A 115,343-nucleotide genomic window follows, 5' to 3' on the forward strand; every position below is an offset into this window, starting at 1 on the left:
CAGCATTATGCTGGGCGTAGGCCTGGCGATGGATGCTTTTTCCGTATCCCTGGCTAACGGATTTGCGGAATGCAATATGAAGAAAAAGAGGATGGCATTTATCGCCGGCATTTATGCAGGATTCCAGTTTTTGATGCCTATGATCGGATGGATACTGGTTCACGGGGCCCTGAGCTTTTTTACAGCCTTCCAGCCCTTTATTCCCTGGATAGCCCTGGCTCTTCTTGTCTTTATCGGAGGAAAGATGCTGATAGAAGGCATAAAGGAAAAGAAGTGCAGCGGCGACGGTGACTGCTTAAACTGTACCAATACCCTGTGCGAAAACTATGGTATTAAAAAGGCGGAGAAGATATCCACCAGAATGCTTCTTATGCAGGGTGTGGCAACGGCTATAGATGCTCTGTCTGTTGGTTTTACAATTTCTGATTACACGGCGGTGATGGCACTTGGGGCTTCTCTGATCATCGGAGCTGTTACGTTTGTGATCTGCTTTGCGGGACTGGGCCTTGGAACGAAGTTTGGAACAAAGCTTGCGGGAAATGCCAAGATCCTTGGCGGAATCATTCTTATAGCCATCGGAATAGAGATCTGCTTCTTCTAAAGATTTATATATTTAAGTTGACTTTTTTTACAAAGAAAAATAGAATAGGTAAAGTATTATAAATAAAATGCAATGAAGGTGTTGGGCCCTGCCCTAAGATGTTATGCTGATCCTTTCAGAGAACCGGAGCCATCGGCTGTAAGCTCCGCAGGTTAGAGCATATACGGAAATTTCCCACCGGAGCAGTCCGAATGAAACGATCGCAAGTAGTTTGGAACGTCTATCTACGTTACAGATAAGAAAGAGCCTGTTATAGCTTTTTTATGACAGGAACATGGGTGGTACCGCGGAACTATTCGTCCCATAGCATTATTACAAATGCTATGGGACTTTCTGATTAATTCAATTCCATAGCAGCAAACAGGAGGAAGGAAATTTGGAAAACAACGCTTTACGTCAAAAAATCGAAGCAATCCGTGAAGAGATCATGGCTAATGCCGAAAAGCTTGATAATTCCAAGCTTGTTTACGAGATGAGAAAGAGCTTCTTGGATAACAAGACAGGCAAGATCAGCGCCCTTATGAAGGAAATGAAAAACATTCCTGCAGAGGACCGTGCTGATTACGGAAAGAGTGTTAATGAGTTAAAACAGTGGGCCCTTGAGCACTTTGAAGAGCTTGATAAGAAGATGAAGGAAAAAGAACTTCAGCTCAGATATCAGGCTGAGAAGCAGGATGTTACCATGCCTGCCAAGATGCGCTATGAAGGAAATCTTCATCCGGTAACACAGATGAGAGAGACTCTTATCGACATTTTCGCCGGAATGGGATTCGAAATATATGAAGGCACTGAGATTGAAAATGATTATTACAATTTCACAGCCTTAAACACTCCTAAGGATCATCCTGCAAGAGATATGCAGGATACCTTCTATCTGAGCCCTGAGTTCCTTCTCAGAACCCAGACATCATCAGGACAGATCCATGTTATGGAGAACTCCAAGCCTCCTATCAAGATCCTTTCACCTGGTAAGGTTTTCCGTTCAGATGATGATGCAACACATTCACCTATGTTCTCACAGATGGAAGGCCTTGTAGTAGACAAGGACATCACCCTCTGCGACCTTAAGGGAGCTCTTGAACTCTTTGTTCAGAAGATCTACGGCGAGGGAACAACCACAAGACTTCGTCCTTCATACTTCCCATTCACAGAGCCATCTGTAGAAGTAGACTGCAGCTGCTTTGCATGTAAGGGTAAGGGATGTAATCTCTGCAAGGGCACAGGCTGGATCGAGGTTCTCGGCGCAGGTATGGTTAACAAGAAAGTACTGGAGAACTGCGGAATTGACTCTGATGAATATAGTGGATTTGCTTTTGGTATCGGTATTGAGCGTACAGCGATGCTCAAGTACGGTATCAACAATATTAAGCTTTTGTTTGAGTCAGATCTTGATGTACTTAAACAGATCGATCACTACGAATAATTCATTATAGATAATTAGGAGGAAATTACGATGCTGGTACCTTTAAGTTGGCTTAAAGATTTTGTTGATATAGATATTGAACCCAAGGAACTTGAGAAAAAGCTCTTTGACTGCGGTTTTGAAGTAGAAGAGTGCTGGGAAGTGGGCAAGGATATTTCCAATGTAGTAGTTGGTGAGGTCCTTACCTGTGAAGCTATTCCCGATACACATCTTCATGTATGTACAGTAAATGCCGGTGAACATGGCACATTCCAGGTTTGCTGCGGCGCTGATAATGTTAAGGCCGGTGGCAAGTATCCGCTTGCTCTTGTAGGCGCTACAGTTATCGAGACTGCCAAGGATCATGTGACAGTTGTTGGTGTTGCAACTATCAAGAAGGGCAAGCTTCGCGGCTATGATTCAGAGGGTATGCTCTGCTCAGGCGTTGAGCTTGGCGTCTCAGAGGATATGTATCCCGGTGCAGGCTACAACGGACTTCTTGTTTTCCCTGAGGACACAGAGGTTGGCGCTGATGTTAAGCCTCTTCTTGGTCTTGATGAGTGGATCTTTGATGTTTCCATCACAGCTAACAGACCTGACTGTCAGAGCATTTACGGCCTTGCAAGAGAGGTTGCGGCAGCTCTTGACAAGCCATTAAAAGAGATTGACTTAAGCTACACAGAAACTGATGTAGAGAACGAAGGCTTTGGCGTAACAGTAGAAGATCCCGATCTCTGCCCAAGATATATCGGACATTATGTATATGATGTAAAACTCGGTGAGAGCCCTCTTTGGATGAAGAGAAGACTTGCCATGGTGGGCAACAATGCCATCAACAACATTGTTGATATCACCAACTATATTATGAGAGAGCTCGGACAGCCCATGCACGCTTTTGACGGACAGTTCCTTGAGGACAACAAGATCGTTGTAAGACGTGCCAAGGCAGGAGAGAAGATCACAACTCTCGATGAGAACGAGTTCGAGCTTACCACAGATAACCTTGTTATCTGCGACGGCAAGAAGCCTGTAGCTCTTGCAGGTATCATGGGAGGTCTAAACTCTGAGATCCGTGATACAACAACTACAGTTACCTTCGAAGCTGCCAAGTTCATGCGTGACAACATCCGTAAGAGCTCAAGAGCTCTGGGCCAGTCCTCTGACTCATCAGCTGCTTTCTCCAAGGGTGTTTACGAGTACACAACAGTTATCGCCATGAAGAGAGCCCTTCACCTTATCGAGGAGCTTGGAGCAGGTAAGGTTTCCAAGACCCATGTGGATGTTAATACAGGAAACAGCCTTGAGAAGAAGGAAATGAAGGCTTCCATCAAGAAGGTAAACGGCGTTCTCGGTATTGAGGTTCCCGAGGATGAGATCAAGAGAATCCTTACCAACCTTAACTTCGAGCCTGTAATTAACGGAGATGAGCTTACAATCAAGATCCCTGCATACCGTGAGGATATGGAGAACTATCCTGATATTGCGGAAGAACTTATCCGTATGTATGGATATGATCACGTTCAGCCCACATTCCTTAAGAATGCCAACGTAACCATGGGCGGAAGAAATCTTAAGCAGAAGACAGAGCTTAGAATCAAGAGAGCTCTTTGCTCACAGGGAGCATATGAGGGAATGCACTATTCATTCTTCTCGCCCAGTGACCTTGACCTCCTGAGATTCCCTGAGGATGCTCCTGAGAGAAATGCCATCAGGATCCTTAATCCTATCAATGAGGACCTTTCTCTTATGAGAACAACTCTTGCAGCCCAGATGATCCATGCCATTGCAAGAAACCAGAAGAAGGGAACCCTTGAGGGAAGACTTTTTGAAGTAGGTAACAGATTTGTTCCCAAGTCACTTCCTCTTACTGAGTATCCTGAGGAGAAGGCAACTCTTTGCATCGGTATCTTCGGTGATGGAGAGGACATCTTCACATTGAAGGGCCTTGCAGAGAATGTGGCAGCAGCACTTCATTTGAGCTTCAAGTATGAGACAACAACCAAGACCTTCTTACATCCTTACAGAGCAGCCAAGATCCTCTGCGAGGGCGAAGAGGTTGGATATCTCGGACAGATCACCTATGAGATCCAGGATGACACAGATATGAGAATTCCTGCATATATCTGCGAGATCGACCTTTCTGTTCTTGAAAAATGGTATGGAAAGACACCTACCTTCCAGCCACTTTCCAAGTTTGCCACCGTTAAGCGTGACCTTGCTCTTATCATGGACAAGACAGTTACCTGCGGCGAGGTTGAGGATGCCATCTACGGCTCCTGCAAGTTTGTGACAGATGTTAAACTCTTTGACGTATACGAGGGAGTTCCTATTCCTCCTACCAAGAAGAGTATGGCATATACAATTACCTTCACTCCCAAGGATGAAGAGCTTACAGATGACGCTATCAGCAGATATATAGACAAGATGCTCAGAAAGCTTCAGTTTACAATGGGTATCGAGATTCGCAGCTGATTTGATTAGAAACAAAACAGGTGTTATAATAGCCATTGCTTACAAATAGAGCAATGGCTATTTTATTTCCAGAAAGGAGCTTTTACATATGAACAGAAAAAATGTATGGACTACATATTCACAGGCACAGCTCAAGGCTTGTGACAAGTTCGCAGAAGACTATAAGAAGTTCTTGGACAACTCCAAGACAGAGCGTGAAGCCATCGACGAGATTGTTAACGAGATCGAGGCTGCAGGCTACAGAGAGCTCAATACTCTCATCGGTGGGGGGACCAAGCTTAAGAAGGGCGACAAGGTTTATTCAGTATGGATGAACAAGTCAATCGCTATGTTCCAGCTGGGCTCTGAGCCTCTTGAGGCAGGCCTTAACATCCTCGGAGCACATATCGATTCTCCAAGACTTGATGTTAAGCAGAACCCTCTTTACGAGGACGGCGGCTTCGCTTATCTTGACACACATTACTACGGCGGAATCAAGAAGTATCAGTATGTTGCTATGCCTCTTGCCATCCACGGAGTATTCGTTAAAAAGGACGGCACCACAGTTCAGCTCAACGTAGGTGAGGATGAGGATGATCCTGTATTCTTCGTATCAGATCTTCTTATTCACCTGGCTCAGGATCAGATGTCCAAGAAGGCTTCTGAGGTTGTTAGCGGCGAGGCCCTTGACCTTATCGTAGGCAACAGACCTTTCGTTATCGAGAGCAAGGAAAAAGAGAAGGCTGAAAAGGAAAATGCCAAGCTTTCAGAGGGTGAGAAGTATGCCCTTAAGGCTGAGAAGGAAGAGAAGGCTGAGTCCGGCAAGGTATCAGGAGCTGTTAGACGCGGTATCCTCGCTATTCTTCATGATCTTTACGGCGTTGAGGAAGAGGATTTCATCTCTGCTGAGCTTGAGATCGTTCCTGCAGGAAAATCAAGAGATGCAGGCTTTGACAGATCCATGATCCTTGGCTATGGCCATGACGACAGAGTATGTGCATTCCCTTCGATGCGCGCTCTTTTGGAGGCTAAGAACCTTAAGAGAACCGGCTGCTGCATCCTTGTTGACAAGGAGGAGATCGGCAGCGTAGGCGCTACAGGTATGAGATCCAGATTCTTTGAGAACGCTCTTGCAGAGCTTATGAACCTCACAAAGGAGGGCTACAACGACCTGGCTCTCAGAAGATGTCTGGCTAATTCCTGTATGCTTTCTTCTGACGTTAACGCAGGCTTTGATCCTACATATGCTTCATGCTTCGAGAAAAAGAACGCTTCCTTCCTTGGCCAGGGCCTTGTATTCTCCAAGTTCACAGGTTCAAGAGGAAAGTCCGGATCCAACGATGCCAACGCAGAGTTCATCGCTGAGATCAGAAGAGCCTTCGATCAGGACGGTATCGTTTACCAGACTGCAGAGCTTGGTAAGGTTGATGTGGGCGGCGGCGGAACCATCGCTTATATCCTTGCACTCTACGGAATGAACGTTATCGATGCAGGTGTAGCGGTTCTTAACATGCATGCTCCTTGGGAAGCTATCAGTAAGGCAGATCTGTTCGAAGCTAAGAGAGGATATGTATCCTTCCTTCAGAACATAGATTTCAGAAATGAATAATGAACTTATTTCTGTATTGCTCTCTGTGTACAACAGGGAGCAATACTTAAGAAAATGCATAGACAGCGTGCTTTCTCAGGATGTGAATCTGGAATTTATCATCGTGGACGACGGCAGTACTGACGGTTCCGGAGAGATCTGCGATGAGTATGCCCGGGACAATGACTGCATAACAGTGGTCCATCAGAAGAACCAGGGCATCAGCGTAGCCAGAAATGTGGCTATAGATATGGCAAAGGGAGAGTTCATCTTTTTCCTGGACAGCGATGACTTCCTCCCCAAGGACAGTCTTAAGACTCTGTATGAGCTCCACAAGGAGCACGATGCCGATTGCGTAATGGGCAATTATGCCTGCTACAACGACGACGGAGAGTTTCAGGAAGTGATCGAGCTTCCTGCCAAGTATTCAAATAAGATCCTTTCAAAAAGAGAGACCTGTGAAATGCTTTTTTATTCAGGAACCACCCATGTTCTCATGGTTTCCTGGGCCAAGCTTTACAAAAAGAGTATCTGGGATGGAATAAGATTCCCTGCGGATATTGATAAAAGCGAGGATCAGTTCGTTTTTCCCGCTCTTATGGAAAAAACGAAGAAAATGTATTACACCGATAAGGTTGTTTATAATCAGGTCTTTTCTGCCAACAGCATTACAAGAACCGGAATGTTTACAAGAAGGCATCTTTATCACCCCGAGGGAATAGCGGTGGTCATCGATTATCTTATGGATCAGGGATTTTACGACATCGCCCTTCACAAATTCGGAGTGGGCTCCAGGACCATTATCGACCTTAAGGGAGTTCTTAAGGATGAGGAGTGTGTTCAGGCCATCAAACAGGACTACAAGACCTATTGTGACATTGCAAAGAGACTGTCCCGTCATTTGGGCTTTGGAGGCAAACTCAGGATGCTTCTTTTCAGGATCAACCTGGATCTTTATGCTTTTGTCAGAAAGAGCTTTAGCAGTTATAAGTGAGAGATTAGAATGAGTGAAAATATAGAAATTGGTTTATCCACCTCGGATTATTACTTTGACCTTCCCCAGGAACTGATTGCGCAGGATCCTATGGAAAAGAGGGATGAATGCAGACTTCTTGTGGTGGATAAGGAAACAGGTGAGACCAGTCACCATACCTTTAATGAGATTATTGATTATATTGAACCCGGAGACTGCCTTGTGCTTAACAACACCAAGGTTATTCCCGCAAGACTTCTTGGACAGAAGGAGGAGACCGGCGCGGCCGTGGAGATCCTGCTTCTTAAGAGAAAAGAAGCCGATGTCTGGGAAACCCTTGTTAAGCCCGGTAAGAAGCTCAGACCCGGAGCCAGAGTGACTTTTGGTGACGGTATTCTTAAGGCAGAGATCCTGGACGTTGTGGATGAGGGAAACCGTCTTGTTAAGTTCTATTACGACGGAATCTGGGAAGAGGTCCTTGATAAGCTTGGAGAGATGCCCCTTCCGCCTTATATTACCCACAAGCTTCAGGATAAGAACATGTATCAGACGGTTTACGCCAAGTATGAGGGCTCGGCAGCAGCACCTACCGCCGGACTTCATTTTACTGAGGAACTCCTTGACAGGATTCAGCAAAAGGGCGTGGATCTTGCCTATGTAACCCTCCATGTGGGACTTGGAACCTTCAGACCGGTTAAGGTTGACAATGTGAAGGAACACCATATGCACACCGAGTGGTATCAGGTTACTCAGGAGGCTGCGGATAAGATCAACAGGGCAAAAGAGACAGGACACAAGGTTATCTGTGTGGGAACCACCAGCTGCAGAACCATTGAGAGCGCTGCCGATGAAAACGGAAAGCTCACAGCCTGCAGCGGAGATACATCGATCTTTATCTATCCCGGATACAAGTTCAAGGTAATGGATAATCTTATTACCAACTTCCATCTTCCGGAGTCGACACTGGTTATGCTGGTGGCTGCTCTTGCAGGAAGAGAGCATGTTCTGGCGGCCTACGAAGAGGCTATCAAAGAAAAATACAGATTTTTCTCCTTTGGAGATGCCTGCTTGTTTTACAAAAAGTGATTGCTTTGTTACAATTTAATAGTAACTGATAAATCGTTTCTTTCGGGGGACAAGCAGATGGAAGAGAGAAGAAAGAGCAAGAGACTGGAGCTGACCGGTGAACTCATACTTAATCAGCTCGGCGGCGACGGACAGGTCAAGACCGCCAAAATCGATATCCACGACTGTTCTAGGGACGGCATCGGCTTTAACACAGACAATCAGCTGGTGATCGGTGACAACTATGAAGCGAACCTGACTATCTGGACCAAGGAGGTTCTCCATGTGTTCGTTCAGATCGTAAGAGCGGCCAAACTGGAGAATACCTACAATTACGGTGCTATCTTTATCGGAATGCCCGATGCGGACAAGATGCGTATCGAGGTTTATGAGACCGTCAAGGATACTCTGGAAGAAGTAAATAAATAAAACCTAAAGGAGCCTCTATGAAGTGCGAAGAAATATACAGACAGTTCTATCACAAAGACCCGGAGGCTCTATCTTTTTGCCCATATAGAATTTCTCCCCTGGGTGCCCATGTAGACCATCAGAACGGCAAGATCAACGGCTTTGCCATTGATAAGGGAATCTATATTGCCTATTCCGTCAAGCACAACGGTGTTGTTGAGCTTCAGTCGGTGAATTTTGAAAAGAGGGCTCAGTTCCATGTGGCCTCTGTACCGGAATTCAAGGAGGGAGACTGGGCTGACCACCTTAGAGGTGCGGCCAAGGCTCTGGGAGAGAAGTATATGCTCAAAAACGGCATATCTGCGGTTATAGAAGGGACACTTCCCATAGGGGGACTTAGTTCCTCAGCATCAGTCATTATCGCCTTTTTATCGGCGCTGGCAACAGCCAACGGCATCAACCTCGGTGAGTGGGAAACCATTATGATGGCCAAGGAAGCTGAGAACCGCTACGTTGGAGTCAACTGCGGCAAGCTGGATCAGAGCTGCGAGATACTTTGCAAGAAGGACGCCCTTTTATATCTGGATTGCAAGGATGACAGCTATGAGATCATCGGTAAAAAAGCCATGATGCAGCCCTTCAAGATCGGAGTGTTCTTCAGCGGACTGGACAGATCTTTGAGTAACAGCAAGTACAACCTCAGGGCTGATGAATGTAAGGCTGCGGCCTACAGTCTTATGGCTTATGCGGGCCTGGACTACGGTAAATTTGAGGATGCTAGGCTCAGGGATGTTCCAAGGGAGGTTTATCTGGAATATGCAGACAGGCTCCCCGAGAATTTCCGGAAGAGAGCAGAGCATTTTTATACTGAGATGGACAGAGTAAACAAGGGCGTTGCAGCCTGGAGAGAGGGAAATCTGTCCAGGTACGGTTCCTATGTTTTTGAAAGCGGAAAGAGCTCCGTTGAGAACTATGAATGCGGATGCCCCGAGCTTATCAGCCTTTACAATATTCTGACGGATACTTCCGGTATCTACGGCGGAAGATTCAGCGGCGCAGGCTTCAAGGGCTGCTGTATGGCTCTTATAGATCCGGACAAGGCAGAAGAGATAGAGCACAATGTATCAACCAAATATTTAAAGGAGTTTCCGGCACTTGAAGGAAAGTATTCCTTCCACTTATGTGACACTGCCGACGGAGTAAGACTATGAAATGCATAATACTGGCAGCTGGATATGCCACAAGATTATATCCCCTTACGGAGAACTTTCCAAAGCCCTTACTGGATGTAAACGGAAAGCCTATCCTGGACTGGCTCATCGATGATATAGACAGCGAGATCGAGAGCTTTGTGGTCATCAGTAATCACAAGTTCTATGACATCTTCAGGGAATGGGCAGAGAAAAAGAGCCCCAAGATAACGGTTCTTGACGACGGAACCTCATCAAACGAGACAAGACTTGGAGCAGTTAAGGACATAGAGTTTGCCCTTAATACTCTGGAGATAAATGATGACTGCCTTGTTATGGCAGGGGACAACCTTCTTGATTTTTCACTGAAGGGCTTTGTTTCTTTTGCAAGGGAAAAGGATTCCTCCTGCGTGATGTGTCATGACGAGGACAGACTGCAGGCTCTTCAGAAGACTGCGGTTATCACAGTGGATGAGGACTGCAGGATCACATCCTATGAGGAAAAGCCAAAGGAGCCCAAGGGCAATCTGGCTGTTCCGCCCTTTTATTTTTACAAATCCCAAGATATAAAGAGGATCGGGGAAGCACTTTTAGAGGGCTGCGGCTATGATGCCCCCGGCAGCTTCGCGGCATGGCTTTCAGGCAAAAAGGACATGTATGCCTATGTGATGCCCGGAAAGCGCTATGATATCGGGGATGTTGCCAGTTATGAGAAGGTTAAGGAAACCTGGAAGAATATGGCATAAATCAGTAATTAAATAACTAAAAAATGATACAGTCCGGCTCAAGCTTAGATGCAGAGCCGGACTTTTATTTTTATGTTTTTTCTCCGGTTTGATTTTTGCACTTTAAAGTGCTATAGTATATTTTGATGAATTAGACTAATACTGGCTTTTGGGGGTTATACATAGATGAACGGCGATATATACGGCTTTGTTGGACTGGGGCTTATCGGAGGCTCTATAGCAAGAGCGATCAGGAAGAATGAGCCTGATTCAGTGATAATAGCCTACACTCCTCACAGGGAGACAGTGGACACAGCCCATGCGGAAGGAATAGTGGACGAGCCTCTTTATGAGATAGGAGAGGCATTTAATAAATGTGATTATATTTTTCTTTGTGCTCCCGTGGAGATAAACAATGAGAACCTTGAGAAGCTGGTTCCTTATCTCTCGGAGAAGACAACCATTACAGATATCGGCAGTGTCAAGAACAGCATTCATGAGGTGGTAAAAAGACTCGGGCTGGAGGACAGATTTATCGGAGGCCATCCCATGGCGGGAACCGAGAGGATCGGTTTTAACAATTCCAAATCAGAGATCCTCAAGAATGCATATTATATCCTGACCAAGACGGATTCCACCCGGGAGGACAGACTGGCCAGGTACTATGATCTGGTCCGGATGATAGGGGCGATTCCCCTGGTGGTGCCCTATGCACAGCATGACTATATCACCGCGGCCATATCCCATGTGCCCCATGTTATATCCGCTTCATTGGTGAATCTTGTTCACGACAATGATTCAGAGGATGAGCTCATGAAGACCATTGCGGCGGGAGGTTTCAAGGATATTACCAGGATATCCTCATCCTCACCGGTTATGTGGCAGCAGATATGCATGACCAACTCTGACAACGTGTCCGAACTTTTGGGCAAATACATAGATTCACTCTATGATATCAAGCTGGCTATAGATGAGCACGACAAGGACAAGCTCATGGAATTCTTTTCCTCGGCCCGCAGCTACAGGGAGTCCTTTATTGAGACCTCCAGCGGACCCATCAGAACATCCTTTGTTGTCAGGGTTGAGATCGATGACCAGCCGGGCCGACTTGCCAAGGTGGCCACGCTTTTATCCGACAATGATATCAATATCAAGAACATAGGCATTGTCCATAACAGAGAGTACGAGAGAGGAACACTCAGGATCGAGCTTCATGACAGAGCGGGCCTCGACAGAGCCATAGAGCTCTTAAGGGACAATGAGTACAACATATACACCAATCACTGATTTTACAGGAGGCTTTACATGATTGCATTGGAGAAGGCTTCACGGCCTTTGAAGGGTGATGTTTTTGTACCCGGAGATAAATCAATATCTCACAGAAGTATCATGTTCGGGGCAATTGCCAACGGAACAACGGAAATCACAGGCTTTTTGGAGAGCGCTGACTGCCTTTCCACCATCGACTGTTTCAGGAAGATGGGGATAATCATCGATCACTCCATGAGACCTTCCAACGGTGTGCCTGTTATAACCGTGCACGGCAAGGGGCTCAAGGGACTCAGTGCCCCCAAGGGAACTCTTTATACCGGTAACAGCGGAACCACCACAAGACTTATGTCCGGAATACTGGTGGCCCAGGACTTCGACTGCAATATCACCGGAGATGCCTCAATCGAAAAAAGACCCATGAACAGGATAATCAAGCCCCTTTCCCAGATGGGAGCCGACATCTCATCCGTTATGGGAAATGACTGCTGTCCTCTTCATATTGCAGGAGGCAAGAAGCTTCGTGGAATCAATTACAGGAGTCCCATAGCCTCTGCACAGGTCAAGTCCGCAACACTCCTGGCAGGACTCTATGCAGAAGGGGATACTGTGGTCTATGAGCCTGCTCTTTCCAGAAATCACACTGAGATAATGCTTTCCGCCTTCGGTGTGGATATTCATAACGAGGTGGCCAGGGACGGCAGCGCCGCTGCAATACTTCATCCCGGAATGCCCCTCAAGGGAATCAGGATCAATGTTCCCGGAGATATTTCCTCAGCCGCATACTTTATTGCCGCAGCCCTTGTGGTGCCCGGATCCGAGCTCCTTATAAGGAATATCGGGGTAAACAGCACAAGAGACGGCATAATCAGAGTGTTGAAGCAGATGGGAGCCGACATAACACTGCTTAACTATGATGACTCTCAGGAACCCAAGGCTGACATTCTTGTAAAATACAGCGAGCTTACAGCAGGGGCCAACGGAAAATTTGAGATCGGAGGCAAGGATATTCCCACAATGATAGATGAACTTCCTGTGGTGGCTGTTGTGGCAGCATGTGCTAATTTTGATACTGTCATCAAGGATGCTGCGGAGCTCAGGGTAAAAGAGTCCAACAGAATTGACAGCGTAGTTGAGAACCTTCAGGCCATGGGCTGCGATATTGAGGCCACCGAGGACGGAATGATCATCCACGGAGGAAAGTCCCTTCATGGCGCTGATATCAAGTCCTACAATGATCACCGCCTTGCCATGAGCTTTGCCATAGCTGCGCTGGCTGCGGAGGGAACCACCAGAATTGTGGACGACAGATGCGTTGGCATTTCATATCCAAGCTTTTTCAAAGATCTTCAGTCATTACTGTAATTATCGATATACCGTAATCTTAGGAACCACTAGATGTAGTGTAAAAATGCTTGTGCAAAACGTCTAAAATACTTGTTTTAGTACAGGCTTTTTAGTAAAATGTTCTTATGAGATTTTTGGGGGAAAACTTCATATCTCATGAATAATACCCAAAATATTGCAACTGGAGGACCAAAGATATGAACGTTTATACAACTGACAAGATTAGAAACGTCGTACTGCTCGGACATGGCGGTGCCGGTAAGACAAGTCTCTCTGAGGCAATGGCTTACCTGGCAGGTATTACATCCAGAATGGGGAAAGTAGAAGACGGAAATACTATCAGCGATTTCGATAAGGAAGAGCAGAAGAGACATATTTCCATCAGCACAGCAACCATACCGCTTGAGTGGGAGGGACACAAGATCAATCTTCTCGACACACCGGGCTTTTTCGATTTTGTCGGTGAGGTTGAAGAGGCTATCAGCGTAGCCGATGCTGCTATCATAGTAGTATCGGGAAAAGCAGGAATCGAAGTAGGAACAGAGAAGGCATGGGACCTTTGTGAGAAATATAAGATTCCTCGTATGTTCTTTGTATCGGACATGGATATTGATGATGTTTCCTACAGACAGGTAGTCCAGGATCTTACCGATAAGTATGGTAAGAAGATGGCTCCTTTCAATCTTCCTATCCGTGAGAATGAGAAGTTTATCGGATATGTAAACGTAATCCAGGAGAAGGGCTTTAAGTGGCAGGGCAAGGAAGTTGTTGAGATGCCTATTCCTGAGTACAATCAGGCCAACCTTAAGCTTTTCCGCGATACTCTTATTGAGTCTGTAGCAGAGACTTCAGAAGAGTTTATGGACAGATACTTTGGAGGAGATACATTCTCAGAGGCTGAGATCAGAGCAGCTGTTCGCTCCAACGTATGCGACGGCACCATCGTTCCTATCGAGATGGGATCCAGCACACTCTGTCAGGGTATCTACACACTCCTTGATGATATTGTTAAATATATGCCCAGCCCTGAGAACCGCAAGATGGCTGGTATCAACACCAACACCAATGAGATCTTCGAAGCTGACTTTGATTTCGCTAAGCCTAAGACAGCTTTCGTATTCAAGACAATGATAGATCCTTTCATCGGAAAGTACTCACTTATCAAGGTTCGTTCCGGTGTTCTTAAGCCCGATGATCAGATGTACATCGCAGGCAAGGATCAGGATGTTAAGATCGGCAAGCTCTATGTGCTCCAGGGCAACAAGGCAACAGAAGTATCAGAGCTTCATGCCGGCGACCTCGGTGCTCTTCAGAAGCTTGATGTTGCTACAGGCGACACTCTTTCAACCAAGGCCACACCTGTACAGTATGCCAAGATGGATATTTCACAGCCATATACCTACATGAGATATCACGCTCAGAACAAGGCTGATATTGACAAGATTGCTCAGGCACTGGCCAAGCTTTCAGCTGAGGATCAGACCCTTAAGGCAGTTAACGATGCTGAGAACCGTCAGACTCTTCTTTATGGTATGGGCGATATGCACCTTGAGGTTATTCAGAGTAAGCTTCAGAACATTTACAAGGTAAACATTGATCTTACCAAGCCTAAGGTAGCTTTCAGAGAGACCATCCGTAAGAACTCTGACGTTGAGTACAAGTACAAGAAGCAGACCGGTGGTCACGGACAGTACGGACATGTTAAGATGCGCTTTGAGCCTTCAGGAGATCCTTTAACACCTTATGTATTTGATCAGGTAGTTGTGGGCGGAGCGGTTCCCAAGAACTTCTTCCCTGCAGTTGAGAAGGGTATCAATGAATCGGTTCAGAGAGGACCTCTTGCAGCATATCCCGTTGTAGGTGTTAAGGCTACTCTTTATGACGGATCCTATCACCCGGTAGATTCATCCGAAATGGCCTTCAAGGTTGCTGCAGCAGGTGCCTTCAAGAAGGGCTTCATGGAAGCCGGCCCTGTTCTCCTTGAGCCTATCGTTTCTCTTAAGGTTACAGTTCCGGACAGCTTCACCGGAGACGTAATGGGCGATCTTAATAAGAGAAGAGGACGTGTTCTTGGAATGAATCCTTCTCTTACAGGCAAGCAGGTTATCGAGGCTGAGGTTCCTATGATGGAACTCTTCGGATACTGCACAACACTTCGTTCCATGACCGGTGGAAGCGGCGATTTCGAATATACTTTTGCAAGATACGAACAGGCTCCTTCAGATGTTCAGGCCAAGGAAGTTGCCGACAGAGCCGATAAGGTTGCTGCAGCCAATGCTGAGGAATAATATAATAGTTTTCAACCTCCCGGTTATTACAGCCGGGAGGTTTTTCTTATACAAAATTTATAAAAAAATAATTAACGATATTTAGTTTTGTGATAATATAAAATTATGGAAATAGGTGAATTTGTACATTATAACTACATAGGCGAATTTGCAGGACTTCTGATGGCAGGGCTCCTGCTTTTTGTAATGCTTTACACCAAGCCTAAGAGAACTTTTGTGTACAGATACGTATTCAACGGTATTATCTGGTCTATTTTCTCAATACTGGTACAGATTTCCATTATCATGGTGGCCAATAACCCTGATAAATTCTATAACCGTTATCTGTTTATGGCGCAGCTTCTGGTATTTCTGCTTTTGTATAACGGGATTCTCTATTACATTTTTTCCTATGTAAACATGATGTCCATAGTAAGACGACAGCAGAGGAAAGAGTTTTTGCTGATGTACATTGTACTTTCTTTCCTGTATCTAATGTCTGTGGCCATAGAAATTGCTTCAAGAGGCCTGTATCACATGGAACTTGACGGCATCGACATCAGCCATTTCACCAGGTTCTATTGCAGCGCAGGTATCATATGCGCACTTGTATGCTTTAATGCCAGTATTACCAACAGAAAGAATATCTCCAGAGTTATCTGGCATGCGGTATGCCTTTTTGTACCCATGGATCTCATTATGCTGGTGGGACAGATTGTTACAGTGGGAAGGGCTCATACTGTTTTTTCAGCTACGACCTATGTGCCCATATTCGCTCTGGGATATCTGATGTTCCACAGTGTTCCCTATGATGAGGTAACCGGATGTCAGAGCGTTTATGCGCTGGATGCCTTTGTCTCCAAGAATACCGGGAGAAAGAGGTATTATATATCCTACCTGTTAATTTTTCTGCCCGGAGTTGAAGCGGTTTCCAATGACGGCAGTGATCTGATCCTTAAGGGAATCGCTGTTTGCAGAGCTGTTGAGGCTATTTCTCCCAAAATTCGAATGTATAAGATGTCTGATTACAAATATGTAAACATCCTGGATATCGAGTCGGAGGAAGAATATCATAATTACTGCCAGCAGCTGAGGGGCATCTTTGATAATGTAAGGGCTACAGCGGAGATTCCCTTTAATTACGTCATGGTCAACGGCGAGGTTAAGGAAGAACTGGAAAAGCCCATCAAAGTAAGACAGTTCTTTGAATTCCTGTCAAACAGGTTCAAGGATCAGAACAGCAGCCATTTCTACTTGGCAAAGCCTGAGGATTATGATGAGTTCGCTGAAAATTATGAGATAACCGAGACTCTTAAGGATATAAGGAACAGACTGGATCTAAACGATGACAGAGTTCATGTGTATGCCCAGCCTATCTACAGTGTTGATACAGGCAGTTTCAGGGTAGCTGAAGCCCTTATGAGACTAAAGATCGGCGACAGGCTTGTTTCTCCCGACAGATTTATCAGCGTCGCAGAGAGTACGGGCTGTATACATGCTCTTACCTGCATTATCCTGAACAAGGTATGTGAGGCTGTGTTGCTTCTTTCGGAGAATTATGACTTTGATGCTATTTCCATCAACTGTTCATCCAAGGAGCTTTCCCAGGAAAATATGAATGCGGATCTCATTGAGATCATAGAAAAATACGATATCGATACCACCAAGATAAGGCTGGAGATCACTGAGAGTGCCATGTTTGAAAATTACGAGATGGCAAAGGAAAACATGAATGTTCTCACCAAGGCGGGAATTCAGTTCTATCTGGATGATTTCGGAACAGGTTATTCCTCCCTTGAAAGGGTTATCAACTGCCCCTTTAAGACCATTAAGTTTGATAAATCTCTTTTATATAAGTCCCTTGACGATAACCGAATGGACGACATCATGACCTATATGATAGAAGTTTTCAAAAAGAACGGATTTGTCACTCTTGTAGAAGGTGTTGAGGATGAATCCCAGAATCAGTACAGTATGGAGAGAGGCTTCGACTACATTCAGGGTTATCACTACGCCAAGCCTGAACCGATAGAAGAGATGAGAAAATACTTTAACCGGAAGAGTAAATTTTAAAAGAAAATGAATACAATCCTTGAAAGCTGCTTACTGAAAGGTAAGCAGCTTTATTTTTGAGGCATATTTTGTGATAACAGAGCGCCTTGACACAAATGGTATGATTGTATACAATTATACTCGTGGTGTTGATAGGATTTTCAGAGAGGTTTGTAACATGCAGGATACAAATACGTTTCAGAATAGACCCGTGACTATGAATGACAAGAATAATCTTCTTCAGATAGAAGAGCACATGTATATTCTTGATGATGTAGTCAAACCCAATGTCTTCAGAAATATGTTCCCTTATGAGGAAGTTCCCAAGATTCCCTTTAATGACAGAATCGTTCCCCACAACATGCCCAAGGATATATGGATCACAGATACTACCTTCCGTGATGGCCAGCAGTCAAGAGCGCCTTATACTACGGATCAGATAGTGCATATCTATGATATGTTCCATGAACTGGGCGGTCCCAACGGAATGATCCGTCAGAGTGAGTTCTTTTTATACAGTAAGAGCGATCGCGATGCGGCCCTTAAGTGTATGGAGAGAGGATATGAGTTCCCGGAGGTAACCAGCTGGATCAGAGCCAGTGAAGAAGACTTCAAGCTGGTCAAGGAGATCGGAATGAAGGAGACAGGTATTCTTGTCAGCTGTTCCGACTATCATATTTTCCTTAAGCTGAAGATGACAAGAAGACAGGCTCTGGAGCATTATCTGAGCATCGTTCGTTCCTGTCTGGAGGAGGGAATCAGCCCCAGATGTCATCTGGAGGATATCACAAGAGCCGATATCTACGGCTTTGTCGTTCCTTTCTGCGTAGAGCTTATGAAGCTCAAGGATGAATACAAGATCCCTATCAAGGTTCGTGCCTGTGACACCATGGGATACGGCGTTAATTTCTCAGGTGCCGTTATTCCCCGCAGTGTTCAGGGGATCATTTATGCCATCAATACCAACGCCGGTGTTCCCAGTGAGCTTATTGAATGGCACGGTCACAACGATTTTTACAAGGCAGTTACCAATTCGACCACTGCCTGGATATATGGCTGTTCTTCCGTTAATACTTCACTTTTCGGTATCGGTGAGAGAACAGGCAATACGCCTCTTGAAGCTATGGTATTTGAGTATGCACAGCTCAAGGGCACACTGAACGGTATGAATACTCAGGTTATCACAGATCTTGCTGAGTATTATGAGAAAGAGATTGGATTTACGGTTCCCGCCAACACTCCTTTTGTGGGCAAGAATTTCAATGTTACAAGGGCCGGAATCCATGCAGACGGACTCCTTAAGAATGAGGAGATCTACAATATATTTGATACAGAGAAATTCCTTAGAAGGCCACCGGTAAGTGCTGTTTCCAATACTTCAGGTCTTGCCGGCATAGCACACTGGATCAACGTTCACTACAAGCTTAGAGAGGAGCACGCACTTTCCAAGACATCTCCTTTAGTTACTCAGATCAAGAGCTGGGTAGATCAGGAATATGCCAACGGCCGTGTTACCGTTATGACTGATAATGAGCTTGTTAGAGAGATAGACAGAGTATCAGAGAGCTTAGGACTAGTTGTTAAGGAAGGAGAGATTCTCGAGGTCTCCAAAAAATGAGGTTTATATGGACAATAATGATGTAAAGCAGGAAGTAACTGACAAGTATTCACTTAGAGGAAGAGTTTTTAACAGAATCAGAGAGGACATCCTTAACGGTAAGTACAAGGACCACGAGGAGCTCAAAGAGGTAGCCATCGGACAGGAGCTGGGAGTATCCAGAACCCCTGTAAGAGAGGCATTCAGACAGCTTGAGCTTGAGGGTCTTATTCAGATTATTCCTAATCGCGGAGCCTATGTTACAGGAATCAAGGTTAAGGACATCGAGGACATCTACATGATCCGTTCCAAGCTTGAGGGACTGTGCGCAAGATGGGCCTGCGATAATATTACCAAGGAGCAGCTTGAGGAGATGGAGGAGAATATCTATCTCGCTGAATTTCACGCTGCCAGAGGACACATGGAGCAGATGGCGGAGCTGGACAACAGATTCCACAACATCCTTTATGAGTCATGCAATTCCAAGATGCTGGAGCATCTTTTGAAGGACTATCACCAGTATGTATGGAGAGTGAGACAGAAGACTCTTTCCAGCAGCCGTGGTGCGGTTTCCAACGTTGAGCACAAGTTTATTATGGAGGCCATAAGAGAAAAGAACCCTGACAAGGCAGAGGAACTGGCTAATCAGCACATGATCAATGCCTACGAGAACATGATCGACAAGGGGCTTCTCGAAATGTTCGACTGATAATCGCTATATATTGAGTAAAAAGGAGTAAAAGGTATGAGTAAGATTTTGATGACCACACCCATCGTTGAGATGGACGGGGATGAGATGACAAGAGTCCTTTGGCAGATGATCAAGGACAAGCTTATTCTTCCCTATGTTGACCTTAAGAGTGAGTACTACGATTTAGGTCTTAAGCACAGAGATGAAACCGACGATCAGGTTACTGTTGACAGTGCCAATGCTACCCTCAAGTATGGTGTTGCGGTTAAGTGCGCTACCATTACTCCCAACAATGAGAGAGTAGAGGAATACAAGCTCAAGAAGATGTGGAAGAGCCCCAACGGCACAATCCGTGCTATTCTTGACGGAACTGTATTCCGTACACCTATCATGGTCAAGGGTATCGAGCCCAATGTTAAGACCTGGGAGGCACCTATCACTCTTGCAAGACACGCTTACGGCGATGTTTACAAGAATGTTGAGATCAGAGTTCCCGGTCCCGGCAAGGCAGAGCTGGTATTCACCGGTGCTGACGGCAAAGAGATCAGAGAGACCATCCACGAATTTGACGAGCCCGGTATTATCCAGGGTGTTCACAATAAGGATTCATCCATCAAGAGCTTTGCAAGAGCCTGCTTCCAGTACGCCCTTGCTGAGAAAAAAGAGCTCTGGCTTGGAACCAAGGATACCATCAGTAAGACCTACGACAGAAGATTCCGTGAGATCTTTGATGAGATATTTGAGACAGAGTTTAAGGCCGACTTCGAGAAGGCAGGTATCACTTACTTCTATACCCTTATCGATGACGCCGTTGCCCGTGTTATGAAGTCAAAGGGCGGATTTATCTGGGCCTGCAAGAACTACGACGGCGATGTTATGAGCGACATGGTTTCATCAGCCTTCGGTTCACTGGCTATGATGACCTCAGTTCTTGTATCTCCCACAGGAGTATATGAGTATGAGGCTGCCCACGGAACTGTTCAGAGACATTATTATAAATATCTTAAGGGCGAGCCCACATCCACCAATCCTGTTGCAACTATCTTTGCCTGGACAGGTGCTCTTCGTAAGAGAGGAGAGCTGGATAAGCTTCCTGAGCTTTCAGCCTTTGCGGACAAGCTTGAGAAGGCTACACTTTCAGTTATCGAATCCGGCCGCATGACAGGAGATCTTGCTCTTATCACAACACTTCCCAATCCTGTGAAGCTTGGAAGTGAAGAGTTCCTGGATGCTATCGCAGAAGCATACGAGAAACTGTGAGCCCAAAAGGGACCAAAAAGGGACGGGGGTAGTGGGTCATTTTCATCGAAAATGAACCACTAACCCCGTCCCTCAGTATCTACACCATTTGCTATTTATTCAGTCGACAAGCTTTCCCACTCATCATAGAGTGCGGAGAGCTTTTCTTGTATTTCTGTCTGTTCATCCGACAGTTTTCTGAGCTTGGCCAGGTCTGTTCCGATTGAAGGATCGGCCAGAGCTTCATTTATCTCTGCATCTCTGGCTTCAAGTTTGGCGATTTCATCCTCGCATTTTTTCAGGGCTGCTTCAAGCTTGCGCTTCTTGGCCTGGGCCTCCTTCTGAGCCTTCCAGTCCTGAGCTCCTGAGGTGGAAGCGTCTGAAGAAGCAGTAGCGGCGCTGGTGTCTGCAGGAGCTGCATTCTGATATTTGTAGCCTGTATCAGTTACCAGATCTTTACCTGATGCTGCGGGGCTTGCCACAGAGGATACGGAGGAGCCGAACAATCTTGCATTCTGCTCATCCACATGCTCTATGTAGTAGTCGTAGTTACCGATATAATTCACAAGTCTTCCGTGGGTAAGATCCAGGATGCGGCTTGCGGTCTTGTTGATGAAGTAACGGTCATGGCTTACGTAGAGGACTGTGCCCTCATAGCCTGCTATGGCTGTCTCCAGTATCTCCTTGCTGGTGATGTCCAGATGGTTGGTGGGCTCGTCCAGGATAAGGAAGTTGGCATCGGAGAGCATGAGCTTGGCCAGACTGACGCGGCCCTTTTCTCCGCCGGAGAGGTCCCCGATCCTCTTAAATACGTCGTCTCCTGTAAAAAGGAAGGCGGCAAGAGTATTGCGGATCTCTGTGTTGTTAAGAGTAGGGTAGTCGTCTGAGATCTCTTCAAAAAGAGTCTTCTCATCGTGGAGCACGTGATGCTCCTGGTCGTAGTAACCTATATGAACTCTGGTTCCCAGCTCGATCTGGCCCGCATCCATCTTTTCTACGCCGTTCAGGATCTTGAGGATAGTGGTCTTGCCGGTGCCGTTGTCACCGATGATAGCCACATGCTCGCCCTTTTTGATATTAAAATCAAGGCCTGAAAAGAGGTGCTCGTTGCCAAAGGACTTGGAAAGCCCGGTGACCTCCAGAACATCATTGCCGCTTTCACAGTTGGGCTTCAGGGAGATCTTCATGCGATCGTCGATATCTATGGGCTTATCAAGGACCTCGATCTTGGCCAGCATCTTCTCACGGCTCTCGGCACGTTTGATGGATTTCTCCCTGTTAAAGGACTTGAGTTTGGTGATGACTTCTTCCTGATGCTTGATTTCCTGCTGCTGTTTGAGGTAGGCGCTCCACTCTGTGGCACGGAGCTGCTCCTTCTTGGCGGCGTAGTCGGAATAATTGCCGGTAAAGGAGGTTACCTTTTTGTTCTCAACCTCGATGACCTTGCCGGCAATCTTATCCAGGAAATATCTGTCATGGGAGACGATAAGAACCGCTCCCTTGTAGTTAAGAAGATAGTTCTCAAGCCATCTGATGGAGTTCATGTCCAGATGGTTGGTGGGCTCGTCCAGGATAATGAGATCGGGACTCTGCAAAAGGAGCTTGCCCAGAGCAACTCTTGTTTTCTGGCCTCCGGAGAGGGTAGAGATGCTCTTGTCGAATTCTTCATCGGTAAAGCCAAGGCCCCTGGCAACGCCGGTAATCTCGCTCTTCCAGGCATAGCCGGAAAGCCTCTGGAATTCATCATGCATTCTTGCATAATTTTCCATATGTTTTTCAAGCTCTTCTCCGGAGAGGATATCCATCATGGCCTCGGCGTCTCTGATATTCTGCTCAAGGTCGATTACATGTCTTTTGACCTCTTTGAGTTCATCATAGATGGTGTTATCCGAGTCGATATTCTGGTTCTGGGCCAGATATCCGTAGGTAAGGCCCTTGGAAAAAGTAACCTCGCCTTCGTCGGGAGTAAGCTCACCGATAAGAATCTTGATAAGGGTGGTTTTGCCGGCGCCGTTAATGCCCACAATGGCGGCCTTTTCCCCTGCTTCTATATGAAATGATGCATTTTTCAGTATGTCTTTTCCGTCAAAGGATTTGGTAATATTAACTGCTGATAAAATCATTGTATTTCTCCGTTTTGTTCCTTATATCAATTTCACATTTTAGCATGAGAGGTAAAATATGTAAAAGCTTATTGACCGTAAAGATTTGCATATATATAATAAATACGGCGTTTGTCGTATATTACTATAGATAATGAAGGAGTCAGTTTTGAAACGTTTGTATATTCCGTTTGCGTGGGAACTGCTATTTATTATTGCTACCATTCTATTGCCGAAGCAGGCTTTTTATTTATACTTCGTTTTTTACACAGGACTACTTATTTACTGTTATTACTTTTATAAACAGTTTTCATTTCGTAAGCTTGGTAAAAACATGACCAGAGTCGTCAGATTCTGGATACCGGTGGCTGTCACCTTTGCAGGATTACTTCTTACCAATCATATCAAGAATAACATTATTCAGGCCAATTACCCGCTGGTTAAGGACGGGACCATCAGCATTATCACTCATAATGACATCATTCCCACAGTGTTTTATGCCATCATGATGATAATCATGAAGCCTGTTGCAGAGGAATTATTTTTCAGGAAAGCGATCATCAAATTCGGAAGCAAGAAGAGAGTATTCGCACTTACAGTGGTGAGCCTTCTTCTTTGCGCCATTACAAGAGCACACGGGCTATTGGGGATAGCTGAGTGGGTGCTGATGGCTCTTCCTGTAACAATTGCATATGTGGTGACCAGGAACATTTATATCTCTGTTATGGCTCATGTAGCATTTGAGTTCTACGATAATATTTATTCAGTGGTATATGCCATCGGAAGGATACTTAACAGGTAAGTTTCCGATTGTATATAGAGAACAAATCATTTAATCACGAGGTGAAAAAGTATGTTGGAGAAGTTATTCAAACTCAAAGAGCACGACACGAACGTCAAAAGGGAGATCATGGCAGGTCTCACCACATTCCTTACCATGGCCTATATTCTGGCTGTAAACCCGAATATCCTGGCTGCTTCAGGAATGAACCCTAACGCCATCTTCATGGCAACAGCTATTGCATCAGCAATCGCTACTTTCATCATGGCATTTCTTGCTAATTATCCTATCGGTCTTTCAGCAGGACTTGGTCTTAACGCATATTTCGCATATACAGTATGTCTCGGAGAGCTGGCTAATGAGCCTGATCCTTGGCGTATTGCACTTACAGCAGTATTTGTAGAAGGTATTATCTTCATCCTTCTTTCATTCTTTAAGTTCCGTGAGCAGATCATCAACAGCATCCCACAGAACCTTAAGTTTGGTATCTCAGCAGGTATCGGTCTTTTCATTGCTTTCATCGGTATGCAGAATGCACGCATCATCGTTGCCAATGACGCTACAGTAGTAGGTCTTGGAAGCTTCACAGACCTTGATATGGTACTTGCCCTTGTTGGTCTTGTTATCATCGCAGCTCTTGTTCACTACAACATTAAGGGCGGCGTTCTTATCGGAATCATTGTTACATGGGTTATCGGTATGATCCTTCAGGCTGCAGGCATCTATGTTCCTGCAGAGGGAACAAGCCTTTTCCCTAGCTTCGCCGGCGGTTATGATTTCGGTGCTATTTCACAGACAGCTTTCAAGCTTAACTTCTCATGGGCAGCATCACACATCATCCAGTTCCTTGCTATTACATTCAGCTTCCTTTATGTAGATCTCTTTGATACAGTAGGAACAGTAGTAGGTGTAGCTGATAAAGCTAACCTCCTTGACAAGGATGGCAACCTTCCCAGAGTTGGTCAGGTATTCCTTGCTGATGCCGTTGGTACAACAGCAGGTGCCCTTCTCGGAACATCAACAATCACCAGCTTTGTTGAGTCCAGCGCAGGTGTAGCAGCAGGCGGAAGAACAGGTCTTACAGCTCTTACAACAGGTGTAATGTTCCTCGTTTCTATCGTACTTAGCCCTATTTTCCTTGCTATTCCTTCATTCGCAACAGCTCCTGCACTTATCTATGTAGGTATGCTTATGCTTATGAGTATCACCAAGGTTAAGTTTGACGGTGATATCGCTGATTCAGTAGGCGCTTACCTTGCAGTAGTTATGATGCCTCTTGCATACTCAATCGCTACAGGTATCATGTTCGCTGTAATCGCATGGGTTGTTCTTAAGGTCGTTTCTAAGAAGGCAAAGGATGTAAGCCCTGTAATGTGGATCGTATTTGTATTATTTGTTCTCAGGATCGCAGCACTGGTTGCTAACTTCCAGTAATCAGTTTTGCAGATAAATGCAGTAAGTAAGCCGGCCTGTTGTCAACATGACAGGTCGGCTCTTTTGGTAAAAGGAGGAAAAAAATGTTTGGTAACGGACAACAATCCAACGGGCATTATTCCGGGGGCGTGGTTAATCAGGGCGCTTCCATGAAGAATGCCAAAAAAGGAATCATAATCGGTGCTCTGGTTATTTTCCTTATGCTTTGTGTGGGACAGAGTTTTTATCAGGTAAAAGAGCAGGAGCAGGCAATTCTTACCATGTTTGGTAAGGTAATAAGAGTTGACACTGCGGGGCTTTACTTCAAGGTTCCCTTTATCCAGCAGGCACATCTCATCGACATGACAACCCATGGCATAGGTATCGGCTATGTTATAAAGGACGGCCAGAATATCACCGTGGATGATGAGGGTGTCATGATCACCTCAGATTTTAATTTCGTAGATATTGATTTTTACCTGGAGTACAAGGTAAGCGATCCTGTGGCAGCTTTTTACAACACAGAGGATCCGGCAGCTGTCATGAAGAACATGGCCCTTGCCAATATCAGAAACACCGTGGTCAATTATACTGTTGATGATGTAATCACCACAGCCAAGGGACAGATTCAGTCCGAGGTAAAAGAGAAGCTTCAGAAGGAACTCTCTGACAACAACATCGGTATTACCGTTGTGAACCTCTCTGTACAGGATGCTGAGCCCCCTACACAGGAGATCGTTCAGGCCTTTAAGTCTGTAGAAACAGCCAAGCAGGGCAAAGAGACAGCGGTCAACAATGCCAAGAAGTACAAGAGCGAAGAGCTTCCCAAGGCAGAGGCCGAGGCTGATAAGATCATTCAGGATGCGGAGGCTGCCAAGCAGGCAAGAATCGCCGAGGCGGAAGGTCAGGTTGCTCGTTTCAACGAGATGTATGAGCAGTACAAGCTTCAGCCCTATATCACCAAGAAGAGACTTTTCTATGAGGCCATGGAGGATGTTCTTCCTGATCTCAAGGTTATCATCACCGACGGAAACACAGAGCAGATGCTGCCTCTGGATAGTTTCAACAATTAAGGGAAGGAGGATACCATAATGAAAAAGAACGGCTTTTTAAAAGCATTTATCATAATCGCTATAGTTGCCATCGCGGCTGTTATCACATCCGCAGGCTACGTAGTTCATCAGAACGAATATGTTACAGTAAGAAGATTCGGCAAGATCATAGCTATAGCCCAGGAGCCAGGACTTCACTTCAAGACTCCTTTTGTTGATGACACCCAGTCTATCAGCGCCAAGATCGTGCTTTATGATATTCCTGCATCAGACGTTATCACCAAGGACAAGAAGTCAATGATCACAGATACCTACGTTCTCTGGAAGGTATCAGAACCACTTAAGTATGTTCAGACCCTTAACGCCATCAGCGACAGAGCAGAGGAGAGAATTGAGGCATCTGTTTACAATGCCACCAAGAATGCCATTTCATCCATGACCCAGGACGAGGTCATTGAGGCAAGAGGAGAGCAGCTCACATCCCTTATCACTAATGAAGCCAACTCTGATATGTCAGGCTATGGAATCACCATAGTTCAGGCCCAGATCAAGTCCCTGGATCTTCCGGATGACAACAAGCAGGCTGTTTACGAGCGTATGATCTCTGAGAGAAACAACATTGCTGCGGCTTACAAGGCAGAAGGCGATGCAGAGGCTCAGAAGATCCACAACGAGACAGACAAGCAGGTCAAGATCATCACAGCCCAGGCCGAGAAAGATGCTGCGGTTCTGGAGGCAGAGGGTGAGTCAGCATACATGGCAACTCTTTCCAAGGCCTATGATACTGAGGAAAAGGCTGAATTCTACAGCTTTATCAGAGGTCTTGATACTCTTAAGCAGTCTCTTAAGGGAGAGAAGACCATTATTCTTGATAAGAATTCTGAACTTGCGAAGATATTGTATGGTAATTTCTGATAACAGTGTTGATTTTTGCACATAAATGGTGTATTTTTGTTATAGCTAATTATTTAGGTTCTTAAACAAATGCATTTGATGCAGTCGTTTATTATCCCCACATGTGCTAACTGAAACTGATTTAGAAACACTATTTATTATATTTTTGCAATAGTGCCCCTGTGGCACGGAATGGAGTTACTTTTGAGAGAGAGATACGAGACACTGAAACTTGCTGACCTTAGGGAAATTGCCAAGAAGAGAGGCATTAAGGGTGCAACTGCTCTGAAGAAGTCAGAGATCATAGACCTTATGTGCGAGCTTGACCAGAAGGAAGCTACCGAGAAGGCAGCTGAAACCAAGGAAGAGCAGCCCAAGGAATCCGAAGAGAAGAAACCTCTTAAGAAGAGAAAAATAATTGTTACCACTACCAATAAGACTCAGCCTGAGAAGAAGGAAACAGTCAGGGAGTCAAGACCTGAGAAGCCTCAGGAGGCTGCGCCTGTTCGTCAGGAAGAGGTCAGAAAGCCTGAGACTGCTGCAGCTGTTGCAGCAGAGCCTGAGGATGAGGCTGACGGAGATAATGCCGACGGCATCCTTGAGGTTATGCAGGATGGATACGGATTCATCAGATGCGAGAATTATCTCCCCGGTGAGAATGACGTATACGTGGCACCCAGCCTTATCAGAAAATTCAATCTTAAGACCGGTGATATCCTTAAGGGCAGATGCAGAGCCAAGAAGGAGACAGATAAGTTTGCTGCTCTTTCCAGACTTGATACAGTCAACGGCTACAGACCCGAGGTTGCCATGGGAAGATGGAACTTTGAGAACATGACACCTATTTTCCCTAACTCAAGGATCAGACTTGAGCAGCCCGGCTGCAGCGTAGCCATGAGAATCATGGACCTTATCAGCCCCATCGGTAAGGGACAGAGAGGTATGATCGTTTCTCCTCCCAAGGCAGGTAAGACAACACTTCTTAAGGAAGTTGCCAAGTCAATCCTTAAGAATAACAGCAACATCCACCTCATCATTCTTCTTATCGACGAGCGTCCCGAGGAAGTTACAGACATCAAGGAAGAGGTAGAGGGACCTAATGCAGAGGTTATCTATTCAACCTTCGACGAGCTCCCTGAGCATCACAAGAGAGTGGCTGAGATGGTTATAGAGCGTGCCAAGAGACTTGTTGAGCATGGACAGGATGTAGTTATCCTTCTTGATTCCATCACAAGACTTACAAGAGCTTACAACATCGTAGTTCCTCCTTCAGGAAGAACACTTTCCGGTGGTCTTGACCCGGCAGCTCTTCATATGCCCAAGAGATTCTTCGGTGCAGCAAGAAATATGAGAGAGGGCGGAAGCCTTACAATCCTTGCAACAGCTCTTATTGAGACCGGTTCCAAGATGGACGACGTTATCTATGAGGAGTTCAAGGGAACAGGTAACATGGAAATGGTTCTGGACAGAAAGCTCCAGGAAAAGAGAATCTTCCCGGCTATCAATATCCCCAAGTCCAGCACCAGAAGAGAGGACCTTCTTCTTTCTGCAGACGAGCTTGCAGCTATCAACAACCTGCGTAAGGGCTTTAACGGCATGAAGGCTGATGACGCTGTTGATCAGTGTATCAACCTGTTCTCCAAGACAAGAAACAATGTGGAATTTGTCAGAATGGTAGAGAAGCAGGTTCGCTTCTGATATATAGACAGGAAATAATTTAGACCAGGGCAGCTGCCCTGGTCTTTTTTATGCTTGTTCAGATGTCTCGAAGATCGAGAAGATTTTCAATTTCCTTGGCCTGTTTGGCCTGACGTTCTTCCTTGTGTTTCTGCCTGAGAGTCTTGTCGGAAATATGTTCCAGTTTATCAAGGGCGAAGGGATTCTCGTCGGTGATGGTCTTTGCTCCGGTACTGGGTCTTTCAGATATAAGCTGGGATGCAAGATCTTCCTCCACCTCCTGGATCTGCTGACGCTGGGAAATCTCCGGATTGAGAGTAATATCCGGCTCCTGATCAAGAGGAGTGTATTTCTCGTTTCGCTTGGTGGCCACAAGGGTTATATAATCCACATTCATGTTGGCTATACTGCAGCCCACGGCACGCTTGCCCTGAACATTGAAATATCTCACGGCAACAGTGCTTATCTGATAATTGTGAAACATGGGACCATAGCGGAAGGAGACGTTTAATCTGTCGCCAATTTTGACTTTGATATCGTTATCAAGAATTAAGGATAATCCACGCATGGAAATGTCGTGTATAATGCAGTTGTGAAGATCAAGAGTATTGTCACCTACTGATACAACACCCATCTTGGCAAAGCCAAAGCGTTCAGCCTTCCTTGTGTTCTCGGGCTCAAGTTTGTCCTCGCTGCGGATAAGATGGAAGTTGCCGTACCTGGTCTTAACCGGTGTGATGGTGGTGGACATGAACTTATAGACTCTTCCGTCACGCTTATTTTTGACTTCGATCTTGGAGGGCTCCAGAAACTGCATATATTTGCCAAAATATTCCATGGGCTTCACCAAAAGACCTGCAGACACGCCAAATACAGCCATTGTCATAAGAACTATGCTATGGCCACCGATGTATGCATGTATTTTGATCTCAGATCCGTTTGAAATATCCTTGACGTTCATATGGGATTCCTTCGGATTGTTATTTTTACTCAATTATATGATATAATATCCTGATGAAAAATAAAACACAAAATCTAGTGTTTTATCTGAGATTTTGAATCAAAAAACACATTAAATAGTGACAGGAGCATTTTTATGATAAAAGAAAACCTTGAGATAGTGGAAAGCAATATCAGAAAGGCCTGCGAGAAGGCAGGAAGAGAGCGCAGCGAGGTTACTCTTATAGCTGTGAGTAAGACCAAGCCTGTGGAGGCCCTTAGAGAGGCTATGGACTGCGGCATCAGGGTATTTGGAGAGAACAAGGTCCAGGAGATGAAGGATAAGAATGCGGTCATCACAGAGGACCTTGACTGGCATATGATCGGTCATCTTCAGGCCAACAAGGTTAAGTATCTTCCCGGAATGGCCTGCATGATCCACTCCGTTGACAATATCAAACTGGCTCAGGAGATCGAGAAGCAGTTCGCCAAGAACGATATGAAGATAGATGTTCTTATCGAGGTGAATATGGCCGGTGAGGATACCAAGTTCGGCCTGGCTCCTCAGGAGGTTGTCACTTTTGTGAAGGAGATCAGCGCCCTTCCTCATCTCAATATCAGAGGACTTATGACAATTGCTCCCTACACCGAGGACCCCGAGAGCAACAGACAGTATTTCAGAGGCCTAAGGGAGCTCAAGGACGAGATCAACGGCATGAATATTTTGCCGGTACCTATGGATACTCTTTCCATGGGCATGACAGGGGATTATCAGATAGCAATAGAAGAGGGGGCCACCTTTGTCAGGGTAGGAACCGGTATATTCGGCGAGAGAGACTATTCTTTGAAATCATAAAAAATATGACATAATCTTAAATAAATATAAACGAATTTACACACATAGGGCCAAAGAGTATAATATTTCTATAGTATTTATGATAGGAAAATTTGTATGCAAAGAACAGAATTACTATCAAAAACAGTCTCTTTGGAAGACTTAAATCATCTGATCGATACCGGCCATGTTTTTGTCACACCCTTTGGTCTTAACAGGCAGTGCTATATTGTGGTAAACCACAAGCCCTTTATGGTAATAGCAACGGATGTTTCCATTAGGGGAGTTCAGCTTAGCGGAGCCTGGTATACCTGGGAGGATCTGCAAGCCATGGGCGGTGTATATGATTCGGAATTTGAGGCGCTGAAGGCCATAGCCGGAGGTGCATAAGTTTAAATCAAAAAAATAAATGTAAGAAAAGATTAAGACGAAGGCTGTCACGGCTTTCGTCTTATTGTTTAAGTGGAATTATAAACAATCTATAAACTCTTCAATGGGAACCTTTAATTTAGCTAATTTCATGCTAAAATAAATATTACGCATGATTATTGGAGGAGCAGAATTGGGGTACGTTACTTACTATGTTGAAGCGCATATAGCCTGTATGTTGCTTCTGGGACTAATCGGAATCAAGATTGCCAAAGGCGTCAACAAGCAGTTCTCACAGATGGTATTGGGGAATATCATCGTGGTTCTGATATTATATTTTTGCGCAGAGATCTTCTGGGTACTGGTGGACGGCGGTGTTTTGGGAGAATCCAGTACGCTTCTTTATCTATCCAATCTTTTCACGTATTTGCTGCTGAGTGTGGCGGCCTACCTATGGTACATATTGTCGGAGGCCATACAGAATGACAAGTCTGTTGAGAATGACATCACCAGGCTTATCCTTAGTATTCCTGTGTGGATCTCAGGTATCCTCTGCGTTTCGGCCTACAGAACAGGGCTTGTTTACTACGTGGATGAATCCGGCAATCTGGTGGGAGGACGACTTTATATTCTTCTTGTCATTGTGCCTTTTTCCTATCTGATAGCAGCTTCCGTCAAGGCTCTCTACAGGGCTTTTAACAAGGACAAATACGCAGACAGGAACATCTACTTCATGATCGGAATGTTCCCGCTTTCACCTATTATTCTGGGTGCGCTGCAGGCTATATACTGGAGAATCCCGCTGGTTTGCTACGGTACTGTTATCGCAGTTTACTATGTATACATCTCCATGCTGGACAACCTTATTTCCCTGGATCCTCTTACACAGATCAACAACAGACATCAGATGTTCAAGTATCTGGCCCAGAAGATGAGAACAGAAGAGCTTGGAATGTCACTGTTTGTATTGATGATAGATATCGATGATTTCAGGAATATCAACGAAGCCTACGGACGTCTTGAGGGAGACAGAGCTCTGGTGAGAGTTGCCAATGCGGTCAAGAGCGCATGCCAGGGCCCAAGGAACAGATTCTTCGTTTCCAGGTACGGCGGTGATGAGTTCGTGGTAGTTGCACAGATGGCCTACAAGGCCGAGGCGGTGTGGCTTTCAGATCAGATCAAGAACAATGTTAAGAGAATGACTCAGGAGCTGGGTCTTGGCTACAACATAACCGTCAGCATCGGAATAGCGCAGTATGACTATGCTGCACCGATCTCTCTTAAGTCATTTATTTCCAGAGCGGCCCTTGACCTGTATAATCAGTCAGGCGGGCACTGAAATAGAATATGAATTCTGTAAACGTGGTCTAGAACAAAGAGCTGACCACGTTTATTATTATTCCGCCAAGCATAAATGCGGCGATTATTGCGATAGCGTAGATGAATTTCATTCTGGCCATGACAGGTCTCCTTTTTCGTGTCTTTATTTAAGCATACAATAGAATTTGAATGTATTGTATAATTAATTTGATGCGTAAATGGGAAATGTATTACGTATTTGTGGCAAAAAGCACAGATTGGAGGGGCGTATGCAGATATATGTAGCCGGAAATATACTTCGTAGCGGAGACGGATCAATCAAACATCCCTTTAAGACTATCCAGGAGGCTGCCAATATAGCGGCTCCCGGAGATACGGTTTTTGTTGCACCGGGGATATACAGAGAACATGTAAGACCCGCTAATTCCGGAACGGAAGATAAGAGAATAACCTATGTCAGTACCACAAGGGGCGAGGCTGTCATCACCGGAGCTGAGGAGATCACAGGCTGGGAGCCCTTTGAGAACGTATACAGGGTGAGGATTCCCGACAGCTTCTTCGGCAGCTTTAATCCCTATGCGGAGGCTGTTGACGGAGACTGGTGCTGGATGAAGAAGGATCCAAGGCACCTGGGAGATCTGTACCTTGACGGCAAGTCCATGTATGAGGTTCTGGATATTTCTCAGTGCCTTCATCCCGAGAAGAGCAGGAAGTCCTGGGACCCTGATTTTTCTGTTTATACCTGGTTTACAGCAAGGGAAAACAGCGAGACGATAATTTATGCCAATTTCCAGGGAAAGGACCCAAATCAGGAAAATATTGAGATTTCTGTGCGCAGGGCATGCTTTTTCCCTGAAAAGAGCGGAATAGATTATATAACTGTTTCAGGCTTTTGCATCAGACAGGCCGCCACCCAGTGGGCACCTCCCACAGCTTATCAGGAGGGAATGATAGGCCCCAACTGGTCCAAGGGCTGGATCATTGAGGACTGCGATATCTACGAGTCCAAGTGCGCAGGTATCTCCCTGGGTAAGTATTACCAGAGAGGAAACAATAACAAGTGGACCACGACCTTCATTAAGGACGGCACCCAGACCCAGAGGGATGCGGTGTGCCAGGCTGTCAATGAGGGCTGGAGCAAAGAAACTGTGGGCTCCCATATTATCAGACGCTGCGATATCCATGACTGCGGTCAGACCGGTATCGTGGGCCATATGGGCGGCGCTTTTTCAATAATAGAAGACAACCATATTCATCATATAAACAACAAGCATGATCTGGCAGGGGCGGAGATTGGCGGAATCAAGCTCCACGCTGCCATTGATACCATAATCAGGCGAAACCATATTGACCACTGCACAAGAGGTCTGTGGCTTGACTGGGAGGCCCAGGGCACCAGAGTCAGCCAGAACTTTTTCCATGACAATGTGCCCCCTAAGGGAACCAGGATAGAGGACGGCCTGTCCCTTGGAGAGGATATCTTCGTTGAGGTATCCCACGGCCCTACACTTATAGATCACAACCTGCTTTTGTCGGATATTGCCTGCAGGGTCAGCACCCAAGGCATAGCCTTTGTTCATAACCTTATCGCCGGTTCCTTCAGCTATGTGGGACAGGGCTGCGACAACAGCACCAGGAAGTTTGCAAGTGACAGGTATACGCCGTATCACCTGCCTCATTCCACCAAGATTGCCGGATTTATGACCATACTTCACGGTGATGCCAGATTTTACAACAACGTGTTTGTCCAGAAGACAGTGAGACAGGATCTCATGGATTACTGTGTGGACAACAGAACAGATACCATGGACAGGAACAATTTTATCTGCGGAACTGTTCCCTACAACAGCTTTCCTACGCCCTCGGAGTATTTCAAGGGCTTTGACGGGCTCAATGTAGAGGAGCATTGCCCCAGAGATGTCTACTACGACAGACTCCCTGTCTATTTCGGAGGAAATGCTTATTTCAACGGAGCAAGGTGCTGCACCGCAGAGACAGCCCATGTGGACAATGACCACAAGATTAGCTTCTATGTTGATGAGGATAACGGAAGGTATACCCTTCACACCAATCTCTATGAGTTCTTGCCAAGGAACTTCACGATTCCGGTAAATACTCAGTTCCTGGGGCTTGCCTTCGAGCCGGAGCAGAGATTTGAGAACCCTGACGGCTCGGAGATATCCTTTGATACGGACTATTTTGGCCGCAAGAGAGGAAGATACCCTGTGGCAGGACCCTTCGAGGAGTGCGGAACCGACAGATTCACAGTGCAGACTCCGGGCTTTGGTTCCTTCCTGGTGAGCAAAGGACCTAAGGGCAGAATCGAGGAGAAGGACAAGAAAGAGGCAAAAGAGGAAGCCGATGAATTCTTTGAAGAGATAAAGGATGAGGATCCTCCGGAGAGCATTTTTTCAGAGCAGATAAGACAGGACAGCGCTCCCAACTTCACCATAGATGAGGAGGACTTTGAGAAACAGGATATTGTCAGCGAGGTCAACGCCAATGTGCTTCTGACAGGCTGTGACAATGTGGGGATCAAGTTCCCCTTTGAGGGCGAACTCTTTATCGTCAGCGACATGTTTGTCAAGGGAAATGAAGTATGGCTCTATGACAGCATCAATGAAAAGCTGGTGGAGCTGGACTGCGAATACGGCATCTACAGGAGCCTTAAGAAGTGGTCTGTAGGGGCCCTCCAGTCCATAGATGTGACTGATGATCCCAACTGCGAGGGCTTTGTAAGGACGGCGGGAACACTGCTTTGCATCCTTAGTAAGAGCCTTGCCCACGACCCTGCGGATACCTGCGCCACTATTCAGGACAAGGTGAATTCCGGCATAGAGTCTAAGGGCATTAAGATGCGTTTTACACCAAGGTATCTTAAGTTTATAAGAAATAAAAAGTTTATATCCCTTGAGGATGTAATCTATCGTATGAGTAAAGGTGCCATGGATATAGTGACAGAGCGCCTTGAACATCTATAAAAAAGTTAGTGAGGAAGTTTTTTTAATGGCAAAAAGTGCAAACTGGTATGAACTTGATAATGCCGCCAAGATAATCCCTGCGTCGGCGAAGGGGGCCAACACCAGAGTTTTCAGATTGACCTGTGAACTTAAGGAGGATGTGGACCAGGAGGTACTGCAGACTGCCCTTGATGAGACCATCGAGGAGTTTCCGTTTTTTAACTGCGTTCTTCATAGGGGAATTTTCTGGTACTACCTGGAGGACAGCAATCTCCGGGCAGTGGTGGAGGAGGAGCACACACCGGCCTGTATGCCCCTATATGTTCCGGGACATAAGAATCTTTTATACAGAGTCAATTTCTACAAAAAAAGGATAAATCTGGAGATGTTCCATGTACTGGCAGACGGTACCGGGGCCTTCATGTTCTTTAAGAGCATGGTGACCCGTTATCTTCAGCTAAGGCACGGACTGGATGAGAATATAAAGCCCACGGATGATTTTTCCGTTGAGGAAAAGACGGGAGATGCCTTCGGGGACTACTACAGCAAGCAAAAGGGCCTCAAGCAGCTCAAGGAGATGCGCTCCATCAAGGCCTATCAGGTCAGCGGAGAGCTGGATGACTACCTGCTTCCCCACCTGGTGGAGGGCTGCGTATCAGCGGGCAAGTTCCTGGAGCTGGCTCATCAGTACAACACCACAGTTGGAGTTCTCTGCGTAGCCATCTATATCAAGGCTGTTATCCAGGGAATGAACAGGCTTCAGAAGAGAAGACATGTGGTGGTCAGCGTTCCCGTGAACCTGAGACAGTACTTTAACAGCGGAACCAGCCGCAACTTTTTCGGAGTAATAAACATCGATTATAACCCTGCGGATTACAACGGGGAGCTGGAGAGCATCATCACTCCTGTGGCCAAGGCCTTTAAGGAAAAGCTTTCCTCCGAGAGCATAGAAAAGACCATGAATTCCTATGCTGCTCTTGAGCACAACTTTGGAATCAAGATGATTCCCCTGCCCCTTAAGGATATCGGTATCGGTTTCTTTGACAGATCCGCCAAAAAAGGTGTCACCAGTTCCATGTCCAACCTGGGACAGATCAAGATGCCACCGGAAGTTTCGGACTATATCGAGAGCTTTTCAGCCTTTATGACGGCTTCATCCCAGCAGGTATGCGTATGTTCCTTCAAGGACAAGATGGTATTCGGAGAGGTTTCGCCCTTCAAGACCCACAAGATCATGCTGAATTTCTTCAGATGCCTGACGGAGCTGGGAATAGAGGTTGTGCTCAGTACCAATGATTATGATGAGGAGTAAGTTTTTATGCAGTATTGCCCTAAATGTAAGGTTAATATAAGAGGGAAAAAGGAGTGCTGTCCCCTGTGCCAGGGTGCCCTCAAGGACTCTGAGCTTGAGATGGAGCCCGCTTTTCCTGTGATAAAAAAGAGCAAGGTAAGTAATATCACCTTCATGAAGATGTGTACTTTCTTATTTGTGGCCCTGGAAATAGTATTCGGAACAGTGAATATCATGACCCACAGCGAGTATTCCTTCATAGGTGTCGTTATGCTGGGACTTCTGGTAGCCTGGATCACCATTATCACCACCGTCTATCTTCGAAACAATCTCCTGAAGGTCATCACCTGGGAGGTCTTTGTGGCCATAGTGGTGGATGTATATATCGATATGCACACAGGCTTCCACGGCTGGAGCCTTATCTGGATGGTGCCCTCCACATTGTTTGGTCTTGCGGTTGCCACCATCATTATCGCCAAGGTGCTGAAGCTGCGCCTGGATGAATATGCTCTTTACATTGTTTTTGATATATTGATGTCCCTTTTACAGATAATATTCATCAGAAACGGAATGAACAAATTCCCCTGGCCCGCAGTCATCAGTATCATGATCTATCTGATCCTGGGCGTATTCATGATAATATTCCGTTTCCGTGACCTTAAGAATGCTTCTGCGAAGATGTTTAACATGTGATGACTATGGGACTTAAAAACAAACTCAATAAAAACAACATAAAACGCGGCATCGTCTTTGCCTCAAAGGTAGGGGACTTCGTTGAAAACAGGCTTGGCAAGGCAGTGGAAGACAGCCGCTTTAAGGCCCAGGACCTGCCGGAGGATCCGGAAAAACTCACCTGGTACAGAGTTCCCCTTGAAAAGGGACTTTCCGGGGACGGCTCTGAATACTACATATATGTGAAAATAGGAGATCCGGACAAGCTTTGTGTTTTTTTCTCCGGAGGAGGAGTTGCCTGGAACGAGTATACCGCCGCAAGGCCGGTAACAGGGGGCAAGGTAGCAGCGGGGCTTCCCAATTACTACTGGAATAACCTTAGGCCCTTTACCCAGATCATGAATATCAACGTGGGGATCACCGACATTTTTACGGACAAGAACCCCTTTAAGGAGTGGAGCTTCGTGGTCATAACCTATGCCACGGGGGACTTCCATATAGGCAATAACGACTATCCCTATAAGTCCGAGACGGGAGAGGACGAGGTCCTTCACTTCCATGGATATGTGAATTTCCTTGAGAGTATGAAGGTGGCAAAAAAGCTTTTTCCCAAGCCATCGACCCTTCTTATTGCGGGGAATTCCGCGGGAGCCTTTGCAGTGCCGGCTCTGGCAGGGGAAGTGGTGGATGACTATTATCCCAAGGCCCGGAATATCACCCTTTTTTCCGACAGCGGACAGCTCCTTTATAAGCACTGGAGAAAGACCGCCAGGAACATCTGGATGTGCAAGGACAGCTTATGGAAGCCCATCCACGGGGATAATATCACTCTGGAGTGGTATAAGGACCTGTATCAGCGCTACGGCGACAGGTTCAGGTATCTGTACTCCAGCTCCAGCCATGACTATCTTTTAAGCGCTTATTACAACGATATCGTCAACAAGAAGTACAAGACCGACTGGGACGTTCAGGAAGAGTATTACGGCCAGCTCAAGGAAATGGTTTCCCAGCTCAAGGCCATAACCCCTTCCTTTGGAATGTTTATAGATGACTGGAAGATTCCTCTTATCACCATGGGAGGAACCGTTCACACCAGCGTAAGGGAGCCTCATTTCCTTCTTTTTACCCAGGACGGCATATCCATGGCAACCTGGCTTAAGGATGCAGTGGAAGGAAAAGTGTATGATGTTGGGATGGAACTTTTGAAAAAGGAAAAGTGAAAAACGGAGGTTTTATGACTTACACAGCGGATTGGAAATCGTTATCAAATTACAGGGTTCCACAGTGGTATCAGGATGCAAGGTTCGGAATCTTCATTCATTTCGGAATCTACAGCGTGCCTGCTTATGCCAATGAGTGGTATTCCAGAAATATGTATATTCAGGGAACCAGGGAGTTTGACCATCATGTGGAGACCTACGGCCCTCACAAGGACTTTGGATATAAGGATTTTATCCCCATGTTCAAGGCTGAGAAGTTCAATGCCGATGAGTGGGCTGAGCTTTTTGCCAAGGCGGGAGCAAAATATGTTGTGCCCGTTGCGGAGCACCACGACGGCTTTATGATGTATAAGAGCAGCCTTTCCAAGTGGAACGCCTACGAGATGGGCCCCAAGGTTGATTATCTGGGAGAGCTTAAAAAGAGCGTTGAGAAAAAGGGCATGAAGATCGGCGCTTCCTCCCACAGAATAGAGCACTGGTTCTTTATGAGCCACGGCAGAGAATTTGAGAGTGATATCACCGATGATATCGGCCCGGACAGCCTGTACTGGCCGGCTATGAAGGAGCCGGAAAATCACTATGATCTCTATGCGGATCCCGCTCCCACCAAGGAGTTTATGGATGACTGGTTTAACAGGACCAAGGAGATCATCGATAATTACCATCCTGAGGTTCTGTATTTTGACTGGTGGATACAGGAAGCCTGCATGAAGCCTTACCTTCAGAAGATGGCAGCCTATTACTATAATGAGATGGAAAAGATCGGCAAGGTCGGCGTGATCAATTACAAGCATGATGCCTTTGCCTTTGGATGTGCCGTTCCCGACGTTGAGAGAGGACAGCTTCCAACAGCCCGGCCCTATGTATGGCAGACTGATACAGCCATCGGAAGACATTCCTGGTGCTATACCGTGGACAATGAGTACAAGGATGCAGAGGAGATCGTATGCAACCTCATTGACGCTGTTTCCAAGAACGGCAATCTTCTTTTGAACGTGGGACCTAAACCTGACGGAACTATTTCCGAGGAGGATAAAAAGGTTCTTCTGGGAGTGGGAGAATGGCTGTCAAAGAATGGCGAAGCCATCTACGGAAGCAGGGTATACAAGTTCACTTGCGAAGGACCTACCCTGACTGCCGGCGGACAGTTTACGGATAAGAAAAAAATAGAGTATACTCCCGAGGATTTCAGGTTCACACAGAACGACGGCTGTGTATTTGCCATGGCACTTAAGTGCGCTGAAAACGGGGAGTACCTCATTAAGAGCTTTGCAACTGAGAAGGATGCGGCAGGTTCCGGCGGCTTCTCAGGAATAATCAGCAAAGTAACAGTATTGGGAGATGAATCCGAAGCTGAGTACAAGAGAGACGAAGAAGGTCTCCACATCAGGACTCAGTACAGAAGTGATCTTCCTGTGGTATTCAAAATAGAAGTGCTGTAAAAGACACTTGTTTAATCAACAAAGCAATCCTCGATAAGGGCTTCGTACTCATCACGGAGCTCTTCGGGGATATCATATTCATCAAGAGCCTCAGCTACTGACCAGTGTTCATTGGCCATAGAACGAAGAATGTTGCGGATAACTCCACGATCAAGAGCTTCCAAAGCTGCAACGTTAGTCATATCAATTACCCTCCAGACAATACTTAAATCATACACGGATTGTTAAAGATTATTAAAAAAATTAATGCTCTATCGATAAAAAATGATGGATTAAAAATATATCTTTAACTACAATATATTGTAGTATTATTTTTTTTTAGTACAAGTATTGACATTCAAACTGTAACAATTTTTGTAGAAACTGCACAGAAAATGAGAGGAAATTTCAACATATGGTTGTGCTTGTAATTGTGCTTTCTATATGTGGACTTCTGACATCTTTCGGAGTTGTCGGAATAATTCCATCCATAATTGCATTTGGTCTGAGTACTTTTCTTTTTGTGCGGGAAAAGTCGATAAATCTTGCCCGGGCCATGGCCATATCCGCCGTGGGAATTATTCTGCCCTTTATCATGTACATCAACAGCTACGGCTTTGCGCTGCCCAGGGTGAAGGATGAGAGACTGGGCTTTATCACCCAGATGATCTACGATAATTACTCAAATATGGGCTTTAATATGGACTTTCTCTTTAAGGAGGACAACATTCTTTCCACGGTGTTCTTTGAAAAGAGTAACCGGGGCTCCGACGGAGATGAGATCTATTATGTATCTGAGGGAGCTACCGTGGATTCTTTTGCTGAGGCAAAGGAGAATGCCAGGAAGACTGTGGCTGTCGTTACAACCCCTGAGGGATATGGAGAAGGCGCATCTGTGGATGACAGCTCCGAGTGCGGTTCTGATAAAAAGGGAATACTTAATGAGGTATTTTTTAATGACGCAGAGCCCGGCAGCATTTTTGAGAGTATAGACAGTCTCGGAGATAAGAGTACCGGCTACGGCGCCGACAGAATAGGTCCCTCCGATGACGACATTCCTTCCTACGGTGGTCTTCCCATGGGAACACTGCTTCTTGGGCAGTATTTCAGGGAGGATGACCACAACTGTAATCCAATTCTGGTCCTTCAGAATAAGACCGAGGAGGATTACCGCTACGAGTGCAGATTTATAGCCAGGGATGAAGAGGGAGAGGAGCTTGCGATTTCCGAGAAGACCGTCGAGGTTGTAAAGAGCGGTGCTCAGTTTGTCTTTGAGGGAAGATTTGATAAGGCAGAGCTGGAGGGAAAGCTCCCGGATATGTACGAGTTCTCTGTAACAAGAAGAACTCCTTATGAAAAGGATATGTCGGAGTATGTGGCGGTGTCCTCCAAGATAGATGCCGGTACTGCCATTCTCACGGCCAACAATGTCAGTGACAAGAAGGTCAAGGTTGATGCCTATGTGCTTTTCTTTGACGGCGGTGAGCTGGTGGACTGTATCTGGATGATCCCCCAGAATACGGGAGAAGTCTGCATAGAACAAGGAAGCGCCGCCTCAATAAAAGGCGACGCTTACTATAGATTCGATAGGATAGAAACTTATTATACAGCCTATGAGGCTGTGGGAGAATGATATAAAAATCAAAGAGCCTTGTCAATGAGCTCAGCAAGAGCCTCTGCAGGCATAGCACCTGTGGCGCTGCCAACAACCTCGCCGCCCTTGAATACAAGGAAGCTGGGGATTGACATGATGTTGTATTTGGCAGCAAGAGCATTGCAATCATCTGAGTTGACCTTGCCAACCTTGGCCTTGCCGTCATACTTCTCAGCCATCTTCTCAACTACAGGCATCATCATCTTGCAGGGACCGCACCAGTCTGCGTAAAAATCTACAAGAACAGGGATGTCGCTCTTAAGTACTTCTGTTTCAAAATTTTCTTCGTTAAATTTATATTCCATGATTGTATCCTCCTATTTGAAAGATGTAACTGTTTGTTTTGTGATGATCATAGTATTACACAAAACAATTAAATTGTCAACAATCTAATTGGAATAAATTTTAAATTTGTATTTATACATTTTTTACGATATAAATAAACGCAATATGGTAAAATTGATAAAAAGTGATCATTCGCCCTCTTGCTTACCGCTGTCCACAACCATACCGATGCACTCCATGGCAACCTCATAAAGGCCTGCCAGCTGCTTGGCGCCCTCATCATCCTTTTCGGCCAGCCTCTTGTACTGAGTAGTGAAGTAGCTCCTGGCCTGCTCAATGGTACTTCTTGTGATCATGTGACCATTGCAGTACATGGCTCCCGTATCGGCATTGTATTTGCCGCTGCTGAAGTTCTTTTTCTGGGCATCGCCCATTCCCATGGATTTAGCAAGTGATTGAATGAGATCTTCTCTTCCCTGTGGCATAGTAACCTCCGAGATATTGTTATGTTAATAATATTATATCGTACACTGGAGCAATTGTGTCATATTTAAATGAAGATGATACATGTTTAATGCAATTAAATTTATTGCAATGTATAAATTTTTATTTTATACTCTGAAAAAACATATTCGGAGGTAATTCGTCATGACCTTTTCAATCATAGTTGTTTTGATAGGAATCTTGTACATCGGAGTTCTGGAGCTTTCCAAGAACATCATAGCCGGCTGGATTATAGGACTTCTGGCTGTGGTGGCGATGATAGCTGCAAGGCTGATTTTGATCCAAAAAAGAAAGTACAACAAAAAGACTGCGACTCTCATGTGGGTAGTATTTATTCTTGTGCTTCTTTGTAACCTTAAATTAACGGCACCGCCTTACAAGCTGGTTCCCGCCGTGGACAACAGAAATCCCGATGTCACCGAGGTTATCTCCATAGCTCAGGGTGACCTGACCGGGGTCTATAATAAGGACCACTCCGTAAAAGTGTATGCCGGCATTCCCTATGCGGCAGCGCCCGTGGGAGAGCTGAGATTTAAGGAGCCCCAGGCCCCTGAGAGCTGGGATGGAGTGAGGGCCTTTGATCATTTCGGGCCAATGGCCATGCAGACAGGCTCCTCAGCCTTATATGATTCTTTATCCCATATCCTTGGCTGGCATGATTATCAGATCCAATTCGGGGATGAATATCTTCAGAAAGTAAGTGAAGACTGCCTGTATCTCAATGTTTTTTCCCCAGAGGACAGGGCTGAGGATGAGCTTCTTCCTGTAATCTTCTATATTCACGGAGGTTCCCTTACCACAGGAAATTCCTCCTATTCCGAGTACAGGGGTGAGGACCTGGCAAAAAAGGGCGTGGTGTTTGTTAACTTTGCTTATCGCCTGGGTGTGTTCGGATACTATACCGCGGACGACCTCAAGGCTGAGTCCCCCAACGGAACCACTGGTAACTACGGACTTCTTGACCAGATAGCAGCCCTTAAATGGGTTTATGACAATATAGAAGCCTTCGGAGGAGACAAGAGCAGGATAACCATTGCCGGTGAGTCCGCCGGTTCCTCCAGCGTCAATGCGCTGTGTGTTTCTCCCTTGACCGAGGGACTGTTTAACTACGCAATCGCAGAATCCAGCAGTATTCTGGCCAAGGTGCCTTTCCACACCTTCAGAAGCTATGAGGATGCTGTGGAGACAGGAGCTGAGGTAAGAGATGAGTTTAATGTGGCTTCCTCCGCAGAGCTTAGAAACATTCCCGCCGAGGAGCTGGTTAAGACCAAGACTCAGAATTCATCCATGACCATAGACGGATATTCCATCATCGAGCAGCCCTATCTTACCTATGAGAAGGGAAAAAATCACGAGAAGGCCCTGCTGCACGGCTTCAACGCCAAGGAGGCGGATGCATTCCTTCTTGGAACCAAGGCCACCAAGGAGAACTATGTAGAGCTCCTGGCGGAGGATATGGAGGACTACGCAGAGGAAATGGCTGCGGTGGTTCATGCGGATATGCCTCAGAGAGATCAGCACTTTATCGTTGATGCCCTGGGAGATGCCAAGGGTGCCCTTAATACAGCCTACAGCGCCATGTGGTTCAGCTATTCCCATCACGTATGGAACAGATATATGGTGGAACTGGGACTTCCCAGCTATGAGTACTATTTCACCAAGACTAACAACATGCTCTCCAATTATCACGCAGGGGAGCTTCCCTATGCCTACGGCAATCTCTGGAGACATCCGGGCCTTTATGACGAAGAGGACTACAAACTCTCTGAGATAATGCAGACCTACTGGACCAATTTTGCCAAGACGGGAGATCCCAACGGAGAGGGATTGCCCAAGTGGGTAATGAGAGATGAGAATAATACCAAGCTTATGAACTTTGATGTTGATCTGGATATGGTGGAGGATCCCAACGAGGAGATCTACAAGGTCATCGACAGATATATGGACAGCAAATAATTATCCTAGGGGATTTAGATAAATTCTAAATCCTCTTTTTGTCTATTTTTAACAAAAATATGCTAAAAAAGTGGAAACTATTGTATATTCGTTGCGTTTTTGGAAACTAGAGACTATCATTAAAGTACCTTAACAAAAAGGAGAAGGATAGTATGGCAAAATACGTAATGGCCTTGGATTCAGGCACAACAAGCAACAGGTGTATCCTGTTCAATGAAAAGGGTGAAATGTGCTCTGTGGCTCAGAAGGAGTTCACACAGTTTTTTCCTCAGCCCGGCTGGGTTGAGCATGACGCCAGCGAGATCTGGCAGGTGCAGCTTTCTGTAGCCAGAGAAGCTATGAATAAAATTGGGGCAACACATGAAGATATTGCGGCCATCGGAATCACCAACCAGCGTGAGACCGTGATCGTATGGGATAAAAAGACAGGACAGCCAATTTCCCACGCAATCGTATGGCAGTGCAGAAGAACTGCGGACTTTGCGGAGGAGATGAAGGCTAAGGTTCCGGGAATCGTTGAGAAGTTCCAGCAAAAGACCGGACTTAAATTCGATCCCTATTTTTCAGGAACCAAGATCAGATGGATCCTTGATAATGTGGATGGGGCAAGAGAAAGAGCGGAAAAGGGTGAGCTTTGCTTTGGAACCGTGGATTCCTGGCTTATCTACAAGCTCACCAAGGGTGCGGTTCACGTAACCGACTACTCCAACGCATCAAGAACTCTTTTGTTCAATATAAATACCCTGGAGTGGGATAAAGAGTTATGCGAAATTCTTGATATACCCATGAGCATGCTCCCTGAGGTTAAGCCCTCCAGCTGTGTATACGGCGAGACAGATGAGGAATTCTTCGGAGGCCCCATCAAGATCGCGGGAGCAGCGGGAGATCAGCAGGCGGCCCTCTTCGGACAGACCTGCTTTAACGAGGGAGATGCCAAGAACACCTACGGAACAGGCTGCTTCATGCTGATGAATACAGGAGATAAGCCTATTTATTCCAAGAACGACCTTCTGACCACCATAGCCTGGGGCATCAACGGCAAGGTTACCTACGCTTTGGAGGGGTCTGTATACGTGGCAGGGGCTGCGATACAGTGGCTCAGGGACGAACTCAGAGTCATCGATTCAGCTCCCGATTCTGAATATTTTGCCACAAGAGTTAACGATACCAACGGCTGCTATGTGGTTCCCGCCTTTACAGGCCTTGGAGCTCCCTACTGGGATCCTTACGCAAGAGGAGCTATCGTGGGCCTTACACGAGGCGTCAACAAGTACCACATCATCAGAGCCACACTGGAGTCACTGGCATTCCAGACCTATGACGTACTTCACGCCATGGAGCTTGATACAGGCAAGAAGCTCACATCCCTCAGAGTTGACGGAGGAGCATCCAAGAACAACTTCCTGATGCAGTTCCAGGCAGACATAATCAACACCAACGTTATCCGCCCCAGCTGCGTTGAGACCACAGCCCTGGGCGCTGCATATCTTGCAGGCTACGCTGTTGGCTTCTGGAAGGACAGAGACGATGTATGCAGCAACTGGTCCATAGAGAAGACCTTTGCATCCCAGATGCCTAAAGAGCAGAGGGAAAAAGAGCTGAAGGGCTGGCAGCAGGCAGTTGCTTCCACCAGAGGCTGGGCTAAAGAAATTTAAGTATCGGTTAATATAAAGGAGATTATTATGTACGATGTGATAGTTATTGGAGCCGGTGTCAGCGGCTGCGCGGTAGCGAGGCAGCTCTCACGATATGACGTAAATGTATGTGTTCTTGAAAAATGCGAGGATGTCTGCGAAGGAACCTCCAAGGCCAATTCAGCCATTGTTCACGCGGGCTTTGATGCCGATGAAGGCTCCCTTATGGCCAAGCTCAACGTAAAGGGTAACGCCATGATGGACGACCTTGCAAAGGACCTGGATATTCCCTTTAAGAGAAACGGATCCATGGTTGTCTGCATCCACAAGGAGGAACTTGACGGCCTTAAGACTCTCTATGAGAGAGGTGTAAAAAACGGTGTTCCTGGCCTTAAGATCCTTACAAGGGAGGAAGCTCTTGAGATGGAGCCCAACCTTTCTGATAACGTGGAGGGCGCACTTTTTGCTCCCACAGGCGGAATCATCTGCCCCTTCGAGCTCACCATCGCCATGGCAGAAAATGCCAACGTTAACGGCGTAGAATTCAGATTTAACACAAGGGTAGAGGACATCAAAAAGGGTGAGGATGGCCTCTGGCACCTTCGAACCAACAACGGCGAATATACAGCAAAATACGTTGTAAACGCAGCCGGTGTATACGCTGACAAGATCCACAACATGGTCAGCGAAGACAAGATGCATATCATCGAAAGAAGAGGCGACTACTGCCTTCTTGATAAAGAGGTTGGCGGATATGTTTCACACACTATTTTCCCTCAGCCTACCAAGTACGGTAAGGGTGTTCTTGTAACTCCCACTGTTCACGGCAACCTTCTGATTGGCCCCACAGCCATCGATATCGAGAACAAGGAGGGCACAGCCACCACAGCCCAGGGCCTTAATGAGGTTCAGGCCAAGGCCAGTGAGAACGTCAAGAACCTGCCCATGAGAAATGTCATCACCTCCTTTGCAGGCCTTCGTGCTCACCTTGAAAGACACGAATTTGTCATCGAGGAAGTTAAGGACGCACCTTGCTTCATCGATGTTGCAGGTATAGAGTCCCCGGGACTTTCAGCATCCCCTGCCATCGGAGAGATGGTAGCCGATATGCTTAAGGATAAGATGGGACTTAAGGAAAAAGAGAATTTCATCTCCACAAGAAAGGGCATCACCAGAACCGAGGGCCTTTCTATCGAAGAGATGAACGAGCTTATCAAAAAGAATCCTGCCTACGGAACCATCGTTTGCAGATGTGAGTCCATCACTGAGGGCGAGATCCTTGATGCCATCCACAGACCCCTTGGGGCAAGAAGCCTTGACGGCGTAAAGCGCAGAACCAGAGCCGGCATGGGAAGATGCCAGGCGGGCTTCTGTTCACCGAGAACCATGGAGATACTAAATCGTGAACTTGGCCTTACCTATGAGGAGATAACTAAGAGCGGCGGAAAGTCCAATATCGTCATTGAGAGAACAAAAGGGGAGGTATCAGGATCATGAAGACATACGATATCGTAATAGTAGGCGGTGGTCCTGCAGGCCTTGCAGCTGCAGTAGCCGCCAAAGAAGCAGGAAATGACAGCATTCTTATTTTAGAGAGAGACCACGAGCTGGGAGGAATCCTGAACCAGTGTATCCACAACGGTTTCGGACTTCACACCTTCAAGGAGGAGCTCACAGGCCCCGAATATGCTTACAGATTTATCAAGCAGGTTCTTGACCTTGGAATCGAGTACAAGCTCAACACCATGGTTATGGACATCGCTGAGGATAAAACAGTTACAGCCATGAACAGAGAGGACGGAATGTTCCAGATCCCTGCCAAGGCAGTTATCCTGGCCATGGGCTGCAGAGAAAGGCCCAGAGGAGCCCTTAACATCCCCGGCTACAGACCTGCAGGCATTTTCTCCGCAGGAACAGCTCAGCGCCTTGTTAATATCGAAGGCTACATGCCCGGAAGAGAAGTAGTTATCCTGGGTTCCGGCGACATCGGACTTATCATGGCAAGAAGAATGACCCTTGAGGGCGCCAAGGTCAAGGTTGTGGCAGAGCTGATGCCATATTCCGGTGGCCTTAAGAGAAACATCGTTCAGTGTCTTGATGACTACGGCATTCCTCTTAAGCTTTCTCACACGGTAGTTGATATCGAGGGAAAAGAGCACGTGACTGCGGTTACCATAGCTGAGGTAGGCCCTGACAGAAAGCCAATCCCCGGCACAGAGGAGAGATATACCTGTGACACACTGCTTTTATCCTGCGGGCTTATTCCTGAGAACGAGCTCTCAAGAGCAGCCGGTGTCAGCATGAGTCCCATCACTTCAGGCCCTGTGGTCAATGAGTCCCTTGAGACCAATATCCCCGGCGTATTTGCCTGCGGTAACGTACTTCACGTTCATGACCTGGTTGACTATGTTTCTGAGGAGGCCAAGAGAGCAGGACAGAATGCGGTTAAATACATCAATGATGGCTGCAAAAAAGCTGAAAACGACAATGTTATCGAGCTTGTGGCCACAGAGGGTGCCAGATACACCGTTCCCAGCACCATCAATGTAGACAGAATGGACGACCTTCTTACAGTAAGATTCAGAGTGGGTGATGTTTATAAAGACTCCTTTGTCAGCGTGTATTTCGATGATGAGAGAGTAATGCACAACAAAAAGAGGATCATTGCCCCCGGCGAAATGGAGCAGATAATCCTTAAGAAGACTCAGCTCACAGAAAAAGCCGGACTTAAGAAGATCACTGTAAAGATCGAAAAGGAGTGACAGATATGGAAACAAGAGAACTCACATGTATTGGTTGTCCCATGGGCTGCATGCTTACAGTAACAATGGATAAGGGTGAAGTTATCGAGGTTAAGGGTAACACCTGCCCCAAGGGCGATATATATGCAAGAAAAGAAGTGGTTAATCCCACAAGAATCGTAACCAGCACCGTAAAGATCACAGGAGGAGACAAGGAGCGCGTATCCTGCAAGACAGAGAGCGACATTCCCAAGGCCAAGATCTTTGAGGTTATGAAGGATATTGATGCTGCTGTAGTAGCGGCACCTGCTCAGATAGGAGATGTTCTCATCGAGAACGTGGCAGGAACAGGAGTTAACGTTATTGCTACAAGAAACGTGGCTAAAGCATAAGATTTAAGAAAATAAACAAATGGAAAGACCCGCAAGATGTGATCAGTCTTGCGGGCCTTTTCTATTTAAGCCTTACCAGGATGAAATCATATGAAACCGCTTAGTTAAGTGTGTATCCGATGGTGCTTGCTACAGAGCCGCTGCCCTGGATTCCGAAGTATGCAGCATCGCCTGCATAGATTGTGGAATTCCATGACTCAGGAGTGATCACATAGTACTCACCCACAGAAGCAACCTTTACGCACCAGCTGTTGTCGATCTTAACATCGCTCTTTTTGAGCTTCAGTGTCCAACCGTTAACAGCAGTCTTGGAGTTGTTAACTACCTTGAAGTTGATTGTGTAGTTACCCTGTCCGCTGATTGTATACTCAAGTGAGAGATCGTCGTTATCAACAACGATTGGCTCAGGCTCGGGCTCGGGTTCAGGCTCCGGCTCAGGTTCGGGCTCAGGCTGTGGCTCGGGCTCCGGCTCAGGCTCGGGTTCAGGCTGAGGTTCAGGCTCTTCAGTAGCCTCGCCATCAGCGAAGATCTCAATCTTATCTTTTACGTGAGATGAACCCTGGAAACCAAACTCAACAGACTTGCCGGGATCGATAACTGAGTTCCACTCAACAGGAGTGATCACATAGTAATTGCCCTCTTCAGAAACCTTAATATTCCAGCTTGCATCGATACCAACATCATTTTTGTTAACCTTAACTGTCCAGCCTTCTGCCTTTACAGTTGAGTTGTTGGTTACCTTAACAAGTACCTGATATCCTGATCCCCAGTTGTTAACTGTGTAAGAAGTTGAAAGACCGGTAACAACAGGCTGTGGTTCAGGCTCGGGTTCGGGTTCCGGCTCCGGCTCGGGCTGTGGCTCGGGCTCCGGCTCAGGTTCAGGCTGAGGGTCGGGCTTAACAGGAGCTTTCTTAGCATACCAGGAATCGATGCTTACGGATGTGCCTGCAAGTACAGGAACGAAGTATACATCATGTGTTCCGGCAACGCTTACCTTAGGCTGAACTGACTTGGAATAGAACTCGTTGCTTTCGCCGATCTTGATGTTTCCAATATAAGTGCCATCAGGGCTGTCAAGTCTTACTTCAACAACTGTAGGCTTAGCAGCCTTAGCGTTGATTGCAACAAAAGCAGTATCCTCTGTAAATACAACATCCTTGAATCCGATGTAGCCGTTAGCTCTTACAAGGGCATATGTAACACCGTCTGTTGTAAGAATAGCAGCTGCAGCCTTCTCAGTAGCTGTCTCTGCTTCTACTGTAGCATAAGGATCAATAGTAGAAGGAGTGGGCTCCGGCTCAGGCTCAGGCTCAGGCTGAGGGTCGGGCTTAACAGGAGGCTCTTTTACTGACCAGGAATCAAAGTAAACTGTTGTGCCTGAAATAGTAGGAACAAAGTAAAGGTCGTGTGTACCTGTGAGATTCTGTGAAGCCTGAACTCCCTTTGTAACGAAAGCGGTATCTGTAAGCTTAACATTAGCAAGAAGTTCACCGTCTGCACTATCAAGTCTTACTTCAAGAACAGCAGCCTTGTTGGCTCTGGCTGTTACGAATACAGAAGCAAGTCCCTTGGAGAAATCTACGTTCTTGAAAGCAACATAGCCGTTAGCTCTGATAGCGCCGTAGGTAACGCCATCTGTTGTTGCGAAGAAGGTAGCCTTGTAATCAGAAGTAGATTCTGCCTCAACTGTCTCATATGGATTGATCTCTGAAGGAGCAGGTGACGGAGGAGCAGGATCAGGATCGGGATCAGCAATAGGATCCGGGAAATAAGGTGATGCTTCCCAGTAATCAAAATCGATATCTCCCATAGCACCAACAAAGTAGAAGACTGCATCATTGTCTATATCGATGTGCTTCATGTTGGCTTCAAAGGTCTTGAACTCACCGTTGGTGTTGCTGATCTTGAAGCTTCCGAGCTTCTCGCCGTCTACTGCGTCTTTTCTTACTTCAAGAAGAGCAGCAGATGCAGATCTTACGTTTACCTCCATGGAGTTAAGACTCTCGTTGAAATTAACATTCTTGTACATAATGTAATCGCCCTTCTCAAGGCTGGTTACATAAACCTGAGGTGCGTCGCCTCTCTTGTTCTCAACGCCTGAGCTGCCAAAGTTGGTCTCAGCCTGGTTGCGCTGATAAGGATTGAACTTAGGTGCCGCATAGGATGTAAAAGAAGTCAGACAGCTGGTTGCTGTCAGGAATCCTGCCATAGCAAGACTCGTAAAAAATGCGAATTTTTTTCTCATAAAATACCCCCAATCGATATTTTGTAAGGCTTATTTAGTTAAGTAAAATTATTTGCTCGAGCACTTAAATTTTAACATTATACGTTTAAGTAGACTTTCGAAAACTTGCACAGGAACTACTAATACTTGCCCGATATTACGGCTTTTGTAAAAAAATAGCGAAATAGACAAACACGCTCAATCCCGCATGTTTCCTTTTACTTAATAAAAAAATGTGACGTTTTCGTGAACTTTCGGAGGGATTATACATAACAAAAAGTAACAAAATGTCCGTGTGAAAAAGACATTTGTCTTTTTGCCTAAAGAATGGTATTATTCTTCATAACATTTGTGCAATAATATACATTGTTTTTCTGATTTACTTATGTTAAATTCTGATTATAATTTTTTTTGCTTTAATAATGCGAAGCGATAAACACTGAATATTTATCCAGTTTATACAGCTGAAATCTAGTTTTATTCAAGTTTTATACAAGTTTCGAAAATTTCGTAATCAGTTTTTTTCAACTATCAATGGAGAGAGAATATGGCGCAGTTATGGGGCGGTAGATTTACCGGGAGCATAAATGATCTGGCATGGAACTTTAATGCCTCCATTACCTTTGATAAGAGATTTCTCGAGGTGGATGTCATGGGCAGTAAGGCTCACGCAGCTATGCTGGCGAAGCAGGGCATCATCTCAGAGGAAGAGAAGGAGCAGATAACCAAGGGGCTTGATTCTATATTAGAAGATGTCAAGGCGGGAAGGCTGGAGATAACCACCAAATACGAGGATGTTCACAGCTTCCTGGAGGCCAATCTTATAGACAGGATCGGAGATGCCGGCAAGAAGGTCCACACAGGCCGAAGCCGTAACGATCAGGTGGCCCTGGACATGAGGCTTTACGCCAGAGGAGAGGTTGATCATACCGCAGAGCTTCTTAAGAATATGCTGGGGACCCTCAACGACATCATGAAGGACAATCTCACCACCTACATGCCGGGCTTTACTCACCTTCAGAAGGCACAGCCCGTGACCCTGGCCCATCACGTAGGCGCCTACTTCGAGATGTTCAAGAGAGACCTTCTCAGGATGAAGGACATCAGAAACAGAATGAACTATTGTCCACTGGGGGCAGGAGCCCTTGCAGGAACCACATATCCTCTGGACAGAGAGTTCACAGCCGGGGAGCTTGGATTCTACGGACCCACCCTTAACAGCATGGATTCAGTGGCAGACAGAGATTACCTTATCGAATATCTCTCAGCCCTTTCTACTATAATGATGCATCTTTCCAGATTTTCCGAGGAGATCATCATCTGGAACTCCAACGAGTACAGATTTGTCGAGATAGACGATGCCTATTCCACAGGAAGCAGCATCATGCCTCAGAAAAAGAACCCGGATATCGCGGAGCTGGTCAGAGGCAAGACAGGAAGAGTTTACGGAGATCTCACATCTCTTTTGACCACCATGAAGGGAATACCTCTTGCCTACAACAAGGACATGCAGGAGGACAAGGAGGCGGCCTTTGATGCCATAGATACAGTGGACAACTGCCTCACCCTTTTCACAGACATGCTCAGGACCCTTAAATTTAATAAAGACAACATGGAAAAAAGTGCAATGATGGGCTTTACCAATGCGACAGATGCAGCAGATTATCTGGTTAACAAGGGGATGCCTTTCAGGGATGCCCACAGTGTTATCGGTAGACTGGTGCTTTTTTGCATAGATAAGAAATGTGCTATTGATGATCTTTCTATTGAGGAGCTGAAGGAATTCTCAGAGCTCTTTGATAAGGATATATATGATGCCATCAGTCTTGAGACCTGCGTTAATAAGAGGCTTACCATCGGAGGTCCCAGCCCTGACAAGATGAAGGAAGTCATAGCTGTAAACGATGACTTTATGGCAGCTTTTACTATGGAATAAGTAACTGTTAACGGTGTAAATTTGTGGTTATAATACCACTTCAATTAGAAAAGAGGAGAGAAATTATGAGCGAGAAATTACAGGTAGCCGTACTTGGCGGAACAGGAATGGTAGGACAGAGATTTATCTCTATACTCAACAATCATCCATGGTTTGAGGTTAAGACTATTGCAGCCAGCCCCAGAAGCGCAGGCCAGACCTACGAAGAGGCTGTTGGAAGCAGATGGAAGATGGACGGCCCCATCCCTGAGTCAGTTAAGAACATCGTAGTTAAGGACGTTACTGATGTTAAGGCAGTTTCTGAGGACGTTGATTTCGTTCTTTCAGCTGTTAACATGTCCAAGGATGAGATCAAGGCCATCGAGGAAGAGTATGCCAAGACAGAGACTCCTGTTGTTTCCAACAACTCAGCTCACAGATGGACTCCTGATGTTCCCATGATCATTCCGGAGATCAACCCTGAGCATATGGATGTTATCGAGTTCCAGAAGAAGAGACTTGGAACCACCAACGGCTTCATCGCTGTTAAGCCCAACTGCTCAATCCAGAGCTACACACCGGCTCTTACAGCATGGAAGGAATTTGAGCCCTATGAGATGGTTGCTACAACCTACCAGGCTATTTCCGGTGCAGGTAAGAACTTCGAGGAGTGGCCGGAGATGGTTGGCAACGTGATTCCTTTCATCTCAGGAGAAGAGGAGAAGTCCGAGAAGGAGCCTCTTCGTATCTGGGGTAAGGTTGAGAACGGCGTTATCGTTCCCGCCGACAATATGAAGATCACCTGCCAGTGCATCAGAATCCCTGTACTGTACGGTCACACAGCAGCTGCTTTTGTTAAGTTCAAAAAGAACCCTACCAAGGAAGAGCTTATCGCAAAGCTTGAGCAGTTCTCAGGACTTCCTCAGAAGCTTCAGCTTCCCAGCGCTCCCAAGCAGTTCATCCGGTACATGCAGGAGGACAACAGACCTCAGGTTACTCTTGATGTTAACTATGAGAACGGCATGGGCGTAAGCATCGGAAGACTTCGTCAGGATACAATCTACGACTGGAAGTTCGTAGGACTTTCACACAATACACTTCGCGGCGCAGCAGGCGGTGCAGTAGAGTGCGCAGAGCTTCTTAAGGCCAGCGGATATATTAACAAGAAATAATTGAAACTGTTGTCGTTCTAGTTAAAAATGTGAGATTGAAAATGGAAGCCTTAAGACAGATTGATCTTAATTTTTTAAACAGATATTATGAAAGCGGACTCAGCAATATTCTTGTGGTTTACGGCCACAGGAATATTGCTTTGGACCCCCTTCTTACCAAATTCCTGGAGAACAGAAGAAGCGTGTATTATTCTGCCCGCTCGGTTTCATTGAGGGAGCAGCTTTTTCTGTGGGGGAAGGAACTTAGCCTGACCGGCATTAACCTCAGCAAAAAGCCTGATTTCCAGGAAATCCTGGATGTCTGCCTAAAGACCGCAGGCCGCAATCCCATTATCCTGGTGATCCGCAACTTCGAGCACATAGTTAAGGCATCGGATGCTTTTATTAAGGAACTGTCCGATTATGTGGCGGAGCACGGCAAGCTGCGGCAGATCCTGGTTCTTCTAGTGAGCAACGACATCAACTGGGTTGAGAACAGCATGGTGGCCAGCATGGGTAACACCGCTGCCAGCATCGCAGGCTTTCGCAAGATCAAGCCCCTTCCATTCTCTGAGATGAGGGCTTACTATCCCAAGATGTCCTACAGGGACGCGGTTCTGACCTATTCCGTATTGGGAGGCCAGACAGGACTTTGGAGGTACTTTGATGAGAACCTCTCCTTTAAGGAGAACATCTGTAAAAATATGCTTGACCCCGGATCCTACCTCCACGGGGAGGCCATGAGACTGACCTCTGAGAACCTCAGAGAGACAGCGGTCTATCACACGATACTTGTCCAGATGGCCAGGGGCGTCAACAAACTCAACGATCTTTATCATGCCACCGGATTTTCCAGGGCAAAGATTTCTGTTTATATTAAAACACTGATTCACCACGATTTTGCCTACAAGGCTTATTCCTTCGGAAATGCCGGCAGGGAAAACGTCATGAAGGGAGTCTACAAGATAGCAGACCCCCTGCTCAATTTCTATTTTAGATTTATTTTTCCAAATGAAAGTAGTCTTATGCAGATGCCTGCGGATAAATTTTATGATATATTTATATCTGCAGGAATGCAGAATTATGCTAATGAATATTTCAAGTCCGTTTGCCGCGAATACCTCTTCAGACAGGAAGAGCGGGGGCTCTTTCCTTTTGAGATCGGCGATGAGGGCGAGTGGCTCGGCAAGGATGGCACTATAGATATCATTACCCAGAGTGATACCGGGGATACCGCTTTCGGAATGTGCTTCTGGCAGAAGCAGGCCACCCATTCAGACCTTGATAATATCTACTCCTGCGCACAAAAAGCAAGACTTGAGGGAGATATAATCTATCTCTTTTCAACTTACGGCTTTGATGACTATCTGCAGGACGCAGCCATGAAATCTTCAGGGAGCCTTAAGTTGATCGGAATAGATGAACTGACGAATGGCTAAAAAATTAATAATCACCGAGAAACCTTCTGTAGCCAGAGACTTCGCGAGAGTGCTGAATGTCTCCGGCAGGGGATCCGGTTATATAGAAAATGACGAGTATGTAATTTCCTGGTGTTTCGGCCATCTGGTCGAGATGGTGTACCCGGAAGTATACGACGAGAAGTACAAAAAGTGGAAGCTGGAAGACCTTCCCTTTTTACCACAGGATTACAAATATGGCGTTATAGACAGCGCCAGAGAGCAATATCAGACAGTCAATGCACTTCTGCACAGGGACGATATCGACACCGTCTACTGGGCGGGAGACTCAGGAAAAGAAGGACAGACAATCGAAGAGAACATCAGGAACTACGGCGGTGTCCGTCAGGGAATGAGAGAGCTTCGTGTGTGGATCGACTCCCAGACTGATGAGGAGATAAAGCGAGGCATCAACGAAGCAAGGCCCATGAGTGATTACGCACTCCTTGGAGAGTCCGGAATCATGAGAGCCATCGAGGATTACAGCCTTGGTATCAATTTTTCGAGAGTCCTGTCTGTCAAGTACGGCAAGCTTATCAACGACGCCGCAGCAACCAAATCCTACACAGCAATTGCAATCGGACGAGTTATGACCTGCGTTCTGGGAATGGTAGTTCAAAGAGAGCGCGAGATCAGGAACTTTGTTGAGACCCCTTTCTACAGAGTAGTAGGGGATTTTTCTGATGCCCATCTTAAGGCAGAGTGGAAGGCCGTTTCAGGCTCCAAGTATTTCGAATCACCGCTTCTGTACAAGGAGAACGGCTTTAAGAAAAGGGAGAGCGCCGAGGCTCTTATTGATGAACTCACAGGAAAAGAGGCTCTCGTAGAGAATATAGAGAAGGGCAAGAGCAAGAAGAGAGCGCCCCTCCTCTTTAACCTGGCGGAGCTTCAGTCCGAGTGTTCCAAGATATTCAAGATAAGCCCCCAGCAGACTCTGGAGGTGGCCCAGGAGCTCTATGAGAAGAAGCTCACCACCTACCCAAGAACTGATGCCAGAGTCCTGACCACCGCGGTGGCCAAGGAGATCACCAAGAACATACGCGGCATAGCAGGCTATGACGAGGTCAAGAAGTTCGCGGACAATGTCCTGACAAACGGCATGTACAAGGGCCTTGAGAAGACCTCATATGTGGATGATTCCAAGGTTACAGACCACTATGCAATTATTCCCACAGGACAGACCGGTGCCATAGGCTCCTTATCGCCTCTGGCCAAGAATGTTTATACACTTATCTGCAAGAGATTTCTTGCGATTTTCTATCCTGCAGCTGAGTACGACACTGCCAAGATCCAGATAAAAATAGGAGACGAGCAGTTTTTTGCCTCAGCCAAGGTTCTTACCAAGCTGGGCTATATGGAGGTTTCCGGAAAGCCCACTGAGAAAAATCAGGATGAGAACGGGGAAGAGGACGACAACATGTCCAAGGAGGATTTCATCGCCTTTGTAAACAGTGCAAATAAGGGCGATGTTATCAGTGTTTCCGGCTTTGATATCAAGGAGGGCAAGACTTCGCCCCCTAAGAGATATACCTCCGGTAACCTTATCCTTGCCATGGAGAATGCCGGTAACCTTATAGAGGACGAGGAGCTTCGAGAGCAGATCAAGGGCTCCGGCATCGGAACCTCTGCCACCAGAGCGGAGATCATTGCCAAGCTCGTAAGGATACAATATCTCAATCAGAATAATAAGACCCAGATCATCACCCCGGAGAAACTGGGAGAGATGATCTATGAGGTGGTAAGGCTCACAGTGCCCACCCTGCTCAATCCCGAGATGACAGCCAGCTGGGAGAAGGGCCTTGAGGGCATCGTCAACGGCACCGTCAACGGCGGCGAGTATAGACGCAAACTCGAGGACTACATCAGGCGTGAGACCAACAAGATGATCGGGGGCGACCTTACATCCAACATCGTCACCAACATCAGCGAGTTCACAGGCAAGGAGTCTAAGGGCATTGCCTCCAGGAAGCCCATCGGAGTTAAGTGCCCCGTTTGCGGCGGTGATATGACCACCACATCCTTTGGCTTTGGCTGCAGCAACTATTTCAATGATGCGGTTAAGTGTAACTTTAGTATTGGTAAGATTGCCGGCAAGGATATCCCCGAGGAGGAGGTAAAAAAACTCCTTACAGAGGGGAAGACCGGTGTTCTTGACGGTTTTGTGGGCAAGAACAAGAAACCCTTTAAGGCTGTGCTGGTTATGGGCAAGGATGAAAACGGAAGGCCCAACGTGAACTTTGATTTCTCAGAGGTTCCCACTGAGTATGTGGAGGAACTCAAGTGCCCTGCCTGCGGCGGAAGGCTTATTAAGACAGGCTACGGCATTTCCTGTGAAAACAGGACAAGGGAAGAGAATCCATGCTACTTCAGCATTGGCGAGATCGCAGGCAAGAAGCTGGATATGGATACCATAACCACCCTGATAAATGACAGAAAGACCGATGTTATCAAGGGCTTTAAGTCCAAGTCCAAAAAGAGCTTTGATGCAAAGCTTGAGCTCAAGGAGGGCGAGGACGGCAAGCTGACGATAACCTTTGATTTTGAGGGCATTGAGCCTGAGTACCTTAAGGATGTTGTCTGCCCCGACTGCGGCGGCAGGATCATGAAAAAGAGTATCGGCTTTGGCTGCGAGAACTTCAAAGCGGACGATCCTTTTTCCTGCAAGTTCTTTATAGGTAAGGTTGCCAATAAGCAGCTGTCGGAGGCCAATGTCTTAGAGCTTCTCAAGGAGGGACACACCCAGACCATCAGAGGCTTTAAGGGTAAGAGCGGCAAGAAGTTCGATGCCTGCCTGATACTTAAAAAGAACGAGGCGGATAAGGCCGAGATTTCTTTTGACTTTGAAAATGTTGAGGCCCAGACCGTTAAGGGAGTGGTATGCCCCATCTGCGGCGGCGATATCGTTAAGACCCCCTTTGGCTACGGCTGCAGCAATTATAATAAAGATGACCCGGAGAAGAGCTGCAAGTTTAACCTTGGCAAGATTGCAGGGTACAAGCTCAAGGACGCCCAGGTGAAGGAGCTTCTGACAAACGGAATCACAGATACCATCTCCGGATTTAAGTCCAAGAACGGCAATGCCTTTGAGGCAAAGCTGGCCCTTTCCAAGGATGAAGCCGGCAAGGTTACGGGCGTGAGATTCGTTTTTGAAAACGAGGATGAGACCCTGGAGGGCCTTAAGTGTCCCAAGTGCGGTAAGAATATCATCAAGGGGCATATGGGCTATCGCTGCGAGGACTACAGCAGAGAAGAGGAAGGCTGCAAGTTCTTCGTTGGCAAGATTGCCGGGGTAGAGCTTACCAAGGAACAGTTTACCAAGCTTGTGACGGAGAAGATAACCGACAAGATTACAGGCTTTAACAGCAAAAAGGGAACGACTTTTGAGGCAAGGCTTAAGTTTGATGAGAACTTTAACATAGTCTTTGACTTCGAGTGATATGTATAAGAAAAAAAGAATTGTTTAGAAGGGATATATATAAGAAATGAGTATTAAAATCGAGACCCAGACTGCGAATATGCCCTATAACACCTACAAAGAGATGATGCAGGGGATTGCAGACAAGACAGGCTTTTCTTTTAGCAAACTGTCACTGAAGGTCACCGGGGAGAAAAACGGCTTTAAGGTCAGCGTGGTCAAGCACCCCAGTGGTCGAATCGCCATAATGATGAGTGCTGGCATGAACGGCTTTGGCCCTACAGAGGAAGTACTCAGGGCAGCCCATGGGGTAGCCAAGGACGTTGCAATCATTGAGCCTCAGGGTGAAAGGATAGCTTTTTTACTTAAGATTGGCACCAAGCGCACCCAGGTTAAGAGGGCTGTCAGGGCTATAAATGAATTGACAGAATTTTTTGCAGGGATTGGCTATGCAGACACTACAGATATGGAGATAGTACCTGTTGTCACAACATATACCCAAAAAGCTCCTGCCGAGGTAAAGGAGAATGCTTTCCTTGGAACCATAGGAGCGATCCTTGGTTCAGTGGTCGGAATAGGACTTATCTTCGGAATCGCACAGGTGGGGCTTATCGCCGGAATAGGCGGCGCGGTCCTTGCTGTGGGAACCCTTATGGGCTACGAAACACTTGCCAAAAAGCTCAGTAAAAAAGGTATAATTATATGTGTGATAATTATGATCATTGCCACCTATGTGGCGGATCATATGGTTTGGGTGGCAGAGGTTGAGAAGGCCTTGTCATCCTATGGAGATGTTGATCCTATTGCCGTAACCATCAAGCTTCACCCGATTCTTGAGATGGTGGGAGCCAGGGGGCAGTTTTTCAAGGACCTGATCGTGCTTTATATTTTCACGGCTCTTGGAGCAGTGCCCAAGGTTAAGAGGCGTCTTTACTCTCTTTCAGAATCTGTGACGTAAGGCGTAGCGGCATAAAACAGCTTTTTCTTATGAGAAAATAAATAAATGAGGGGGATACAAAAATGTCAGAGAATCACAGTCATGAACATGAGCATGGTCATGAGCACAGCCACGGTCCTGTGGAGAACAAGGACCAGATAGTGGCGCTGCTTGACTATATGGTTAAGCACAACAGGTCTCATGAGGCGGAGCTGGGTAAAGTCATCGAGAAGCTCTCTGAGCTTGACAAGAAGGACGCCGCAGAGTTTGTGGCAAAGGCTCAGAAGAGCTTTGCTGAAGGCAATGAGCTGCTTCTTAAGGCCTATGAGATGGTTAAGTAAACATTTCTTTTTCTTGTGTAGGAGGAATAGTTATGTGTCTGTCAACTGCCTATAAAGAATCAAATCCCGATGAAATTCTGATGGAGTATGTTACCGCCGTCAAGACCGAAGGGGAGAACATCATTCTCACCGACATGATGGGGGAGCAGAAAACCATCAGAGGGGTGCTGAAGTACGCTGACCTTACGGGTGGCGTGCTGAAGATCCAATGTGAGTAGTTTAGTCCGGGCTTATCTGCCGGACGGCGCTGCACCATGGAGAAATATAAATTACTCGCATCATGGGAGTCCGGTATACCCGGCGAGGCTTCATCGCACCATGGAAGGATGCAAATTATTCGCATCGTCCGGCTCAGTGATTTAGGGCACTTCATCTCCCCAGCCGGTCTCATTTCACGTTGCTCAGAACAATCGACCGTCTGGGAATCTGAAGCGCTCCAAAATCATCATCGCCTCCCGAATGCCTCATAATTTCCATCCTCCCATGGCACGCTAAAGCCCCGCCGGGTATCCCTCACCGGAAAGCGGAGACAATTTACATTTCCCTATGCTCCACAAAACCACCCGGCAGATAAGCCCTCACTGAATAGCAGAGACAATTGATATTTCGCCATGTAGCGAATAAGCCACCCGCAAGGTCAGCCACTTCTTAAAGAGGAGAGAGATTTCCTCCGGAAGTTGGTGGGCTATGCGGGATTTTTTATGCAGGCCAAGTGGGACTTTGGCGTTTCTCCGCAGTTCCAAGCGGAAAATCTATTGCTCCACTTGGCTCTGCGAATCCTATAAAGAAGCACATCCCCCAGGGACTCTGTTTAGGGCATAACTGCCTGGAAGGGATGTACTATGGAGAAATGTAAATAATTTCTGCTCTAAAGTGAGGGCTTATCTGCCGGGGATTGAATGTGCCATAGTAGGATGGAAATTATGCGGATGTCTGAGTAAGTGACTCTTGCCGAGGAGGAATTACCTGGCGATGGATGATGTGCCATGGAGAAATGTAAATTGCGAGACATTCAGGCACAGCGGATGATTCATGAGCACTTCAGATGGCCGGAGGGCCGATTGCTCTGAACAACGTGAAATGAGGCCCTCCGGACAGATGGAGTGCCATGAATCACCGGTGGGAATGATGCGAGTAATTTATATTTCTCCATGGTGCAGCATCCTCGTCAGGTAATCCCGTTCTTCCCCAAATCACTGAACCAGACGATGCGAATAATATAGGAAGATATCCCTCCAGGCAGTTAACGCCCAGGGATATTTTTTTGTACAAAATTTCAAAAAAATGAAATTATGAAGGAAAGGAGTTTCAAATTACACACTTTTTTCACAAATTTTTCAATTTAAATATTACAAAAAAAAATTATTTTAGGTAGTATTATGAGGCCGATAAAAGCACTTACATTAGAAACAATAACTTTATGTGGGACCGGGAAGCCGGAGATACAAAGGATATATATAGTTTTTACTGCTATAAAGGAGTAGTTATGAAAGGGAAATTAACAAGAGCAATTTCATTTATTCTTGCTGTCGCACTGTCAATTGGATTATTCAATTCCAGTGCTATTTCTGCTGAGGCAGCATCAGGATTGACTTTCTGGATCAGTTGGGGTGATACCACCACATATGAAGGAGAAACCACACCCATTAGCTCAAAAAATCAAGTGTATTCTAGATGGAATCCAAATTATACGTACGATATGAGTTTCTTCGAATTTGGGGGCCAATTATCTCAATATTGTGAGGAGTACATCTATGCGCTTGATGATATATATATGGGATTTGAAGTTGACCATATAACTATTGAGTTTGACCCGAATTATATAAATATTAAAAATCCCGGTTTTGGTATAAGAATTCATAACAAAAATTCTTTAGGATATAAGGATAATCATTATCAGCCCAGTTGGGATAAGAAGACTCCGGAAGGCCGGTATTTATTTAATAAAATATACTACAATGGTAAGACACGTCGTAATTCTGATCAGATTGCTCAGCTTCTTAAGAAAAATAAGAGGGGTAACTATGAAATAGTTATCAGACCGGATACATATGAGTTTAACGATGGAATAACAGGTACATTCAGCGGAAAGTTTACTGATATTGGTTTTTACCGAGATGAGGAAAAAGCATATCATTATGGTCCAGCTTATTACAATGATACAACTTTTAATATAGGCATTAAGTCAATCACTGTAACCAAAAAAGGAGACAATGTTAAAAGATCTACGTATAAAGGAAGTACTTATGAAGTAGTCTATGATTGCAGAAATGGAAGCAAGGATTATGTTGACTTTTATGATATGAAAAAGCTTGAACCGGAGGTATGGGCAAATCATGGCAAGAGCCTTATAGATGTATCTCAAACTAGTAACGGTTCTGTAATCTCATTCCAACATGATTTTGAAGAGAAATATACTGAGTTAAAGAAAAAAGATGATAAGGATAAGATTGATCTAAGCAGACTTGTTAGTATTAATGTAGAAGTCGAGGGACTTGAAAATTATACATATGATAAAGGTTCCTATCTTATTCTTTCATACAAGCTTTTGGATGAAAATAAAAATGAGATATTTGTATATGAAGATACCTCGCATACAGGTGTAAACTATGTTGCTGCCACTTCAGGTACAGCTAAGTATTTCTCTGTAATGTGCAATTGTGATGATTATGTGGAAAATTTTTATCGTGGACCCAAACAAGTTACAATTAAAAAAATCACTTTCACAATGGCTGGGGAGAATAATCCTTCATTGGATAATTCTTCTAACAGCGGTACATCCGGAAACACTTCCGGAAGCACATCCGGAAATACTGCAGTAAATAGCGGCACCGATTATGCAACAAGAATAAATAATTACATCATTCTAGTTTACAATTTGATAGAAGCAACTCAACTTGCAAATGATGCCACAAAGGATGTTAATACTAGTGGTACAAGAGATAATATCTCAAAAGCCATGAAGGTCTATACAGATATAAAGGCTTATAATAGTGAACCTAATAAAATTGTAGACAATGCAAAAGAAGATTGTCAGGCAATGAAAACGACACCAGGCTCAGATTATAGCAAAAAAGAACTTGGTTATGATTTTACTATTAGTGATCTCAAGCAAGCTATATCTGGCAGGTGGAAAGAGGCTAACGAAGCAGGAAAAGCCGCAAAAAAAGCCGCAGAAGCAGCAGCTGAAAAGCTCAAGCAGAACGCAATTGATGCAGCTGCAGAGGCTGAGAATAAGGCAAAACTTGCAGAATTGGAATTACCTAAGGTAACTGATGCCATAGTAAATTTAAAGGGCCATCAGTCTAAGAAAACAATACAGGATGCATATAGTGCAGCATCAGCAGCTATGTCCGTAGTTACACAAGCCAAAACTGCTGCAAAAGCTGCAGAAGCTGCAGCTGAACTTTGCTATGACACTGATGGGGCAAAAGCTCTTGTAAAAGATGCAGTGGCTCATGTAACAGATGCAGTTAAAAAACTTGAAGATGAAGCTAAAAATGCATATGCTCTCGCAGATGATTATACGTTACAACTTAAAGATGAAGCTGAAAATGCTAAGGCTGCAGCTAATACAAAAGCCGGAGAAGCAACAAATGCAGCCAGCGCTGCAAGAAAAGTCGTAACTGATATTCTGAATGCACTTGAAAAAAATCCGATTGTTATTAGCGATTTTAGTCAATATGACACAGACAGTGAAGGCAATGATGTAACTGCAATGGAGGCTGCAAAAATTGCAGCAGATAAAGCAGACAGTTCTGCAACAGCAGCTAATAATGCAGCTACTACAGCAACTTATGCTGCTAACGAAATCGATGAAAAAAGTGATCTTTACACACAGACAAATAATGCTGCTAGCAATGCAACAGAGGCAGCAAAATCTGCTAAAGTATCTGCTCAGGCTGCACGAGCAGCAGCTGCTGCAGCAAATGCAGCCGTTGCTGCCAAGGAAGCTAATGATGTAGCGGATGAAGTTGACGATTTAGTTAAGAATTCAGTTTCATCAATTACAGCTGAAGTAATAGCTAAGGCTAATGCAAAATCAGATGCTGCCACAAAGGCTGCTGAAGCAGCAAAGGCAGAATATGAAATGGCAGCTGTAGCTACAGCTGATTCTGATTCCAACAAGGCACTTTCTGATGCAAAAAATGCTGCCCAAAAAGCATATGATGCTGCAACTGAAGCAGCAGCTAGGGTATCAGAGGCTGCAAAGGCTGCAAAAAAAGCAGCTGAACTGTCAATTGCTGAAGAAACATTAGCCGCAGCTGATGCAGCTGAGGCTGCCAATGCTGCTGCCGAAGAGGCAAGGAAAGCAGCCAAGGCAGCAGAAAATGCTATAGCTAAGCTTGATCCTGAAAATGCTACAGCTGAAATGATTGCTGATGCAAAGAGAATATCTAAGGATGCATATGATGCAGCAGATGCTGCCACAAAGGCTGCTGAAGCAGCAAGGGATGCGGCAGAGAAATGTCAGGTACAGAGCGTAAAGGATAGTGCCGAAGAGGCAGCTGGAAACGCAGAAACTGAAGCAGGTAACGCTACCGAACAAAAAGGTTTATTAGATCAGGAAATTTCTAAAGCTCAGGATAATCTTGATGCTAAAGCAATTGAGGAGATTACAAATGCTCTGGCGGCAGTAAATGGTGTTAAGGGCCAGGCAGAAACTGCTAAAAAGAACGCCGAAGAAGCTTCAAGTGCGGTTGAAAAGAATTGCAACAGCCATAATATTGAAGTTGTTAAAAACACGGCAAATACAGCTTATTCTACTGCAGACAACACATACAGCACAGCAGTCGGAGTTATTGAAACTCTTGAAAAATATACAGCGGATAAGTATGGAGCCGATGTAATATCCAAGGCAACAGAAGCTAAAAATGCAGCATCAGCAGTTATTTCCGTAGCTACAGAAGCAAGAACTGCTGCAGACAACGCTCTTATTGCTGCTGCCAATGCTGCAGCTACTAATGCTACAAATGCAGAAACAGCTGCTAATGATGCAATTATTAATGCGGAAACCGGAGTAACAGCTGCTGAAGGAAAGCTTGACACAGCAAAGGATGATCTGGCAACTGCTATAACAAAGCTTCTAAATGGAGAAGCATCAATCGCTGACGTTAATGCAGCTATAGATGATGTTTATGAGAAAGCAGCTGATGTTGAGAATAAGGCAGCTACAGCAAAAACAGCTGCAACAGCTGTTTCAGATGCTGCAGGAGACGTTACTGCAGCAGTAAATGCTATTACCGAAGTGGTTACAGCAGGAAAAACCAAGAATCCTGATGCTCTTAATAATGCTATTAATAGTGCAAACACTGCTGTAAATAACATTCCTTCAACAGTAAGTTCAGTCAACGAAGCAGCAGACGCTGCAATAGGTGAAGCCGCTGCTGCAAAGGCAGAGGCTGAAAGAGCAGCAAAGATTGTCGCTGCAATTGAGGCATTGAATGAAGCCAATGAGGCATTGAATGAAGCCTATGAGGCAGTAAATGGTGATGAAGAACCAAAGTCAAAGGCTAAATTAGCTGAAGAAGCTGCATCAGAAGCTTCTGAAGCTGCAACAAAGGCAACTCCTTCTGAAGAAGGAGCTATAGTTTCAGCAGATGATGCTTTAGATGCTCAGAACAAAGCTGCTAAAGCTACGACTGCTGCTCAGAATGCTACTACAGCAAAAGATGCATTAGATAGTGCAGAAGAAAAGCTTACAGATGCTTTAAATGCAATAACAGAAGATGATATTAAGGAAGATACTATTCTTTCAGATCTTAAGGAACAACTTGAAACTACAAATAGCGAGGTAACCGATCTGTCTGAAACTACAGGCCAGCAGGCCGGAGCAGCACAGACTGCTGCCAGCGATGCATCAACAGCAGCAGGAAATGCTTTTAGCGCTATTATTGCGGAAGCAAATGAAAAAGCAAGTGATGCAGCAACTCAGAAGATCCTTGTTAACAAGGCAGCTAATGATATTGACAGTGAGAATCCTACTCAGTCATTAGTCAATAGGGCTAAAGAAGCCGTAAAAGAAGCTACAAAGGTAATTGAAGCAGCTACAAATGCAAAAGATGAGGCTAAGAAGGTTGCAGATGGTGCAACAGATCAGGCAACCAAGGAAGCTGCCGCTGCTGCAGTAGAAGCAGCAGAAACAGCAATCAATGAAGCACAGGGTGTTGTAAATAAGACAACTGAGAAAATCAATGCAGCTCAGAGCGTCATCGATCAGGCTGCAAGAGATATTGTAGATAGTAAGGTATCAGAGGCTAAGACAGAGGCTGGAAGGGCTGCGACAGCTAAAGATACTGCTAATACAGCTAAAGAAACAGCTAATGCTGAGAATGTGGAAGTATCAGCTGCACAGAAGGCTGTAGAAGATGCAGAGCAGGCAGCTAAGGATGCCAAGGACGCAGCAGATAAAGCAAAGAAGGCTTATGAAGATGCTGTGGCAGCAGCCGCAAAGATCGTTGATCCTGAAAGGAAGGCTGCAGCAGAGGCAGAAGTTAATAAAGCAAAAACAGCAGCTGATAATGCAGGAAAAGATGCAGAAGAAGCTAAAGACTCACTCGAAGCAGCAAAGACAGGTCTTAAGAATGCTGAAGATAAATCAAATCTTGATGTAGCTGACAGCGTATATAATTTAGCTAACAATCTTGATGATCTGGCTAATGAAGCATCAAGACTTGCTAAGCTTGCAATCGAAGCAGCTGCTAAAGCGCAGGTTAGTCCTTCCAAGGCAAATATTGATGCAGCTAACGAAGCAAAGAGATTAGCAAATGAAGCAGCCGCTAAGATTACAGATGAAGATATCACCGCTGTACAGAAGGCTGCTAAGAAGGTAATGCTTATTGCAGCATCAACAGATAATGCAGCTGTTGATGAAAAAGCAACAGAAGCAGCACTCAATGCAGCCGGCGCTATTAAGAGTGCAGGAAATGCAACAACTGAAGTAGATGATGCAGCTAAAAAGGTAGATGCAGCTGTTATTGCAGCAACAAATGCTCTTGACCAGGCCGCAACAGATGCCGCAACTGAAGCAAATAATAAAGTAAATGCTATTACAGATGAACTTGGTAAACTTACAACTGCGCTCAAGGATCTTAATGAAACTCCTTCATTAGATACTGTTGTTGCAGTAAATAATGCAGCTACTTTAGTAGAGGCAGCAGCCAAGGCAGCAGAAGATGCAGCAGATATCGCAGAAATTGCAGCAGGTAATGCAGTTAACAATGGATCTGTAGCAAGTGAAGCAGCAGTTACAGCCGACGGAGAAGCAGAAAGTGCAAGAAGTACAGCTCAGAAAGCAAGAGAAAGAGCTGAAGAAGTAAAGAACAATATTCTTACTGCTGATCAGGCAGCCAGCGCCGATGCTCAGTCATGGGCAGCAAAGGCAGCAGTAGCAGCTCAGAAGGCACAGGATGCAAAAGATGCAGCAGATGCAGCTGTTACTGCAGCAAATGCAGCTATAGCTGAAACTGCAGTTCCTTCTGAAGCAAATGTGAAGGCAGCCAGAGATGCATACAGAGCAGCAGTAAAAGCAGCAGAGACAGCAGCTGCTGCAGTTACAGAGGCAGAAGATGCGAAAGCTAAAGCAGTTGAGTATGCTGGTAAAACAACTGAAGAAGCCGGAAAGAATGCCAAAGAAGCAGCTGAAATTTCTGCAAATACAGCAAAAGAAGCAGCAAATGCTGCAAGCTCTTCAGCAGAATCCATAAAGAATGCAGAAAGTATTGCTCAGGCAAGGCTTGATGCAGCAAATGCAGCTACAGCAAATGAAAAGGCAAAAGCAGCAGCACTTGAAGCAGCAAATGCAGCTTACACATATGCTGAAAAGGCAGCAGGACTTGTTGACGGAGCAAATACAGAAAAAGAAGCAGCAAATAAGGCAGCAGGTGAGGCAGAATCAGCTCCTTCATTAAGAACAATAGCAGCAGCTGAGGTTGCAGCAAAATCTGCCAAACAGGCAGAAGAGGCATTACGTACCGCTATGACCGAGTACGAAGTTGCCAAGAATAAGGCAGATAATGCAGCTAAGAATATTACAGATACAGAAATAAGCACAATTCTTTCAAATGCAGAGAGTAAAGTTGAAGGAGTTCAGCAAGTAATTAAGGACGCTAACTCAGCAGCTGGCTTAGCAGAGAATAAAGCTAGTGCTGCAAAGGGAAAGCTTGACCAAATTGCAAGCGAAGCAGCTGAAATAGCAAAAGGACTGGCTGATAATATTTCTGAAGACACAGATCCTATAAAGTCAGCAGTGACTGCAAAAACAAATGCTCTTAAAGAGGATGCTACAGAAGCTGAGGTTAACGCAGCTATTGCCGCAGCAGAGGCAGCAGAAACAGTTGTAGGTAATCTTATCAAGGCAGCAGAGGCAGCAGAGAAGGCAGCATTAAATGCATGGTCAGATGATAAGATTCAGGATGCCAATCAGGCAGCAACTGCAGCAAGAAATGCTGCTAAGACTGTTCAGGCAGCAGCAGATGCAGCAAGATCCGCAGCACAGACAGCTAAGGGAAATATTGATGCAGCCAAGCAGAATCAGGCTGATCAGGACGCTGCAGATGCTAAGACTAATGCAGAAAAAGCAGTTAATACAGCATCCGAAAAAGTAAATGAGTTAAAGAGCGCAGTTGAGACAGCTAAGGGACTTGCAGATACAGCTAATGAGAAAGCAGTTGCAGCTATGTTCAATCCTACAAAGGATAGCGTTCAGGCAGCTAAGAGTGCTCTTTCTGAAGCGAAGGGTGCAGTTGAGACAGCTAAGGGTAAGATCAAGCCTGCAAAGGATGCAGCAAAGACAGCAGTTGATCTGGCTAACAAATCCGGTGATGAGACGGTTAAGAAAAATGCAGCAGATGTAAATGTAGAGGTATCCGTTGCAGCAGCAAATGCCGGAAACGTAGATGAGACTGTAAAAGATATCCAGACTCTGGTGGAAAACGCTGAAAAAGCTCTTGATGCTGCAGCACAGGCAGCTATAGACATAGTAACTAATGCATTAAGCGCTGTGTCTGATGCAACAACTGTTCTTAACCAGGCATTGGAAGCTCTTGAGGCTGATAAGTCTTCTGAGAATGTTGTTGCAGTAAATAACGCAGCAACCAAACTGGAGGACGCAGCAAAGAAAGCAGATGAGGCTAAGACAGCAGCTGAAAATGCAGCTAAGGATGCTGTAAATAAGAAGACTGCAGCAGAACAGGCAGTTACAAAAGCCACGAATGCAGTTAAGAACGCCAAGAAGGCAGCTGAGGATGCAAGAACAGAAGCAACCAAAGTTCAGAACAGTCTTCTTAATGCTGATCAGCAAGCCAGCGTAAATGCTCAGTCTGAGGCCTTCAAGGCAGCAGTAGCAGCTCAGAAAGCACTTGATGCAAAAGCAGCAGTAGATGCAGCAGTAGAAGCAGCAAATGCAGCTATAGCTGAAACTGCAGAGCCTTCTGAAGCAAATGTTAAGGCAGCCACAGATGCATGCAGCGCAGCAGTAAAAGCAGCAGAGACAGCAGCTGCTGCAGCTACAGAAGCAGAAGAAGCGAAAGCTAAAGCAGTTGAGTATGCTGGTAAAACAACTGAAGAAGCCGGAAAGAATGCCAAAGAAGCAGCTGAAACTTCTGCAAATACAGCAAGGACAGCAGCAAATGCTGCAAGCTCTTCAGCAGAATCCATAAAGGATGCAGAAAGAATTGCTCAGGCAAGGCTTGATGCTTATAAGAATGAGGAAGCAGGCGTAGCAAAGCAGACAGCTCTCATGGCAGCACAGACTGCAAAGGATAAAGCTGATGAAGCAGCACGTCTTGCAGCAAAAGCAGAAACAGCAGCACAGCCTGCAACAGCGGCTGCAAGCTCAGAGAATTCATTAAGAAATATTGCAACAGCTGAGTCAGCAGCAAGCACAGCTGAATTGGCAGCTCAGGCAGCACAGTTTGCATATAGTGAATATAAGGCAGCAATAGCCAAGGCAGAAAATGCAGCAGTAGGTATCACAGATGAAGAGCTTACAGGTATACTGGAGGCTGCAAAGGATGCTGTTACAGGTGTTGAAGCTGCAATTAGCACAGTAAATGGCGCAGTTTCAGCAGCAAGAGCATATGCTGCTAATGCTAAAAAAGAACTTGATGAAGCAGCAGGTTTAGCAGCTGATACAGCTAATAATCTGGCTAAGTCAATTGATGAAGGTTATGAAAATGCAGCAATTAAGGCTAATGTAAACAGCGCAGCAGATACATTAAACGGTGAAAATAATTCTGTAGATGATGTTGAAGCAGCAATTACCGCAGCAAAGGCTGCTGAGGAATTAGCCGGAAAGCTTATCGAGGCAGCAAATGCAGCAGATGCTGCAGCAAAAAATGCATGGTCAGCTGAAAAGATTCAGGATGCCAAGGATGCAGCAGATGCAGCAAGAACTGCAGCTCAGACTCTTCAGACAGCAGCAGATGCAGCAAGATCCGCAGCACAGGCAGCTCAGGGAAGAATAAATTCAGCAAATGAGAATGCAGCAGTAGGTGCAGTTGCTACAGCAAACGAAAAATTAGATGCTTTAAAGGACGCAGTTGAAACAACTAATGGTCTTGCAAAGACAGCTAAAGAAAAAGCCGTTGAAGCAATGTTCAATCCTTCAAAGGATAGCGTTCAGGCAGCTAAGGATGCTCTTGATGCGGCAAAGACTGCAGCTGATGATTTAAATAGTCAGGATGCCAAGGATGCAGCAGATACAGCAGTCACCCTGGCCAACGCAACCAATAATCAGACAGTTAAGGATGATGCAGCTGAAGTAAAAGCAAATGTATCCGTTGCAGCAGCAAATGCCGAAAACTTAGCTAATACTTTAAAAGATATCAAGACTTTGGTTGAAAATGCTGAAACAGCTCTTGATACTGCAGCACAGGCAGCAATAGACATGGTAAATGATGCTTTAAGAGCTGTGTCTGATGCAACAACTGATCTTAACCAGGCATTGAAAGCTCTTGAGGCTGATAAGTCTTCTGAGAATGTTGTTGCAGTAAATAACGCAGCAACCAAACTGGAGGAAGCAGCAAAGAAAGCAGATGAAGCTAAGACAGCAGCTGAAAATGCAGCTGAGCATGCTGTAAATAAGAAGGCTGAAGCAGAACAGGCAGCTCAGTCAGCCAGAGAGGCATATGATACTGCAAGTAGTGCAGCTTCAGCAGCAAGAACAGAAGCAACCAAAGTGCAGAACAGTCTTCTTAATGCTGATCAGGCAGCCAGCGTAAATGCTCAGTCTGAGGCCTTCAAGGCAGCAGTAGAAGCTCAGAAAGCGCTTGATGCAAAAGTAGCAGTAGATGCAGCAGTGGAAGCAGCTAAGGCAGCTATAGCTGAAACTGCAGTTCCTTCTGAAGCAAATGTTAAGGCAGCAAAGGAAGCAGCAGCCAAGGCAGCTGCAGAAGCTGAAAAGGCTGATACTGCAGCAAAAGAAGCAGCTAAGGCAGCAGAAGCAGCAAAAACCGCTGCAAATGATTCTACAGATCCTGCAGCAATACAGGCAGTTACAAAAGCCACGGAAGCAGTTAAGACCGCCAATAAGGCAGCTGAGGATGCAAAGAAAGCAGCTGCAACAGTAGCAAATGCAGAAAACATTGCTCAGGGCTATCTTGACCAGGCTGAAGCGAATAAAGCAAAAAATGCAGCTCTTGAGGCAGTACAGACTGCAAAGGATAAAGCTGATGCAGCAGCAGGACTTGTTCAAGCAGCAAATACAGCAGCAGCGGAAGCAGCACAGGCTGCAAACGCAGAGAATTCATTGAAAAATATTACAGCAGCTGAAGCCGCAGCAAATGCAGCAGAAAATGCCGCTAAGGATTTAAATGCTGCATATGATGAATATAAGGCAGCAATAGCTAAGGCAGAAAAGGCAGCAGAAGGTATTACAGATGAAGAGCTTGCAGGTATACTGAATGCTGCAAAGGATGCTGTTACAGGTGTTGAAGCTGCAATTAGCTCAGCAAATGGCGCAGTTTCAGCAGCAAGATCATATGCTGAAAATGCTAAGAATGCACTTGATGAAGCAGCAGGTTTAGCAGCAGATACAGCGAATGATCTGGCTGAGACAATTACTAAGGAAGAACATGAAAATGCAGCAATTGTGGCTGATGCAAACGGCATTACATTAACCGGTGAAAATATTACTTTAGGTGATGTAGAAGCAGCAATTGCCAAAGCAGAGGCTGCTGAGGAATTAGCCGGAAAGCTTATCGAGGCAGCAAATGCAGCAGATGCGGCAGCAAAAAATGCATGGTCAGCTGATAAGATTCAGGATGCCAAGGATGCAGCAGATGCAGCAAGAAATGCTGCTCAGACTGTTCAGGCAGCAGCAAATTCAGCAAGAACTGCAGCAGCAGATGCAACTCAGAGAATTATCAATAAAGCTCAGAGTGAAAAGAATCAGGCAATAGACGAAAAGAATCAGGCAATAGAAGACAAGAATAAAGCAGTAGAAGACAAGAATCAGGCAGTAGAAGACAAGAATCAGGCAGTAGCCGATAAGAACCAGGCTGAACTTGAGAAGCAGAAGCTGGAACTTGCATTAGAGAAGGCAAAACAAGCTCAGCAGGCAGCAGAGGAAGAAGCTGAGAAGGCCCAGAAAGAGGCTGAGACTGCTAAGGACGAAGCTGAGAAAGCAGCTCAAGCTGCTGCAGATGCTAAGGCAGCAGAAGAGACAGCTCAGCAGGCAGCAGCTGATGCAGAGGCAAAAGCACAGGCAGCCAAGGAAGCTCAGGAAGATGCTGAGGCGGCTCAGGAAGCTGAGGCAGCATTAAGAGAAGAAGCTGAGGCAAAAGCTGCAGCGGCTCAGAAGGCAGCAGAGGAAGCAGCTGAAAAAGCCGAAGCAGCAAAGTCTGAAGCTGATGCAGCAAGAGCAGAAGCAACAGCTACAGCTGAAGCAGCAGCCCAGGCAGCTAAGAAAGCAGCCGAGGATGCAGCAGAAGCAGCCAAGAAGGCTCAGGAAGAAGCTGAAAAGGCACAGGAAGAAGCTGTTAAGAAAGCTATAGACGAAACTGAAAAGGCAGCCGCTGAGGAAGCCGCAAGGGTAGCTAAGGAAGTAGCAGAAGCAGCCAAGAAGGCTCAGGAAGAAGCTGAGCAGGCAGCAAAAGAAGCAGCAGAAGCCGCAGCAGAAGCAGCTAAGAAGAGCGCTGAAGAAAAGGCCGCTGAAGAGCTTGAGAAGGCAAGAGAAGAGTTCCAGAAAGCCCTGGATGAAGCTAATAATGCCGCTGAAAAGGCTCAGGAAGCCGCTAATGCAGCTGATGAAAGAGCAAAGGAAATCGCTGAACAGGCAGCTGAGGCCGCCGATAAGGCAGCCAAGGCAGCAGAAGAAGCAGCAGCAAAGGCAGAAGAAGCAGCAGCTAAGGCCGCTGAAGAAGCTCAGAAAGCTCTGGAAGAAGCTAATGCAGCCAAGGAAGAAGCTGAGGAAGCTCAGAGGGCAGCCGAAGAGGCAGCTAAGAAAGCCCAGGAAGATGCTGAAAAGGCAATAGAAGAAGCCGAGAAGAAGGCTCAGGAAGCCGCTGATAAGGCAGCTGCTGAAGAAGAAGCAAGAAAGGCAGCTGAGGAAGCCCAGAAGGTGGCTGAGGAAGCTCAGAAGGCAGCAGAAGCCGCAGCAGAAGCCGCTAAGCAGGCTGAAGAAATTGCCATTGAGATTGATGAGGAATCTGACAAAGCAGATTCTAAAGACAATAAGGACAAGAGCGGAAAGCCCGGCAAGGACAACAAGGATAAGAACAAAGACAAGGATAAGAACAAAGACAAGGATAACAGCCAGGATAATAACAAACAGGATAATAACAGCCAGGATAATAACAACCAGGATAATAACAATCAGGATAGCAACAACCAGAACGACAATCAAAGCAATGACAGCAACAATGAGCAGACAAGCAACGGATCAGATAACAACAGATCCGAGAATCTGGTAGTTGATAACAGTAAGCCTGATTCAGGTAAGGATAACAAGGACAATAAGAGCAGCGACGACAGCAAGGCAATTAAGCCCGGCAAGTCAAATGACAGCGATAAGTCCGGTTCATCCAAGCCCAGCAAGGATGTTGTTAAGAAGGAAACAAAACCTGTTGAAACCGAGACAATAACAGAGATCGAAACAAAGGACAAGACAGTAGCTATTACTGATAACCTGTTTATCAAGAAGCTCACTGACCAGGCCGAGGTAGATCCCACATATGCTATTGATGATTCGGATACACCTACCCACGGTGGTTCAGGAAAGACACTTAATACAGAGATTTCCGGCAATACAATCAATCCGGTTCTGTTTGTACTTGTTATTTCACTTATCTCATTGATGATCCACCTGTATCTCTTCCTTATTCGCAGAAAGAAGGAAAAGCAGGAGCAGGCTTGGGATAACAGCAGATCATAAAGTTTATAAAAGAATGTAGCAGTTCATATAGCTGCTACATTCTTTTTTTGTTATCATAAATTGGAGGAGAATTTTTTATGAAGATCATATCTGCCAGAAAAGGCTTTTACCGGGAACTTTTTGTCCTGGTTATACCAATCGTCATACAGAATCTTATAACATCCGCCGTCAGCATGGCGGATGTAGTTATGCTGGGAAGAGTTGACCAGACATCTATTTCCGCTTCAAGTCTGGCGGGACAGGTGATGTTTCTTTTAAATGTGGTGTTCTTCGGACTTAACTCCGCGTTGACCATTCTGGCAGCTCAGTACTGGGGAAAGGGTGATAAAAAGGCAATCTCCAAGATTCTTGGAATAGGGCTGATTATCTCTCTTGCAATCACTGTTACTTTCGCGGTTATGGCATTTTTCTTTCCATACTTCGTTATAAGAATCTGGACCAATGTTCCGGAGCTTATAGATGCGGGAGCGGTGTACCTGCGGTATGTGGCGCCGTCCTATATTTTCCTGGGAATATCCCAGCCCTATCTGACCATACTTAAGAGCTGCGAGAGAGTAAGGTTTGCCACATCTCTTTCTGCAGCTACACTTATTTTAAATGTGATCCTCAATGCGCTTCTTATCTTTGGTCTTGGGCCTTTTCCGGAGATGGGCATAGCGGGAGCGGCTCTTGCCACCACCATATCCTGCGGCGGGGGGCTTGTGGTGTGCATTGCGGACTTTTTCAGACAGGAGATCCTCTCGCGGAATGTTATAGAGATGTTCAGGATACCCAAGGTTCTGGTGGCGGATTTTGGCAGGTATTCACTGCCTGCTTTTATCAATGATGCCATGTGGGGCCTTGCCTTTAACATGAACTCCATCATCATGGGGCATCTGGGCTCGGATATAGTGGCCGCCAATTCGGTGGTGGCTGTGGCAAGAGATCTTGTAACGGTTGTGGGCTTTGGAATCTCCGCAGCTGCGTCCATCATGCTTGGAAAGGAGATAGGGGAGAACCGCCTGGAGCAAGCAAGAAAGGATGCGTCCTCCATAATGAGGGTGGCTCTTATCTCGGGGATCCTTTCAGGACTGGTGCTGCTTACCATAAGTCCCTTTATTCCGGGACTTGTTAAGATATCAGAGACGGCGGCTTTTTATCTTAAGAACATGCTGTATATAAATGTGGTTTACCAGCTGGGGCAGATCATCAATACGGTGCTTATCGCCTCACTTTTCAGATGCGGAGGCGACTCCAGATACGGCATGATTCTGGATATAGCCTGCATGTGGGGCTTTGCGGTGCCCCTGGGACTTATCAGCGCCTTTGTCTTAAAGCTCCCGCCCCTTATGGTCTACATCCTGATGTGTACCGACGAGTTCGCCAAGATGCCCTTCGCAATACATCACTATCTCGCCGGCAACTGGATCAAGAATATAACAAGGGACAGCGTATGAGGTGCCCCCCAATTTCATGTTTAATATATCAACCCGCATAATCTGTGGCAGCCGGAAGTCCCCCTTGGTAGTCAAGGGAGGGCACTCGAGGTGCCATCCCGGAAGATAAGGGTTTGTCGCTCCATTCAGTCAAGGACTTTCGCGGCATAAATCCTCGCTCGGGGTAATACTTGGACTCCGCGGAACGCTATGGCGCTGCGGTTTATTCCACGGTTCCTTGACTTCATTCCCGCGCCGGGTAATTATGAAGTGACTTTTGTGGCGTGTCTGAAGTCAACTTATGGGTAAAATAGGATAAGAAGAGCAGTTTTTAGCAATCTTATCCTATAAAATATCGTTATCAAGATGATGTCTTAACGTTATACAGTGATTTTTAAAAAAAGATAGGATAAGATGGTGCACAAACGCTCGTCTTATCCTATTTTTCTCGAAAAAACATAGGATAAAACAATAGAAAATGCGTAATCTTATCCTATTTTGCTGATTTTGCCTTGGGTTTATGAGAAAAAGATATATACAATGCAAGATTGATTGTATATAATACCACTTGGATAACCAAATCTGGATTATGACCATATTTAAATAATCTAAGCCATGCTTCCGGCATGCTTTTTGCACTGATAAAGTGCAGTCGATTGCCTTGTTTCAAGGTGATTTTCAAAACTAGAACATAAAATAATATTGGAGGAGCATCAATAGTAATGAAAATGATGTCGTTGATCATTAATGATCTGCATGAAAGAAATGAGGCGCTAATTGCATTTGGAAGTGAAGCTTCCGAAAAAGTCAAAAATGTGCCGGAAGGAAAACTTAGAATAGCACTTAACTCAGGAAAGTATCGCTATTACAAGATTACAGATGCAAAAGATACAAGGGGAAAATATATCACAAAAGAAAATATTGATGAAGCTAAAGAACTTGCTGAAAAAGACTATTTACAGAAACTTCTGAGAGCTATTGATAAAGAGACAAAAGCCATTGAAAAAGCACTAAGCATTCTCAAAAAGTGTAATACTAATATGGCTGCGGAAGATATTTTTTCATCACTGGGAGAGGCGAGGCAGGAGATTATTAAACCAGTAATAATCAATAATCAGGAATATGCAAAAAGATGGGAAGAAGAATCATATAACACTAATGATTTCAGACCAGAAGAAAAGGTATATTCAACTAAAAAAGGAGACATGGTCAGATCAAAGTCAGAGGCTATGCTGGCTGATATGTATTACGACCTGGGAATACCTTATAGATATGAGGCAGAACTTCGACTTAAGAATGGAAAACGTGTATATCCCGATTTTACATTGCTTGATGTTTCATCCAGGCAAGAAATCTATCATGAGCACATGGGGCTAATGGATAATGAAGAGTATCGAATTCATAATCTACAGAAGATAGAAGAAAACAGGAATAATGACATTTTTGTAGGCAAGAATTTGATCATTACCTTTGAATCTGCAGGATGTCCCCTGAGTATCAGAACAATAAAGAAAAATATGATGGAGTTATTTTCAAAATAAACTGAGCCTTATTATTTGTAGCTGGATTCCGGGCAGGTTGAGGCATCCGGGGGACGTTCTTGGAGGGACCCTTCGAGAAGGTTCCCTCCGCCACTTGGGCACCCTCCCACTAAGCTTTATCTCTGGGCGCTGCCCAGACCCGTCCTCGCCGGAGGGCAGGAGGACCAGCATGAAAAGAAGCTGGCCCCTGGCCGGTTAAGGATTGTCCGTGTCATGAATTCAAGGACTTTCGCGGCATAAATCCTCGCTCGGGGTAATACTTGGGCTCCGCGGAACGCTATGGCGCTGCGGTTTATTCCACGGTTCCTTGACTTCATTCTCGCGCCGGGTAATTATGAAGTGACTTTTGTGGCGTGTTTGAAGTCAACTTATGGGTAAAATAGGATAAGAAGAGCAGTTTTTAGCAATCTTATCCTATAAAATATCGTTATCAAGATGATGCCTTAACGTTATACAGTAATTTTTGAAAAAAGATAGGATAAGATGGTGCAAAAACGCTCGTCTTATCCTATTTTTCTCGAAAAAACATAGGATAAAACAATAGAAAATGCTTATTCTTATCCTATTTTCCTGTTTTTATTACATCAATTTCTACTGCCGCGAAAGCCCTTGAATTAGTGACAATGATAATCCTATTCCCGGCGGGGGCCGGCTTCTTTTTCTAGCCGGCCTTCCTGCCTTCCGACGAGGACGGGTTCGGGCAGCGCCCGAGATAAAGCTTGGGAGAGGGGATGCCCAAGTGGCGGGGAGCCCTTCTCGAAGGGACTCCCCAAGAACGTCCTCCGGTGCAGATAACTATAAGGGAAAGCCAAGAACGTCCTCCGCTATCAATGACTAAAAGGGAAGAACAATAACAAAAAAGGCCTGACACAAAGTGCCAAGCCTTTTATTATTCACCTATCAGAAATCTTCCGATACATTATCCCTCATGCCGTAAGGGGTGAGAGTTGTATCCGGTCGTTTCATATTGTCGAACCTCTTGATCATGAGAGGTTCCCAGATGTAGTACATGAATTTGCCGTCCAGGTCATAGTAGAAGACTACGAAGAGTAATCCGTAGATGAAAACGGCAATTTTTATTAGTTTAAATATGAATTTTCCCAGTATTTTCATGATGTTTTCCTCCGAATTAAGTTTACAGTAAATTGTATGCTCATAACAACATGAAATTACCAGCTTCCGCTGTCGTCGAAGTCCACCAGGGTGGGATCAAGGGGCTCCTCGTGCATGACGGTGGTCATGTAGTCGTTTATTAAGCCGCGGATCTCCTGGCGGGAGACGGTTCTTTTATCGGGAAGAGCATGGGGAACCCAGATGGCGTGGATGTCTCTTTTTCTGAACTCGTCCTCGAATACACCGTGGATACCCTGCATTCCCTTGCACTGGAGCTGGTCGTACATGATGACCATATCGCAGTGGAAGCGTTCCATGTAATCAAAAAGTGAAAGAATATGCTCGTGTCCGCCCACAGCCATGGCTCTCATGGGTGCCTTCTCGTTGAACCAGCCAAGATCCTCCAGGGCGTGCTCATAGGTATCTGTTCTGAGGTACTGGTCAAACATAAGTGAATCCATATTGATGACACAGTTGATGCCCCAGCAGTTGTAGGCCCAGGTGGTCCAGTGGGAGTAGTACAATGGAGCACAGCTCCAGGCGATGGCACGGTGTCTGGTCTTGGGGAAGCAGACAATCTTGTTCTTAACGGTCTTGTTCATGATGCGCTTAACGTGGTCGTCGATCTCATGCCAGATAGGTCTGTCGCCGTCCTGGGAGTAGTAGATCCTATAAAGAGCCTGGGCGACGCTGCTGATGGGATAATAGTTGGTATTGGCGTCCACATCCCACTTTTCCCACTCGAACTCAGTGAGCTTGTTAAAGCTCTGGGCGTACTTCACATACTGATCCCAGTCGAACTTGACACCGAACTGATCCTCGATGAACTTCCAGCAGCCCTCGATCTCTTTCTGACAGTGCTTCTGAACCAGAGGATCGTCGTAGCGCATGGGCTGCGGCATTGCATAAAGCGGTCTGTTAAGGAACCAGTCCTGAAGAACGGAAGTTGCCACGGAGCCGTCGCAGGCTTCATTGGTGGTTACCATGACAGGAGAGTAGTCGGGATAATCATCCTCGATAAAAAGTCCGTACTCTGCCTGACACATGGGGCAGGGATCCGCAGGAAGGCCGATGGACTGGGCTGCGTCGATATAGTTTAGAACCGTGTGGCTGTTGACATGAACCGAAACAAAGTAGGTGATCATCTCAAGGGGAATGTCCTCAAGGACATCTCTGAAGGGATAAAAAACTGAGCCGCTGACGGTTTCGTTGTGGGCGATATTCTTGTGCCACTGCTCCGAAGCCTCTCCGCCGTGGAGCTTTTTATCCGAGGCAAACATCTCCATGAACTGGCGGATGGTCTCGCTAACCATGGCTCTGTAGTGCCAGGCGGAGGCACGCATTTCCTCGCCTCTCATGCCCTCCATACCTCTGTCGAACCAATGGATGGCGGTGAGATAGGTCTGCCCCATCCAGCGGTAGCGAAGAAGACCTTTGGTGAAGTCCACCAGAGCCTTGGGGGTTCCGCCACCGTACTTCATGATATCCGTGACCATGTGACCGTAGTTGTAGAGCCAGATCATGTTGAAATAGTACATGGTGTCCTTGACGCCTCGCCACTCGCGGTGCTTGTAAAGACCTGTATTTTCTACATAGAGAGCTCCAAGGCGCCTCTCTTCATGGGGCTTGCCATACCAGAAATCCTTGACAGCCTTCTTCAGGTCCTTGGGTTTATTCTTATCCTCGGGAGCCTTCTCAACCACGAAGAGCTTCCTGTAGGTGTTCTTTATATCAGTTAAATTCATCCTGCAGAGCCCTCCTTTTTATTGTGAATAGCCTTGAGCTCGATACTCTCGACAAAGGCCTGGAAGCGGGTACGGAGCTGTCCCACGGCGTTGTTGACGTATTCCTTTTCGATGGAACAGACAGGATAGCCGTAGTCCCTGGGTAGGATGAGAGTGTCGATGGTGCGCTCATAGCTCCAGTATTCGCAGAATTTCATCTGGGAAATAATGATGCCGTCGGCCTTGTATTCCTTGGCAACCTTGGCAAGATAGTCCTTTCGCTCCCGCATGATGTGCTGCTCCATGAATCGGGGACATTCGCTGGTCTCAAGGTAGTGGCGGGCGATTGCATAAAGGGGAGTCTCTCCCTCTTTTACCACAATCTCTTCACGTCCGGGCAGAGAGCCGTAGCAGTGGCGGTCAGCCACAACCAGGGCGCCGCATTCCTCGATGAGCTTGATAAAATCAGGATCGTCCTCCTCGGAACCGGAGAGGACCACTTTACATCTGTAGGTCTTTTTGACATCGGGCTTTCTGGTCTTAAGCTGCTCTGCGATATCCCGGAGTTTATCTATGATGAGATACTTGGGACAGGTGAGGGTTGCCAGCATGATAACGGAGAACTCCCAGCCTGTGATGGTGGGCTCGTCCAGCTTGCGGTAATTTCCAATCTCCGTAACAAGCCTGCAGATCTCATTGTGCTGCTCGATCGCCTTGAGCAGGGCTTCGTCACTGGTATCGATGTCATACTTTTCCTTCAGCTTATCCAGAACATGGGCCTGAAGCTGGGAAGCGTAGTGTTCTATGGAGTTTTTGTTTTTCTTAAATGGAACATCTGTGAATTCACAGAAGAAATCAGGGTTCTGAATGATGTCCATCAGCTGCAGATGCTCCTGGAAACGACAGGTAACAGTGCAGGTCTCGGTAGCCATCTGGGCATCAAGAAAATTGTAACCGCCCTCAAGAGCTCTCTCCAAAAGGCATCTGCCGTACATACAGGTTCTGCCTGACATGTAGTAGGTTGCCATATCGGGAGAGGTGGAGCGGGGTGCACGAAGACGCACAGAAAAACAGCCCGGAAGATCCAGCAGTACTTCAGGCATGAAGTAGCAGGTGTAGCCCAAAGCTTTTTTCCCCTCAGCCCTGGCCTGTTTTACCAGCGGATTGGCTGCTTCCTGTAGAAGGTCCTCGAGCTCAAAGATATGCACGAGATCTTTCATAAAAAGGTATGCCCCCTTGACATAAGATTTTTTGAAATAATGACTAACTAGTCTTATGATAGCATAAAACACACTGTATTTGTTCACAGATTTTTCACAAACTACTGTAAAAGATGACCAAAATATATTATTATTAATAGGAGTGATTGTGCCATTTTGGCGATTCTGATCACCTGAGGGAGATTATGGCAAACAATACTGTAGTCATTGCACTGACAGGCAAGGGGGGCGTTGGCAAGACCTCTCTTTGTGCTGCTATCGTAAGATTATTAACTGCTAAAAAACCTGATTCCAAGATCCTTGCTATTGATGCGGATCCCGCGGTAGGTCTTTTGGTGTCTTTAGGAGCGAAGGCTCCGCATACCCTGGATCAAATTAGAAAAAGCGTGGCTGAGGATGTCACCGGCAAGCTCCGGGACACTCAGGATATACTGGCGGAGGCCAAGTTCAAGCTCATGGACGCCATGGAGGAACAGAACGGCTTTTGCTTCCTGGCCATCGGAAGGCCTGAGGCCGCCGGCTGCTATTGCGCCATCAATGCTTACCTGAAAAAGGTCATCGAAATGGTGGTGGATGATTTCGACTACGTGGTCATTGACGGCGAGGCCGGGATCGAGCAGATAAACAGGAGGGTCCTGGAGAAGGTGACCCATCTTATCTGTGTTTCGGACCAGAGTAAGAAGGGCCTTGGAATCATAGGAACCATCAAGGAGGTGGCGGATGAGCTGGTGATGTACGACGACATCGGCCTTATCATCAACAGGGCGCCACTGCCTGACAAGATCACGGAAAGTGAGATAGGAGGCGTCAAAATCGTTTCCGTTATTCCTCCCGATGATTCCATGACAGAGAATGATATAGAGGGAAAAAATATATTTGAACTTCCGGAGAACGCCGGCATACTAAAGGGCACGGAAGAAGCACTGAAAAAACTTAACATCCTGTGATGTTGGAAGGAGGATATCTTGCAAGATTTAAGGCATCTGATCACTTTTGAAAAACTGCTGGATGATGCGAACAATGATCTGGTGAAGAAGGCTCAGGATGAGGGCAAGTACGCCATCGGCTATACCTGCTATCACATGCCTGAGGTTCTGCTTAACGTGGACAACTGTTTTTCCGTAAGGTTGAGAGCCCCAAGGACCGGTTCCATCGATATTTCCACCTATTACATGTCCAATTACACCTGTGAGTTCGCCAGGTCACTGCTGGAGAGGGGCATTGAGGGAGGCTACGGATTTTTGGACGGCATCGCGGGAGTTGACGCATGCTCTGCCATGAACCGCTGCTATGAGCATCTGGAGATACTGGACTGCAATTCCAAGCCCCACTTTTTTGTGACTCACACGGATGTGCCCTACAAGGTTGAGGAGTACAACATCGATCAGGTGGCAACCCAGATGAAGCTGAGAGTCCTGGATGTGATGCATGAGAAGCTGGGAACGGACATCTCCGAGAGAGCCATCCGAAAGGCCGTTGAGGAGCACAACGAGCTATGCAGGATAATCACTGAGATCGGCAATTTCCGCAAGCTGGACAATCCGCCGGTTACAGGATATGAGTTCCATGTCATCTGCCTTGTGAGCTATTGCTGCCCGACAAAGCAGATCCTGCCTCTTCTTGAGGAGACCCTGGAGGAGATCAAGGGCAGGAAGACAGATCTGAAGCCTTTTTACAGAGCGAGAGTAGCGGTGGTGGGTTCAGAGGTGGACGACCTGGATTTTACAAGACTTCTTGAAGAGTCGGGAGCTATGGTGGTGGCAGACAGATACTGCTACGGATCCTTCCCGGGAAGAGAAGTGATAAAGCTGAACGATGAGGAGGATGTGATCCGCCAGATCGCAAGGCACTACATGTACACCAGTGAGTGCCCGAGATACATGGCTGAGGAGAAAATTCAGCAGAGGCGGGAAACGGTGGATCGTCTGGCAAAGGAGTTTAAGGCCGACGGAATCATCTACGAGCAGATGAAATACTGCGACTTCTGGGCTTTTGAAAGGCCGCTGGCAAGCCATATCATGGCTGAGGAGTTCGGATGGCCCACACTTTCAATCGACAGATCCTACAACGTTCACAATTCGGGACAGCTGCGGACCAGATTCCAGGCCTTTGTTGAGGCTTTGGAGATAAAGAAGATAAGAAAACAAGCCGGAGAGGAGGGAACTGCATGAAATATATAGATCCTAAAAACTTCAGGCTTAAGGATGAGATAGACTGGAAGGCCCAGGCCAAGAACTTCAAGGAAATTGCGGGGATTGCCTGCGACCTTATAAAAGAGACAAACTGGAAGGATGTGGCAAAATCCGTAGGAAAAGATGCCAATGGCCTCAAGAAAAGGCTCCTTCACGAGACAGAGCTTTTGCAGCAGATGTCTCCCGAGGAGATCAAGGACCTTATCCTTAACGGTGAAAAACAGCTGGGCAAGCTCTACGCCAATGGCAAGATGGCCACGGTAAGGCGTGAGTGGAGAGGCGTCAAGGACACAGGGGTCGACTTTTACGAATGGGCAAGGATGTGGGGAATGCTTCTTGCAACCTTTTCCAAGGATCTGGTGCCTGCCATGATGGGTGCGGTGCATTACAGATGGATGATCTCCTATTTTTGCTGCCACTCCTTTATGGATAAGAACATCATGGGACTTCGGGGAAGAGCCCTGAAGATGCACCACGAGCTGATCTACGCCATATTCAGATATGTTGCCGAGAACCTGGTGCTTCTCATGAAAGCGGACAGGAAGGTGGGCAACAGCACAGAGCTTTCCAAGAAGATAGTTCTTTTTGATGAGATGACCATGTCTCAGATAATGGCGGGATTCCCTGACCTTATCGGAATTCCTTATCAGTTGATGCCGGTATTTCTTTTATCAGAGATCGATCAGCTGGCATGTATGCCATATATTGACGCCATCGAGTCCTATGGACTTCCCTCCGACACCTGCCCGGTTCCGGCATCGGAGTGCGGCAGCGTTGTAGTGGATGCTCTTCCTCACATGGGAGCCTGCTTTATTTCAAGCTCCATGCCCTGCGACGGCTCGGTTATGGCATCCTCCTACACCAGTAGAAGATTCAAGGATCTTCCTACATATCACCTGGCTTTCCCGGTGCGGTATGAGGACGAATCCGTTATGGATGCGGCGGTAAAAGATATAAGAGGCTGCATCAAGTTTATCGAGGACAACACGGGAGCCAAGTGGAACTGGGATGCTTACTTCTCAGCCATGAAGAGGTTCAACGAGGAGACCAAGTACGAGCTCCAGAAATGGGAGATCAACCAGACTCCGAATCCTCAGCTCATAGGTCCATGTTACGAGCTTTTCAGAAAATGGAACTACGAGATGGACGGAGGTCTCGATCCACGAATCATTTCCACCTTCAAGAAGGTTGATCAGCTGATGCTGAAGGCCTATGAAGCCAAGGATGAGCCATGGCGGGGCAAGATGAAGTACAGAGCCATCGTTTGGTCCATACCGGCACACTACTACGCCAATTTCTCCAACTGGTTTGCTAACTGCTGGGGCGTAGATATCCTGGTTGAGATGGAGTCCCTGAACTACACAAGGCCGCTTGAAACAGAGGATAAGGACAAGGCTCTTCAGGATCTGGCAAGGCTCTACGAGAGAATGGTCATGAGGCGCCACACCAACGGAGGCTACGAGCACGTTGTATCCGAGCTCTGGAGGCAGTGCGAACTCTGGAATGTGGACTTTGTCCTGATGTACCAGCATGTATCCTGTAAAAATATGGCGACGGTCCAGGGACTTTTTGAGGAACAGGCAAGAGAGCGTGGCATCAAGCTCCTTTGGTGCAGCCATGATCTGATGGATCCCAGAACCGTATCCCGTAAGGATATGAGAGCAGAAGTAAATGAATTCATGAGAACAGTAATGAAGGCAGAACCTGTGGATCCGTCGCTTTTGGATTTCGAGGATGACACAACGTGGTAATATAGGGATTCAAAGTCAAACATGCTTATGCTTGCATGAAAGCATGTTTGACCTTGAAGACCGAACAGACATGAGGAAGTAGCGCGTCAGTGCGGATTCCGAATGGATGTAGCATGATGAGAGCGCAGCGGAGTCATGCGTATATCACCACCAAAATACAATGAATAATTTAGGAGGTAACTACTATGAAATATTTTGGAGGCTGTGACGTAGGCTCAACCTACACCAAAGCAGTTATTATCGATGAAAACGGAAAGATGGTGGCCAATGCCACCCTTAAGAGCAAGATCGTTGCTCAGGAATCAGCAGAGATGGCCATGAAGGAAGTGGTGGATCAGGTTCCGGGACTTAACAGCGCAAGGGATCTGGAGTATCTCATCGGAACAGGCTACGGCCGTAACAAGGTTCCTTTTGCGGATGAGAATATCTCAGAGATTTCCTGCCACGCCATGGGCGTACATGTGACAAATCCCACGGTTAAGGCCATCATCGATATTGGCGGACAGGACGTTAAGGGTATCGCCATCGACACCGACGGAACCGTTAAGAATTTCGCCATGAACGACAAGTGTGCCGCAGGAACAGGCCGTTTCTTCGAGGCCATGGCTAGAAGCTTTGAGATGAGCCTCAGCGACTTCTCCAAGCTGTCACTGTCAGCCAAGAACGTTATTCCCATCACTGCTCAGTGTACTGTTTTTGCAGAGTCTGAGGTTATCACTCTGGTTGGTGAAGGAAAGCCCATGGACGAAATCGCAGCAGGTATCGAGATGGCGGTTGCCAAGAGATGTTTCGTAATGTCCAAGAAGGCGGGAGCAACAGATTCCATCACGCTTACCGGCGGATGTGCCAAGAACGACGGCCTTAAGGCTGCCATCGAGCAGGTACTTAAGCTCAAGGTTGTGGAGCTCTCCACAGATCCTCAGCTTATGGGAGCCCTGGGCGCAGCTGAATACGCAAGACAAAAGGGCCTTGCCAGATAATCCTTTATGGTGAAAGGAAACTACATAAATGGGTAAGCTACTTAAGTTAATCTGGACTATTTTTAAAATACTTTCCGTAGTTACGGGAATCCTTTTTGTCATCTACTTCTGGAACCTGGATCAGAAGCTGATGGCCTGGCTTTATGTGCAGGTCAACAGGATCTTTGACAGGAAAGAAGCGGATATCAAGTTCTGATTTTGACAAAAGGGGAAGAATATGAAGTTATATGACAGCATAATTGAGGAGACTTTGGGGGCTCTGGCAAAAGGAACGCCCAAATGTTTTTCCTATGAAAAGGAAAAGCCCTGGTCCTGTCTTGAAAACACGGAGTTTATCATGCAGAGGGACGCGGGGCCTGAGCTTGGGGGCTCCGGGGAGCCTTCGGTAAACTACACCTGCGTCACCACCTCGGGACTTGCGAACGAGGACGAGATAATAGTTTACGGACAGGATATTCCTGAGATAAAAAAGGACACTGCTTTTGCCAGAATCGTGATCCTTGAGACCTGTGACCTTAAGGAGAGCGAGGATCAGGAGAAGACCTTCCAGACCATAAGAAATATGGAATTCGTGAGATACCATGTTTTTCCCGAAGGATATATGGTGAGGGTCTCCGCCAGCAGCAATCAGGAGCAGGTTAGAATAGCAAAGAGCGCCATTAAAAAGGGCATTTGCTTTTCAAAGGTGGGGGCGGCCTACATCAAAAAGTACAAGGAGATCCCTGAGATTAAGAAGGTAAGGGTTATCTTTGTCACGGAAAAAGAGCTGGTTAACGCCATCAAGGGCAACGCGGAGAAGGTGGATGCCATAACCAAGACTCTGACCCACATCCTGGACGGAATGCCCACGGACTGTGGTCACTGTAGCATGAAGCCCGTATGCGACGAGGTGGACGGCCTCAAGGAGCTTCATCTTGGGAAAAAGGCAGCAAAATAATATGGGGAAAGGGAGATTATTATGAAGCAGCAATACGAGGCACTTTTTACGCCTTGGAAAATAGGAAACTGTGAGATAAAGAACAGAATAGTGCTGGCGCCTATGGGCGGAACCTGTATCTTCGGATGGATGGAGCCAATGGGAAGCCATTTCGACAAGGAGGCGGCAAGACTTCTTTTAAAGATAGCAAAGCACGACTGCGGCCTTATCATTCCGGGCATCGCTCCCGTTAAGGACATGCTGGGAGGAAAATGGCTGTATCAGAATCCAAAGAAGTTCGAAGAACTGGCTGTTTTTATGGATGAGCTCCATAAGACGGGAGCAAAGATGTTTGTGCAGATGACGGCGGGCTTTGGAAGAAGCATGGCCCTTACTGCGCCGCTGGCTCTTCTTGCCAAGAACAAGGCTCTCAATACTCTGGCAAAGCCCATTATCGATGCGGAGTATCTGACAGCGGCACCGTCGCCCCTTCCCAACAGATGGGCTGACGATGTCAGGACAAGAGCCATAACCAAGGAAGAAATCGAGGATATCATCTACGCTTTCGGTGAGACCGCAAGACTTTGCAAGGAAGCGGGAGTTGACGGCGTGGAGGTACATGCTGTTCATGAGGGATATCTTCTTGATCAGTTTACTCTTAAATATACCAATAAAAGAACTGACGAATACGGCGGCTCTTTTGAGAACAGATACAGATTTGCGGCTGAGATCGTAAAGGAGATAAAGAGGACCTGCGGAGCGGACTTCCCGGTTTCTCTTCGCTATTCCGTCAGGTCCATGACCAAGGCCTTCCAGTACGGCGCTATGCCGGGAGAGGACTTTGAGGAGATAGGCCGTGACATGGAGGAGTCCGAAAGGGCCGTTAAGTTCCTTCAGGATGCAGGCTACGACATGCTCAACTGTGACAACGGAACCTATGATGCCTGGTACTGGGCTCATCCGCCGCAGTACATGCCTCAGAACTGTAACCTTGAGGATGTGGAGCACATCAAGAAGTTTGTGGACATTCCCGTGGTCTGCGCCGGTAAGATGGAGCCGGATGTGGGAGCTAAGGCAATCAGCGAAGGCAGTATTGATGCCATGGCTGTGGGAAGGCAGTTCCTGGCTGATCCCAGATGGGTATCCAAGCTTAAGAGAGATAAGGAAGCGGATATCCGTCCCTGCATATGCTGTCACAGTGCCTGCTTTAACCTGACCAAGCACAACGGCACTGCCAATGACCAGGACCTTACGGAATCCGCAGGAATGTGCAAGTGCGCGGTTAATCCCCGCAGCATGCAGAGCAAAAAATACAGGGTTATTCCCACGGAGCATCCAAAGAAGGTTGCCATCATCGGCGGTGGTATCGGAGGAATGGAGGCTGCAAGGATCCTTGCCCTTCGTGGACACAAGCCTGTTATCTATGAAAAGACAGATGAGCTGGGCGGTGTATTTATCGCAGCGGCAGCTCCTGAGTTCAAGGAAAAGGACAAAGCTCTCATTGCCTGGCAGAAGAGACAGCTCCAGAAGCTCGGCATAGAGATCCACTATAATACCAATGTTCAGCCCGGAAGCCTTCCTCAGGCCGATGAGTACATCATCGCCACAGGAGCAGAGGCCAACCGCATTCCTATTCCCGGAGCGGCAGAGTATGCCATGGATGCCACGGATTATCTTCTTGGTAAAAAACAGGTTGGTAAAGACATAGTTATCATCGGCGGAGGCCTTACAGGCTGCGAGATAGCACTGGATCTTTTCCGAAAGGGTAAGAATCCTCAGATCGTGGAGATGAAGGATGACCTTATCGCGGTTAAGAATATGTGCCTTGCCAATACAAGCTATCTTCGTGACTGCTTTAAGACCAACAAGGTTCCGGTGTATTTAAATGCAGCGGTTAACAGTATCGGAGAGGACTTCGTGGAGGTTTCACTTGGTGATGGAAGAACTAAGAAGCTCCATGCTGATTCAGTTATCATGTCTGTGGGCTATCATCCGGTGCCTATCATGAATGAAGCTAAGAATGTTCACCTTCTTGGAGACTGCAAGAAGGTAGCCAATGTCCGCAGCGCCATCTGGGGTGCCTGGGATATTGCAATGAAGATTTAAAAAGATGAACTTAAAAAAGTGAGGTCGGGACAGCCTGACCTCACTTTTTGCGTGTTAGTTTTTGAAGAGATTTTCATAAAAAGCTTTTTTATCCTGATACATTCGCTCATCAGCAGCTTTTATGGCAGCGTCTATGTCATAATTGCCTTCTAAGTATACACTTCCGATGGCAAAGCTTACGTCGTAGGTGTTTTTTGCCATTCCCTTTAGCTGCGCGACCTGTTCATTCATTTTGCTTTCGTTTATGCCGGCGCAGAGGATGACGAATTCGTCTCCCCCGGCTCTGAAAATCTGATAGTCACCGAAAACAATCTTTATAAGGGAGGCAGCTCTTATCAGGAGTTTATCCCCTGCATCATGACCCTTTTCATCATTGGTTTTCTTAAGACCGTTAAGGTCTGCAAAGATAACACCCATAGAAGGAGGAAGCTCTTCCTGGCCTTCCTTTATGCTGTTTATATAGTCAGAGAGGGCATTTCTGTTATTGACCTTCGTGAGAATGTCTGTGGTGCTTTTATATTCCAGCTGATGCAGCAACTGATAGTTCACAATTACAGATGCAATGATAAAGGTTGAAAGCTCCAAGGTTTCCTTTATCCTATCTGTTTTATCGGTGTCATAGTTGGCTGCCCAGATATAACCCACGATTATCTGATTATATTGGATAGCATAGAGAATCATGTTTTTGACGCCATAGGAAGTCAGTGACTTGTACCATACAGGGTCACGTTCCTCAATTACAGACAGATTATTAAGCAAAAGGCAATCTGACATGGCGAGACAATCTTCCATGGCTTTTACCACACCATATGGACTTCGCCCCATCTCAGATGCGATTTTATGCATAAAATCAATCTGTAAGCCATTCTGATCCACAAGGGAACAATCCCTTGTAGCAGGATCTACAGTATAAAGAGAGCACATTTCTGCGCTGCATAAATCTTTTATTATGGTGGTTATGGAAGAAAGGCCTGTAAAAAGATTCTGGGTGACATGGAGTTTAATACCAATTTCAAGAACGGCATTGATAACTTCAGTGGACTTGTTGATCATTGATTCAGTCTCTACCACATCTGAATAAGTCAGTATATAGAGGCAGTAGACAGTCCTGCTCCCTTCAGGGGAATCTGATTCAGGTACATTGTCCCATATATCAGCGATGGGAAGATAGAAACCCTTAAGCCAGCCGCCTCGGGCATTTACATAGGAATAAAGAGGCGCAGGAGTGCCGGCACATTTATAGACAAAAGCTTCAAAATTAAGGTCCATCTAGTAATTACGGTAAGGAATACCTGGATAAAATTCAGGTGCATCCGGAGTCATATGAAGCATAAGCTCGTTCATCTTATTTACTGCCATAAGTCTTATCTCACTATAGCTTCCGTCGGGTAGAATATCAAAGGCATACAGGCTGGCCCAGCCGTTTATTCCTTCTATCCACGATTGATAATCCATCACATTTCCTCCTGCATAAAGCATCTCTCTATATATAGTATTTTAACGAATAAAGTGAGGGCATGACCTTTTATCCTTATAAAATAATCATAAAAAATATTAAAAACAGATTAAATATGTACGTAATAAAGCATCCTGAATCGTTTGATATTGTAAAATAAAATTACGCTTTTTATGGATTATAAAGCGCAAAAATATGTATTCAAATGATTGAAATGCTGTGATGGAGGGTTTTTATGAAGATGAAAAAGGCGCTAAAACAGTTACTATGCATGATGTTATCTACTGTACTGGTAATATCATCGCTGAATCTGAAGGCTTTTGCCATGGAAGAGGGGCAGGAGCCGGAGGAGGTTCTCCTTTTGGAGCAGCAGGAGAAAGAACTTGAAGCCCAGCTTGAAACCCTGGGAGATGAGGAAAAATTTCCTGAAGGATACTTTGGCTTTGGCAGGACGGCCATCACCCTTTTGGAAGGTGAGGATGGCGTAATTGAGGTGCTCCGCGCCGGCAATAAAGATACAGAGGCTTCTGTGACCTTTAAGGCTGTGGATGTATCCAGTGAATATGGAAAAGATTACACATTAAGCGTTACAGGAGGCTTCTTTGGGGATAAGACTCTGGATGCCAATCCTGACGCAAAGCCTCTTATGCAGGAATACGACATAGAGGTTGTGGAGAATCCGGATGACATCCTGGATTTAGAGGAAGCTGCAGCACTTACGGAGAATGAGGATGCTGCATTAGAAGCAGAAGAATCAGAAGATGATGCGATTCTTTTGGAAGATGAAGATGTAGAAATAGAAGATGAAAAAACAGAAGATGAAATTGAATTAGAAGAGGCGTCTTCAGAAGCAAATGCAAAGCCCCGGGAGAAGGCTTCAAATGTGCTTTCTAAAGGAAGCGGCCTTGCAAATTTATACAAGGCACAGACCGGGGAAAACCTTCCAAGCTATAACTGGAGAGAATACAGTGAAGAGGAAGCTCCTGAAGAGACCATGGAGCTTATGGATGCGGGTTATGACAACACCAAGGAGCAGCTGGATCAGCTTGATGGTGTTACTGTGCGCCTTACCTTTGAACCCGGAGAATATAAGAAGGAAATTAAGATCTGCGGAATAGATGACAAGCTTTCCGAGAGCGAAGAGCAGTTCATCATCGTATTACAGGATGAGGAAGGCGCTGCCCTTGGCGAGAATAATAACGGCTATGTAAATATTACTGATAATGATGAGAAGGAAGATATTACCTATTCCTTCAAGGAGGAATCAGTTATTGTATCCCCTGATGAAACAGAGGCCATCGTTACTGTTGTCCGAAACCAGGGCATCAATCAGATGGACTTTGTGACTGTTGGCACTGATGCTGAGGATGCAGAAGCAGGTGTTGACTATGAGGCGGTTTATAAAGAGCTTTTCTTTGCAGCAGGGGTATCGGAACAGACAGTGACTATCCCAATCCTTAAAGGAGTAAGGGATGAAGAAAAGCATTTCTATATTGGCCTTGCACACCGGGGAAAAGACAAGGGACAAGTGGGTGCTTCCTGCCTTGTTACTATAGCTAAGGATGACGGCGCAAAGGCTGTAGAAGTAAATGAAAATGTTACTCCTTCCGAGCCTTCGGAAGCTGAATTCGAGACAGTAGATAATGTAACCGCAGCTGCAGGTCAGTATGATGAAGTGAAGTACAACATCAACAAAACCTGGGTACAGCGTGATGACTTTCCATGGGTTGATGGATATTATGATCTTTCAAGTGCTTCTTATGTAAAGGTTAACTTCTCAACCTGGGGCGAGACCTGGGGACTCTTTATTAATCATAAAGTAAAGAACGTCCGAGTTAAGATGTATGTTGATAATAAAACTACCGGCAGGACCTTTTATGAGGAAAAAGACTTTAGCACCGAGAAGATGGAAGAAGCTTCCTCTGTTATCTTTTACAAGGGATCGGACTGGAGTCAGTATAAGAACGGCGGACATATCTATGCCAAGGTAAAGGGAAATAGTAAAAATACCTATGAAGGTGTATCACTTACGGTCAAGGACATTGTAGTTGGCTATATGAATTATGAAGTCAAGATCAACAACAATATGTCTGACTATAACAGCTATGTGGAACAGCATTGGACAGGGCAGAAAACACATAGTAACAATGGAAATGCCATACGCTATCCACAGCAGTACTTCAATATGGATGGAACTAATCTGGTTACTTCAAAGACCTTCCGCTGCGGTTCTACTGTAACTATGCTGAGAGATACAGATACCAGCAGAATGGGTAAAAACTCAGCCGGAATCTACCCAACAGAGGATACTGTTGAGTTTAAGGGATTCAAGCTCCATAAACCCGGTACAACAGGGGAGCTTTCAAGTGACATTATCCAGTCCGGTTTCAGACTTGACAATGCCTTTGTAGATAAATATAAAAACTACTTATGGAATGATAAAACCTTCGTCCTTGTACCAATTTATGAACCCAAAGCAGTAACAGTAGAGCCTAACAGATGGGATGCACAGGTTTCCGGAGGCAGTGAGAAGGGTGACTATATAGGCTACAAATCCGGATGTTGTATGGATGGTGTAACAAAGCTTGACACCATTACCTTCAAAGCCGGAGCAAATGCCGGATATGCCATCACACAGATCGATATAAACGGAAAGAGTGATAAATCGGATTCAGCATATTCTGTTTCACGAACAAATCAAAATGAATCTGACTTAAACAGCTTTACAACTCATTTGGGAGATGCAGGTATTAAGTATTACAGGACATATCTGCGCTTTGATAATGCTACTCTCAAGATCATGGCAGACCCTGCTCAGGTTAATCATGCAGAGATCCAGCAGGGCATAGCAGTATATGTAGATAAGACCCGCACTCCACATGAGAGTACCTGGCAGAAACCATATGAAATTAAAAATGTTACCATGGGAACCACCTATAATGTTGGCTCTCTGGTAAAAAAGGATTCACCGTACCACGCGTTCTGGAGAGATGGAACCCTTGATAACGATGAGGATGGTGAGTGGATTGAGAATCATCCCACCTATCACACCTTTGATCCATCCATAGGAAGTGCCATTTCCTATACCACCAAGCTTCCTATAAGCAGACTGTATTACAGCTTTTATTTAAGAGCAGAACATGCATCTGACCCTAAGCCCATAGCCAGCTGGCTGACACTTAAGGATAAGCTTTTGCTTAATCCTGATTATGAAATCTCAACCGGTCTTAATGGCGCGACTGTATACACAGACGGATATGACTCAACTACCAAGTATGGCGGCATTAATGGTGAATATGGAGATGGCTTCTTTTACATCAATCCGGAAAAATTCCTTACAAATGAGACTTATCTGATCTCACTTAACTACGACAGCTATGCAGGCGCTATTAATACCAACTTCACTCTGCATCCCGGTAAATACGAACATGTAAATGTAAATGCCTGGGAGGATCTAAACATCAGTAACGTGGTGCTTTATCAGGAGGACACCACAACTTTGTTTGGCGACCATCCCTATAAGGAGGTTGCGGTAAAGGGTAAGTGCGCTTCAAGTGGCTATTTTACCGGATTGACAGATGGCGATTACAACTATCGCCTGTCTATGAATGCGTCTAAGACCGGAATGTTAATCACCAAGGGTGAGCTGCAATTCTATGACAAGACAGGCTCTAAGCATGGTTCTGCAGTAGTCGTAAATATACAGCCATCAGCCGGCGGAAACTTTAATTTTGATTTTAACCCTACCAAGATTGGCGCAAGTGCCGGCGACATTGCTAAGGTTCGTTTCTGGGATTCTGCAGGTAATTCATACCTTCAGAGAGACACCGGACTTAAGCTTACACAGTCAATCGGACCATTGAACGTAGCCAATGTTATTACAGCCGGCAAAGGCAGTGATGCCATTGACATTATCGGAAGCGTTGCTTCAACTCTGGACATAGGCTGGAAGGGAAGCTTTGACAAACTTGATGAGGACAGTGGAGTAACCATTGATCAGAACGGTAACAGGGTTGTAAAAATTGGCTATACCAAGGCTATCGTAAGCAAGGATACCGATAAGGATAAGCTTGAAGAAGCAGCCAAGAAGATGGCTAAATCTGACAAGGCCATCGGTGAAAAGAACAAAGAACTCGAAAAGACCATGGAGAAATATGCAGGTAAGGGAGTTCTGAGTGAAAAAGAAGAAAAGGAGATTGAAGAAAAGAGAAAGGCTGTAGATACAGCCAAGAAGGCAAAAGAAGACGCAAGAAAGAAATACGATGACTTGGCCGAGGCTGCTCATAAGCCTGAGAGTAAGGATGTGAAGATGGGAGCTAAGCTGAATATGAAGCTTAACTTCTCCTTCCTCATGACCTTTGGTTACAGCGATGATGACAGATACTATTTCTCCAACATGATAATTGCAGCTAAGGTCATTGGCGATGCAACAGTTAGTGTCAGCTATGCTACTCCTATCGGTGTAACTATCGGTATCGCACTGACCATCAACTGCGAGGCTGAGCTTAGCTTTGTAATTGAGGAAAGAAGTGACGGACTTGGCAAACGCTATTATCTTGATGAGAACAAGGATGATTTCAATATCTGGGACTGCGATATATCAGATCTTGACAGGCAGTTTGACGGGTATGGAGCCTTTAACTTCACCCCAAGCATTACCCTGACCCTGAGTGCAGGTCTTTTAGGAGACCTTGTATCAGTAAGCGTAAGCGGAACCGCAGCCTTCAATATGGTATTCTACACAGCTAAGGCAGGAGAGGGAAGTGTAACCCTTAATGCATCCATCGATGTGGGAGTTACTATTTTCCACTTCAAGAAAGAGCTTGCAAGAAAGAGATTCCAGATGTGGGGCGGAGATAAGGATAATAACAATGTATCTGCGCTGATGCAGACCTCCGTAATGGATGCCCTTGAAGCTAACAGCTATCTCTATGATGGTATCGAAAACTTCCAGGTTGAGGATGTTTCTTTCCTTAATGAGGAGGGAGAGTGGTTTGGTGAGCAGGACGAAGAGGAAAGACTTCTTAGTATAGATGATGAGCCCGGAGCATATGCCGAGTATATCCTCACCAACAGAATAGGACCAAGACCTAATTTCCAGATGATGGAGCTTGGAAAGGACAGATTTATAGCGGTATTCCTTAATGTTCCTATCGACAGAATAAATGATCCTGAGAACTCCCGCGCAGTATATTATACAATTTATGAAAACGGAGACTGGTCAGAGCCTGTTATGATTGAGGATGACTCTGAGCTTGATTATTATCCCCGTGTCTTTGATGTTGGCGAGAATGCTCTTATTACCTGGTCTTCAGTAAGTGATGAATACAAAAATACAGACAATGATGTTGTGGCTAAACAGAACGGCCTTGATATTCATGGCGTATTCCTTGATAAGAATACAGGAAAGCTTGCCGGGGATATCATGGAAATCACAAAGACCACCAAGGATATAGAAAAATATCAGGGAACCGGTCTTGATTTTTCAGATCAGATATCAGATGTAACTGCTGAAGTAGTAAGTGATGATGACAGCATAATCGTTTACTACTCAAAGAAACTGTTTGAGGCAGAAAAAGAGGCTTCAGTAGGTGATGCACTTTATCCCAAGTACTCAATAGTAGCTTATCGCCGCTATGATAAAAAGACAGGTGAATGGGTTGAAGAACCTGACACAAATGCTCCTATCAGTGCTCTTCTTGAAGGACTTACTCAGGAGGAAAAGGAAGAGCGAACTAATGCTTATAAGGAAATGATGTACGGTCAGAACTTCTATTCCTTCTATCCGGATGCCACTATCCTTGAAGAAATAGATCCTGACACAGGTTACCTCAAGGAAGGAACAGTTACAAAGCTTGTAGAAGCGGATAACAGCAGTGCACTGATGCTTGATGCTGATGCAATAAGCTATGGCGATAAGGGATTGTTTGCCTATAGCCTTGACCTTGATGGAAATCTCAATACAATAGCTGACCGTGAGATTTATTTGCAGGAATATGATTTTACTAATGACAGGATGGATGAATGCATCATTCTGACAGGTGACAGTGTTGAGGATTGTGACGTTGAACTGACTGAAACAGAGGGGCAGTTGTGGCTGTCCTGGCTTCGCGACGGTGATATTGTGGCCATGAACCTTACACATATCATGAATAACGAATCCAAAGCTCTCATAAAGGGCAACTATAAATACTGCTATATAAATAAGGCTCTTCCTGCAGCAGGTGCTGAGCGTACCTATTTTGCTCCGGTTCCTATTGTTACCGGCAGAAAGTCACAGCAGGATGAGAGTGGTGTTGCTGCCATGAGTTCTATCGATAACTTCGATGTTAAGGCAAAGAATGGTATTTTGTATTATCTTTGGACTGAGGTTTCGGGAGAACTTGTTGACGGCATTGAAAAGGGCACAAAGGAGGCTGAGGATCCTGCTAATGCGGTAACTGAGGAGCAGATGTACTGTGAGCGAGTAATTCTTGGCAGCCTGTCAGATGAAGGCACCGATAAGTCTAACATTGCAGAAAAGACACTTCCAGTTCAAATAACAAGTATGAACGGAGCTCACTACAAGGATGCAGCCTTTGATGTTATGGATGACGGCAAGCTCATCGGCGTTTCATATCTGGCTGAGACCAGAATCATCACAATTGATGAAGCCAAGGCCATGAACAGTGATATGACTACAGAGATAAACGAGGCTGATTTCGTGCCTTACCCTGTAGAAGATATTACAAGAGCCAATGCTGTTAATTTCACAGTTGACACTACAAGTGTTCCTAAGATCAAGAATGCCGGATTTGTCAGTGCTGACGCAGAAGATGGTGCGCATTTTGCCTTTGAGGTTCTTAACGATGGATTTGATACCATCGAAAACCTGACTGTTAGAGTAACAAATGTATATGGTGGCACTGTCATACAGGAGAATACTTTATCAAATGTTTTAGGTGGAGATATAGCAGCATTCAGCGGAGATATGGAGCTTGATGAATATGACAGAGATGCTAAGCTTCTTATCGAGCTTATAAATGACAAAAATGAGGTTATACGCTCTGAGCAGATAAGCGTTGAGATGGAAGCTGATCTTAACCTTGGAGAGATTAAGGCTGAGGCTACTGATGAAAGAGGCGTTTATAAGATCTCAGGTACAGTAACTAACGATGGAAATGCCAAGTCATTTGAGAGCAGTGTACGTCTTGGTATAGCAGGGGAATTAGATAAGACCCTTGGAAGTGCTGATGTTGAACCGCTTCTTCCGAAGCAGAGTACAGAATTCACTGGATATGTTGAACTGTCTGATGACATGTTTGAAAAGACAACTGATGAAGACGGAAATGTCACGGAGACTGTACAGCTCTTTGCCAATGTAACGGACTCCAGAGTTGAAACCAAGGTTGAGCGAAAAGCATATAAAGAAGAAGTAGCTACCATAAGTGCAATAACAGACATGACCCTTGATGTTGCTGCTGCACATATCGGAGAGGAAACTGCTACCATCAGTGAAAAGCAGCAGGTATTAAAGCTTTCACTTGGCGACAGCTTCAGACTTACTCCTGAGATTGAATCAACACTTGCTCACCTTGATAACGACTATATTGATGAGGAAGGAAATGTTCATCAGACACAGATAACCGGTGCAGAAGCTTTGAAATACCGGTTTGTATGTGAAGATGGAATCCTGGATTTCTCAGGAGAGGGAATATACGGCGAGAATAATGATGGCGCCGGACGTGTGGCCCAGGCCGGAGCAGGCAAGCTTAAGGTAATTGCTTATTACGGTGACAGAGAGAGAACTGTAACCAATCAGTCTGCCGGAACAGATTACTTTGTTCATGAGTACACCAGTGACGGTTATTCTACAATCGGTTCTGATGCTATCTGGACCAAGGAATTTGATGTTCTTGTAACTAAGGGTGGAGGAAGTGCTTCAGAAAGCAGCTTCACTGATAAGAACGGCATTATCTATGATATCGTAGATGGCAATGCTTATGTTGTGGGCCTGTCTGAGGAAGCAGCAGGGAAATTGAAGAGTATCACAATTCCTGCTACTGTAAGCCATGACGGCAAGACCTATAAGGTTGTAAAGATTGATGATGGAGCCTTCGCATCCAACGGACAACTGCAGAGCGTTAAGATTGGCAAAAATGTTACTGAGATCGGAGTAGCTGCTTTTGCAGGATGTACTTCCCTTAAGTCGGTAAGCCTTGGCGCAAATGTCCTGGTGATCGGTGACAGGGCCTTTGCTGGTGACGCAGCATTAAAGACTGTTAAACTTCCTAAGAAGCTTAACACGATTGGCAATGGTGCCTTCTCCAATACGGGACTTACGTCCATAACTATTCCTGAGAATGTTACAAGTATCGGGGAAAGAGCCTTCTATGGTTCAGTCAGTCTTAAGAAAGTTACCATAGCTTCCTCTGTGATAAAGGATCTTGGCGAGGATGCCTTTGAAAAGATTGCTGACGGTGCCGTATTTAACCTTACCATGAAGGATGCAAAAGCCAAGGAAGAGCTTAGAGGTAGACTTAGCGGGATTTTTGAGACCTTCGCTGACAAAAAAGGTATTGTTTATGAAATTAACGATATTCTTGACGGAACTGTCAAAGTTATAGGACTTACAGATGATGCCAAGAGTAAACTTAAGAAGGTTTCTATACCTGCTACCGTGAAATATAAAGGAAGCAGCTTCAAGGTTACTGAGATTGGTGAAGAGGCCTTTATTGGAAGCTCCCTCACAGGTGCTACCATTGGAAAGAATGTGAACTATATTATGGACAGGGCATTTTATGGAAGCAAAGCTCTTAAGAAAGTGACTCTTCCTAAGAGCCTTGCAAACATAGGCGAGGAGGCCTTTGCAGGAACCGGTCTCACCGGCGTAAAGCTTCCGGGAAGGCTTTTTGTTATAGAAGAAAAGGCCTTTGCAGGATGCTCCAAGCTTAAGAGAGTGACCATCACATCTAATGAGCTTATTGTTGTTGAAGATGGTGCATTTGATGAAATTGCCAAGGGAGCAGTATTTAAGATTAATGTCAAGGATATAGCAGAAAAGAAAAGAATCGTTAAGCTTCTTACAAAGGAGGGAGAAAGCTTTTCAGATGCTAAGGGAGTCATCTATGAGGTTGATAGTCTGGAGTTTGGATTTGTAATTGCCACAGGACTTGATGAAGATGCTAAAAAAGGACTGAAGACATTGAATATTCCATCCAAGATTTCCTATAAAGGTATGGATTATAAAGTGTTGAAGATAGGAGATGGTGCTTTTAGCGAGAGTGCTATAACAAGTGCAAAGATTGGCGGAAATGTTCTTGGCATCGGAGATACTGCATTTAAGAACTGCGCAGCCTTGCAGAAGGTAACTATCGGAAATAGCACATTCTCCATTGGAGTTGCCTCATTTAAAGGATGTGCATCACTTGAAAAGATAACGATTCCAAAATCTGTAGTGGCCATCGATGCTGCTGCATTTGAAGGAGCAGGCAAGCTTAAACAGATCACCATTAAAGCACCTGTTCTTACTGAGGTTGTAAACGGGGCCTTTAAGGACATAAGTGCTAATGCAGTATTTAAGCTGTCAATGAATAAGAAATTCAAGGCTGATATCAAGAAGATTCTTGAGGCAGCCGGTGTAGCTAAAGAAAAGATCAAATAAGCTAAATAAAAAAGTGGGGTCAGGTTAATTAATCTGACCTCACTTTTTTACTGGCGTGATTATTTAAATTCTTTTTATCCATGCCCAGATAAGCTCACTTACAAGGCCTACATCTTCCTTGAGGCTCTCATCAATGCCCATTCCCTGGAAGTCGTTTCCGCTGAAGAACTGATCAATAAGTTCCTGCTTGCGTTTCTCTGAGACATTGACTCCGCGGCCTTCCTTAACTGAGAAAGCAGCTCTCATGGTCTGTTCCATGGTGTACTCCCCGCCGGACCAGCCCTTGAAGTAAACATCATTGGCTAAGGAAAGTCCGTGGAAGCCCGCAGGAAATACGTAGTGGGCGAAAGGAACTTTTTTGCTGCGAAGAGCCTGGGCAAAGAGATAGCTGTTCTCTACAGGAACAAGGCCATCCTCCTGGGTCTGCCATACAAAGCAGGTTGGAGTATCCTCGGTAACATGTTTCTCCAGTGAGAAGTAGTCAAGCTCCTCAGAGGTAGGCTCATTTCCAAGAAGTGCTCTGATGGAATCCTGATGGGTATACTCTCCGGTAGTGATAACAGGATAGGAGAGGACAACTCCATCGGGCCTGTTGGAGAACTTATCATATTCAGGGCTTATATCTGTCACATCTTTGTAGTGGACCGCAAGGCTTCCGCACACGTGGGCACCTGCAGAGAAGCCCATGATAAAGAGCTTTTTGCCCTCTACATTATATTTCTCAGCATTTTTTCTTATGAAGCGGACAGCCCTGGAAATGTCGTTAAGGGGCTGCTTTTTAAGGGGCACGGACATGGTGATGTCTGTGGTGTAGCTAAGAACAAATACGTTCATTCCTCTGTCAAAAAACTCCATGGCAGGGAGCTCACCCTCGTGGGATGCCAGCATGCAGTATCCGCCGCCGGGAACCACCAGCATACAGTCGCGCTGCTGATCATCATTATGAAGATAAGCAAAAACGTTGGGAGTAAAGCCGTAGGAGGCTTCATAGGTGTATTCACCTTCCTGCCAGATGTTCTCGCGAAATCTCTTCATTTTCATCTCGGGCATGCCCTTCAGAAGGAAATCCTCCTCCGCGTAATGGGGCTCCCATTTATCGATGTCTGCTTCGGGAACAGCAGCCTTGAGGACCTCATAGTAGGCTTCCTTTGCCTCACATTTTCCATGGAACAGAAGAGGGTAGCTGGTCTCTCTTCTAAAACCTGACAGCCAGCTGTTTTCATCCAGAAGATTCCAGAAGGTTACGCTGGTGATATTGGCCTTGCCTGATTTCTTGGCATCAAGGTAGATGTCGAAGAACTGTCTGTATCTGAGGGCCAGCGCATGCTGTGACTCCTCGCAGGGGTCAGCGTTGTGCATGTCGAGCTCAGTTACATTTATCTTAAGGCCCAGAGCGCCGTACATCTCAAGAGCTGTTTTATAGAGCTCAAGATCCGGATAATCCATCATGAGATGGGACTGAAGGCCCATGCCGTCCACCAGCTTTTTCTCCATAAGAGGAGTCAGGACATTCTTTATGATGAAGTCTCTTTTCCATTCCTGGGAGGTCTCATAGTCGTTGTAAAAAAGGTCTACTTCTGGAGTCACATATTTTCTGGCGTATTCGAAGGCTTTTATAAAGAAGTCATTGCCCACGGTCTTGGTCCAGATGGACTTTCTGAAGTCTCCGTCGTCAACGATCTCATTGACCACGTCCCAGGCGTAGATAACTCCCGGGTAATTGGTCTGAACAAATTCGAGAACGCCCTTTATATAGTTCTCAAGTCTTGCAAGGATAGTCTCTCTGTCTGCAAGAGGGTAGAGTTCATTATATTTTTCGCAGAAGAACCACTTTGGAGTCTGGTTGTGCCATACCAGTGTGTGTCCGCGCATGGCGATGCCTTTTTCCTTAGCAAATTCAAGGTAAGGAACAGCATTTTCAAAAGTAAGAGCCGGAGCCAGATTATATTTTTCCGGATCGGACTTGTTCTTGTCCGCATCCAAATAGTACATGGGCTTCATATCATTTTCGCAGGTGAAGCTGTTAAACTGCTCTGTAAGAAGCTGCATGTGAGCCTTAGTGTTGAGATTCCATCTGGAAATTGCGGCGCCAACCTTGAAATATGGCGCGTAAGCTGTCTTGAGATTCATTGTAACCCTCCGTGTTGTGCATAAAAAATCAATACCTCCATATATCATAAAGTATCCGGACCCGGCTTTATACTTAGATATTGCTTATTATGAGGGACCACAGGTCAGATATTGCGGTTGTGAAGGATGTTCAGTTTTATAAAAATTTAATGAATGGGATAGTTGAAAAACTATAAAAGAATAGTAGAATGAAGTTTGGTAAAAAACGAAATAACATTTGGCAAAACCGGAGTGATCCGGTGACGCAAAGCTATAGGGCCTGTAGCGTACAGGCAGCCAGTTGCAACTTATTAGCGATGCGTGGGGCATCGTTTTTTTTTGCGCATTTTTCATAAAGGAGAGGTGTGGTACATGAAAAACAGATTTTTAGCTTTACTTCTTGCAGGTGCAATGATCGGCTCAAGTATGCCTGTTTATGCGGCAAGTGAGGAGTTTTCAGAGGAGCAGCTTCTTTTAGAGGAAGATTCATTTGTGGCTGAGACTGAAGAAAACTACGAATATGAAGAGGAGCCTGAAACTGAGGATCAGGAGCTTCTTGAGACAGCTGAAGAAGAGCTGGCAGATGTGGAAGAGACTGAGGAAGATCAGGAATTCCAGGAAATAGCACTGGAAGAAGAGGCTGAGGAAAACAGCGATTCTATGCCTTCTTCTGAAAAGGCAGCCGAGGAAATACACTATGCCACAGGTTTTGTTCCCGGCGATGAAATTGAGATAACCAGAGTATCTTATGATGAAGACCTTGCGGAGCTTACGGCAAGTCTGCCCTCCGAATACAGAACAGCAAAGCTCCCTGCCATTAAGAATCAGGATCCCTACGGAACCTGCTGGGCCTTTGCGACCACAGCTCTTCTTGAGATAAATCTTATGAAGAAAGGGCTCATTTCAAATCCCGATCTTTCTGAGCTTCACCTTGCTTATTTTACATATCACACTGTTACTGATCCTCTGGGAGGAAGCGTTGGTGATGTGACAAGATACCCTAACGCAAATCTTCTTAATAAGGGCGGAAGCTATGCCAAGGGCCTGGGAACTCTTATGAAGTGGACCGGCGCAGCTGATGAATCAGTGGCTGATTATAAGAGAGATGCCCTTCTGGCACAGAGCGTAGGCCTTCAGGATGAAATCGCCTATGATGATATTGCGCATATAGAAAATTATTATGTTGAAAAGGTAGACCTTAAAACCTTCAGAAAGACAAAGAATATTGATATGCTGAGCCCTGTAAAGAAAATGATTCAGGACTATGGCGCTGTGGGAATTGCCTTTGCCGCAGCTGACGGAATTTCAGCTTATTATGAAGACGGAATATACAACAGCACCTATAACAGCTATTACAACTCTGAGTATGAAGTCCAGAATCATGGTGTTGTTCTGGTGGGATGGAATGATAATTTCCCTAAGGAGAATTTTGCAACAACCGCACCTGGAGACGGAGCTTTCCTTGTAAGAAACAGCTGGGGAACAGATCCTGGAAAAGGAGAAAACAGCTACAAGGGCTACTTCTGGATGTCATATTATGAGGCTACTTTAGTAGATGAGTTCTATGCTGCAGATGTTACACTTGCCGATAATTTTGACAATTGCTATCAGCATGAAGCATATCCTAACGGAATAACTTCATCTAAATATAATGCAAATGTGTTTACAGCCCATGCTGAGGATGGCTCTGCAGGAGAGGTTCTTGATTCTGTTGCATTCTACTCATCAGAAGCCGGTGGCCAGTATACCATCGAGATCTATAGAAATGTAAAAGATACACCAAAGTCAGGACAGCTTGTTTCTTCTGCCACCACAAAGGGCAGAACAACCTATGCCGGATATCAGACAATAAAGCTGGCATCATCGGTTACATTAGCTCCAAACGAGAAATTTGCAGTAGTTGTAAAGGGCGCAGTAGGCGTAGAACTTTCACAAAGCGGAACCTATACAACCCGCACATATAATGCCGGTGAAAGCTATTACTATCTTGACGGATGGGGATGGGAAGACTATAACGGAAACTTTGCCATCAAGGCCTATACCAAAAATCTGAAGTCCGGCCAGACTGTAAATCCTACGGACATCACATTTACAAATATTGATGGCGGCACATTAAGCCTTGGTGTTTCCGGCATTTACAAAGTGGGCACAAAGGTTCTTCCTTCAAATGCTACAAATAAGAACCTTACCTGGACCAGCTCAAATACATCTGTTGCCACAGTAAATAATGGAACTATAACAACCAAAGCTATCGGAACTACAACCATTACAGCAAAAACAGTGGCCGGAAATGTTCAAAAGAGCTTTACTCTAAGTGTTGAAAACAAGCTCTCCGGTATAAATGTTGAAATCAGTTATGTCGGAGACGGACAATATAAAGCGAAAGCCACATTTGTTCCTGAAGATTATGATCCCTCTGAGGACAGAATATCAGTAAGATGGTCCTCCTCGGATTCAAGTGTTGCTGAAATCGACGATGCAGGAAATATCACACAAAACAGCATTGGAAAGGCCACAATTACAGCTACTGTGGGCACTGTCAGCGGCTCTGTTGAAGAAGGCTTTGGACCTCGCCAGTCAGATGTCTCATATGATGTTGACGAAAACGGAATTGTTCATATCAAGTGGAATAAGATCGATAATGCTCGTGGTTATACTATATTCAGAGGATATGATCAGATTGACCAAGTTGATAATAAGACATTTGAATATACTGACAATTACTATAAAGGACAAAAAGGCAACAGAGTACAGTACGGATGGGGCGCCATAGTAGGAGATACAAACTATGTTTTAACTCAGGATATTAAGCTTGCCCCCAAATATAAGGTTACATATCATTTAAAGGGCTGTGTCCAGAATAAATATAACGAAGAGGCTTATTATGCCGGAGACTATGTGTACTTATTCAATCCCACTCCTCCCAGCGGTTCTAAATTCTACGGTTGGTATTTGGATAAGGATTATAAAGAAAAAGTAACCGGATTTAGCAGTTTCCCAGAAAATGATATTGATCTTTATGCCAAGGTTTACAGAGATGACGCCTTCAGCTTAGAAATTCAGTCAGATAAACTTAACAATAAGAAAGCTGACATAGTTAAGGGCGAAAAATTAAACCTGACAGCTCTTGTTCTTCCTGAGGCAATTGGTGATTTTGATAGCATTTTTTGGTCAGGAAGTGATTCAAATATAGGATGGATAAGCAATGCTTTTGATGAGACTGCAACTTTTAACAGTAGAAAGAGCGGTACATGCACTGTTTCAGTGACTTGCGGGGAATTGACAGATTCAGTTACTCTGATTGTACATGAGCCTATTTCATTGTCACAGACTACTCTTAGTCTTACCGGAGATGCGGGAGTACAGGAAACACTTGTTGCTACAGTGACTCATCCTGAATTGAAGAATAAGGAGATTATCTGGTCTTCAGCAAATACCGATATTGCGAAAGTATCAGCAACAGGTGTCGTAACACCTAATACATCTTTGAAGTACAAACAAACAACAACTATTAAAGCGACTATTTCGGGAACAAATTATTATGCGCAGTGTAATGTGACTGTAACTCCCGGAAAGCCCACAGAGGCAAGTAAGGTAACAATCAGTGCTACAGGCCTTTCCAGCAAGAAGCTTGATCTTTTCAAGGGAGAGACTGTGAGCCTTGGAACCACTGTGCTTCCTGCTGATATTGCTGCACCTATAACTTATGCATGGACATCATCAGCCGGTGACGTTGCATCTGTTTTGAATACTACAGCAGGCACCAATACACTTACTGCAAAGACAGTAGGAACAACCACAATCACTGTTAAGACAGGAAGTGTGTCTGACAGCATTACCGTAACTGTTCACGAACCAATTGTTTTATCCAAGAAGGAAATTAACATTGCAGGAGATAAAGGAGTAAGTGAGAAGCTTACAGCTACTGTTACTCATCCTACCTATAAATATAAGACCATAACTTGGACCAGCTCAGACACAAATGTTGTGACTGTATCGACTTCAGGCGTTGTAACACCGAATGCTTCAATTAAGGAGGCAAAGACTGCAACAATTACCGCAACTATTACAGGTACAAACTACAGTGACACCTGTACTGTAAATGTCGTTCCCGGAAAGCCCACAGAGGCTTCACAGGTGACTATCACAGCAGATAACCTTGCAAATCATAAGCTTGATCTTATCAAGGGAACAAGTGCTTCTCTTGGAACCACTGTGCTTCCTGTGGACCTTGCTGCTCCAATTAAATATAGCTGGACATCAAGTGATAGCACGGTAGTATCTGCAAACTACAGTACATCAGCAACAACTACGATAAGTGCAAAGAAGGCAGGAACTGCAACTATTACAGTAAAGACAGGAAACGTATCTGACAGTATAACTGTAACTGTTCATGAGCCTGTCGTCCTTGACAGCAAAGCCGTGACTCTCAGCAGCAGAAGCGATTCAAAGGCTGAGCTTAAGGCTACGGTTACACATCCCGGTCTTAAGACAAAGGCCCTTAAGTGGACATCATCAGATACAAATGTTGTTACGGTATCTGATAACGGAGTAGTAACACCGAATACAAAGCTTGATAAGACAGCAAAAGCTACCATAACTGTAACTATCGAAGGTACTCAGTACAGCGATACCTGTGAAGTAACTGTTTCTCCTCTTCAGAAGGCTTCTGATCCGGAGGCTCTGGTAGAGGGTGAAATAGCATCCTTACAGAATAAAGTATCACTGGGGGCAAAGGTGTCATTTACAACCAAGACTCCTAATGCAAAGATTTACTACACAACAGACGAAACACTGCCTATCGGCGATGACGACAAAGTAGTTGCTACAGCAAAGCTTTACACAGAACCTATCAGTATAACAGAGGCTATGACTATCATGGCTGTTACTGTATGCGACGGATATGCACACAGTAACACTCCTAAGTATCAGTTTATTATCGCTGAGGATGACTGGGGCGATGTTCCTGAGAGCTTCAGAGAGTACTTTGACAATTCATCACTGAATATTCCTGAGGGCTACTGGTTCTATCTGGGCAGCAGTGGTATAGGCGGCAAATCCGACATTTTTACAGAGAACGGAGAGACCGGATTAGTATCAGTCTGCAGACATGAAAAGAATGAGCTTGATGCAACATCAGTATTTATAGGCAATAAGTATCTCATTGGAAACCTGGATTACACCACCAGATATCTTAACAATGTAAAGCCCGGTAAGGCTACTCTGATCATAGAAGACATTAAGACCGGTGAAACAATCGGAACTTTCACATTTACTATTGCGCCTGAAGATATTACAGATGCATGGATTGCTTCAGAGCACAAGATCACAGTGGATGCTGCGGCAAAGACTGAACTGTCTACAGTAGTTCCTGTTGTGAGATTGAGAAACAAAGAGCTTGTTGCAGGCAAGGACTATGAACTTAAGTATTATGAAAACGGTGCAGAGGTTCCTGCTTCAACTGTAATGGATAAAGCCGGAAAGAACTACTACATCATCGCAGAGGGTATCGACGAATATGCCGGTGAAGTTCCTCAGCATGTAGAGATTGAGGTAATCGGCGAGGAGCCTTCCGAAGAAGACCCTGCAGATGAGCCAACAGACGACCCTGCGGATGAGCCTAAGCCGGCTCCTGAGGACGACCCTGCGGATGAGCCTAAGCCGGCTCCTGAGGATGAACCTGAAAAAGATCCTGAACAGGAACAGGACCAGGATCAGGATAAGGATGATGACCAGGATAAGGACGATGATCAGGATAGTGAGCCTGATTTCACCAAGGAGTGGGAGATAGATGTTTTTGATGCTATCTATTCCAAGATCGGTGCTATGCCTGAGGTTGTTGTAAGCTGCGACGGAGTAACTCTCACTGAGGGTGAGCATTATACAGTTAAGGTATTCAATAATAAGAAGGTTGCCGACGCATCAGCGAAGGCTGCACCTTATGTTCTTGTGAAGGGAATAGGCTCCTTTGCCGGAAGAAGCACCAAGGTGAAATTCTCAATTGAGAAGGCAGATGTGGCAGACCTTACTGTTGACGCCAAGGATGTGCTCTACAAAGCCAAGGGTAAGAAGGGCTATGCTCTTAAAAAGCCTTCTTTCACAGATAACGGCAAAAAGGTTACTGTGGGAAAGAACAAGGATATCAAGGTAATATCCTATGAATACAGTTATGCAAGTGATGCAGTTCTTGATGATGGAACTGAGGTGAGCGAAGGCGATACTGTACAGCCCACAGACAAGATTGCCATTGGAACAGAGATCACTGTAAGGGCTGTGATCATGCCGGGAAGTGCCAAGAGCTCTTACGAAGGAAGTGCAGAGGTTACAGGCAGCTACAGAGTCATCGACACCAATAAAGATCTTTCCAAGTATAAGGCCAAGCTGGCAGAGGGAGTAACCCTTACATCCGTAGAGGATGCTCTTGAGCTTACAGCAGAAGATCTCGTGGTTACAAGAAAAGTATCGAAAGAACTTATAACCGTTCCTTCCGATATGATGGATATTTCCGTTACCGTTAATTCCACCGGAAAGACAGCAACAGTGACCATAAAAGGACTTGATGAATTCGGCGGCATAAAGAAAGTGAACTTTAAGATCAAAAAGAAATAAGAGCAATAAAATAAAAGGAGACAGGCTTGAAGTGGCCTGTCTCTTTTGCTATACTTCTCATGCTTGAACAAACCTTTTCGGAGGAGTATATGAAGGATCCGTTATCGGCCATAAGAGATGGCTGGAAGCTTACATTAAAAGAAGAAATATTACTGATCATAAGGCTGAGCCTTCCTGCAATTCTGGCTCAGCTTTCTTCGGTTATCATGCAGTATATAGACGCATCCATGGTGGGGCATCTGGGAGCAAATGCTTCTGCTTCCATAGGTCTTGTGTCCAGTACCACCTGGCTTGTGGGAGGAATACTAACTGCGGCAGCCATGGGCTTTTCTGTTTGTGTGGCCCACAGAATAGGAGCCAAGGACGAGGAGGGGGCCAGAACCATTGTAAAATGGGGCCTTAACTGCACTGTGGCAGTTAGCCTTGTTATCATGGTCATAGGAGTGCTTGTAAGTCCAAAACTTCCTGTCTGGATGGGGGGAGATGTGGCGATCAGAAAGGATGCATCGGCTTATTTCCTTGTTTATGCACTTTCAATTCCATTCAGAGAGCTACTTTTGACCTCCCAGGGAATGATTCAGTCCAGCGGTAACATCAGGGTTCCCAGTATTCTCAATGTTGCCATGTGCGCTTTGGATGTGGTGTTCAATGCACTTCTTATCCCGAGATTCGGAGTAATGGGAGCTGCCCTGGGAACAGCCTTTTCCTTTGTGATAATAGCCCTGGTGATGCTCTACATCCTTGTGGTAAAGTCCCCGGCACTGCACCTTGCTGGAAGGAAAAAGAAGACAAGGACGAAGTTCTCTGATTTTGCCTCAAATGAACTTCCTACAGCCCTGAAGATTGCTATCCCTGTTGCGATTGATAACATAATCATGGGCTTTGCCTATGTGGCTTTTACCAGGATAGTATCTCCCTTTGGAACTGTGTCGGTGGCAGCCAACTCTTTTTCCATAACAGCGGAGAGCCTGTGCTATATGCCGGGCTTCGGAATCGGCGTTGCTGCCACAACCATAGTGGGGCAGTGCATCGGCGCCAAAAGAAAAGATCTGGGAAAGCGCCTTGGATGGATGGCGGTTATTCTGGGAATGCTCATTATGGGTGTCAGCGGCGCGCTTATGTGGCTGTTTGCACCGTACATGATAGGAATTTTATCTCCGGATGATGAGATTAGAATGCTTGGAACGCAGATCCTCAGGATAGAGGCCTTCGCAGAGCCCTTCTACGGAGCTTCCATAGTGGCAGCAGGTGTGTTCAGAGGAGCGGGAGAGACCATGCTTTCCAGCGTTTTGAATCTTCTTAGTGTCTGGGTTGTGCGAATCCCCATGGCGTATTTCCTGGGTGCCCGCTACGGACTTAAAGGAGCCTGGATCGCCATGTGTACTGAGCTCTGCGTAAGAGGAATTCTGTTCCTTGTGAGACTTTGTTTATGGAATACCAAAAATAAAAAAGCAATCTGAGGCGTACTCAGATTGCTTTTTCTAATAAATGAACTATATCAGTCTTCAACTTTTTTAACGATGTGGTCTTTGTCTTTGAAGATGTGATGAGCGGGGATGCAGCCTCTTACAGATGAAAGAGGATATACATTGCACCATCTGCCGATGACTGTTCCGGGATTGAGAACTGAGTTGCAGCCAACCTCTACGTTGTCACCCAGCATTGCGCCCATTTTCTTAAGGCCGGTCTCAACCTGGTCGTCCTTGCCGTTCTTAACTACAACAAGCTTTTTGTCGCTCTTGACATTGGAAGTGATGGAGCCTGCTCCCATGTGAGCCTTGTAGCCAAGGATGGAGTCACCCACATAATTGTAATGAGGAACCTGAACCTTATTAAATAGGATAACGTTCTTAAGCTCAGTGGAGTTACCAACAACGGCGCCTTTACCTACGATGGCGCTTCCTCTGATGAAGGCACACTGGCGAACCTCGGCCTCCTCATCGATGATGCAGGGGCCTCCGATATAAGCTGAATCAAAAACCTTGGCGCTCTTGGCAACCCAGACATTCTCGCCTCTTTTCTCGAATTTGTCGGCGGGGAGAGTGTTGCCCAGTTCAATGATATAGTCCTTGATTCCTGCAAGAAGCTCCCAGGGGTATTCTTTGGTCTTCATGAAGTCTGCAGCAATAGTCTCGTTTAAGTCGTACATATTTGAAATCTTGAATTCTTCCATTTTTTTACCACCTTTATGTTTGAATATCGTACTTATTATAACAAAAAAATCTCTTAAGATAAAAAATTTGTTAAAAACATAACAACACCATTGAAAAGTGGCGCCAGTTATGTAAAAATAGATGTGGCGCTTTTCTGGCCATTCAAAAACTAATTCGGTAGTAAGTAATGAAAGTTACTTTACAATACGAAAGGAGATTTTCACATGATTTACTCAACAGAGGTAAAAAATATGTGTCCCGTAACACAAGGGGTACATCATGGCGCTGCTCCCATTCCTGAAGAGGCAAAGTGGGTTCAGTCCAAAGAAGTAAAGGACATTTCCGGCTATACACACGGTATCGGTTGGTGTGCTCCTCAGCAGGGATGCTGCAAGCTTTCCCTCAACGTTAAGGACGGTATCATCCAGGAGGCTCTTGTAGAGACAATCGGATGTTCAGGAATGACTCATTCAGCTGCTATGGCTGCTGAGATCCTTCCCGGACTTACAGTTCTTGAAGCCCTTAATACTGACCTTGTGTGTGACGCTATCAACACAGCTATGAGAGAGCTCTTCCTTCAGATCGTTTATGGTAGAACACAGTCTGCATTCTCTGAGGGTGGACTTCAGATCGGTGCAGGTCTTGAGGATCTTGGTAAGGGATCACGTTCAATGGTTGGTACAACCTACGGAACACTTGATAAGGGACCTCGTTATCTTGAGCTTACTGATGGTTACATCACAGATGTTGCTCTTGATGAGAACGATGAAATCATTGGATATAAGTATGTTAACTTCGGCAAGATGATGGACTTCATCAAGGCCGGTGACGATGCTAACACAGCATTTGATAAGGCTAAGGGCCAGTATGGTCGTGTAGCAGATGCGGTTAAGTGCATCGATCCCAGAAAACAGTAAGGTAAGGAGGAAAAAATAATGGCTTTATTTGAATCATATGAAAGAAGAGAGCCCCAGATCCTGGCTTGCCTTAAGGAGTATGGAATCTCTTCCATCGAAGAGTGTAAAGAAATTACAATGGCTGCAGGCATTGATGTTTACAGCCTTATCGAGGGCATTCAGCCTATCTGCTTTGAGAACGCTAAGTGGGCTTACACAGTAGGTGCTGCCATCGCTATCAAGAAGAACTGCCGTAAGGCTTCCGAGGCTGCTGCAGCTATCGGTATCGGCCTTCAGGCTTTCTGTATCCCCGGATCAGTTGCTGATCGTCGTAAGGTAGGTCTTGGCCATGGTAACCTTGGTAAGATGCTTCTTGAAGAGGATACAGAGTGCTTCGCATTCCTTGCAGGTCACGAGTCATTCGCAGCTGCTGAGGGTGCTATCGGTATCGCAGAGAAGGCTAACAAGGTTCGTCAGAAACCTCTCCGCGTTATCCTTAACGGTCTTGGAAAGGACGCTGCTCAGATCATTTCCCGTATCAACGGATTCACATTTGTTGAGACTCAGTATGATTACTTCACAGGTGAGGTTAAGGAAGTATCAAGAAAGTGCTACTCCAAGGACGCTAATTCACCTCGTGCTAAGGTTAACTGCTACGGCGCTAACGACGTACAGGAAGGTGTTGCTATCATGTGGAAGGAGAACGTTGACGTATCTATCACAGGTAACTCAACCAATCCTACAAGATTCCAGCACCCTGTTGCAGGAACCTACAAGAAGGAACGTACAGAGGCCGGCAAGAAGTACTTCTCAGTTGCTTCAGGCGGCGGCACAGGTCGTACACTTCATCCCGATAACATGGCAGCTGGTCCTGCTTCCTACGGTATGACAGATACTATGGGACGTATGCACTCAGATGCTCAGTTCGCAGGTTCTTCATCAGTTCCTGCTCACGTTGAGATGATGGGTCTTATCGGTGCAGGTAACAACCCTATGGTTGGTATGACAGTTTCCACAGCCGTTTCTATTGAAGAGGCTGCTAAGGCTGGTAAGTTCTAATTTTCATATTTGACATTATTAAGGCGCTTCGCAATATTTTTTGCGAAGCGCCATTTTTACTGGGAAAACCGAAGCGGAAACTGGAAAGTGAAATATAGTTTTGTGAACAATGTATGAAATCGAAAGAAAATTGTTTACTTATTTGTTCATATATGTTAAAGTTCCCTCACGATACGAAATATAGTTTGTTTTATGGTTGAAGTGGGAACACCAAAAACAAATTTTATAGATCGATTCCAGAAAGGTCACAGATGACATCTGAGCGTCTAATGCCAGAGGCCCTTTTCCATATCTGTGATTTTCTCCCTGTAAAACCTGTAGAAGGACTGTCACTTGTATAGAGAGGTCTTCTTTTTTGGGTGCATTTTTTATGCTGTCTGTCAGTGTGGGGATACATCTGTTCTTTTGACTTCTATAGGTTTTGCTATCTTCTTTTATCGGGATGTGCCTCATAGTAGGCATCTTTGTCTTTATACATGCGCTCGTCGGCATATCTCATGGCAAGACGGAGATTGCCGTCCTTGGCGTCATGGTAGTAGCCCACGGCAAAGTACAGCCAGTCAGGATCACAGGCTTTTTGCTTGAGGGTCGCGATCTTCTGAATGAATTCCTGTTCTGTGCTTTTGGTGGAAATGATGGTAAATTCATCACCGCCGGCTCTGAAGATCTTATCCCCGACGAATATTTCCTTAAGGAGCCTTGCTGCATCCTTAAGAAGCTGGTCACCGTTCTCGTGGCCGTCATTATCATTTATGGATTTAAGTCCGTTCAGATCGCAGAAAGCAACGCTGAAGGGCTTGGGATTCAGTTTCAGTTTGGTTGAGAGTTCGTCAACCGTTACATTCATGCAGTTTCTGTTGTAGACGCCGGTGAGCATATCCACGTTGCTGAGGTATTCCAGTCTGTCCATGATCATGTGGTTTGCCACCTCTGAGGACAGGAAGAAGGAAACCAGCTCCACGGTCTCTTTTATCTTCACCAGAAGCTCCGGATCGAAGTTGGTTATATACAGATAACCGATGATGGCATTCTGATGTATAAAGGGCACCAGCACCAGGGTCTCAACGTGATTGTTCAGAAGAGATTCAACCCAGTCCGGGGATTTCTGCTCATAGAACTGCATGTCGTTTTCATCTTTGATGATGATGCAGTTGGTTTCGGCAACCAGCCATTCCCAGGTTTCAACGATCTCATAGGGTATGTGCTCGAAGATTTCTTTTATGCATATTTCGTTGTTTCTAACAGATTCACTTATTACATCAAATTTATAAAGGTCAGGAGTTACGGTCATGATGCAGCAGGAATAAGCATCGGTATATTTCCGAATGTCTCTGGTGATCACATCCATTTTTGCATGGAAGTCCTCTTCATTACGCAGATTAAGACAGGTCTTGATGACAAAAGAGGATATCTCGGGATTAACATTGGAGACTTTGCCGGTATCCATTTCCTTGTTCAGTGTATACATGAACATACAGTAGGAGACATCATCCGGCTTTTCTTCGGGAGCTGTTACAGGAAGGAGAATGTCTTCGGTCCAATAGCCGTACATCATGGTGGTATCTACGTAGGTATGGATCCTCTGCTTAAGCCAGGCGCATCTGTAGGCCATTTCTTCAAACTTGGGCTCCTTGCTCATGTTTTCATAGTAAGGAACACCCTCAAATTT

Annotated in this window: 71 protein-coding genes and 1 riboswitch (2 of these 72 only partly in view); of the genes, 57 read left to right on the forward strand and 14 right to left on the reverse strand. The window is 45.6% G+C overall.

What is annotated here, in order from left to right:
* The 16 genes from T359_RS0107705 to T359_RS0107780 form a co-directional block, all read left to right on the forward strand.
* Positions 1-601, forward strand: the 3' portion of a protein-coding gene (locus T359_RS0107705) for a manganese efflux pump MntP (RefSeq protein ID WP_026516969.1). Its footprint begins 29 nt before the window's first position; 601 of the gene's 630 nt are visible here — the last part of the coding sequence; the start codon falls outside the window, past its left edge; its stop codon occupies positions 599-601.
* Between the two features lie 427 nt (positions 602-1,028).
* Entirely contained in the window at positions 1,029-2,024 is a 996-nt protein-coding gene (pheS, locus tag T359_RS0107710; RefSeq protein ID WP_051545141.1) for a phenylalanine--tRNA ligase subunit alpha, read from the forward strand.
* A gap of 30 nt (positions 2,025-2,054) precedes the next feature.
* Positions 2,055-4,475, forward strand: a complete 2,421-nt coding sequence (gene pheT, locus T359_RS0107715; RefSeq protein WP_026516971.1) for a phenylalanine--tRNA ligase subunit beta — start codon at positions 2,055-2,057, stop codon at positions 4,473-4,475.
* 88 nt (positions 4,476-4,563) lie between these two features.
* Entirely contained in the window at positions 4,564-6,063 is a 1,500-nt protein-coding gene (locus tag T359_RS0107720; RefSeq protein ID WP_026516972.1) for an aminopeptidase, read from the forward strand.
* Complete coding sequence (locus T359_RS19725; RefSeq protein WP_051545111.1) at positions 6,056-7,036, forward strand: glycosyltransferase family 2 protein; 981 nt, start codon at positions 6,056-6,058, stop codon at positions 7,034-7,036. The genes T359_RS0107720 and T359_RS19725 overlap by 8 nt, the downstream gene beginning before the upstream one ends.
* Before the next feature lie 9 nt (positions 7,037-7,045).
* Positions 7,046-8,101, forward strand: coding sequence for a tRNA preQ1(34) S-adenosylmethionine ribosyltransferase-isomerase QueA (gene queA / locus T359_RS0107730; protein WP_026516973.1), 1,056 nt, complete (start codon positions 7,046-7,048; stop codon positions 8,099-8,101).
* A gap of 57 nt (positions 8,102-8,158) precedes the next feature.
* On the forward strand, positions 8,159-8,509 hold the full coding sequence (locus T359_RS19730) for a PilZ domain-containing protein (RefSeq protein WP_051545114.1): 351 nt from the start codon (positions 8,159-8,161) through the stop codon (positions 8,507-8,509).
* A gap of 17 nt (positions 8,510-8,526) precedes the next feature.
* Positions 8,527-9,699: a GHMP family kinase ATP-binding protein gene (locus T359_RS0107740; protein WP_026516974.1), complete on the forward strand. Its 1,173-nt coding sequence runs from the start codon at positions 8,527-8,529 to the stop codon at positions 9,697-9,699.
* The gene (locus T359_RS0107745) at positions 9,696-10,424 is read left to right on the forward strand and encodes a nucleotidyltransferase family protein (RefSeq protein ID WP_026516975.1); all 729 of its coding nucleotides are present in this window, start codon (positions 9,696-9,698) and stop codon (positions 10,422-10,424) included. The genes T359_RS0107740 and T359_RS0107745 overlap by 4 nt, the downstream gene beginning before the upstream one ends.
* Before the next feature lie 165 nt (positions 10,425-10,589).
* On the forward strand, positions 10,590-11,690 hold the full coding sequence (locus T359_RS0107750) for a prephenate dehydrogenase (protein ID WP_026516976.1): 1,101 nt from the start codon (positions 10,590-10,592) through the stop codon (positions 11,688-11,690).
* Positions 11,691-11,708: 18 nt separating this feature from the next.
* A complete protein-coding gene (gene aroA / locus T359_RS0107755) occupies positions 11,709-13,037 on the forward strand; it encodes a 3-phosphoshikimate 1-carboxyvinyltransferase (protein WP_035783942.1) in 1,329 nt (442 codons plus the stop codon).
* A gap of 179 nt (positions 13,038-13,216) precedes the next feature.
* Positions 13,217-15,307, forward strand: coding sequence for an elongation factor G (locus T359_RS0107760; RefSeq protein ID WP_026516978.1), 2,091 nt, complete (start codon positions 13,217-13,219; stop codon positions 15,305-15,307).
* Between the two features lie 105 nt (positions 15,308-15,412).
* Positions 15,413-17,359, forward strand: a complete 1,947-nt coding sequence (locus tag T359_RS21470; RefSeq protein ID WP_026516979.1) for an EAL domain-containing protein — start codon at positions 15,413-15,415, stop codon at positions 17,357-17,359.
* 157 nt (positions 17,360-17,516) lie between these two features.
* Entirely contained in the window at positions 17,517-18,956 is a 1,440-nt protein-coding gene (locus T359_RS0107770; RefSeq protein ID WP_035783944.1) for a 2-isopropylmalate synthase, read from the forward strand.
* A 7-nt stretch (positions 18,957-18,963) separates the two neighbouring features.
* On the forward strand, positions 18,964-19,644 hold the full coding sequence (locus tag T359_RS0107775; protein WP_026516981.1) for a GntR family transcriptional regulator: 681 nt from the start codon (positions 18,964-18,966) through the stop codon (positions 19,642-19,644).
* 36 nt (positions 19,645-19,680) lie between these two features.
* The gene (locus T359_RS0107780) at positions 19,681-20,886 is read left to right on the forward strand and encodes an NADP-dependent isocitrate dehydrogenase (protein ID WP_026516982.1); all 1,206 of its coding nucleotides are present in this window, start codon (positions 19,681-19,683) and stop codon (positions 20,884-20,886) included.
* 95 nt (positions 20,887-20,981) lie between these two features.
* On the opposite strand, the gene T359_RS0107785 is transcribed toward T359_RS0107780, so the two are convergent.
* Complete coding sequence (locus tag T359_RS0107785) at positions 20,982-22,988, reverse strand: ABC-F family ATP-binding cassette domain-containing protein (protein ID WP_026516983.1); 2,007 nt, start codon at positions 22,986-22,988, stop codon at positions 20,982-20,984.
* Positions 22,989-23,301: 313 nt separating this feature from the next.
* Here T359_RS0107785 and T359_RS0107790 point away from each other — a divergent pair, with 313 nt between their 5' ends.
* The 5 genes from T359_RS0107790 to rho all read left to right on the forward strand — a co-directional run bounded on the left by T359_RS0107790 (position 23,302) and on the right by rho (position 28,805).
* Complete coding sequence (locus tag T359_RS0107790) at positions 23,302-23,769, forward strand: CPBP family intramembrane glutamic endopeptidase (protein ID WP_026516984.1); 468 nt, start codon at positions 23,302-23,304, stop codon at positions 23,767-23,769.
* A gap of 51 nt (positions 23,770-23,820) precedes the next feature.
* A complete protein-coding gene (locus T359_RS0107795) occupies positions 23,821-25,182 on the forward strand; it encodes an NCS2 family permease (protein WP_197027071.1) in 1,362 nt (453 codons plus the stop codon).
* An 83-nt stretch (positions 25,183-25,265) separates the two neighbouring features.
* Positions 25,266-26,234 carry an FtsH protease activity modulator HflK gene (gene hflK / locus T359_RS0107800; protein ID WP_242839063.1) on the forward strand — a complete coding sequence of 323 codons (969 nt, stop codon included), beginning with the start codon at positions 25,266-25,268 and terminating at the stop codon, positions 26,232-26,234.
* Positions 26,235-26,252: 18 nt separating this feature from the next.
* Positions 26,253-27,128, forward strand: a complete 876-nt coding sequence (gene hflC, locus T359_RS0107805; RefSeq protein WP_026516987.1) for a protease modulator HflC — start codon at positions 26,253-26,255, stop codon at positions 27,126-27,128.
* 183 nt (positions 27,129-27,311) lie between these two features.
* The gene (gene rho / locus T359_RS0107810; RefSeq protein WP_026516988.1) at positions 27,312-28,805 is read left to right on the forward strand and encodes a transcription termination factor Rho; all 1,494 of its coding nucleotides are present in this window, start codon (positions 27,312-27,314) and stop codon (positions 28,803-28,805) included.
* Between the two features lie 58 nt (positions 28,806-28,863).
* On the opposite strand, the gene T359_RS0107815 is transcribed toward rho, so the two are convergent.
* A complete protein-coding gene (locus tag T359_RS0107815) occupies positions 28,864-29,745 on the reverse strand; it encodes a PilZ domain-containing protein (RefSeq protein ID WP_026516989.1) in 882 nt (293 codons plus the stop codon).
* Positions 29,746-29,880: 135 nt separating this feature from the next.
* Here T359_RS0107815 and T359_RS0107820 point away from each other — a divergent pair, with 135 nt between their 5' ends.
* From T359_RS0107820 to T359_RS0107860, 8 genes are all read left to right on the forward strand, one after another.
* On the forward strand, positions 29,881-30,579 hold the full coding sequence (locus T359_RS0107820) for a YggS family pyridoxal phosphate-dependent enzyme (protein ID WP_026516990.1): 699 nt from the start codon (positions 29,881-29,883) through the stop codon (positions 30,577-30,579).
* Between the two features lie 96 nt (positions 30,580-30,675).
* Positions 30,676-30,948, forward strand: a complete 273-nt coding sequence (locus T359_RS0107825; protein WP_026516991.1) for a hypothetical protein — start codon at positions 30,676-30,678, stop codon at positions 30,946-30,948.
* Between the two features lie 172 nt (positions 30,949-31,120).
* Positions 31,121-32,266, forward strand: coding sequence for a GGDEF domain-containing protein (locus tag T359_RS0107830; RefSeq protein WP_026516992.1), 1,146 nt, complete (start codon positions 31,121-31,123; stop codon positions 32,264-32,266).
* Positions 32,267-32,516: 250 nt separating this feature from the next.
* A complete protein-coding gene (locus T359_RS19740) occupies positions 32,517-35,228 on the forward strand; it encodes a right-handed parallel beta-helix repeat-containing protein (RefSeq protein ID WP_081795491.1) in 2,712 nt (903 codons plus the stop codon).
* A 25-nt stretch (positions 35,229-35,253) separates the two neighbouring features.
* A complete protein-coding gene (locus T359_RS0107845) occupies positions 35,254-36,519 on the forward strand; it encodes a hypothetical protein (protein WP_026516993.1) in 1,266 nt (421 codons plus the stop codon).
* A 6-nt stretch (positions 36,520-36,525) separates the two neighbouring features.
* Complete coding sequence (locus T359_RS0107850; RefSeq protein WP_026516994.1) at positions 36,526-37,191, forward strand: DUF6320 domain-containing protein; 666 nt, start codon at positions 36,526-36,528, stop codon at positions 37,189-37,191.
* A 5-nt stretch (positions 37,192-37,196) separates the two neighbouring features.
* Complete coding sequence (locus T359_RS0107855; RefSeq protein WP_026516995.1) at positions 37,197-38,390, forward strand: pectin acetylesterase-family hydrolase; 1,194 nt, start codon at positions 37,197-37,199, stop codon at positions 38,388-38,390.
* Between the two features lie 14 nt (positions 38,391-38,404).
* A complete protein-coding gene (locus T359_RS0107860; protein ID WP_051545116.1) occupies positions 38,405-39,832 on the forward strand; it encodes an alpha-L-fucosidase in 1,428 nt (475 codons plus the stop codon).
* A gap of 11 nt (positions 39,833-39,843) precedes the next feature.
* Here the strand turns inward: T359_RS0107860 and T359_RS22445 are convergent, their stop codons facing one another.
* Positions 39,844-40,014 carry a hypothetical protein gene (locus tag T359_RS22445; protein ID WP_155840040.1) on the reverse strand — a complete coding sequence of 57 codons (171 nt, stop codon included), beginning with the start codon at positions 40,012-40,014 and terminating at the stop codon, positions 39,844-39,846.
* Positions 40,015-40,226: 212 nt separating this feature from the next.
* Here T359_RS22445 and T359_RS0107870 point away from each other — a divergent pair, with 212 nt between their 5' ends.
* Positions 40,227-41,444: a hypothetical protein gene (locus T359_RS0107870; RefSeq protein WP_026516997.1), complete on the forward strand. Its 1,218-nt coding sequence runs from the start codon at positions 40,227-40,229 to the stop codon at positions 41,442-41,444.
* Between the two features lie 8 nt (positions 41,445-41,452).
* Here T359_RS0107870 and trxA read toward each other — a convergent pair whose 3' ends face one another.
* Positions 41,453-41,770 carry a thioredoxin gene (gene trxA / locus T359_RS0107875; RefSeq protein WP_026516998.1) on the reverse strand — a complete coding sequence of 106 codons (318 nt, stop codon included), beginning with the start codon at positions 41,768-41,770 and terminating at the stop codon, positions 41,453-41,455.
* Positions 41,771-41,938: 168 nt separating this feature from the next.
* Positions 41,939-42,235 carry a hypothetical protein gene (locus T359_RS0107880; RefSeq protein ID WP_026516999.1) on the reverse strand — a complete coding sequence of 99 codons (297 nt, stop codon included), beginning with the start codon at positions 42,233-42,235 and terminating at the stop codon, positions 41,939-41,941.
* A 163-nt stretch (positions 42,236-42,398) separates the two neighbouring features.
* Here T359_RS0107880 and T359_RS0107885 point away from each other — a divergent pair, with 163 nt between their 5' ends.
* The 5 genes from T359_RS0107885 (at position 42,399) to T359_RS0107905 (ending at position 48,977) form a co-directional block, all read left to right on the forward strand.
* A complete protein-coding gene (locus T359_RS0107885; protein ID WP_026517000.1) occupies positions 42,399-44,210 on the forward strand; it encodes a carboxylesterase/lipase family protein in 1,812 nt (603 codons plus the stop codon).
* 152 nt (positions 44,211-44,362) lie between these two features.
* A complete protein-coding gene (glpK, locus tag T359_RS0107890; RefSeq protein ID WP_026517001.1) occupies positions 44,363-45,865 on the forward strand; it encodes a glycerol kinase GlpK in 1,503 nt (500 codons plus the stop codon).
* Between the two features lie 27 nt (positions 45,866-45,892).
* On the forward strand, positions 45,893-47,341 hold the full coding sequence (locus tag T359_RS0107895) for an NAD(P)/FAD-dependent oxidoreductase (RefSeq protein ID WP_026517002.1): 1,449 nt from the start codon (positions 45,893-45,895) through the stop codon (positions 47,339-47,341).
* Positions 47,338-48,606 (forward strand): NAD(P)/FAD-dependent oxidoreductase, encoded by a 1,269-nt coding sequence (locus T359_RS0107900; protein ID WP_026517003.1) that lies wholly within the window; start codon positions 47,338-47,340, stop codon positions 48,604-48,606. Before T359_RS0107895 ends, T359_RS0107900 begins: the two co-directional genes overlap by 4 nt.
* A gap of 5 nt (positions 48,607-48,611) precedes the next feature.
* Positions 48,612-48,977: a DUF1667 domain-containing protein gene (locus T359_RS0107905; protein WP_026517004.1), complete on the forward strand. Its 366-nt coding sequence runs from the start codon at positions 48,612-48,614 to the stop codon at positions 48,975-48,977.
* Positions 48,978-49,077: 100 nt separating this feature from the next.
* Here T359_RS0107905 and T359_RS0107910 read toward each other — a convergent pair whose 3' ends face one another.
* Positions 49,078-51,222, reverse strand: coding sequence for a cellulose binding domain-containing protein (locus T359_RS0107910; protein ID WP_026517005.1), 2,145 nt, complete (start codon positions 51,220-51,222; stop codon positions 49,078-49,080).
* A 526-nt stretch (positions 51,223-51,748) separates the two neighbouring features.
* Here T359_RS0107910 and argH point away from each other — a divergent pair.
* The 10 genes from argH to T359_RS21485 all read left to right on the forward strand — a co-directional run bounded on the left by argH (position 51,749) and on the right by T359_RS21485 (position 77,747).
* Positions 51,749-53,137: an argininosuccinate lyase gene (gene argH, locus T359_RS0107915; protein ID WP_026517006.1), complete on the forward strand. Its 1,389-nt coding sequence runs from the start codon at positions 51,749-51,751 to the stop codon at positions 53,135-53,137.
* A gap of 65 nt (positions 53,138-53,202) precedes the next feature.
* Positions 53,203-54,288 (forward strand): aspartate-semialdehyde dehydrogenase, encoded by a 1,086-nt coding sequence (asd, locus tag T359_RS0107920; RefSeq protein WP_026517007.1) that lies wholly within the window; start codon positions 53,203-53,205, stop codon positions 54,286-54,288.
* A 41-nt stretch (positions 54,289-54,329) separates the two neighbouring features.
* Positions 54,330-55,706: an ATP-binding protein gene (locus tag T359_RS21475; RefSeq protein WP_051545119.1), complete on the forward strand. Its 1,377-nt coding sequence runs from the start codon at positions 54,330-54,332 to the stop codon at positions 55,704-55,706.
* Entirely contained in the window at positions 55,699-59,160 is a 3,462-nt protein-coding gene (topB, locus tag T359_RS19750; protein ID WP_035783947.1) for a DNA topoisomerase III, read from the forward strand. The genes T359_RS21475 and topB overlap by 8 nt, the downstream gene beginning before the upstream one ends.
* 46 nt (positions 59,161-59,206) lie before the next feature.
* The gene (locus tag T359_RS21480) at positions 59,207-60,097 is read left to right on the forward strand and encodes a hypothetical protein (RefSeq protein ID WP_026517008.1); all 891 of its coding nucleotides are present in this window, start codon (positions 59,207-59,209) and stop codon (positions 60,095-60,097) included.
* Between the two features lie 62 nt (positions 60,098-60,159).
* A complete protein-coding gene (locus T359_RS0107940) occupies positions 60,160-60,417 on the forward strand; it encodes a hypothetical protein (RefSeq protein WP_051545121.1) in 258 nt (85 codons plus the stop codon).
* Positions 60,418-60,449: 32 nt separating this feature from the next.
* A complete protein-coding gene (locus tag T359_RS0107945) occupies positions 60,450-60,635 on the forward strand; it encodes a CooT family nickel-binding protein (RefSeq protein WP_026517010.1) in 186 nt (61 codons plus the stop codon).
* A 1,556-nt stretch (positions 60,636-62,191) separates the two neighbouring features.
* Positions 62,192-74,791: a hypothetical protein gene (locus T359_RS19760; RefSeq protein ID WP_035783951.1), complete on the forward strand. Its 12,600-nt coding sequence runs from the start codon at positions 62,192-62,194 to the stop codon at positions 74,789-74,791.
* A gap of 77 nt (positions 74,792-74,868) precedes the next feature.
* Positions 74,869-76,227, forward strand: a complete 1,359-nt coding sequence (locus tag T359_RS0107955; RefSeq protein ID WP_035783952.1) for an MATE family efflux transporter — start codon at positions 74,869-74,871, stop codon at positions 76,225-76,227.
* Positions 76,228-76,928: 701 nt separating this feature from the next.
* Positions 76,929-77,747: a hypothetical protein gene (locus tag T359_RS21485; RefSeq protein ID WP_155840042.1), complete on the forward strand. Its 819-nt coding sequence runs from the start codon at positions 76,929-76,931 to the stop codon at positions 77,745-77,747.
* A 900-nt stretch (positions 77,748-78,647) separates the two neighbouring features.
* Here the strand turns inward: T359_RS21485 and T359_RS0107970 are convergent.
* Genes T359_RS0107970 through T359_RS0107980 form a run of 3 tightly spaced genes read right to left on the reverse strand, consistent with a single transcriptional unit; the run spans position 78,648 to position 81,804 of the window.
* Positions 78,648-78,860 carry a hypothetical protein gene (locus T359_RS0107970; RefSeq protein WP_026517014.1) on the reverse strand — a complete coding sequence of 71 codons (213 nt, stop codon included), beginning with the start codon at positions 78,858-78,860 and terminating at the stop codon, positions 78,648-78,650.
* 56 nt (positions 78,861-78,916) lie between these two features.
* Entirely contained in the window at positions 78,917-80,605 is a 1,689-nt protein-coding gene (locus T359_RS0107975) for a 2-hydroxyacyl-CoA dehydratase family protein (RefSeq protein ID WP_026517015.1), read from the reverse strand.
* The gene (locus T359_RS0107980; RefSeq protein ID WP_026517016.1) at positions 80,602-81,804 is read right to left on the reverse strand and encodes a 2-hydroxyacyl-CoA dehydratase family protein; all 1,203 of its coding nucleotides are present in this window, start codon (positions 81,802-81,804) and stop codon (positions 80,602-80,604) included. The genes T359_RS0107975 and T359_RS0107980 overlap by 4 nt, the downstream gene beginning before the upstream one ends.
* 185 nt (positions 81,805-81,989) lie before the next feature.
* On the opposite strand from T359_RS0107980, the gene T359_RS0107985 reads away from it, so the two are divergent.
* The 7 genes from T359_RS0107985 to T359_RS0108015 all read left to right on the forward strand — a co-directional run bounded on the left by T359_RS0107985 (position 81,990) and on the right by T359_RS0108015 (position 89,749).
* A complete protein-coding gene (locus T359_RS0107985) occupies positions 81,990-82,751 on the forward strand; it encodes an ATP-binding protein (RefSeq protein ID WP_026517017.1) in 762 nt (253 codons plus the stop codon).
* 18 nt (positions 82,752-82,769) lie between these two features.
* The gene (locus tag T359_RS0107990) at positions 82,770-83,975 is read left to right on the forward strand and encodes a 2-hydroxyacyl-CoA dehydratase family protein (protein ID WP_026517018.1); all 1,206 of its coding nucleotides are present in this window, start codon (positions 82,770-82,772) and stop codon (positions 83,973-83,975) included.
* Complete coding sequence (locus T359_RS0107995) at positions 83,972-85,747, forward strand: 2-hydroxyacyl-CoA dehydratase family protein (RefSeq protein ID WP_242839064.1); 1,776 nt, start codon at positions 83,972-83,974, stop codon at positions 85,745-85,747. Before T359_RS0107990 ends, T359_RS0107995 begins: the two co-directional genes overlap by 4 nt.
* A 185-nt stretch (positions 85,748-85,932) precedes the next feature.
* Positions 85,933-86,727: an acyl-CoA dehydratase activase gene (locus T359_RS0108000; RefSeq protein ID WP_026517020.1), complete on the forward strand. Its 795-nt coding sequence runs from the start codon at positions 85,933-85,935 to the stop codon at positions 86,725-86,727.
* 28 nt (positions 86,728-86,755) lie between these two features.
* On the forward strand, positions 86,756-86,923 hold the full coding sequence (locus T359_RS22450; RefSeq protein ID WP_155840044.1) for a hypothetical protein: 168 nt from the start codon (positions 86,756-86,758) through the stop codon (positions 86,921-86,923).
* Positions 86,924-86,944: 21 nt separating this feature from the next.
* Positions 86,945-87,664, forward strand: coding sequence for a hypothetical protein (locus tag T359_RS19770; protein ID WP_051545123.1), 720 nt, complete (start codon positions 86,945-86,947; stop codon positions 87,662-87,664).
* 21 nt (positions 87,665-87,685) lie between these two features.
* Positions 87,686-89,749: an oxidoreductase gene (locus T359_RS0108015; RefSeq protein ID WP_026517021.1), complete on the forward strand. Its 2,064-nt coding sequence runs from the start codon at positions 87,686-87,688 to the stop codon at positions 89,747-89,749.
* A 54-nt stretch (positions 89,750-89,803) separates the two neighbouring features.
* Here the strand turns inward: T359_RS0108015 and T359_RS0108020 are convergent, their stop codons facing one another.
* On the reverse strand, positions 89,804-91,018 hold the full coding sequence (locus tag T359_RS0108020) for a sensor domain-containing diguanylate cyclase (RefSeq protein WP_026517022.1): 1,215 nt from the start codon (positions 91,016-91,018) through the stop codon (positions 89,804-89,806).
* On the reverse strand, positions 91,019-91,204 hold the full coding sequence (locus T359_RS0108025) for a hypothetical protein (RefSeq protein ID WP_026517023.1): 186 nt from the start codon (positions 91,202-91,204) through the stop codon (positions 91,019-91,021).
* Between the two features lie 236 nt (positions 91,205-91,440).
* On the opposite strand from T359_RS0108025, the gene T359_RS0108035 reads away from it, so the two are divergent.
* Positions 91,441-100,848, forward strand: a complete 9,408-nt coding sequence (locus T359_RS0108035; RefSeq protein ID WP_081795493.1) for a leucine-rich repeat protein — start codon at positions 91,441-91,443, stop codon at positions 100,846-100,848.
* A gap of 63 nt (positions 100,849-100,911) precedes the next feature.
* Here T359_RS0108035 and T359_RS22135 read toward each other — a convergent pair whose 3' ends face one another.
* Positions 100,912-102,978: an endo-1,4-beta-xylanase gene (locus T359_RS22135; protein WP_197027072.1), complete on the reverse strand. Its 2,067-nt coding sequence runs from the start codon at positions 102,976-102,978 to the stop codon at positions 100,912-100,914.
* 209 nt (positions 102,979-103,187) lie between these two features.
* Positions 103,188-103,266: riboswitch (cyclic di-GMP riboswitch) on the forward strand.
* 63 nt (positions 103,267-103,329) lie between these two features.
* Here T359_RS22135 and T359_RS0108050 point away from each other — a divergent pair.
* On the forward strand, positions 103,330-109,566 hold the full coding sequence (locus T359_RS0108050; protein WP_026517025.1) for an Ig-like domain-containing protein: 6,237 nt from the start codon (positions 103,330-103,332) through the stop codon (positions 109,564-109,566).
* Positions 109,567-109,655: 89 nt separating this feature from the next.
* Positions 109,656-111,026: an MATE family efflux transporter gene (locus T359_RS0108055; RefSeq protein WP_026517026.1), complete on the forward strand. Its 1,371-nt coding sequence runs from the start codon at positions 109,656-109,658 to the stop codon at positions 111,024-111,026.
* A 38-nt stretch (positions 111,027-111,064) separates the two neighbouring features.
* On the opposite strand, the gene T359_RS0108060 is transcribed toward T359_RS0108055, so the two are convergent.
* Entirely contained in the window at positions 111,065-111,739 is a 675-nt protein-coding gene (locus tag T359_RS0108060; protein ID WP_026517027.1) for a UDP-N-acetylglucosamine pyrophosphorylase, read from the reverse strand.
* Between the two features lie 204 nt (positions 111,740-111,943).
* Here T359_RS0108060 and T359_RS0108065 point away from each other — a divergent pair, with 204 nt between their 5' ends.
* Together T359_RS0108065 and T359_RS0108070 are read left to right on the forward strand one after the other, a co-directional pair.
* Positions 111,944-112,636, forward strand: a complete 693-nt coding sequence (locus tag T359_RS0108065; protein WP_026517028.1) for an iron-sulfur cluster assembly scaffold protein — start codon at positions 111,944-111,946, stop codon at positions 112,634-112,636.
* Between the two features lie 18 nt (positions 112,637-112,654).
* Positions 112,655-113,674: a GGGtGRT protein gene (locus T359_RS0108070; protein ID WP_026517029.1), complete on the forward strand. Its 1,020-nt coding sequence runs from the start codon at positions 112,655-112,657 to the stop codon at positions 113,672-113,674.
* A gap of 424 nt (positions 113,675-114,098) precedes the next feature.
* On the opposite strand, the gene T359_RS0108075 is transcribed toward T359_RS0108070, so the two are convergent.
* Positions 114,099-115,343, reverse strand: partial view of a sensor domain-containing diguanylate cyclase gene (locus tag T359_RS0108075; RefSeq protein WP_026517030.1) — the 3' portion only. 180 nt of this gene lie beyond the right edge of the window; the window shows 1,245 of its 1,425 coding nt (coding positions 181-1,425); its start codon lies off the right edge, out of view; it ends in the stop codon at positions 114,099-114,101.

The organism is Butyrivibrio sp. MC2021 (genome assembly GCF_000621605.1).
GTDB lineage: Bacteria > Bacillota > Clostridia > Lachnospirales > Lachnospiraceae > Butyrivibrio.

Excerpts from the sequence above, each read along its gene's own strand:
- T359_RS0108025 (WP_026517023.1), bottom strand. The coding sequence starts at position 91,204 with ATGGATTATCAATCGTGGATAGAAGGAATAAACGGCTGGGCCAGCCTG.
- T359_RS22135 (WP_197027072.1), bottom strand. The coding sequence starts at position 102,978 with ATGAATCTCAAGACAGCTTACGCGCCATATTTCAAGGTTGGCGCCGCA.
- queA (WP_026516973.1), top strand. The coding sequence starts at position 7,046 with ATGAGTGAAAATATAGAAATTGGTTTATCCACCTCGGATTATTACTTT.
- topB (WP_035783947.1), top strand. The coding sequence starts at position 55,699 with ATGGCTAAAAAATTAATAATCACCGAGAAACCTTCTGTAGCCAGAGAC.
- T359_RS0107790 (WP_026516984.1), top strand. The coding sequence starts at position 23,302 with ATGACCAGAGTCGTCAGATTCTGGATACCGGTGGCTGTCACCTTTGCA.
- T359_RS0107905 (WP_026517004.1), top strand. The coding sequence starts at position 48,612 with ATGGAAACAAGAGAACTCACATGTATTGGTTGTCCCATGGGCTGCATG.
- T359_RS0107845 (WP_026516993.1), top strand. The coding sequence starts at position 35,254 with ATGGCAAAAAGTGCAAACTGGTATGAACTTGATAATGCCGCCAAGATA.
- T359_RS0107975 (WP_026517015.1), bottom strand. The coding sequence starts at position 80,605 with ATGAATTTAACTGATATAAAGAACACCTACAGGAAGCTCTTCGTGGTT.
- T359_RS21470 (WP_026516979.1), top strand. The coding sequence starts at position 15,413 with ATGGAAATAGGTGAATTTGTACATTATAACTACATAGGCGAATTTGCA.
- T359_RS0107885 (WP_026517000.1), top strand. The coding sequence starts at position 42,399 with ATGACCTTTTCAATCATAGTTGTTTTGATAGGAATCTTGTACATCGGA.
- T359_RS0108050 (WP_026517025.1), top strand. The coding sequence starts at position 103,330 with ATGAAAAACAGATTTTTAGCTTTACTTCTTGCAGGTGCAATGATCGGC.
- T359_RS0108015 (WP_026517021.1), top strand. The coding sequence starts at position 87,686 with ATGAAGCAGCAATACGAGGCACTTTTTACGCCTTGGAAAATAGGAAAC.
- T359_RS19740 (WP_081795491.1), top strand. The coding sequence starts at position 32,517 with ATGCAGATATATGTAGCCGGAAATATACTTCGTAGCGGAGACGGATCA.
- T359_RS0108000 (WP_026517020.1), top strand. The coding sequence starts at position 85,933 with ATGAAATATTTTGGAGGCTGTGACGTAGGCTCAACCTACACCAAAGCA.
- T359_RS0107795 (WP_197027071.1), top strand. The coding sequence starts at position 23,821 with ATGTTGGAGAAGTTATTCAAACTCAAAGAGCACGACACGAACGTCAAA.
- pheS (WP_051545141.1), top strand. The coding sequence starts at position 1,029 with ATGGCTAATGCCGAAAAGCTTGATAATTCCAAGCTTGTTTACGAGATG.
- T359_RS0107815 (WP_026516989.1), bottom strand. The coding sequence starts at position 29,745 with ATGAACGTCAAGGATATTTCAAACGGATCTGAGATCAAAATACATGCA.
- T359_RS0107825 (WP_026516991.1), top strand. The coding sequence starts at position 30,676 with ATGCAAAGAACAGAATTACTATCAAAAACAGTCTCTTTGGAAGACTTA.
- hflC (WP_026516987.1), top strand. The coding sequence starts at position 26,253 with ATGAAAAAGAACGGCTTTTTAAAAGCATTTATCATAATCGCTATAGTT.
- T359_RS0107945 (WP_026517010.1), top strand. The coding sequence starts at position 60,450 with ATGTGTCTGTCAACTGCCTATAAAGAATCAAATCCCGATGAAATTCTG.
- aroA (WP_035783942.1), top strand. The coding sequence starts at position 11,709 with ATGATTGCATTGGAGAAGGCTTCACGGCCTTTGAAGGGTGATGTTTTT.
- T359_RS0107880 (WP_026516999.1), bottom strand. The coding sequence starts at position 42,235 with ATGCCACAGGGAAGAGAAGATCTCATTCAATCACTTGCTAAATCCATG.
- T359_RS0108035 (WP_081795493.1), top strand. The coding sequence starts at position 91,441 with ATGAAGATGAAAAAGGCGCTAAAACAGTTACTATGCATGATGTTATCT.
- T359_RS19730 (WP_051545114.1), top strand. The coding sequence starts at position 8,159 with ATGGAAGAGAGAAGAAAGAGCAAGAGACTGGAGCTGACCGGTGAACTC.
- T359_RS0107985 (WP_026517017.1), top strand. The coding sequence starts at position 81,990 with ATGGCAAACAATACTGTAGTCATTGCACTGACAGGCAAGGGGGGCGTT.
- T359_RS19760 (WP_035783951.1), top strand. The coding sequence starts at position 62,192 with ATGGGATTTGAAGTTGACCATATAACTATTGAGTTTGACCCGAATTAT.
- asd (WP_026517007.1), top strand. The coding sequence starts at position 53,203 with ATGAGCGAGAAATTACAGGTAGCCGTACTTGGCGGAACAGGAATGGTA.
- T359_RS0107720 (WP_026516972.1), top strand. The coding sequence starts at position 4,564 with ATGAACAGAAAAAATGTATGGACTACATATTCACAGGCACAGCTCAAG.
- T359_RS21475 (WP_051545119.1), top strand. The coding sequence starts at position 54,330 with ATGGAAGCCTTAAGACAGATTGATCTTAATTTTTTAAACAGATATTAT.
- T359_RS0107780 (WP_026516982.1), top strand. The coding sequence starts at position 19,681 with ATGAGTAAGATTTTGATGACCACACCCATCGTTGAGATGGACGGGGAT.
- T359_RS0107770 (WP_035783944.1), top strand. The coding sequence starts at position 17,517 with ATGCAGGATACAAATACGTTTCAGAATAGACCCGTGACTATGAATGAC.
- T359_RS0107860 (WP_051545116.1), top strand. The coding sequence starts at position 38,405 with ATGACTTACACAGCGGATTGGAAATCGTTATCAAATTACAGGGTTCCA.
- hflK (WP_242839063.1), top strand. The coding sequence starts at position 25,266 with ATGTTTGGTAACGGACAACAATCCAACGGGCATTATTCCGGGGGCGTG.
- T359_RS0107870 (WP_026516997.1), top strand. The coding sequence starts at position 40,227 with ATGGTTGTGCTTGTAATTGTGCTTTCTATATGTGGACTTCTGACATCT.
- T359_RS0107940 (WP_051545121.1), top strand. The coding sequence starts at position 60,160 with ATGTCAGAGAATCACAGTCATGAACATGAGCATGGTCATGAGCACAGC.
- T359_RS0107855 (WP_026516995.1), top strand. The coding sequence starts at position 37,197 with ATGGGACTTAAAAACAAACTCAATAAAAACAACATAAAACGCGGCATC.
- T359_RS0108065 (WP_026517028.1), top strand. The coding sequence starts at position 111,944 with ATGATTTACTCAACAGAGGTAAAAAATATGTGTCCCGTAACACAAGGG.
- T359_RS0108055 (WP_026517026.1), top strand. The coding sequence starts at position 109,656 with ATGAAGGATCCGTTATCGGCCATAAGAGATGGCTGGAAGCTTACATTA.
- T359_RS22450 (WP_155840044.1), top strand. The coding sequence starts at position 86,756 with ATGGGTAAGCTACTTAAGTTAATCTGGACTATTTTTAAAATACTTTCC.
- pheT (WP_026516971.1), top strand. The coding sequence starts at position 2,055 with ATGCTGGTACCTTTAAGTTGGCTTAAAGATTTTGTTGATATAGATATT.
- T359_RS0108070 (WP_026517029.1), top strand. The coding sequence starts at position 112,655 with ATGGCTTTATTTGAATCATATGAAAGAAGAGAGCCCCAGATCCTGGCT.
- T359_RS0107955 (WP_035783952.1), top strand. The coding sequence starts at position 74,869 with ATGAAGATCATATCTGCCAGAAAAGGCTTTTACCGGGAACTTTTTGTC.
- T359_RS0107850 (WP_026516994.1), top strand. The coding sequence starts at position 36,526 with ATGCAGTATTGCCCTAAATGTAAGGTTAATATAAGAGGGAAAAAGGAG.
- argH (WP_026517006.1), top strand. The coding sequence starts at position 51,749 with ATGGCGCAGTTATGGGGCGGTAGATTTACCGGGAGCATAAATGATCTG.
- T359_RS0107970 (WP_026517014.1), bottom strand. The coding sequence starts at position 78,860 with ATGAAAATACTGGGAAAATTCATATTTAAACTAATAAAAATTGCCGTT.
- T359_RS0107910 (WP_026517005.1), bottom strand. The coding sequence starts at position 51,222 with ATGAGAAAAAAATTCGCATTTTTTACGAGTCTTGCTATGGCAGGATTC.
- T359_RS0107760 (WP_026516978.1), top strand. The coding sequence starts at position 13,217 with ATGAACGTTTATACAACTGACAAGATTAGAAACGTCGTACTGCTCGGA.
- T359_RS0107895 (WP_026517002.1), top strand. The coding sequence starts at position 45,893 with ATGTACGATGTGATAGTTATTGGAGCCGGTGTCAGCGGCTGCGCGGTA.
- T359_RS0107995 (WP_242839064.1), top strand. The coding sequence starts at position 83,972 with ATGAAATATATAGATCCTAAAAACTTCAGGCTTAAGGATGAGATAGAC.
- T359_RS0107900 (WP_026517003.1), top strand. The coding sequence starts at position 47,338 with ATGAAGACATACGATATCGTAATAGTAGGCGGTGGTCCTGCAGGCCTT.
- T359_RS0107750 (WP_026516976.1), top strand. The coding sequence starts at position 10,590 with ATGAACGGCGATATATACGGCTTTGTTGGACTGGGGCTTATCGGAGGC.
- T359_RS0108060 (WP_026517027.1), bottom strand. The coding sequence starts at position 111,739 with ATGGAAGAATTCAAGATTTCAAATATGTACGACTTAAACGAGACTATT.
- T359_RS0107785 (WP_026516983.1), bottom strand. The coding sequence starts at position 22,988 with ATGATTTTATCAGCAGTTAATATTACCAAATCCTTTGACGGAAAAGAC.
- T359_RS22445 (WP_155840040.1), bottom strand. The coding sequence starts at position 40,014 with ATGACTAACGTTGCAGCTTTGGAAGCTCTTGATCGTGGAGTTATCCGC.
- T359_RS0107745 (WP_026516975.1), top strand. The coding sequence starts at position 9,696 with ATGAAATGCATAATACTGGCAGCTGGATATGCCACAAGATTATATCCC.
- T359_RS19770 (WP_051545123.1), top strand. The coding sequence starts at position 86,945 with ATGAAGTTATATGACAGCATAATTGAGGAGACTTTGGGGGCTCTGGCA.
- T359_RS21485 (WP_155840042.1), top strand. The coding sequence starts at position 76,929 with ATGAAAATGATGTCGTTGATCATTAATGATCTGCATGAAAGAAATGAG.
- T359_RS0107820 (WP_026516990.1), top strand. The coding sequence starts at position 29,881 with ATGATAAAAGAAAACCTTGAGATAGTGGAAAGCAATATCAGAAAGGCC.
- T359_RS0107980 (WP_026517016.1), bottom strand. The coding sequence starts at position 81,804 with ATGAAAGATCTCGTGCATATCTTTGAGCTCGAGGACCTTCTACAGGAA.
- T359_RS19725 (WP_051545111.1), top strand. The coding sequence starts at position 6,056 with ATGAATAATGAACTTATTTCTGTATTGCTCTCTGTGTACAACAGGGAG.
- trxA (WP_026516998.1), bottom strand. The coding sequence starts at position 41,770 with ATGGAATATAAATTTAACGAAGAAAATTTTGAAACAGAAGTACTTAAG.
- T359_RS0108020 (WP_026517022.1), bottom strand. The coding sequence starts at position 91,018 with ATGGACCTTAATTTTGAAGCTTTTGTCTATAAATGTGCCGGCACTCCT.
- glpK (WP_026517001.1), top strand. The coding sequence starts at position 44,363 with ATGGCAAAATACGTAATGGCCTTGGATTCAGGCACAACAAGCAACAGG.
- T359_RS0107740 (WP_026516974.1), top strand. The coding sequence starts at position 8,527 with ATGAAGTGCGAAGAAATATACAGACAGTTCTATCACAAAGACCCGGAG.
- T359_RS0107775 (WP_026516981.1), top strand. The coding sequence starts at position 18,964 with ATGGACAATAATGATGTAAAGCAGGAAGTAACTGACAAGTATTCACTT.
- T359_RS21480 (WP_026517008.1), top strand. The coding sequence starts at position 59,207 with ATGAGTATTAAAATCGAGACCCAGACTGCGAATATGCCCTATAACACC.